Below are 93,103 nucleotides of genomic sequence, written 5' to 3' on the forward strand. Positions count from 1 at the left end.
GCAAAATCTGCCGGGAGGGTCAGACGTCAAAGCGTTGCGGGCCTGATATGTTCTGAAGAGATATGAGGACGGCTCGGTCCATGAGTTTGATCAACTTTGTTTGTTGATCTTCTGCTAAGTGTATCACGAGATTTGCGAACAAATCTAACTAGATACATCCTTAGAAAGGAGGTGATCCAGCCGCAGGTTCCCCTACGGCTACCTTGTTACGACTTCACCCCAGTCGCTGATCCTACCGTGGCCGCCTGCCCCCCGAAGGTTAGCGCAGCGTCGTCGGGTAGAACCAACTCCCATGGTGTGACGGGCGGTGTGTACAAGGCCCGGGAACGTATTCACCGCGTCATGCTGTTACGCGATTACTAGCGATTCCGACTTCATGGGGTCGAGTTGCAGACCCCAATCCGAACTGAGACAGTTTTTTGGGATTAACCCATTGTCACTGCCATTGTAGCACGTGTGTAGCCCAACCCGTAAGGGCCATGAGGACTTGACGTCATCCACACCTTCCTCCCGCTTATCACGGGCAGTTTCCCTAGAGTGCCCAGCCGAACTGCTGGCAACTAAGGATGTGGGTTGCGCTCGTTGCCGGACTTAACCGAACATCTCACGACACGAGCTGACGACAGCCATGCAGCACCTGTCACTAGGTCACCGAAGTGAAAGACCCATCTCTGGGCCGGTCCTAGGATGTCAAGGGTTGGTAAGGTTCTGCGCGTTGCTTCGAATTAAACCACATGCTCCACCGCTTGTGCGGGCCCCCGTCAATTCCTTTGAGTTTTAATCTTGCGACCGTACTCCCCAGGCGGAATGCTTAATCCGTTAGGTGTGTCACCGAATAGCATGCTACCCGACGACTGGCATTCATCGTTTACGGTGTGGACTACCAGGGTATCTAATCCTGTTTGCTCCCCACACTTTCGCACCTCAGCGTCAGTATCGAGCCAGTGAGCCGCCTTCGCCACTGGTGTTCCTCCGAATATCTACGAATTTCACCTCTACACTCGGAATTCCACTCACCTCTCTCGAACTCTAGACTGATAGTTTTGGAGGCAGTTCCAGGGTTGAGCCCTGGGATTTCACCCCCAACTTTCCAGTCCGCCTACGTGCGCTTTACGCCCAGTAATTCCGAACAACGCTAACCCCCTCCGTATTACCGCGGCTGCTGGCACGGAGTTAGCCGGGGTTTCTTTACCTGCTACCGTCATTATCTTCACAGGCGAAAGAGCTTTACGACCCTAAGGCCTTCATCACTCACGCGGCATGGCTGGATCAGGGTTGCCCCCATTGTCCAAGATTCCCCACTGCTGCCTCCCGTAGGAGTCTGGGCCGTGTCTCAGTCCCAGTGTTGCTGATCATCCTCTAAAACCAGCTATAGATCGTAGGCTTGGTAGGCCATTACCCCACCAACTACCTAATCTAACGCGGGCCAATCCTTTGGCGATAAATCTTTCCCCCGAAGGGCTCATACGGTATTACTCTCCGTTTCCAGAGGCTATTCCGTACCAAAGGGTATGTTCCCACGCGTTACTAACCCGTCCGCCGCTCACCCGAAGGTGCGCTCGACTTGCATGTGTTAAGCCTGCCGCCAGCGTTCGTTCTGAGCCAGGATCAAACTCTCAAGTTGAAAAGCATTGCTGCTTATCCTTGACGTTCGAACCTCTGCACATCTCATCAGGAGGCTAATCCTGATGAAGTCTTCTGTTTGATGTACACAGATTTCCTAAGAAATCAGTGAACCACTCAAACAGTGAAGCTGACACTGGATCATCGAGCCGAAGCCCTACCAGCGCGATATACAGACATTCAATCCGTCGAAACGAACCAAACCGCCCACATATCTCTTCAGTTATCCATCAATGTCAAAGAACAAAACACCAAGAGCCAAAAATCAGACCGTTGCGCCAATAACATCAGCGCGCCCGCCTAAATCATTCCCTAAGATGCCCACCGTCTCTCCGATGCGTCCGGCTGTCTCTCCAACCCGTCCGGCCGTCTCTCCGACCCGTCAGCGCCGCCTCAGCAGCGCCGGTGAAGGGGGTTCTAAGGTTTACCAAACAAACCCGCAAGCAGAAAATACGATAAACTTGCAAAAAACCGAAAAATCATATTTTATGTCGCAAAAACAATAGTTTATGATATAACAACCATTCCAATAAAAGCGGTCGTCAGAGCAACCGGCGGCGAATTTGGAGCTTTCGATAGAGTTACCCACAGACTAGGCGCCGAGTCAGGCGGAATCGGCTGGGCGGAACCGAGTCAGCAGGCCGGAAACCGGAATGCGCAGCAGAATCAGGCTGACGGTCAGAGACAAGTAGACCAGCGGTTCGATCTGAAATCCTTTGGCAAGCATAACATAGTGCAGCCCGCCCAGAATCGCGGCGGGAAAGACAAGCCGCTGCAGGATGCGCCAACGGGCCCCCAATTTGCGCAGGGACAAGTTATTTGACGTTACCGCCAGAGGGATCATCAGGATAAACGCTGCCATGCCGACTGTAATATAAGGACGCTTCAAGATATCCGCCCAGATCTGGCTGGGAAGTTGCACGTCCAACACCAGCCACACCAAAAGATGCAGGCTGACATATGCAAAGGTCAGCACGCCCAGCGCGCGGCGGAACTTGAGCAGGTTCAGCCCAAAAAACCGCCGCAGCGGAGAAATTGCCAACACGACGATCAACAGCTGAAGTGCCAGTTCGCCGTACCGGTGTTCCAACGCCTCAATCGGATCCACGCCCAGACCGCCGGTCAGTCCCTGGTAAAACAGCCAGGGGGCCGGAAGCGCTCCTAGCAAGTAGACCAGCCACACCGGAATGCGGCGCAATATCTGATTCAGCGTCTGCATGGTCTTAGTAGAATTCCTTCAGATCCATACCTTCGTAAAGTCCGGCGACCTCTTCTTCGTAACCGTTGAACATCAGCGTCGGGATACGCTTGGCAAAGAGTCCGCCGCCAATCTGACGTTCCGAAGCCTGCGACCAGCGTGGATGATCCACGTTGGGGTTAACGTTACTATAGAAGCCATACTCGCGCGGGGCAGACATGTTCCAACTGGTGGGCGGTTCAACATCCGAAACGGTGATGCGGACAATCGATTTGATGGACTTGAAACCATATTTCCACGGCACCACCAGACGCAGAGGCGCGCCGTTTTGGTTCGGGATAGGTTTGCCGTATATACCGGTCGCCATGATCGTCAGCGGGTGCATCGCCTCATCAAGGCGCAAACCTTCCCGGTAGGGCCATTCGAGGATCGGGAACTGAACGCCCGGCATCTCATCGGGTCGGTATGCCGTTTCAAAGGCCACATACTTGGCACCCTCTTGTACGCCAGCCATATTCAGAAGGTCCGCCAGTTCAAAGCCATTCCACGGGACGACCATCGACCAGGCCTCGACACAGCGGAATCTGTAGATGCGCTCTTCGACCGTCATCTCGGACATGATGTCCTTGAAGTCATATTCACCCGGCTTGTCGACCAGACCGTCGATCGTGACGCTCCAGGGTTCGGTCAACAGGGTATGCGCGTATTTCGCGGGATCGTCCTTGCGGGTCCCGAATTCGTAGTAGTTATTGTACGAGGTGATCTCTTCCCAAGTGTTGGGTTCAAGTGCTTCCTGCGCCGCTGCCGGTCTGGCCAGCCCCGCCAATCCTACACCCGCCAGGCCGGCCATCACCTGCCGCCGATTCAAAAACGCCACCCGTGGCGTGACGTCGGCATGTGTCAGTGTATTGGTCCAGCGATGCGCCATTTAAGTCTCCTTGGTAAGCTAGCCTGAGATTCCAGATAATCCGCTGATACCACACCGCCAAGGCAACATGCGTCACGATTGGGAGACGAGACTGTAACGATTCACGCCAAGTCCATACCAAACCACCTCAGACATCCCCGAGGGCGAATTGCGCCTAAACCGTTAGTACCTGTCACGCCAAGTTGAACTCGCAACGCCCAATTCAGGCGGAATACCCGGACCTTCAATCTTTACAACTGCTTCACGCAACTTGCAGTCTTGTTGCCAGGATTGGCCAACAGGCCCTTAGATCCGCTGTCCACCCGATTGTCGGGCAAGACTAAAGGGAGAAGACGAATGTGTGACATCTGCGTGATGAACGCGGTCAAAGACCGTATGCTGTCTAGAAGAAGGTTCTTCAAAGCCGCCGCCGCCACTGGTGTGGCCGTTGCCGCCACTGGAGCCAGTGCACCAATTGCCCTGGCCGCTGGCGTGGGTAAGGTTGAGGACATGACCCACACGCTCAGCGCCGATTTCCCAACTTTTTTTGGTGAGCCGGGATATGCGTCCGAACAGGTTTTCAATTTCGGCGAACACGGCTTTAACCTGCAGCGCCTGACGGTCAATGAACACACGGGCACTCATATCGACGCGCCACTGCACTTTTCGGCGGACGGTGCCTCGGTGGATGAAATCCCGGTTTCTGATCTTGTCGCGCCGCTGTGCGTCATCGACATCGCGGCACGGGCTGCCGAGGATGCTGATACGCTGCTAACCCCGGATGATCTGAAGGCATGGATGTCTGCCAACGGCGACATTCCTGATGGCGCTTGCGTGGCCTTGTATTCCGGTTGGGCCGCCAAAGCCGACAGCGACGCATATCGCGGTTTCGACGGGCAGGCACAACATTACCCCGGCTTCCACCCCGAAGCCGCAATGATGTTGATCGAAGAGACCGGCGCGCGCTCCATTGCATCAGACACGCTGTCTCTTGACCACGGCATCTCAACCGACTTCGCCACCCATTATGCATGGCTGCCCACGGGACGTTTCGGGATTGAGAATATCGCCGGTCTGGATCGTGTGCCGGCCGCTGGCGCGACGTTGGTGATTGGCGCGCCTAAGCATGCTGGTGGCACCGGGGGACCCGCGCGGATATTTGCACTAATCTAATGGAATGATCAGATCACAAGCGGTCCGCCAATTTGGCGGGCCACATCCAATTCCTTAATTTGGGCTATATTCGGCCAATATCTTGTATCCCAAACAAATGGGTTCATATCGCTAACCGATTTCGGCACAGACTTGTCGAAACTCAAATCTGCAATCTGGATTGGATAACCTCCTTAGTGTCATGCTGATTGGCTAGTGCCGCTGCAATAGCTGCACGTACCCCGCATTTGGCCGTCTCGACCGACATACTGGGCACACCCAGATTTCGATCCAGTGCGGCAACCTCTGGTAAAGTCGGCAAGTGTATCCAGCCAGCCCGAACGTCCAGATTGTTTTCCTTAATGTGGTGGAGAATTCCGTACATAAGGTGATTGCAGCAAAAGGTACCAGCGGCATCCGAAATATCGGACGGCACACCTGCCGCACGCATGGCTTGTACCATTGCACGAATGGGCAGGCTGGACAGATAGGCCGTCGGTCCTTCAGGTGCCGTCAGAACGTCTTGCAGAATCACGCCGTCATTATCCGCTACGCCATACCTGGCGTCATCATTGAGATTTTGCGCGATCCGTTCGACAGTGATCATCGACCGCCCACCGTACTCGCCCATCATGACAACAACATCCGGCGAAAGCTCGGCTATTGCGTGGCTCACAAACTCAATGCATTTGAAATAGGTATTCGGCACAATTCTGGAAGTGAGTGCTGCGTTGCTGATGACCTCACCGTCCAGAGCTTTTGCCACCTGCTCCGCCGGATTTATTGGCGTCGTTCCAAAGGCCTCGAAACCGGTCAACAACACAGTTTGCATAGCTAAATCTCCTTTGATCTCTTCAGCCTACAGTACTAGCCGCAGCGCTTTTGGAACAATTGGAAATGTCACCGGAAAACGTCATCAAAAAAAGACCCACCGATTTGGCGGGTCTTTCTTACTAACTTAGCGGATCAATGCACCACGGCATCATCTGGACGCGGACGCTCGGACGTGCCCAGCCGATCGCCAATGATCAGACCATCGGGTCCGGCGGTTACAGGGACGGTTTCTCCGTCCTTGATCTCACCAGCAAGCAACGCCTCGGCCAGCGGGTTTTGCAAGGCACGCTGGATCACCCGCTTGAGCGGACGGGCACCGAAGACTGGGTCATAGCCCTCGTCGGCAAGCCATTCCTTGGCGGCGCCATCCAAGACCAGCTCGATCTTGCGGGCGGCCAAGCGTTTCTGCAAACGCGCCATCTGAATATCGACAATGCCATCCATGTCTTCCCGCTTAAGCCGGTCAAAGATGATCGTCTCGTCCAGACGGTTCAGGAACTCGGGCCGGAAATGCGCCCGGACCGCGTCCATCACATCACGCTTGGCTTGCGCGCTGTCCGCACCTTCGGGCAACTGGCTCAGCGCCTGAGAGCCGAGGTTCGACGTCAGGATGATCAACGTCTGCTTGAAGTCCACGGTACGGCCCTGACCATCGGTCAGAACGCCATCATCCAGAACCTGCAACAGCACGTTGAACACATCCGGGTGCGCCTTTTCGACCTCATCGAACAGCACGACCTGATAGGGCCTGCGCCGCACGGCTTCGGTCAGCACGCCGCCTTCGTCATAGCCGACATAGCCCGGAGGGGCGCCAATCAGACGGGCAACCGCGTGTTTCTCCATGAACTCGGACATATCGATACGCACCATCGCGTTGTCGTCGTCGAACAGGAAGTTCGCCACAGCTTTGGTCAGCTCGGTCTTACCTACACCCGTGGGCCCGAGGAACAGGAACGAGCCCAGCGGGCGGCCTTCGTCGTTCAGGCCCGCACGCGCACGACGTACAGCATTGGCCACAGCTGTGACCGCCGCATCCTGACCGATCACGCGGGAATGCAGATCGTCTTCCATCCGCAGCAGCTTCTCGCGCTCGCCTTCCAGCATCTTCGAGGTCGGGATACCAGTCCAGCGTTCAACCACCGAAGCGATCTGTTCCGGACGCACCGTTTCCTCAGCCATCATCTGGCTGCTTTCGGCATTTTCGGCCTCGGTCAGCTTTTTCTCAAGCTCTGGGATGACGCCGTAAGACAGCTCACCCGCTTTGGCGAGATTGCCTTCACGCTTGGCAATCTCGAGATCAGCGCGTGCCTTGTCGAGCTGCTCTTTCAGATCGCGCGCGCCAGCAAGCTTGTCGCGTTCAGTCTGCCACTGGGCCGTCATCTCAGCGGATTGCTCCTGCAGATCGGCCAGATCCTTTTGCAAGGTTTCCAGGCGGTCCTTTGAGGCCGCATCATCTTCGAGCTTCAGCGCCTGTTCCTCGATCTGCATCTGCAGAATCTGGCGATCCAGTTGATCGAGTTCCTCTGGCTTGCTGTCCACTTCCATCCGCAAGCGAGCCGACGCTTCATCGACTAGGTCGATGGCCTTGTCGGGCAGAAAGCGATCAGTGATGTAGCGATGCGACAAGGTCGCCGCAGATACCAACGCCGAGTCCGAGATGCGCACACCGTGGTGTAGCTCGTACTTTTCCTTGATGCCGCGCAGGATGCTGATCGTGTCCTCGACAGTCGGCTCCTGTACCACAACCGGCTGGAACCGGCGCGCAAGGGCCGCGTCTTTTTCCACGTATTTGCGATACTCATCCAGCGTGGTCGCGCCGATACAATGCAGCTCACCTCGCGCAAGCGCGGGCTTGATCAGGTTCGCGGCGTCCATCGCGCCATCGGATTTCCCGGCACCGACCAGCGTGTGCATCTCGTCGATGAACAGGATGATTTCACCGGCAGCCTCGGTGACCTCGGTCAGAACGGCCTTGAGGCGTTCTTCGAACTCACCGCGATATTTCGCACCGGCGATCAGCGCACCCATATCGAGCGCAAGCAGCTTTTTATCTTTCAACGACTCCGGCACGTCACCGTTGATGATGCGAAGGGCCATGCCCTCGGCAATCGCGGTTTTACCCACGCCGGGCTCCCCGATCAGAACCGGGTTGTTCTTGGTGCGACGCGACAGAACCTGCATCGAGCGGCGGATTTCTTCATCGCGCCCGATGATCGGATCGATCTTGCCCTCAGCTGCGGCTTCGGTCAGGTCACGCGCGTATTTCTTGAGCGCGTCATAGCCTTCTTCCGCCGATGCGGTGTCAGCCGTGCGACCCTTGCGGATGTCATTGATCGCTTCATTCAGCTTTTGGGCGGATACAGCACCGGCTTCCAACGCCTCTTTGCCCTTGGATTTCACCATGCACAGCGCCATCAGAACGCGCTCGACGGGCACAAAGCTGTCGCCTGCTTTGGTCGCGATTTTCTCGGCTTCTGCAAAAACCTTGGCGGTCTGGCCATCCATGTAAATCTGGCTCGCATCACCGCTGACCTTCGGAATCTTAGACAGCGCGGCGTCCAGCGCTTCGACCACGCGGGTCGGAGCGCCGCCGGCGCGTGTGATCAGGTTGCTGGCCAGCCCCTGATCGTCATCCATCAATGCTTTCAAAAGATGTTCGGGCATCAGTCGCTGGTGCCCCTCGCGCAGCGCAATCGTCTGCGCCGCCTGCACGAATCCCCGTGCCCGCTCGGTGAACTTGTTCAAGTCCATAGTATTCTCCTTTTCCTAAGCGCCCTGAATGTGATGCGCCCGCTTGGCGGCACGCGTCGGTCTGGGCCTCACATTCAATCTGGGAAATATCTTCGTTCATTCAAGAGGCTGGCGCGCAATTTCAGACTTATCGTCGAGGTATGGAATAGACGGTGTAGCCTCCGGTCTGCGCAACCTCGCGCGCGGCGTACATGTCCATCAGCGATTGCGCGGCGTCGCTGCCCGTCGGGCAGGAAACAAGGTCTGCTGCATCATCCAGAAAATTGACCGTGAACGACGTCTCACCCGTCAATTGGCAGTCATCGTCGGTCGAACGGTACCCCCCCACCAACCGCAAATTGTCATTGGTCGGAGATTTGATGACCGTATCTGCCGCCTCATTTTCTAGTGGCATATCCTGACATCCCACCAAGATCAGAATAATCCCAACACCAAAAACCTGTTTCATAGTTCCCCCATCGAAAATTCTTGTGGATGGTCGGCACCATATCACAGTTGGCCCAAAGCTGCGTGATCTCGATCACGCGCGCGCCCTGCATGGACACAGCCGCCCGAAACCGCTAGGACGCAGACGTTTGCCAAAAAGGAGCCTGCCCCATGTCCGATGATCGCCTGATCGTAGCCCTAGATGTTCCCAACGCCCTGCAGGGGCTGGCCATGGCCGAACAGCTGGGCGACAGCGTTTCCTTCTACAAGATTGGGCTGGGCATGCTGACCGGTGGCGGGTTGGCATTAGCCAATGAACTGAAACAGGAACACGGCAAGCGCATCTTTTTGGACATGAAACTGTTCGATATCGGCAACACCGTCGAAAACGCCGTTCGCGGGCTGGCGCAGTTCGATCTGGATTTCTTGACGGTGCATGGTGATCCGCATGTGGTTCGGGCCGCGAAAGAAGGGGCAGCTGGCAAAGACCTCAAGATTTTGGCCGTTACCATCTTAACCTCGCTGAACCGCGACGACCTGGATGCCAGCCTTCTTAAAGAGGGCAACGTTCAGGATCTGGTTGTCGAACGCGCTGCACGCGCGCTTGAGGCTGGTGCCGACGGCGTCATCGCCAGCCCACAAGAAGCCGCGCTGATCCGTGCCCTGCCCCAGGCCGAAGACCGCCTGATCGTGACCCCTGGCGTCCGCCCCGCAGGTGCCGCGCTTGGCGATCAGAAACGCGTTGCAACACCCGCAAATGCCGTCGCAGATGGCGTGGACCACATCGTCGTGGGCCGACCTGTTTATCAGGCTGACGACCCTAAAGCTGCTGCCGAGGCAATCCTTGCCGAATTGGCCTCACCGCAGGCAAAAGCACCGAACAGGGCTTAATTCTCGACGCCTTGCAGGTTAAAATTTTTAAGGTTTGATGCCGGGTGGCCGCGTCCGCGCAGGCAATTACTGTCGGTTTCTGCGACTCAAGCAGTTGACCTTACGTCACTTTTTGCCATTTCCGCGCCAAATCGTCCCTGTGCCCCAAAACACACATGAGATATGCGAGTTTTGGCTGTGTGACCTAGATCCTATCTAAATCCGGGAATTTGCGCGATTCTGGGGACGTGATACTCCCCGCGGACCATCTCTTCCTGAGGTCCGTCACCTCCCCCCGCCAATCGCGGGGGGTCTTCTTCTAAAAACCTCACATGTCAAAAGACGGCCTACCTTGGACCAAGTAGTCACGTAGGCGGATCGCGAAATTCGGCACCGCCAATGCATTCTCAAGGTAAATATCCGGCGACATCAAACACCATCCTTGCCCCTCATCGCCAAAACTGATCAGGTTGACGTCGCTGGGTGGCCGGTGTGCTGCGAAGAACCAGTTTTGCCCATACATGCGCGACCAGACAAAATCAGCCTTGGCGAGGTGCAGCCCGACTTCTTCCAGTGTTTCGCGCCTGACACATTGCAGCGGCGTTTCTGCCCCTTCGCGCCCACCGCCGGGAAAGTCGAAATAGCCCGGGAATGGAATGTCCTTCTTGTCGTCCCGTTGAATCACCAACAGGTCCGATCCAAGAAACAGTGCGACCTTCGCCCCCGTGAATTGCATGAGCGCTTTCTCTTTGCTGCCCGACCAGATAAATTTTAGCCAGTAACGCCTGATATGACAAAGCGCATAAAACTGAGATGTAAATGTAATGCCCGCTTTATGCCGCGACTGCTTTTCGATTCTGGAACAGGAAGCGCGCTGCCCTTCCTGCGGCAGCCCGCGGATCAAGACACACCCCGAGCTGTTCGACCTGTCCATCGCGCATATGGATTGCGACGCATTCTATGCCTCGGTTGAAAAGCGGGACAATCCCGATCTGGCCGACAAACCGGTGATCATCGGAGGCGGCAAACGCGGTGTTGTCTCGACCGCTTGTTATGTGGCGCGTATTCGCGGCGTCCGCTCTGCGATGCCAATGTTCAAAGCCTTGCAACTGTGCCCGGACGCCGTTGTCATCAAGCCTCGCATGTCGGTCTACGCCGAGGTGTCACGCCAAATCAGAGCCATGATGGACGAATTGACCCCTGTGATCGAACCGCTGTCACTGGACGAAGCATTCATGGATCTGTCCGGTACGCAGCGACTGCATGGCGCGCCACCTGCGGCCATGCTGGCAAGGTTGGTTAAGCGGATGAAGGACGAACTGGGTGTAACAGGCTCGATCGGTCTGTCGCACAACAAGTTTCTAGCCAAAGTCGCCTCAGATCTGGACAAGCCGCGTGGGTTTTCAGTTATTGGAGAAGCTGAGACCGCCGAGTTTCTGTATGACAAACCGGTGCGCCTGATCTGGGGTATCGGCCCGGCGGCACAGGAATCGCTGGATCGTGCCGGCATCCGCGCCTTCTCGGATCTATTACGCTGGGATCAGGAGGCACTGACATCCCGCTTCGGATCTATGGGGTATCGGCTATGGCATCTGGCGCGCGGTCAGGACAAACGGCGCGTGTCTTCGCACGAGCCAATGAAGTCGATCAGCAACGAAACCACGTTTTTCGAGGATACAGCCAGCCTGGACATCCTTGACGGGCATCTGTGGCGCATGTCCGAAAAAGTTGCGGATCGCGCCAAAGCCAAAGGGCTGGCCGGACGGGTCGTAACCCTGAAACTCAAACAAGCAAACCACAAGATCATCACCCGGCGTGTCTCGTTGCGGGACGCCACGCAGATCGCGGACCGCATCTACCGCACCGCACGTGGGCTATTCGATCAGGTCGGCGACAAAGGGCCATATCGTCTGTTGGGTTGCGGAATATCCGATCTGTGCCCCGAAGATCAGGCGGACATCTCGGGAGACCTTTTGGATCCCGACGCGTCAAGGCGGTCTCAGGCGGAACGCGCAACGGATGAAATCCGGCGCAGATTCGGAACGGATGCGATTGTCAAAGGCCGGGCTTTGCGCTGAGGTTACTCAGCCGCCAGACGCAACGGATCGCGGCCAATACCCGAGATTTCCCGTATGACCTGCCGCAATACGTCCTGAAACGCAGCGAAATTGCCGTTCGGCGCGATTTTGACCTCATCCATATACAGAGATCGGTCGATCTCAACCTGGATAGCGTGCTGATTGCGCCCGGGCCGCCCGTAGGTCTGTGTCACGTAGGCGCCCGCGAAGGGCGCGTTGCGCGCCACGATCAGACCCGCCGAGGCAAACGCGGATTCGATCCGGTCTACAATCTCGGTCGAAGCTGAAGCGCCAAATCTGTCACCCAACACGATCTGCGGGCGCTGGGACGTGGTCGTACTGGCCATCGAAACCGCTTCATGCGGCATCGAATGGCAATCAATCAAAATGGCCTGACCAAAAGCGGCGTGCGATTCGGCCAGCAGCGACTTGAGACGCGCATGATAAGGACGCCAGCAGGTGTCGATGCGCAAACGCGCCTCATCCATCGTTAGCTTCCCGCGATAGATTGCGCGCCCATTGGCGACGACCCTGGGAATCACGCCCAGCCCCGAAGCGACACGCGGGTTATGGCCGTGGCGGCGCGCGCCCTGGATCAATGCCGGGTCCAGCTCCTCAGCACTGCGGTTAAGATCCAGATAGGCTCTTGATTTTGTTGCGGATATCAGGGGCGCACCATGGTCAGTCGCTGCGGAAAACAACTGATCCACGAATGCATCTTCCGAAGATCGAATCACATTCTGGCTCAGAACTGTCCGGTTCAGCATCGCTTCGGGGTAGTTCCGGCCACTGTGAGGAGAAGAAAATACAACGCAAGACGTGCGCTTGACGGGCATATCCAATACGTAAGCAGCGTTCTTCATGGTGACTCCTTGTTCGCATTGAACATAGACCGGAAAATAGTTCTGCCAAACCCCTTGAACCCCTTTGCGACTCCTTTTATAGACCCCGCTACCGGCGCGGGGTTCCGCGCCCCATTTCGTTATGGGGCAGGGCAACGCAAAGGTTAAGTGGGCGGTTAGCTCAGCGGTAGAGCACTTCGTTGACATCGAAGGGGTCACAAGTTCGATCCTTGTACCGCCCACCATCTATTCACTGTTTCGGGTCTGACCCGGGACACCCGCAAACCCAGGCGCTGGCCACGTCCTTGATGAAGGCGCCGCAGATTGGAGACAGACCCATGAAGGTCAAGAACTCGCTCCGCTCGCTCAAGAACCGGCACCGTGATTGCCGTGTTGTGCGTCGCAAAGGCCGCGTCTACGTGATCAACAAGACGCAGCGCAAGTTCAAAGCTCGCCAGGGCTAAGAACTGCACTCTACCAAATATTAAAGCCGCGCTTTCGAGCGCGGTTTTTTTTGTTGGCGATGCTAATGTCGGCGATGCGGACAAAACGGACCTTTAAGGGAAGCCTTCTATAAGAAATTTGAGGTTATGCAGGACACAAACGCTCGCGCATTGCGAGACATGTGCTGCCAATGGGGTAGAAGCTTCAGGGAATAATCGATGTCGAAGTCGACCAACGGTGACTCCATGTAATGCCGACAGCCCGGATACGGGATTGAACCGGGCTTTTTGCACGTTATCACATCGGTGATCTGACCGCTGGAGTTGCGGGAAATATACAACTCTGTATCGTTGTAGACGCTGGTTTCCGGATCTCGGTAGGGCGGCGCATCGGATACAAGCGTTTCCAGTCCAAGTATAGAGTCGACCGCATTAAAATCGGGCACATCAGCGACAGTGTAGCCTCGAACTTGAGTAGCGAAATGCTCAGCGACAGTGACCATCGGCCTATAGTCGGTCAACAAAATACCGACATAGGGCCCCTCCTGACGTTTTAGCAAAAGTTCAGGTGGCCAGGGCGTGAATCTCTCACCGTGAACCCGCAGAACCTGGCCTTCCCGCGTCGTGTCGTCCCGTAACTTAAGTAGTGGATCGAAATAACCGCGTGGAATGCTAAGGCGAACTTTCTCTGCGCCAGGCTGCAACTCAAGAAAAACAGTTAGATTGGTCGAGTGATCCGAAGGGCAAATGAACGGCGATGGCTCGAAAGTAGACGCATCGTAGATTTCAGCGGTTGACCGGGACGTGGCGGCTACCACAGCGAGTATGCCGACGACTATCGAGATGGTCCGGAGGATTACATTCCGCATCCACTCAAAGTAGAAAACCCATACTAAAGATTCAAGCATAGCGTTTCACGTTACTCCGATAAACCTATGTCGTAGAAGGGCTCTTAACAGTCCTACCCACCACCTTTGTCTGCATCGTACTTTCTGCACTTTTCCCCCACCGGGCAATGGCGACCATTTGACCAACTAATTTTGTCGGATTTCCTTGCATCCTCTCGGGAATCGTTTAATTGACAATTTCAGTCGGATTACTACGCCGCACATTTCAATGTTGGGAGTTATGATGCTCAAATCCTCGACCTGCTTCGCCGCCGCATTGTCGGCCATAATCGCCACTTCTGCCGCTGCTGAGGGTGAGTTGAACCTCTATTCCTCGCGCCACTATGACACCGATGAAAACCTGTACAGTGATTTCGAAAAGGCCACCGGCATCACCATCAACCGCATCGAAGGCAAAGCCGACGAGCTGATCGCGCGGATGGAAGCCGAAGGTGCGAACTCGCCCGCGGATATTTTGCTGACCGTCGACACCTCGCGCCTTTCTCGGGCCAAGAATGCTGGCATTCTGCAACCGATCGAAAGCGCCGTTCTGGAAGAGCGCATCCCGAACAACCTCCAGGATAGCGACAATGAATGGTTCGGCTTCTCGCAACGTGGCCGCATTATTTTCTTCGACAAGGAAAACGTCGCCAACCCGCCGGCGACATATGCCGATCTTGCCAAGCCCGAATACAAGGGTCAGGTCTGCATCCGGTCGTCCAGCAATACATATAACCAGACCTTGTTGGCTTCGATCGTCACCCATGAAGGCCCCGAGGCCGCCAAGGCATGGGCCGAAAGCATCGTGGCCAACATGGCACGCGAACCACAGGGCGGCGACACCGATCAGCTGCGGGGTATCGTATCCGGCGAATGCGACATCGCGGTTTCAAACACCTATTACTTTGCCCGTGCAATCCGCAAAGATGTCAAAGGTGTTTCGGCCGATATCGACGCAATCGGTTGGGTCTTCCCGAACCAGGACAGCTATGGCGCGCATATGAACCTGTCCGGTGCAGGTGTTGCCGCAAATGCACCGAACAAAGAGAATGCCGTTCTCTTCCTCGAATATTTGGCAAGCGACAGCGCCCAGCAATATTTCTCGGCCGGGAATGACGAATTCCCCGCGGTTGAGGGCGTCGCACTTGCGGACTCGGTGAAATCGCTGGGTGAGTTCAAAGCGGATGAGGTCGTCCTGTCCGACGTCGCCGAAAACCTGCCGACAGCACAAAAGATCTTTAACGAAGCCGGCTGGAAATAATCCAGGCAAAAACCAGAGCAGTATGAAGGGCGCAGGTTTTCTGCGCCCTTTCATTTGGTGGTTGGTTCAGAACCGCACCCCAAACCCAACTGAAAACCCGGAAAATGAATCGGCGATAACACCGTTCAGCATGACGCGCGCGCCCTCGACGGCGGGCAACCCGATCTTTGTGGTATCGACCTCAATTCCGACACCGACCGTCGCCAGCCAATCCGTATCCAACACCATCGCGCTGTCGCCGTGGTAAAGCACAACGCCCCCATCCAAAACCAACTTGGACGGACGGCCCAGCAGCTTGACCTTATCAAGTGGATAACGATAACGCGAAAACAACGTCGTCTGGTTCGAATTGGCGCGGGCATCCCCCGCTTGCGGTTCGTTTATCGGATAGAACTCCAAAAACGTCTGACGCAACCTATACTCGGCCTCCCAACGGCCGAATTGTGCCTCGCGAAAGACGCTCAGGGACGCCCCGACACCAAAGGCATTAAGGTTACCGTCCACTGCGCCTGCCCCATTCGAACGGGACGGAAACAGCGGAAAATTGGAAAACACCGCATCGGTGGTGACATGGCCAAGCGACAGGTGCGCAACTGGCCGGATGTACCAGTTATTGGTAAGCGGAAGCTCCCACCCGACGCCAAGGGTCGCGGCGATGCTTGACCATGTCACATCCAGCTCGGTATCAGAGCCAATCTCGGGAAAAATCACCAGCGGGTTATAATTCTGATACGCAAACTGGCCTTCCAGATACAGGCCATTGCCCAACGGTTTGAACCCGCCGCGAAGTTGCGTGGACCGCAGATTTCTCGCGTCACCAGATGCGCTCAGAAAGGACAGGGACGATAGTGTTTCGTTCGGTGTAGCCGCGACGCTCAGCACCGCAAGCGCGGCCCGGGCGGCGGCTTCAGAGGCGTCGGGATCAAGGTTTTGCGCGGTGGCAGGCTGGGCGAAACTCCAGATCAAAAACGATGAGTACGCAACAAGTCTTTTCAATCGCGGGTTCGCCTGTCGGTTTTTTGTCGACTGCCAAGCACATCGTTATTGACGCGCAATGCGTTTGACAGATCGTAACCCAGTCTTTGCTTACGAAAAACTAAAACAACGATTTCGCGGCCACGAATTCTGAGGACTTGTATTTTGGAAACACTCGGTCGCGATGACGTTTTCAGCGACCATCCCGAATGTGATTTGGTATTTTACCCCGAAACGGGTTCAATCGTGTCAGGAGATTTGTCATGAAAAACCCGGAAAGTTTCGAGAAGTTCTACTTTGCCAAAGTTGGCATGGGTGAAGCCTGCGGCTGTGCCGAGAGGGTGATTGATGTGTTCGAATTCAATCGGCAAGGCGGCGCACAGTCCACGCGCGCAGTGAAATCAGAAAAACGCAAACGTCGTTCATTCCGATCCTGGGCCATGAAATACGGGTTGCTGAGCCGCAAACCCCGAACCTGATGCTTGTCGCCCATCTGTGGGACGGTGCCATGTCTCAGTTAGGTGCTTTATGATCAGAATAGGGGGCCTATCGGACCTGCAAGAACCCGCGACACTCCTCCAGCTTTGGTATCCGAGACTCCGTCCTCAATTGAAAACGACGCGGTCAGCGAACACCGCTGCCCGGACCTTCTAGGGTCTCGCCCAAACAACACAGGCTTGGGAAACGGCCCGGCGAATACGGAAACAAACTTGCAATCACCCCTACAAGCGTAGTCACCTGAGATGGAACGGGGGGGGAGAATGTCGATGAAGCCATGGGCTATCGTGGTTTGTCTGTGCAGTACGCTGGCTCTTGCTGCATGCGCCCCCAAAACGCGCAGCTATGAAAAATCTGTTTCGTCGTCCTTTGCGACCCCCGCAAACAGCGCCCTGGTGCGCGCGGCCAACCGGCTTGGCGATCCCAAGGATGGGCGGTCCGGGGTAAAACTGATCAGTGATGGGGAACAAGCGCTGGTTTCAAGGCTTTTGCTGGCCGCTGCGGCCGAGCATACCATCGACGCGCAGTACTACCTTTTGCACAATGACCCCACGGGCCACCTGTTTGCGGCCAGCCTTTTGCAGGCGGCAGACAGGGGCGTTCGTGTCCGGCTGCTTTTGGATGACATGGACACGTCCAGCTACGACGCTATGACCGCAGCGCTGGACTATCACGAGAATATCGAGATCCGGCTGTTCAATCCCTTTTGGCGGGATCAAAGCCTGCTGATTGCGGGTCTGACAGACTTCAAACGCATCAATCGCCGGATGCACAATAAATCCATGACCGCAGACAACATCTTCACGATCGTCGGGGGGCGCAACATTGGGGCCGAGTATTTCCTGGCCCGGGAAGAAATGAACTATGCCGATCTGGACGTGCTGGCGGCAGGCCCAGTCGTGACTGAAGTTTCCCAGAGCTTTGACTCCTATTGGAACAGTGAATTTGCCGTTCCCGCACGCGTGGTTGTTGGACAACCGGATTCGTTTGACCTGAACGATGCGCGCGCAAGGCTGAATGAGTTGGTGGAGGAAGCAAAACAGACCCAGTACGGCGCTGCGCTCAGGAAATCCGCACAAGAGAATTTTGCCGACGGCGCGCTGCGGCTGAATTGGGTCCCCGCGCGTTTGTATGCGGACCCGCCTTCAAAAGCTGCGGGCGTTGAAACGTCCGACCCCATTCTTGCATCGCAATTGCTGCCGTATTTTGAAATTGCCAGCAGCGAGGTAAATATCATCTCGGCCTATTTCGTGCCGCGCAACAATGGCGTCCGATGGATGACCGAGTTGGAAAATCGCGGTGTGGACGTCAAGGTCGTGACCAATTCCTTAGGGTCGAACGACGTCGTGCCGGTCTATGCCCATTACGCCAAGAAACGCAGGGCGTTGCTGCGCGGTGGGGTTGAGCTTTATGAATTGCGGCCAGATGCCTATCAGGTTCAGCGTCGCGGTATCAACTGGGCGCAATCCCGGTCCGGCCTGCATTCCAAGGCTTTTGCCATCGACGACCGTTACCTCTTTGTTGGCTCATTCAATTGGGACCCGCGATCTGTGAACATCAATACCGAAATGGGCATTCTGATCGACTCGCCCACGATGGCCGTTCAAACGATGGGTGCATTGGACGCGGCCCTGCCCGCCTACACATACCAGGTGACGTTGGAACGCGCAGGCCAGCTTAAATGGAGAACACGAGGAGCGGACGGGGAAATACTGGAATACGATTCCGAGCCCACAGGGTCGGTCTGGGATCACATCGTCTCTGGTTTTCTGGGTATTTTGCCGATCGGATCACAGCTTTAGGCCCGCAAGTAACGACAAACGCGACCGATCATTCTTAGGTTTACCGCTGCAAAAGGCTGAAAGGACATTCACTGTGAAGTATTACAAGCTTTATGCCGATGCTGCTGGCGAAAGCCATTGGGATGACATTGACGTCAACCTCGAGGACCGGAGTTTCGCCCCTCCCGCGCAGGCCATCGAGGTATCCGAGCCAGAGCGCGTCAAACAGACAATGTTTCTGCGGCTTCGATCCGGTTGGAACGAGCCCATCCATCCGACCCCGGTGGCGCAAAGGCTGATATGCCTTGCAGGCACAATCCGCGTCACTGCAAGTGACGGAAACTATCGTGACATCGGCCCCGGCGACGTGTGGCACATGGAAGACAAGGTGGGAAAGGGTCACCACACCAAGGTCACAAGCGATCAGGACTTTGAAGCCGTCATAATTCAGTTCGAGTAACTTCGGCGATCCGAGGCCGTATTCGAACCCCCAGACGGAACGTTCACCGGAGGATGGCACCGTTTCGACCTGGAGGTTACCGGCTATGTCTGCTCAACTCCGGATCCGAACTATGTTTCGGTAAAGCCAATGTTTGAAATCAACCTTGCCTGCAGTCGCATCGCTTCGTCATCAACCGGTTTTTTCTTTTCGGCGCAAGTCCTGAATTCCGCCAGCGTCCAACCAGCTTCTCTTTCCGCCGTCAGCAAGGTGGTCGACATATCCGCCGCTTGTACCGCAGGATAGCAAAGGAAGTCGGCGGCGATGTTTCTGCCAAAGCCGCACGTCCGAATGTCATCCTTTATTGTCGGGTCGCGCTCAAACCTCGCCAACCTGACAAAGTACAATTTGAGCATTGGGAGCTCCTTGAACCGGGTAAAAAATGTCCCGGCTGTATCCCATTACTTTATAGGTCTGCGAAACACTACTGACCTGCCCGACCAATTCCGGCATCCCGAGTTTCGGATCGATGGTCTTTTACGGAATGCTCGTCATTGATCGCCACGCCTTGCTTGCGCACCAGAAGGGCAAAAAGTCAGATCTAACCATGTGCCCGCACCTAGGACTACTTTCGGCAGGCTGTTTAGAAACGCGTCAAATCTTGCGCTGTTAGCGGATCACCAGCTGGTGCTTCTAGCCGGCCGATCTGATCAAGCGATCGCCCTGACACATCCACCTTTTCTTCCTTTGTTAGCCGGAACCTATAATTCAAGATCACTTGATACAGTTCTTCGACGCTCATACCGGTTGTTTTCCATGTCATTTCTTGCTGTCCACCGCCAAACCCCTACCTGTCGTTTACCGGCGCAGGTTTTGACGCTGAGCGGCTGCATGAATGCTGTGAAGAGAAATCTCATTAAATCAGCTGTTTAATCGTCTTTGGACATTGGGCCGTCGCGTCAGCACGAGATTTGCTTTCATTGAATCAACAAAGGTCTTGATTTTCGCTCCACCTCGTCTGATATTTCTGTCATGACAGAAATTTATGACATAACGAAATCTGACGCTGCCAGCCAATTCATTCTCTATTGGGGTGATATGGGCAATCAATGGGGCGTCAATCGCTCTGTGGCGCAGATTCACGCGCTGCTTTACCTTAGCTCCAAACCTCTTAATGCCGAGCAGATCGCCGAGTCGTTGGGTATTGCGCGATCCAACGTGTCCAACTCGCTCAAAGAGCTGGTGAACTGGCGCCTCATTCGCCGCATTCCGGTGCCAGGCGACCGGCGCGAGCATTATGAGGCCGAAGTGGATGTCTGGGAAATGGGGATCCGAATCGCCCAAGGGCGCAAGGAACGCGAGATTGATCCGGCGACACAAGCCCTGCGCGCGTGCGTGGCCCAGGCTGAAACCGAAAGCAGTCTTGACCCAACAGCATTGCGGCGCATGCAGGACATGCAAGAGTTTCTGGCAACCGCCGATGCGTGGTTCAGCGACATGCTTACGGTGCCCCGTCCGAAACTAGTGATGTTGATGAAAATGGGAACCAAAGTCGTTTCCCTGCTCAGCTTCACCGGAGGCAAAAAAAGCAGCTAAAAATTTGTCCCATAATTTCTCTTTTGACGGAAAAAACAGAATGATCGAAATTAGCAAAAAGATAGCGCCGCCAGGCCCGAAGCCGGCTCAACCGCAATCCGATGCGGTCAGCAGTCTGGATGATCGGTTCAAGAACTTGCTGGGGGCTTCGGCATGGTTTCGCCTGCCCAAAGCGATTCAGCGCCGGTTCAGCAAGCGTCTGCTGGGGGATGCCAGCCTTGCCTATCAGGGCCGCGTGACCCAAATGCGGATGAACCCCGCAGGGCGCGCGCTGGCCTTTGCCCTGCGCGTGATCGGGGCACCGCTGCCGTTTGATCGCACCTCTGTCGGTCGATCCGCCGTGGTCACCGTCACCGAAGATGCGGCAACGGGCGGGCAGTTTTGGATCCGGCAATATGGTCGGGCGGCCGGGTTTCCACAGATGGTCGGCAGCTCCAAACGCTTTGCCGGGCCAACCGGATTGGAAGAATATATCGGCTTTGGGATCGGCATCTCGCTAAGGCTCGAAAGCACAGCGAACGGTCTCTATTTCGTCAGCGACCGTTACTTCCTGAAACTGGGGCAAAACCGACTGCCTCTGCCACGGTGGGTCTGTCCTGGGGGGCTTGTGGTCGGCCACGAAGAACTCGGGGGTGGGCAGTTCCGGTTCACCTTGGAATTGGCGCATCCGCTTTTTGGCCAGCTGATCTGGCAGGACGCAACCTTTCATGATGCTGAGATTATCGGAGGTGTCCTGTCATGAACGTCGTGATTATAGGCGGATATGGTGTTTTCGGATCCCTGACGGCCCGATTGCTGGCACGTGATGGGCATCAGCTTTGGCTGGCCGGGCGACACCCTGAAAAAGGCCGCTCTCTGGCTCAGGAACTCGGGGCGCAAACCCTGAAGTTGGACATTGGCAAAGCACCAGAGGCTGTTTTCGAGGTTAAGCCAGACGTTGTGATTGATGCGGCAGGACCGTTCCAACACTATGGTGATGATCCGTATAAAGTCCCGAAACTCTGTATCGCTCATGGCTGCCACTATCTTGATCTGTCTGACAGCGCCAAATTCACGAAGGGTATTGGTGCTTTGAACACCGAAGCAACAACCGCAGGTGTTTTTGCCCTTTCCGGTGCGTCCAGCGTACCCGGTCTGTCTTCCTGTATCGTCGAAGACTTGATCGAAGATCTGGATGAAGTTGATGTTATCGACATCGCAATCCTGCCAGGTAACCGGGCACCGCGAGGCATGTCCGTTATCAAGAGTATTGTCAGCGGTGTCGGACGGCGGCATCAGGTGTGGCGCAATGGTGCCTGGCAAACAACTAGCGGATGGACGGATCGCAAGTTGTATGAGTTGGAACCGGGTATGAGGCGCGCCGGATACAGCGTCGAAGTTCCCGACATCGCACTGCTGCCGGAAAAGACAGGCGCGAAGAGCGTCATGTTTCGTGCAGGTCTGGAACTTCCGTTGATGAACTGGGCATTACATCTGCTGGCTAAACTCAGGCAGCACGGGCACTTTGAATTACCGGCCATTGCCTATTCTGCGCTCTACATTCTTTCAAAAGCGCTTTATCCCTTCGGAAGTGACCGAGGCGGTATGCAGGTAAGTGTTTCCGGCAAGCGCGCCGGGCAGAGCCTGACCCGAAAATGGAAGCTGATCGCGGAAAAGGGGCACGGTCCTTTTGTTCCCGGTGTCATGTGCCGCGCGATCCTGCGAGAACATGACAACGTGAATGCAGGTGCGCGACCCTGCCTGGCAGAGCTGACAAGGCCCCTGGTTAAGAGAGCTATGGCAGATCTGGAAATTCGTACTGAGATCGTCGACCTGATGGATCAAAGCACAACTGACCCAAGAGGCGACGTGCAAAAGAGCAAACGCTCAGGCAATTCGGACAGGCAGCGCCTAAACACAGCAGCACCTTAAAAGAACCTGAACTCGAATCAAAAACGGCAAATAGTGGCATTTTGCGATACGCCATACAGTTCACTTAATTCAAGATTTGACGCATTGGTTAATAGGCTGGTCCGCAACCTTGTATTTCAGCCTAGATAACAATCGCGGCAAGGACCTCAGCTAAGAGGACCTCATCAAAATCTGCACATCTTGGGCAGGGGAACTGCGCATTCACCTGTCACTTCTGGCGGCATGAAACACTTGACCGCAGATACACTGGCATGGGGCGCCTTCGCGATTGCCTCAGCAATTCTGGCCGCGCAACCTTTGCAATGGCTTGTTCGAAGCTGGCTTAGTCCGGCTTATGGGTCTTTTGGGTATGTCTATGTCCTACTGATTTTGGGCCTGGCCGGGATGAGCTTGCTGAGCGGCTGCCGGAAAGAGGCAGGCTCTGACGTTCCAGCGATTGCCTTGTTGCTCTTGGCGGCTTTGATCCGGTTTCTGGGGCAGGTTTTGGCGATCAATATTCTCAGCGCTCTTGCGCTTGCTTTGGATGTTTTTGCGCTGGTCGGGTTGCTGCAGCTGAATCGGCGCCCTTTTGCGCTGTCGCCGTTTTGGATGGCCACGCTGTTCTTGTTTTCCTTGCCGACCGAAATGGTCTTGCAGCGCACACTTGGGTTCCCGTTGCAGATGGTTTCCGCGGAACTGTCCTGCCACATGCTCAGTGCACTGTTCTCGAATGTTGTCTGCGACGGCGTGCGCATCACCTTGGAACAGAGAGATATTCTGGTGGACTTGCCGTGTTCCGGAGCCTCGGGGCTTTTGCTGTCGCTGGCCTTCGTGGTTACGCAAAACGCAGTTATGCGCCCGCGATGGCATGTCGGTGGCCTTAGCCTGTTGGCCGTGATCGGATGCGCCACCTTGGGCAATAGCCTGCGCATTTCGCTGCTGGCGATTGGGCTTGCACGTGGTCTGGATGTTATGGCCGAGCCTTGGCACAGCCTTATCGGGCTGGTGACCCTTGGCCTGACAGTTGCGCCTTTTGCCTTGTTCTATCGGCCCCGCACCAGAAACACGCACAAAAGCCACGCACATCCCAAGCAGTTCATTCTGCCCAAACCCATCAGGGCACTGGCGGGGTTTGCATGCCTGATCGGCAGCATTGCGATCGTGTCTCTCAAGGCAAACCCAGTGGATGTTTCAGGCAGTGTCGTAACTCCGAATCTGCCCGCACAAATCCAAGGATATCTGGGGCAGAAAGTGCCCCTGACACAGATGGAAGCTTATTACTTCGAAGCCTATGGCGGACACGCGCAAAAGGCTCAATTCGGTCCACTGGGGCTGAATGTGGTCAGCACGCGCGCGCCGCTGCGACATCTGCACGCCCCTGAAATCTGCCTGCGGGGTCTTGGCTACAAGGTTCGGTTTCTGGGCACACGCTATGACGGCGCGCCCAGCGCCTACTACCGTGCCACCGGCCCGGACGGGGACCAATGGCTGATTGCGGTCAGCTACGTCGCACAAAACGGGCAAGTCACACCCAGCGTGGGCGAAGCGATCTGGCGCTGGCTGAACGGGTCCGGCGGCACCTGGAGCAGCGTGCAAAGGATCACCCCATGGGCCTTGGACACGAGCTTGCGCGCCCAACTCGACGCTGCCGCGATTGCAGCGCTCGACATTCACACCATCAAAGGAACGGACATATGATACGGTATTTTGCTTTTATTTTTCTGCTATTCCCCGCGGTTGCGTACACCCAGCCGGAAGACGACATCGCGGGTCGATTGATCGGCAGCGGAGCTATTGGTCAATTGGATCTGCCCCTGCTGAAATCGGACCTTTCCGTTGATATTCAGGGCGATATGGCAACCGTTCAGGTGCGGCAGGTGTTCATAAACCCTTCGGACGATCCGATGTCGGCGGAGTATCTGTTCCCCCTCAACCAAAAAGCCGCCGTCTACGCGATGCAGATGCAGGTGGGCGACGAAGTGATTGAGGCGCAGATCCAACAAAAGCACGAGGCCGAACAAACCTTTGAGACAGCAAAGCAAGAGGGCAAAGCCGCTGCTCTTTTGACCCAGCATCGTCCCAACATGTTCACGCAGAACGTCGCCAATCTGATGCCGGGGCAGCCGATTACCGTGACGCTGAGTTATGTGCAGGCCGTCCCTAAGATAGACGAAGCTTATGAGCTGGTACTCCCTCTGATCGTCGGGCCGCGATATCAAGGGGCGGTGAATTTTGACCAAACGTCTCAGGGCGTTGAGTTGGCTGATTTCCATAGTGAAGAACAGGTCACTTCTACCGTAACCGAAGTCGATGGCTGGACGGTTTCCGAGCTACCGCAATACCCTCTGGTTCCGCGCCTGACGAACCCCGATACAATTGAACCCGCGCGGGTCTCGCTGAACCTCAATCTGCGCGGTGCAGTTCCCGTTTCCAATCTGACAAGCGCCACGCATGATCTACAAGTCCAGGAGTCGGAGGGGGTAATCAGCGCCTCTTTTAAGCACGGGCGGGTGATCGACAACCGCGATCTTGTTCTGCGCTACACACTTGGTGGTGATGAGACGACAGCCGGAGTGCTGGCCCACCATGATGACCGGGGTGGCTTTGTATCGGTGCTGGTTGAGCCGCCAAAAATCCCGCAGTCGGATCAGATATCTGCACGAGAGCTGGTCTTTGTGCTGGACACCTCGGGATCTATGGGCGGCGCGCCTTTGGATGCCAGCAAGCGGTTTATGGAGGCCGCGTTGAAAGGTCTGCGCCCCGAGGATTATTTCCGCGTGATCCGGTTTTCCTCGGGCGCGTCCGAGTTCGCGTCCCAAGCCGTTCCTGCCACACGCGGTAACATCCAGTCCGGTTTACGCTACGTGCGCAGTCTGCGCGCCGGGGGTGGTACAGAAATCGACAACGCAATCCGTCATGCCTTTGCAACGCGGCAACCTGCCGACACATTGCGCATCGTCGTCTTCCTTAGCGATGGGTATATTGGGCAGGAATCCCGCGTGTTGCGCACAATCCGGCAACAGATCGGCGATGCGCGTATCTATGCCTTTGGCGTGGGTACTGCAGTAAATCGCTATCTGTTGGACGCGATGGCCGAAGAAGGGCGCGGTTATGCCCGCTACGTTGATCCGACCCAGCACGCCTCGGATGTCGCCGACACACTGGCCCGGGATCTGAAATCGCCGGTGCTGACGGATGTATCCATTGATTGGGGTGGGTTGAATGTCACCGAAGTGGTGCCACAACATATTCCCGACCTGTTCGATGGCGGCTCAATTCGGGTTTTGGCTCGGTACGAAGGTGGCGGGCCTGCGGACATCACGATCAATGGCCTGGTGCAAGGTAGAAAAGCACAGATGTCACTCTCGACAGTCCTGCCAACAGAATCCGGTCCAGAAAGTGATACGCATCAGGACACTGCGATCCCACTGACCTGGGCACGTTCCAAAATCGCAGATCTTGACCGCGCCATGGCGGTGCAGGCCGGCGATCCCAGAAAGATTGAAGCGCAAATCACCGATCTTGGGCTGAAATTCAACCTTCAGACGCAGTTCACCTCTTTTGTTGCGGTTTCAAAAATGGTCGTAAACCCCGACGACGCGCCAGCAGATGCCAAGCCGGTGGCCTTGCCGCAGGTGGCGGGCGTTGGCCCAGCAGCATATCCCAAAACAGCGTTCAGCGGGTCTTCGACACCCGAGCCGCAAACGATTTTCGGACTGATAATGCTGATGGCTTTGGGCGCGCTGCGCCTGAGCCGAGGCCGGAGGGTTTCGGCATGAGAGCGATACCCTACAAACTGCGCACCGATGCCTGGTGGCTGGGGGATGATTTCACCTGGCGCAGACAACAGGTGCAAGCTCCACTTGACCCGGACAATGGCAGTATGATCTCTGATCGTGACTTCGGTAATATTTCGACGGCGGACGCATACAGTGAACAACATCCTGATCGTAGATGATGATGCCCGTATTCGCGATGTCGTACGCTTTGCGCTGGAAGAATCCGGCTTTCGAACAACCGAAGCATCCACTGGTCAGGACGCATTGGAGGTTTTTAGCAATACCCCGGCCGATCTGGTCGTGCTGGATATCGGAATGCCCGAAATGGATGGGTTGGAGGCCTGCCGGGAATTGCGCAAAAGCTCAACCGTGCCGATCCTGTTTCTGACGGCGCGAGATGATGAGATTGACCGCATTCTGGGGTTTCAGCTTGGTGGCGATGACTATGTCACCAAACCCTTCAGTCCGCGTGAACTGGTGCTGCGGATCAAGGCCATCCTTGCCCGCTCAGCCGACATTAAATCGCCGGACGACGTGACGGTCTTTCAGGATCTGCAACTGGATCATAGCGCGCATCGCTGCACCCTTGCCGAGGCCGAGGTCCAGCTGACCGGGATCGAATTCGCGGTCCTGTCGATCCTGGCCAAAACACCAAGCCGCGTCTATGCGCGCGCGCACTTGATCGAGCTGGTTTACGGCCACAACACCTATCTGTCTGGTCGCACGGTGGATAGCCATATCCGTAATATCCGTCAGAAGGCGCGCACTTTGGGATATCCAGATTTGATTCAAACCGTGCACGGGGTTGGGGTGAAGCTGGGCGTTTGCCAGTGCTGACCGTAACGCAAAAATGGCGACCGCCGCTTGCGCTGGTGATTTCGCTGGTCTGCATCGCCCTTGTGACCCTTCCGATCATTGGTGTTTTGGGTGCCCGCCTGTCCAGCAACCAGTTCGCACGCGAAACCGAACGCAGTCTTTTGTCTCAGGCCGTTATCTTTGGCGAAATCTATGCCACGGCCTTTTCTGAGATCCAGGCCGCACCCGATGTCGGCCACAGTTTATCCACTGAGCAGATGGAACGCCTTACTCAGGACTTTCATCCCATCCCAGCCAGTTTGGATCTGTTTCGCGGTCAGGTCTCGCCGCCGCGCCCCGACCCGGTTTCAAGTGATGAACCGCTGGACGCGCCGTATTCGGAGATCTCTCAATCACTGTCACAGCTGGCGAGGTCGGCTAAGAAAACCACTCTGTCGGGGTATGTTTTCATGGATCACTCTGGGCGGATCATCGCCAGCAGTGGATCAGCCAGCGGGTCTTTTCTGCATGTACCCGAAGTGTCGCAAGCGTTGGAGGGTGAAACCGTTTCATTGCTGCGACAGCGCGATGACACGTCCAATCGGCACCTGCTGAACTCGATCAGTCGCGATACCTTATACCGCGTGTTTGTCGCCCACCCGGTGGTGTTGAATGACAGGGTCATCGGGGCCGTTTACCTGTCGCGTACGCCAATGGACCTTCGGAAATTCCTGTTTCAGGAACGGTTCACGCTTGGCTCTGTCGTGGTGTTCATGCTGGTGTCTGCAGCTGTGGTCGGTTGGATGATGTGGCGGCTGATCTCGAAGCCAATTCGCGATCTCAGCTGTCAAAGCCAGGATGTCGCCAGCGGGTTGAAACCGATCCCCGATCCCGTGCAGCACTATGGCGTGAAGGAACTGGCGGAACTGGGTAACAACGTCGTTTCGATGGCTGCAACCTTGTCAGAGCGGTCGACTGCGATCGAGACTTACACGAGCCACGTAACCCATGAGTTGAAATCGCCGGTCACGGCAATTTTGGGTGCGGCAGAGCTGTTGTCTGATGGGCCGTCAGCGGTATCCGGTGATCGCAACCAGAAACTGGTTCATAACATTCAGCAAGAAGGTCTGCGTATGAACGCCTTGCTGAGCCGTCTTCGCGAACTGGCACGGGCCAGTATTCGAACTGACCCTACCCCAACGTTACTGGCGGATATGGTCCAGGCGGCGTCAGCCGCGTTTTCAGAAAAGGTTGTCGAGTTACAGGCGCCGCCAGAAACGTACCTGCCTTTGTCCAAAGATCAGGGCCATATCGTTCTGCATCACCTTCTTCAAAACGCGTTTCAACACGGCGCAACACGTGTCGACATAAGTTTTGACGCGGCTTCAAACAGCCTGATCGTTTCCGACAATGGTTCGGGCATTTGCCCGCGAAACAGTGCACGCATCACAGAACCATTCTTCACAACCAGACGGGACCAAGGCGGCACTGGTTTGGGCCTATCCATTGTTACCGCTGTTTTGAAACAGGCAGGTGTAGCGATTGAAACAATGACCCCAAAGCAAGGCGCCAGTTTTCGGATCAAGTTTTGAACCTTTGTTGGAAGTGTTTCGTCGGTTAACTTTGAGCCACTTGAGAGGAAAACGCCGTCGCTATTCGATTCACCTGCACTTGGCAAAAGCGGTGTTACTTCCTGCACTTCCAAAACATTAAGCGACTACGAACCCGTTGGAGCGGCCTTGAGTTCACGACCCACAAAATTCAATTGTATCCTTATCGTTACTCACCGGGCGGGGACCCTAAAAAGAGTATCCACGAGGGCTCTGCGTATCTTGAGTTCAAGACCAACAGTTACATTCAACACATTAGTAAACTTAAGAATCAGCTCATGAAATGAGATGGGCGGGGTATTCTCATCTATGGCAGAAACAATTAACAACGTGCCGTCTGCCGGATGGATGACCCCGATTGCACAGATATCCGTTGGATCATTGCGGATAGCCAGTTCTTGGCCGCCACCTATGTCAGCAAACAGTTTTCGTAACGCGTGTGACGAATACTGGATACGTCCAAATTCGATTCCATAGTGATGCAGCTCACGAGATGCACGGCCGTCAAAAAAACAACTGGTTCATTTCATCGGGGATGGTGGTTCCGGAACAAAGAAATCTTCCGTCAGCCGTTGAGCAGCCTTCAGTGGGCTTTCGTTTGTTCTTAGAGCTGCCTCAACCCTGCGCAGCCGCTTTGTTGCAAGAAGATCATGGCGCCGTCTTTGCAGGACAGCTTCAAACTCTTGAAGCGAGAGGCGCGCTTCTTTTAGCCCATTCTTGATACGTTCCTTATTCTTCATCTCAGCGGAAACAGCGGCGCCGGGTAATGTTATGAGGAACTCATTTAACGACCTAAAAAATCGTTCAATGAAGGGTTTTCTTTCTGGATGTGAGGGCAAGTTCGGGCCCATCTCGAGGCAGCAGTTCTGGCTGCACTTTAAATAATAGCTCCTGAGTTTTCGGAGCCCTGATCTGTGACGACATCCAGGGGCGGCCAAAATACTGAAAACTTTTCTCAAATTCGAATTCCTCAAAGAACTCAACATGCTTGGGAGACATCGTTTCCTTCAAGGCCTGAGCTGTCAGGATGGATGCCGGCTCTTTGAGGCTGATTTGCAGGGCTACACAATACCCGGTCGCGCAATCAACGGCAGCACATATCCAAGGACAAAGTACTGCGCCAGCCTTATCCACAACAACAAACAGGTCGACCTGCGTGCTATCCATTTGGATGCGCTCATAGGGAGCTTCTACGCGCGTAAAATGCCCAGCTTGTCCTAAGGTCTACTTTGGATTCTGAGCGACAAATAGCGCCAAATCTTTTTGTACGATTCAGAGACGCGAACAGCAGGGACGATAGAGCTAACTTATTTGAAAAATGGCGACCATAAGGTCGTGAAGCATCCTGAAGGGATCGCTTTGGATGAGCCCAACAGACTTCTCTTCATCCTGACAGATGATGCCAAGAAATCGCGACTGTATGATTTTAGAATCCCCGAATTTTGATCGCTAGAAAATGAAGCTCATACCGCTACGATAACTTCCGCAATTTGATACAGCTTGCTTGGCCTTCATCTTCCTTGTTCCACGCCCATCAGAACCGAACGCTTAGTGGTACGGGCTAACGTCCACCAGCACCTGAAACCGTCGACTCGATGGATCACAAGCCAACCATGCACTGATAAACAAATTGTACCAGTTAGATGCGGCTGCTCAGCGACGGACAACACGCCCTGAAGTTTGTCTGAGTGCCAACATCCTGGCTGAAGCTTTGGCAAAGCATGAGCGCGGATGAGTGGAGAGAACTCGCCCCAAAGCAGCTCTAACAGCGGTCAGTGCCAGCTGTTCAGTCGAGACGGGGAATCACTTGCGGCGCTGCGGCGCATCTTTCCCGATGCGCTGGTTGAAGTAGGACAATCGGGATGGAAGCAAAAACTATTCCTACGCGGGCGATTTCGCTGTCCGCGCGCTCGTGCAGGATCCGGCGGCCAAATTCAAATCGCGGACATTAGCATTCGGGCCAAGTCGTCAGGCCTATCGATCAYCACGTAGTGCCCGAATGGCACCGAAATCTCTGTCCACCCCGACTGATGCTGGTATCGCTCAAAAAACGGTTGGCCAAGCCCTGGGACCCAGTCGGTGGCATAGATGTAGGTCCGCTTTGACAGCTCGGCTCCGCCGCTCACCAGTTGAATCGGTTGCTCAAATGTCTTGATTGGTTGGGCGACATTTCGGCGGTCCACCCACGCACAGTCTGCTCCATTCACCGAAAAAGCCTCCGCTGGGCCCGGCGCGACTTTGCCATCGACGGCACTATCACGAAGCCCTGCCGCGATATCCGCAGGCAAAACATCCAAGGCCGCCTGCCCATCGTCCGGCACGAGCGCATCGAGGTACACAAGTGAGCGAATGTGGTCGGGCGCTTTATCCGCCACTCCGGTGACAACCATGCCGCCATAGCTATGACCGCACAAAACAATGTCAGAGAGTTCTTCGCACTTGATTACCCCTAGGACATCTTCGATATGCATGGCCAGATCGGTTTCGTCACTCACGAGGTGAGCACGTTCACCCAACCCTGTCAGTGTCGGGGTGAAAACGTCGTGGCTCTCCTTGCGCAGAAGGGCGGCTACGCGAGCCCAGCACCATCCCCCTTGCCACGCTCCATGGACCAATACAAATGTCGCCATAACCCGCCCAACTCCGCCGATACTGTAATGACATTAGATTCAACAGGGCCGCCTCGTCCACAGCATCGTTTGGACGTTCAGCGCCGATCCCCTGCATATACACACAGCTCTCGAACCCTCCAATCAAATGGCCATGCTAAAATCATAAATTACGATTTGATTATACATTATGTACGAGTATCCTCCCACATAGAGACAGCATATAGCGCGAAGCCGCAGGAGGTATTGGTGGGTCACGTTAAGTCGTTAGTCGCGATTTCGCTAACTGCATTGGTAACAATATTCCCCAACCCAAGTGTCGCAAACGAGATATCAGAGCAGATTGCTTCTCTACTCGGTGCCAAGTTGGACGTGAGTAGCACGCTACCTGACAGAAAGAGCTTGGATGCTGAAATCCTAGTGCCGCGTTTCTACGATGAGAGGGACTTCACTCCTGCGTGGACACGCGATGAATTGTCAGACGAACTCTTTGATGAGTTGGATAGTGCAATAGAACAGGGCTTCAGACCGGAAGATTTTGACTTAGCGGAGCTTCAAGCCGCATTTAAGGCCGCCCAAAGTGGGGATGTCTCTAATCAAGCATTGTTCGATATTCTGGCAACCGACGCTGCTGTGAAACTGGTTCATCATTTAGTGTTTGGGAAAGTCGACCCAAATGCACTGGACGACGATTGGAACTTCTCAAAACCGGTAATTCAACAAGACCCAGCCGTTGTCCTAAATCAGTTTCTTCAAGGTGAAGGTTTTAGCGCGTTAATCGAACGCATCGATATCGACAATGCGCAATATACGATGCTTGTCGAAGCACTGAGTAAGTATAGGGCCATTGCTTTACAGGGCGGTTGGACCAATGTTTCGGATGAAACCGTTCTTAAACCAGAGATGGTGGACCCTGCTGTCGCTGAGCTGCGCGTAAGGCTGGCGGCAGAAGGCTACGTTGAAACAAGCAGTTCTTCTGAAGATGGCGAAAACGGCATAAATCCAGCTTGGGTTTACGACGATAAATTGTTGAAATTAGTCAAATCTTTTCAGAGTCGGCATGGGTTAGAAGCCGATGGGGTCATTGGCGGTAAGACGTTCGCATCGCTAAACAAACCGGTGGAAGATCGCATTAACAAGCTGCGTCTCAGCTTGGAACGTGGCCGCTGGCTTATGCGGGAAGTCGACGACGAATTCGTGCTGGTGAACATTGCAGGAGCCCGCACATATTTGGTCACATCGGATGGCACGCTTTGGACCACTAGATCAATCACGGGGTCAGCCTATCGAAAGACCCCAGTGTTCCGAGACGAAATCAAGTACATGGAATTCAATCCCACCTGGACCGTTCCCGCCTCGATTTTTCGTAAAGACAAACTTTCGCGCATCCGCAAGGATCCAGCCTATCTGACACGCAACAACTATGTCGTTCGGAACAAGGATGGCAAGACAATCCCCGCAAACGCTGTAAACTGGGGGGCGAAGAACCCCGGCGTGACCCTGGTTCAGCAGCCGGGCCCAGACAATGCGCTGGGTTTGGTTAAGTTCATGTTTCCAAACAAATATGCTGTATACTTGCACGACACAAACGACAAAACCCTTTTTGACCGAAACGAGAGAAATCTCAGTTCCGGCTGCGTTCGCCTTGAGTATCCGTTCGAGTTCGCGAGCCTTCTGATGGAGGGAGAGCCAGATTGGAGCCGACAGAAGATGCAGTCCATTTTGGATAGCGGAAAGACGACGCGCGTTGATCTACCTGAGCCAATGCCAGTTCTTTTGACATATTGGACAGCGTGGGTCGAAGACGGGGTCGTTCATTTCCGCGAGGACCCATACGAGCGGGATGCTCGTATCCTGGCGGCTTTGGACCGATGAGCACGAAATGCGCGGCGCGCGCGAACCGAATTATGTGCCCATCTAGTCCAGCAGATTGGCGAACGCCGAATTGCAGATAGACAAAACGGCGTAGGCGACGACAGGGGGATGCATGAGGACTTGGCTGTTTAGAACAATTGGGATTGTCGTACTACTTGTGTTTGCAACAATCGCACTTGTTTGGTTGCTACTTGCTGCGCCGCTTTTCTCGGAGATGCGACGTGACCTGGTCGAAAAAGTCCTTTCTGAACAAATCGGACAACCGATTGTAGTCAACGACGATGTAAGTGTCGCGCTTGGACGCATCACCCACATTTACGTCGGTGGTTTGGTTATCCCGAGCCAATCAATGCCGGAAACATCTCTTGCAGAATTGAACCTTCTGGAACTGGAATTGGATGTTGCCGCTTTGGCCAATCGTCGTCTGCACTTTGACAACCTCGTCGTTGACGGTCTCCAGGCGAATTTCCTTACAGCTGCTGACGGCACTACAAGTTGGCGAAAAGGCCGACCGACGCCAAAACCTGAACCCGAAAACGCCACGGAAGAGGACAATCAAGAGGCTATAGCTGAGACAGGCGGGTCCAATGAGGGCGACCCAGAAGGTAGCGGGATCCTCTCATTCCTTAGCGACAAGAATGTAGCTTTCACATCCATTGGGTTGAACATTGATGATCAAACTTCTGGCTTTTCGTTCGTGTTTGACCTCCAGTCTCTCGCTCTGGAACAGGTAGATAAAGGGCAAAGAACAAAGGTCTCGGGGACAGGTTCCGTCAACAATCAAAGTTTCGAAATCGAGGGTGACTATCCTCATAGCGCACCGTTTACGACGCGCGCCAATTTTGGCGAAATGACGGTGAGCTACGACGGCGAACCATTTTCGGAAAGCGAGGGAGGCGGCTATCGTGCCATCTTGCAGATGGACACTGGTGAGTTCGGTGACTTTCTTGAAGTCATTGGGCTGGAGCGAGTTCTGGAAGGGAATGGCCAGTTGCAAGCAGAGCTTGTTTCTCAGGATGCTCTGAAAATCGAAACCTTTACGACCACCGTAAACCTTGAGGACGGACAGCAACTTACAGCAGATGGATCGATAGAAGACCTCTACACAGCTCGGGGCGTTGATCTGCTATTCGACGCGCGGCTTTATCCTGAGGGGCAGCCGCCGAACGCAGCAAAGAGTTTCCAGGAGCTGAAGTTCACAGCCTTTGAAATGCACATGGTAGGATCACTTGCGTCTTTCGAGTTCGAGAAACTTCTGTTCCAAACTAACGCATTTGATCAAGGCCTGGACGTGATCGGGCCAGCCTCTATCGAACGCATTCGCCGCATGCCCGATGGTCGGCTTGCGATGCTGGGCATCGCCTTACAGGCTGGACCCATTGCGGACCCAATTCTAAAGGCCGACGGCGAAATTCTCGACCTGCTTCAGCTTCAGGACGTGACTTTCGAAGGCACACTCAACGGGCCGGCCAAATTGATTTTGCCAAATATGGATGAAGATTTTGTCGATCAGCTAGGTGGCATAAATGCCGACTTCAGCTTGTCCAATGAAGGAGGGCCTGTTTCGCTCAACAGGTTTAATGCAACCACCTATGGCACAGATATTTGGGCGCTTGACCTCGCGCTATCGGTCAGCGAATTGAAAGGGCTGTCAGGCCTTGATTTTGACGTGGAACTGGATGTCAGCGACGGAGCTAGTTTTCTGACTGCGCTTAAATTGCAACCTGTCGAGATTGGCGCACTTGCCGTCGATGCAGTGACGTCGAAGCAGGGCGAGGACTTCACTGCCTCAATCGAGTTTGAAGCCGGTTCGTCACACCTTCTGGCCGCTTTGGATGCAAAATTTCCCGAGGGCGCTTCTGTAATTCGCGGAAACGTTGCGAGTAAAAGGCTCGATTTAAACGATCTAAAAAACCTGACCGCTACGCTGGACCAGCTTAAAAGCTTGGTAGGCGACGCTTCAAAAGATCCTGAAACCGACGTACAGCCCTTGGTTCTACCGAAGGAAACCAACGTACAGCCCCTGGTTTTACCAAAGGAGAAAGGAAAGCCAGCCGATCTTCTGGATGTGCAGCGCGTACTGAGAGAGGCTGACGTCGAGGTACAGATCGACTTTAAGGAGATTGTTGGCCAACAAGGCGTAACTTCTGTTTCCAGCCAATTGTCTGCAAAAGAAGGGACCGTAGATTTTGGCCCGCTCCAGATGGCTTATGGCGGTAGAAACTTCAGCCTACGGGCAGTGATGGATCTGATTGACTCACCTGATTGGCTCTCCTTGTCGGGGTCAACCTCAGGATGGGAATTCGGAGAGATTCTCGATGAACTGGGTATCGGGATAGATGCATATGGGCTATTGAGTGGTGAGTTCAACGTTTCAGGCAATACCGCGTCTGGCAAAGCGTTTGTGAATTCCATGCGCGGCACTGCTTCTTTATCGATGTCACAAGGCTATGTCAGCACCAGCCTTCTGGAGTTGGCAGGGCTTGGTATTTTCCCATGGCTGTTTTCAGAGGAACTCCGTCAAGGTTACACGGACATAACATGCGTTGTGGCACCAATTAGCATCGAAGCCGGCCGGGTAAGCTCAGACTCCATCGTGGTTGAAACGGGTTCTGTTCAATTGGTGGCCAAGGGCCAAGTGGATTGGGTCAAAGATTTCATTGCGATCAGGGCAGAACCCCGTCGAGTTGGCAAACCGTTATCCCGTAGCGCGTGGCCGTTTGATGTGACTGGCCAACTTTCGTCACCGAAGTTCAAGTTGGATGTGGGTGGATCCAGAAACAAGGCTCCGGAAGGTGCTGATGCGATGCCAGCAGACAGGCAACCGTGCGTGCCAGACATGAATCAGCTTTAATAGTCGGTCACGACCTAGTTCTTGAGTGGTTCAGGCTGTTCTGCCTGACATGCCAAAACGGCCTCGATGGCTTTTGAGGACCCACTCAGATCAAGTTCTACTTCAGCCCCACTTTCACCAATTATCGTGACGCTTTGGCGTTTCCCGAATTCGGTTACAAACGCAGGGTTGTCGAAAAAGGCATACCCCCCGGGGACGCCATTTTTAAAAACACCTACGGCTTCGCCTTCAAACTTTGCGTCACCAAAATCGAAGTTCACGATACCGGTTGATCCGTCCTCAATCTGAACCCAGGCCGGATTGTAAGCGGCGAAGAAACCGCCAGCCTGATTGGGCGCGACGCCAATCTCAACTGTCATGTCGCCTTCGAAGGGCTTCCAAGCGAGACAGCCATTTCCCTTCTCGGGGTCGATTAGAATTGTCCAGTCGCCGGTTCCACCCCACCGCTCCATACCTGCGGCAAGAGCGCCACTCGCGAGAAGCGTTACTATTGCGGTAAATGTCCAATTGATCATCTGGAACCCCAAAACGTTCTGAAAATTATTGCATTAATCCTACCCATTGCTCTGGATCAATCAAACTAATCCGACAACCTGCAGGGGCCGGGTTAAATGGACCCAGAGTGGACTTGGTATTCTTTTACTTCGCTATATGAGCAAGCTTTCCATCCCATTCCTCAGTGGGAATCTTAGGGCTTGGCGGGTCAGCCATGTAGGACGGTGTCATAATTTGCGTACCGTTCTCGTTGAACACTTCCACGATATTTTGGTGTAGATCAGACAGAATCTTAGGCAAACTCGACCCTCGAGACGTGTATGCGTTAATCTCGTAATTGATGGAATAGTCAGCCAACTGTGTCCAAAGTACAAATGGCTCCGGGTTTTTCTTCAAACTCTGTGTGCGATGAGCCGCCTCTATCAACATTGCCGTGATTTTTTTTGGCGGCTCCTCGTACCCGATCCCGACCGTCGTGTGAACGAGAAGGCCTCGACCATCGACTTTTCGCGAATAATTCACGACCTCTGAGTTCAACAACTGAGCGTTTGGAATACTGATCATTTCGTTTTTGATGGACTTGATAAGTGTTTCCATGAGCTTGATTTCGGTTACGTCCCCAATCTTGTCTCCGACCATTATTCGATCACCAACATTCGTGCTGCGCCGATAGATGACAAACAGACCTGCCATCATGTTCGATACAACTGTGTTAGATCCCAACGAGACCATGATACCGGCAAGAATTGTCAGGCCTTGAAACGCCCGGGAACCTGAGCCCGGAATTTATGGGCAGCCGTGTGAGGTAAAGCTCAACGTGGCGAAAGCACGATTGTTGAAGAGACATCGCAAAGCAAGCACAGAGCCACTTATGATTGGCTTGTCCGTGAGCAGGAGTCTTTAGCGAAAACAGCGAATGGTCCAATGTCGACTTCGCTAAAATACTATTCCTGTCCGTCGTCAGCGCTTATGGGTCCAAATAGGGCGATTTGATAAGAGAGATTTGTTGGCTCATCAGTATCCACTGAGGAGTGGGACATAAGATATCCAACCAAAAGCTTTGGCGAGAAGCTTGCAGAAATTCGCCGCCGTCCATTCCTCCGTTCACAACCATTTCAATCAGGAACGCCACCTCTACTCACGAGAAAACTTTAAGCTGAACCGAAGCGCCGCTCTTGCCGAGTGGCGCGAACTGGGCGCGGGATAAAGGACAGCGTTACTGGCCTAACAGAGACGAGTTCGAATCCGTCTGACAGCACCGCCATTACACTCTGAATCGGTCGTAATCGCGAACTCATTTGTTGCCGATAATGCGCGACGTTTTTTGTCCGACGCGTGCGGTCCGGGTTAGACTTTCATCTCTAGTCGCGCATCTTGGAAACGGTTCAGAACGTTTGGCAGATCTTTGTCAGACAGTGCGCACAGGGCCGTTGAAAGTCCATCGGCAAGCGCTGCAGAATTTGCAGATACCGACAAAACCCGGCGCGCTGGTGTTTGCCCGGTGGGGCTGAGGATGTGACCGTGAGCGTCAGTCAGCATCAGGTTACCGGAATCAGAGGTCGCAACAGCTCGGTCGCACAGAGAGATACGCTTTGTGATCTGACTTTCGACGCCTGCCAAACCGACTTGCCAATCGCTCCCATCGTGACGTTGTCCCAGGGCCACGACTTCCCCCATATCGACCAAAACGTCTTGTAGCCCCTTTGATCTGAGCAGGGCAGCGATGCGATCTGTGATTGCCCCTTGCGCTACTCCATTCAGAGTCAGCGCCGAATGGCCGGGATAGGGCAGGCGCACGGCATCACTGTTAGCCGAGACCTTGTTCCATCCGATGGTTTTCCGGGCGGTAACGGTGTCGGTACCACTTACCAAAGCAGTCCATAAAGGTTGGATTGTTGGGTCGAATGCGCCCCCGGAATTCTCGTGCAAAACCGTGCACAGGCTGAACAGGTCCAACATCTCGGGTGCCGGATGCGACAGATACCCGTCGCGGTTCAGGCGTGAGAGTTGGGAATCCGGGCGGTACAGGCTGAAGATATCCTCAAGCCGTGTGACTTCTACTTCGATGGCGGCAAAAATCGGTCGGGCTTGGACATCTGTCAGACCGACCAAATGCATGCTTGCCGGTGCGCCCAACGCGGAACCGCGCCACCGTGCCGCTGTAGCAGGGCTAGCGATTGCAGGGCAGGTCGCGCTTGCAGCCGAGATGGTCAGAAACCGGCGGCGGGACAGAAAGGTCATGCGGGTGTCTCCAGTAGTAAGCCCAGATCGACCGGGCCTAGCACCTCGGAATCAGGGATCTCGGACAAGGGCAGGGCGGCACCGCCATACTGATCGATGAATGATGCGGCATCGTCTGAGTTGGAAAACGGCACCACCTCACGCGCACCCATGCCCCCTGCCACGTTGGAGCCGACAACAAATGTCGCGCCGTCGGCGTCGATCCAATTCGAGATGCCCGGCTGACGCCAGTTGGTTGCAACGCTCATATCGCTGACATAGACGGCGGTGATATCAGCGTCCCGTTCGGGGCTTTTGAGATAGGCTACCATGTCCCGCACCTGCGCAAAAAACAGCGGCGTGGGGTATCCTTCCAGGTGGATTTGCCCTTTGGGTCCGCCATGCTCGGCAATGCTCATTTGACAGAAGAAGCTCAGCGCATCGGGAGTCAGATCAACCGGGCCGGGGGCAACGGCGACCTCCTCCTTGCAAGCCGTCAAGGCAATCAGCGCAATCAGCGCAAGACGTTTCATGGTTCAACCCTCCGGAAGGCTGCACGGGCAAGGGCAAAGCCCAGTACCGGCCAGATCAGCAGCGAGGCGGGCGCGGCCCAGACCGGCAGCGCCTGCGCGGCCCCGGTCATGCCTGACGCCATCGCGACGCCCTCGGTCGCGGCGATGTTCCACAAACGAAATGCGTCGGCCGGGTTGGCCACCATCACCCATGGAAAGACGGATTGGGTGAAGGTGCCGCCCTTGTCCATGACCACGGCTCCCAACAAGCCAAGATCATAGAGGACGACAAAGACCAGCCAGAGCCCGGCCGACAGACCTGCCGCCGCAGTAGCGCCCCTTGCCAGAGCAGACAGCAGGTATCCCTGCGCCAGAAAGACGGCGCCTAGCAGGATGGATGTGAGGATGAGACGGACCAGAGCCAGCAGGCTTTCTGGACCAGCGCCACCAAACCATGCGGCCACTGCACCTGCGGTTCCAAAACCGACGGTCATGGCAAAAGCCAATGCCGCCAGATGGGCGGTGAATTTGCCCAGCATGATTTCTCCGCGCCCGGCGGGGTAGGATAGCAACAACGACAGGCTGCCCCGGTCCACGTCGCCTGCGATGGCGTCGAAAGCGATCATCAGCGCCAGCAGCGGCGCAAGATAGACCGAAAGCGTGGTCATCGAGGCGACCGAGACGGTCAGCATATCGACGCCCAGCGTGCCGGTCGGCGCGCTGCCTGCAAAGGTCAGGGCCAAGGCGAACAGCACCATGATCAGCGTGGCCATCAACAGCCAGCGGTTGCGGCGCAGGATCAACATTTCGGTGCGGGTGATGGCGAGGAAGCGGGTCATTGCATCTCCTCCTGTGCGTAATGGCGGTAGAGGTCTTCAAGTTTGGGCGGGGTCATTTCCACATCCGCCACGGCGTCGCCCAGTCCGGCGATGCGGCGCAAGGCCTCCATCTTGTCATCCGGCGAGCAGAGCAGTTCAACAGATGCACCGTTGATCCGGTTGCCGCCCAGTTCGGCGGCAAGTGCTTCGGGGTTCGCGCTGGCAAGCACTTTGAGGCGGATCGGCAGACCAGCCAGGGCCGACAGATTGTTGAGCGTGTCATCCGCGACCATTCGGCCTTCGCGCATGATGGCGATGCGGTCGGTGCGGGCTTCGACCTCGGTGAGAGCGTGGGAGGCAATCAGGACCGCTGTGCCTTGCCCGGCCAATTCATCGATGATGGCATAAAGGTCTTGCCGCGAGATCGGGTCCAAACCACTTGTTGGCTCATCCAACAACGCCACTTTCGGCTGACCCAGCAGAACCTGCGCCAGACCCAGGCGTTGGCGCATGCCTTTGGAGTAGGTTCCGATCCGGCGGTCCAGAGCGTTGCCAAGGCCCACGCGGTCCAGCAGGCCGCGAACATCGGCCTTGGACCCGGAGAGCTGCGCAAACAAGGTCAACTGTTCGCGGCCCGTCAGCGCAGGATGAAACGACACCGCCTCAGGCAAATAGGCAGTATCCCGCCGCGCCTGCGCACTGCCGGGAGTGGCATCTCCGATCCGGATGGTTCCGACATGGATCGATGTCAGACCGAGGATAGATTTGATCAGGGTCGACTTGCCCGCACCGTTATGGCCCAGCAGCGCCACGCGCTGACCAGGGGCAAGAGACAGGGTGATATCGTCGAGAACACGGGCTTTACCTCGGTCCTTGCTGACTTGGGTAATACTTAGGGCCTTATCCGTCATGAGGCACCTTTTTCATTGCTGGGGGTTCAGGGGCTTGCATCAGTGGGTTGCTGTCCATCACACCGCCCGGCAACAGCGCCGGGAAGGCCGATTGGGACCAGCGCACCAGTTGCACGGCGGGGGAGCCGAGCAAAAGTTTGGCCGCGGGTTGGGTCCACAGCACATGGTCCATACTGTCATTGGGGCGATAAGGGGCGTCGGCGATGCCGTCGCCGTCCACGTCATAGGCGGCAAAATCGGACCAGTAATTGCCGCGTTCTTCTTCGGACCACTCGACCCATTTGGTCGAGACGTATTTCACCTGCGTCCGGTTCCCGATGAACGCGTTGCCAACGATGCGGTTGCGTTCGGACCCGGCAGTAAAGTGGATGCCGATACCGCATCCCTCGAACCAGTTGTCGGTGAATTCGTTCTTGTTGGAGTTATAAAGGAAGGTGCATTTTTCCTTGGCACCGATCACGACATTGCCGGTGATCTGACTCTTGTTGGCGTAGTTCAGCATCACGCCATGTTCACGGTCACCGATTGAGACGTTGTCTGCGACTTTCACATTGGTTGTGAACATCACCGCATAACCCAGATCGTTGCCGATCGAGACATTGTTACTGACAACTGAGTCGTCGGCATACATGTAATGCACCGCAAAACGCAGGTCGCGGAACAGGTTACCGGTGAAGGTGTTCTTTTTCGACGAGTTCACAAAGATCCCGTCGCGGCCATAGCGGATGTCATTGCTATCCACCACGGAACCGGGCGCGTTCCAGACGTAGACGCCGTTTCCACGGTCGTTCATTCGCTGGTCTTGGCGACCTTCAATGCGGTTACCACGAACGATGCTGTCCTTGGCACCATGAATGTCGACGCCATAAAGATTGCCCAGCAGCACATTATCCTCGACCACGGGCGCTGTGGCCGTTTTGGTCAGTTGGATGCCGCTGTCGATCCCATCATGGCTTGAGCCCGAACCGATCACTGTCAGACCGCGCACGGTTACACTGGGCCCGGTCACGGTGATGACACTGCCTTCACCTTGCCCGTCGATGGTGGCCTGTCCCAGCCCGTCGATGGTGACGGGCCGATCCAGCACAAGTGTTTCGGTGTAGACACCGGGGCTCAGGCGAAGGGTGTCTCTATCCGCCGCCTGCGCCAGTGTTTCATTGATGGCCCCCGCCCGGTTGGGCACATCCCAGTCCGCTGCCCAAAGGGGCGAGCCGAGCAGGAGCGGTATGAGCAGGAGCCAACGCATGGGTTATGCTCCCGCCGGTTCGACCAACATGCGACCACGCATTTCCATGTGCAGCGCGTGGCAGAACCACTGGCAATAAAACCAGTGCACGCCTGGACGGTCGGCGGTGAAGGTGACCGATGCGGTTGCCATCGGAGCCACTTCCATCGCGATGCCGTAGTTGCCCAGGCAGAAGCCGTGGGTCACATCGTCCACGTCATCCAGGTTGGTGATGTAAACCGTCACCTCGTCGCCCTGTTTGACGGTGAACTTTTCAAGGCTGAAGGTCGGGGCCTGCGAGGTCATATAGACCCGCACCTTTTTGCCGTCCCGGATGGGTTCTTCGGCACCTTCTTCCAGATCGATGCCATCGGCTTCGGCCTGTTTGCGGGCGTCTTCCCATGTGACATCGGCGCGATCCCAAACGTTGACCGGGTTGACGATGTCGGCGCGAACCATGATCGAGTCATGCGGCTCAGCAAAGGTCGGACCGTCGTGAACCACTTTCATCTCGTTGGATGAGATGTCGATCAGCTGTTCATTTTCGGGCTTCAGCGGGCCCGTGTTCAGGAACCGGTCTTTCGAGAACTTGTTCATCGAAATCAGCCATTTGCCGTCGGCCTCCTTGGTTTCACCCATGGTGGTCGAGTTGTGGCCCGGCTGATAGTGCACATCAACCTTCGAGATGATCGGGTCCACGTCCTCACCGGCATAGGCCTTGATGGCGTCTTCGATGTTCCACTTCACGATCTGACTGTCGAGGAACAGCGTGGTGAACGCATTGCCCTGACCGTCATAGGCGGTGTGAAGCGGGCCAAGACCCAGCTGCGGTTCACCCACGATGCAGGAGCGTGGGTCGGCATCGCTTTCGAACAGGGCGTCTAGTTTGGTGATGTCCATGATCGAAACGGTGGGCGACAGCTTACCGTTGATGCAGACATGCTTGCCGTCAGGCGCAGTGTTGATACCGTGCGGCGAGTTCGGGATCGGGATGTAACGGGTGTACTTCTTGTTCTGACCCTTGCGTCCATCCAGAACCTTGACGCCTTTCAGTTCCTGATAGTCACCGGCCTCAATCCCTGCTTCGATTTCTGCGAGGTTGAAGACAACGACATGATCCAGCTCGTTTTCGGTCATCTCGGCCAGGTTCATACCCATTTCCGAGTTGTACGAGGTCGAATAGGCGTATTTGCCCTGATAGTCGCAGTCCGTGTTGTCGAGGTTCCCGGACACGATCACCTGCCACGCCACTTCCATGGTGTCGCCGTCCAGCGCGGTGAAGATGTTCACGTATTGCGACGGATCGTCCAGCACTGTGCCATCGTTGACCAGCGGCGTTTCATCCTCACCATTGGCAAAGACATAACCGGTGCGCGGGAACTTCTGCGGACGTAGACCGTGGATCGCCTTGGCATTCGGAATCTCGGTGATCTTGTCGCATTTCATCACATCGCAGCGCACGCGGGCGACGCGGGTGTTGGCCTTGTCGTTCATGAACAGATAGCGGCCATCATAGGTACCATCGGTGAACGACATGTGCGGGTGGTGAAGGTCGCCGTTGTCATAAGTTTTCAGGCCGCGCTTGGCGAGAAACTCTTTGGTCTCCGGCAGCAGGCCGTCGGTCATGATCTTCAGCGATTCATTGGTCTGGCCCCAGCCGGTGGCCGAGCAGCGGTTGAAGACCGGCACCCGCATCAGCTCGCGCATGGAAGGGAAGCCCAGGATACGCAGTTCACCGGTCTGACCCGAGGACCAGAAGCCGTAATATTCGTCCAGTTCGCCGGGCTGCAGATTGGCATTGGCGGCGGCGCTGGCCTGTTTTGCGGTCATCAGGGTCGAACCCAGACCGGTCCCGGCCAGCACGGCGCCGGTTGCGGTTGCGCCCAGCATCCCGCGACGTGTGATGTTCAGTTTGTTGTCATGTTCCGACATGATCGTTCCTCCTTTAGGAAACGGTTTTCGGTTTGGCGTTCGGATGGTTCGCCGGTGGTTGTCCGAGTGGGGTCTTGAGATCGACCGACCCTGTCTTGGCCCGCCGCTTGAGCTGGCGGATAACGACGGGACATTTGTCCTCGGACTGGTAGAGCACCTGACAATGCAGGCAGGTGACGCACTCGTTCGGATTGATCTCACCGGTTGGGTGGATCGCCTGAACGGGGCATTCGTTGGCGCAGGTCTGACAGGGGGTGCCGCAGTCCTTGTAGCGGCGCAGCCAGTCGAACATGCGAATTCGGGCGGGGATGGCCAGCGCTCCGCCAAGCGGGCAGAGGTAGCGGCAGTAGAACCGTTCAATGAACAGCCCGATCCCCAGCAGGGCCAGCGCAAAGACCACAAAGGGCCAGTCGCGCATGAATTTCAGAATGATCGCGGTCTTGAACGGTTCGACCTCGGCATATTTCTCGGCCAGCGGAATCGACACGAAGCTGAGGCCGAAGAGACCCAGAAAGATCATGTATTTTGCAGGCCAGAGGCGTTCGTTCAGACCCCAGGGCAGCGTCCATTGCGGCACTTTCAGCGCGCGGGCGATCTTGTTGGTCAGTTCTTGCAGGGCACCAAACGGGCACAGCCAGCCGCAATAGGCCCCACGACCCCAGAACAGCAGCGCTGCGGCGACGGCGAACCATTGGATGAACACCAGCGGGTCCAGCAGGAAAGCGTCCCATGAAAAGCCCGTGCGCAGGCTGCCTGCCAGTGCCATCAGGTTCACCACGCTCAGCTGTGCATTGGCGTACCAGCCGATGAAGAACAGGGTTAGCGTCAGATATCCGATGCGGAACCAATAGAAGGTCCGTGCATTCATCGTGGCGTGGAACTGGAAGAAGAAGGTCGCGGTCAACACCAGCAGCATGACGCCCAAACCGACGATTTCGACCGTGCGGTCTTTCCAGATACGCTTCCAGAGGGCGGCCTTGGCGGCGGCTTCGCTGGTGGCGTCATCGACGACGGCAGGGGCGGCGACCGGCAACAGGTACTGTTCAGGCAGCTTGTAGCCCAGATCGAAGGTCAGGAAGGTTTTCTCAACCGCACCCACGGCACGCTGTACCAGCAGTTGCAGGCGAAACGGTTCGGCCGGGTCGAACTCGGCCTCGGCCGGGATTTTGAAGATATCCAGTTCGGTGAAACTGGGCGCATCGGGGGCTGCGACCTTGCCCAGACGCTCTTGTTGCTTGTCAAAGAACCGAACGGAATTGTCGCCCTGGATCAGCTGAATGCGGTCGAAAATACCTCCGCGCACATAACCTGAACCCTTGAAGCTATAAGCCCCACGCCCCAGCACCAGAATGGCCTGTTCGCCTTCGTCCAGCCGCTCGGTCAGGTTCTGATATTCAGCCTCGCCCAAAAGGGACTTGCCGATCGAAGGGACCGAGACCAGCGCCACGTGCATGTCGATGAACGTGTCATCCGGCTCGCCCGGTTCCGGGCGTTTGATGGCACGCTGATCGCCTGTGGCTGCAAAGGCGGCATTGACCTGACCGACATCCAAAGTCAGGCGTCGGACCGAGCCATCGCCGGATAGAGTGGTCCAGTCATAGACTGAGTTCTTAGCCATATCGATTTCGCGCTTGGGACCATCGGCTTGTAACGGCGACAGACCACCCAGACCCAGCGCGCGGGCTACCTTGATGCCGCCACGAACCAGGCTGTCATCAATCACCATGATCGTGACCGTCGCGCCCGAGATGATGTCGAGGTCATGCCCCTCACCACCAGTTTCAACCTCGACTTTCAGGTCGAGCCCGGCATAGCCCTCGGTCAGTTCGACCATGCGCGAATTGGGAATGCCGATCAGAACAATGGGTTCCGAGTGCTTGACCAGTTTCACACCGGTCAGAACTGCGTCGTCGTCGATGGCGGCCACTACGTGGATAGGTTTGCCCGAGTAACCGGTGGTGCCGACGAAGTCTGAGGTCAAAAAGGCCCAGGCGACAGTCGCGCCACCCTTAAGAACCGGGGCAACGGGCATGTCATCGCGCACGGGACCAAAGGCATCGGCTTCGGGGACCAACTCAGAAGGGGTGATGTCAGGCAGGAAGCTGGCGAGGCTGTCAGCATGGGCACTGATCGCCATCAGGCAGGACAGGGTAAGGGCCAGCAGGAATTGGATTGCGCGACTTACGGCCACAGCGCACCTCCGGATACTTGGATTGACGCTATGGACGCGCGCTGGGCGCGTTCGATGTATTTCTTGGGCGCAGTCGGGGGGCCACGGGTTTCAGGCCACAATCGTTTCAAGCTGCAAACCTCAACCAGATGGCGGGGCGAAAGGTGTTCGGTGTGAATAACGTTGTCCCGTGCCAGGACAGGCAAGTTCGGCACCGGGGCCGCCGAGGTGACCGCACACAGGGCGCAATCGGCGCATTTGGGGCAGGGCGCGGTTGGGTCCAGGTCTTCCTCCTCAAGGTCTATCTGGACCCAGACCGCCCCTGCCTCCGAGCAGATTTCCACCCACATGCTTTGGCCGGGACTCGCCAGCGCCGGACCGATCGTTTGCAACAACAGCATAAGGATACCCGCCAACGCACACGTCGCACGTAACGCGCGAACAGGGAGGCTGTGCAGAGGGCTAAGGGCGGGCATGGAGAATCCAACTCGGAAATCGTTCCTAAGTCGTAGGGGATTCTCGCTTGGTGATACTTGACTTCGGTTAGGCTGCAGGAAATTTCGCGTTATTCGTCCGCTTCATCCATCAGCCCGCGCAACCAACGCCCTGCCAACCACGCGGCGGGTACGCCCAGGGGAATTGACCACAGGATCGCGGCTACAGGCGTAATCACGCCAAACCCGGCGCTGTTGGCGATCAGCCCCGCTAGAAACAGGTTGATGGCCACGGTCAAAGCCGTGGCCGGATACAAAAGGATGGCCAGTTTCCAGACCGGCCAATTGCCCTCAGTGGCTGGTGCCTTCCGAGAAGGTGATTTTGTTCCAGACATTGTATTTCCCTGAAGGTTTGCGCATCGGCAGGCGGCGGACCTCTTCCAATGTTTGCGCGTCATAGACAATAACCGCGCCATCATCTTCCCAGATGGACACGAGTGCGTGGCTGCCATCTTTGGTGAATTCCACATGAGCCACGGTTTGACCGGGGGCCGGGCGCAGAGTCTTAACGATTTCAAGACTCTGCTTGTCGATCACATGCATAGCGTCCTTGTTGGGTCCAAAGAACACATCGGCCCAGACGTAAGGAGAATTCTCATGGCTGCGCATGAAAAACCCCGGCCCTTCGGTTTTGATCTGCTTAACAGTTTTCCAGGTCTCCATATCGATCACGGAAACGGTGCCATCGGTCAGGTGCGGCGTTGCCATCACGGTCGTATCGCCATACCTCCACGTGATCCCCGAGCCCAGGTGCGGCATCCCCGGCAGATCCAGATCGGCGACCTTCTGACCGATGACCAGATCAATCACCTGACCGCCCTCGCCGCCGCGGGATGCGCCCATGACGTATTCATAGCTCTGGTCGAAAAAGAAATCATCCAGATAGTCCGGCGTGGTGATCTTGCGCACCGGGAAAGGGTCAGGGTTTTTGAATTGTCCTTCGATGCGGAAATCATGACCGATACCAAATTGAGGAGGATTTGACCCGTAGAAGACCTCCCAGATCTCGGGCACATCCTTGAGGGCCAGAACAAAGCTCTCGCGTGGGGGGGCCTGATAGACCGCCGAGACACGGCTGGGGACGCCCTTCTTGCTCTTAACTTCGACGACTTTGGCAACCGACAGGTCCTCGGTCGATAGCAGGGTCAGGCTGTTGGGCAGGTAATTGGCCACGGCCACCCATTTGCCATCGCCCGACATGGCAATGTTTCGGCTGTTCAGGCCCGCGCGCACGCGGCCAACCTGTTTCAGCGCCCAAATGTCGTACTTCTGCACCCAGCCATCGCGGGACATGATGAAGACATAGCGGCCATCGGGGCTGAATTTTGGGCCGCCATGGACGGCAAAGGGGGTTTCGAACCGATCCAAAACCTCGAAAGTGTCACCGTCCAGCACGCTGACATGATGATCCCCGGTCTCAACAGCCAGAGTGATGTTCATCGGGTCGCTGTCCCAGATGGGTGCTTCAACTGCGACGTAATTCTCGTCCAGAATTCGGCTGGCCATTATGTCGGCCTCACCCCACTCGGGATCGCTTTCCAGCGGTGATTTCAACCAACCCGCCAGTTCTTCAATCTGCAAAGCGTCGAGCTCATGCGAGAAGGCAGGCATTTGGGTTGCGGTCCGCCCTTCGGCGATAACTGCGGCAACGCGAGGACCGCGCATCCGCTTCAGCGTTTCAGGGATAAGCGCCGGCCCCACGCCGCCTAAGCGGTTTTCGCCGTGGCAGGACGCACAAAATTCAACGTAATCAGAAGGAGCGTCGGCCCACGCGGTTCCGATCAACAACAGCGAGCAGAGAGCGCCGAGTTTGAGCGTCTTAGAAGAACTGATGCGCCGGATCATGGCGTTTCCCCCGGAACGGCGTGACCTGCAGGCGTTCGCCCGCGTCATCCACGCCGATTTCTTGGTTTGACAGATAGCATGCCGGATCTTCCGCCCACGGGTCGCCGGTCACCTGCAAAGCCCGGATACGGGTGTTGCCACCACAGACATCCTTGAGCTGACAGGCGCCGCAGCGCCCTTTCAAGGGGCGGGGACGTGTTCGCAGCATGGCCAGCATTTGATCATCGCCGGTCCAAAGTTCCGAGAACGACCGGGTCTTCACATTGCCGACCGTGTAGTCCGACCAATATGTGTCAGGATGGACCCGGCCTAGATTGTCGATATTGGCCACGCCTTGGCCGCTGGAGTTGCCACCCCATGCCGCCAGATGCTCGCGTACATGAGCTGTTTTTTCAGCATCGAAACGTGCGCGGACCCAGTTCAGGAAATGCCCCGCGTCAGCGTCATTATTACCGGTCACGATATCCAGAGGACGACCACTCGAGGCAGCCTCCCACGCGCGGTCCAGCAGCAGGTCCAGCCCGTTCCGTGTGCGCAGATGTTCAGCATCTTCGCCCCGGTTCTTGTCTCCACGACCGGCATAGACCAGATGGGACAGGTAGAACTTGTCGACACCTTCGTCATCGCACAATTGCAGCAGGTCGGGCAGGTGGTGTTGCGTGCCCTCGGTCAGGCAAAACCGAAGACCCACTTTGATGCCGCGCTTCTTACATTCGCGAACACCGCGCAGGGCGTCGGCAAAGGCACCCTCGACACCGCGAAACCAATCGTTCGTGGCTCCAATCCCGTCCAACGAGATACCCACATAGTTGAATCCCACATCGGCAATCATATCGGCTGTTTCGTCATAGATCCGCGTGCCGTTGGTCGACAGTGCCAGCATCGGCACCAGATCGCGGGCCCGTTTGGCGATGTCAAAGAAATCGAACCGGTCCAGTGGTTCTCCACCCGAGAGGATCAGGGCCGGGACGCGAAATTGGCCCAGATCCTCAAGGGTTACCATGGCTTGCTCATGGCTGAGCTCACCGGGGAAGGCCACATCCGCCGAAACGGTATAGCAATGGCGGCATTTCAAATTACAGCGCCGCGTCAGGTTCCAGATAACCACCGGTTTCACCGGGCCGGAGCGGCGTTTGCGCACCAAGGTTGGATTGACCAGTTGGTGCATGTATTCGGTCAGGCGGAACATGTCTCAGCCTTTCGCTTTCAGGCGCAGCCCGGTCTTTTTCAGGATGCGCGTGGAATAAAGGATATCTTTGACCCGGCAGGCATCGCCCAGAATGGCAGCAATTTCGGCGCGCTTTGCTTCGACCTCGTCACGATCAGCGCCGTGTACCATGGCGAACAGATTGTATGGCCAATCGGGCAGGGCGCGGGGACGTTCATAGCAATGGGTGACAAAGGGCAACGCGCCGATCCGGACGCCTAATTTGGTGATCCGGTCGTCATCCACATCCCAGACGGTCATCCCGTTCGATGTCATGCCCAATTTGTAGTGGTTCGGCGCGGCAGCGATGCGACGGATCACACCGCGCGACTTCAACTCGGCCAAGCGGTACAAAAGGGCATCTTCATCCATGCCAAGTATCTCGGCCATCTGCGCATAAGGCGCGGGCACAAGGGGCAGGCCGCCTTGCAGCGCCTCGATAATCTCTCGATCTCTTGCGTCGATCATGCCGCCACCCGAAAGCCGATGAAAAATTCCTGTAATTTGGGGAAACGAAGAACGCAGATCCCCGTTTCCCGTTCGATTGCATCAGCAGTGCCCACGATCCCCTCGGGAGTTTCAGTGGCCAGCACGAACCACATGTTCAGCCGGTGCGTACGTTCATAATTGTGGGCAACCTCAGCATGCGCATTGACTTTGGTCAGGACGGTTTCGAATTCTTCAGTTGGCACCGCCATTGCACACAGGCAAAAAGCGCCCCCCATGGCGGCGGCGTCGAAGAACGGACCAAAGCGCGTGATCACTCGGCCGTCTTTCATACGGGTCAGGCGGTTAAGCACTTCGCTTTCAGGAATGCCCAACTCCTCTGCCACGGCTGCATAAGGGTGCGATACCAAGGGTAGATCGTCCTGCATCAGGTTCAGGATCGCGCGGTCGGTTCCATCCAATTTCATGCGGCGGCCTCTTTCGGTTGGATCAGCGCGCCGGTCTGTTTGAAACAACGCGTCGAGAACAAAACCTTGTGCTGCGCGCCAAACAGGTCCGGCAGCGCGCGCGCACTGGCCAGAATCTCCAGCGCTTCGCTGCGGGTGCGGGCGTGGATCATTGAGTAAAGGCGATAAGGCCAGACCCCTTCGACCGGACACCGTTCATAGCACAAGGTCACACCGGGGTGGGCTGCAAGGGCAGGACCGGCGGCGTCGATCTGTTCGGATGGCAAGTCCCAGACAACCATTGCGTTGGCTGACCATCCGAGCGCACGGTGGCGCACGATCACGCCCAGGCGCGAGATGATACCGGCTCTGTGCAGTACCTCGATCCGATCCATCACACCCGCAGCGTCGCGACCTATTGACTGGGCTAGTACGGCATAGGGTTCAGCGACCAGCGGCAAACCGGAACTAAGGGCTTGAAGCAACGCGCGATCGCCGTCTTTCAAGACCGATCGATCTATCTTGCGCGGGCTTGGAACGTTTCGGGTCTTGCCGGACATGCGAAACCCCAGATCCACGTTGAACGGACGAACCAACCGAAGGTCGAGAACCTGCAGCCCTGTGCGCTGGGCGATCCGAGCCAGCGTGTCATTTACATGCGCCCGGTCTGGACCGGTTGCCACGAACCAGAGGTTCCATTTGTCCTCGCGCTGGTAGTTATGGTTCACACCCGGTTCGGCGTCGATCATAGCGGCCACTTCTTCCAGGCGTTCACCCGGTGCAGCGACGGTGGCCAGAGTGCTGGCAGAAACCGCGCCAGGGGCAATGGTCGCGCCGACTCTCGTAATCCGGCCGGTCGCCCGCATTCGGGCTAGGCGATCCAACACTTCAATCTCGTCCAGCCCCAACGTGAAAGCCAAAACCTGGAAAGGGCGGTCCGTTACCGGAAAATTGCGTTGAAATTCATCCAGTAGGCGGCGATCGATCGGGTCGGTGATATGTTCCATCGCCTACAGTCCCGTTTTGTGCGCGCGGGCGGTGAAGAAGATGCCAGATGGGCTGTCCGCTTCTATCTCACGCAGCTTTTCGAAGTTGTGCGTGTCGTAAACCATGACTTTGTTGGCATCTCGCACGCTGATCCAGACCTCATGCCCACGCGGGGTGAACTCCATATGCAGCACGGCAGGCCCGGGTTTGAACTCGTGGATGATCTCTTTGCTGACACTGTCGATCACCTGGATCGTGTCGTTCAGCGGGTGGGCAAAGTTCACCCAGACCTCTCGCCCGTCCGGTCGCGACATGGCAAAGACAGGCTGGCCATGGGTTTGGGTGCGCCCGGTTTCCGTCAGGGTATCGGCGTCGATCCAGAGCACCTCGTGATGGCCGACGGCGGGCAGCACAAACTCGCGCCCGGTTAGTGCCCAGCCTTCCAGATGGGGCATCTTGTAGACGGGCATCTCTTCCTGACCACGACCATAGCCGGGTAACACGCGGATCGGTTCGGGGTTGTCGGCCCAGAGGTCCAGCGCTGTCAGCCCGTCTTCGCCGAATAGCCCGGTGATGTAGGTCCGACCATTGGCGGTGATAAGCGCGTCGTAGGGGTTCTTGCCCATGTCGAAGATCTTGGTGATTTGCGGCTTGCCCGCCGAGAAATCGGCAATCCAAGTCTCGCCCGTGTCCCACATCGTGAACACAAACCGACGGCCCGGCGCATCGACCAGACCGATGGTTTTGCTATCGGTGGGGATGTTGACAACCATTTCAAGCGTATCGGCATCAAAGACTCGCACACCGCCGGGTTCATAATTCGATACGGCTACCAATTGGCCGTCATCCGAAATCGCGCCGCCAATAGCATTGCCCGCCTGCACGACTCTGTTCACGATCTGGCGTGTGACGATATCGACCTTGGTCAGGCCCCCATCACGGCCAAAAACATAGGCAAAGCGTTCATCAGGGGAATAGACCAGCGAGGCATGGGACAGGTCGCCCAGCCCTTCGATCCGCGCCAGCGCGACACGGTCTGATTGATCAATCAGCAAGACCGAGCCCTTGGCCCGTTCGATCACCAGGCCTAAGTCGCCGGTGGCGGTGGGTTCGGCTTGCGCCGTTGTCATCATCAGGATGGCCGCGAGACCAAGGAAAAAGTGTTTCATTGTTCCTCCTGTTCCAGCAGGTAATGGGCGATCCATTCGGCCTCTTCTTCGCTGATCAGGGGCCGCCACGGGGGCATTGCAGTGCCGGGGATACCGTCAAGGATGACGTAGGTCAGAACACTTGCATCGTAATGCTCCAACGATTTGGGCCGCAGATCCGGCCCAAGACCGCCTTTCAGAGACAACCCGTGGCAAGAGCCGCAATCCTGATGCACAAGCCGTTTCAGCGCGTTGCCATCAAGCACATCGGCGGCAAGGGCCGACGTTGCGATGAGGACGACCGTTGTGAGTAAAGCGCGTGAGGCCCATGCCGGAAGCCCGCCATTCGATTGGACAACACTAACCATGGGCCTGCTCCAGCAGGTTCGTCACGGGTTGATCCGCATAAAGGGTAACCACTTGCCCGACGATAAACAGCGTCGGGGCCTTCAGATCCGCCTCGCGCACATCCGCCGCCAATTTGTCCAGTCTTGAAACAAGCCGACGCTCGTCTGGGGTTGTCGCTTTGCCTACGGCCAAAACAGGCGTCGAGCCAGGCAGGTTTTCCGTCATCAGGCCCATGGCGATCTGACCGATATTTGCGACTCCCATGTAGATGACTAGCGTCGCGTCAGGATCGGCCAGCCGTTTCCAATCCAGGTCCAGCACTTTGTCGGCTTGCCTGTGACCGGTGACATATTGAACTGATGTTGCCAGGCCGCGATGGGTCAGCGGCACCCCAGTGGAACTGGATGCCCCCTGTGCCGCTGTGATGCCTGGCGCGTATTCAATGGCGATACCGTGGGCCATCAGATACGCGGCCTCTTCAGAGCCGCGGCCAAAGATCATCGGGTCGCCACCTTTCAAACGCGCTACGGTGTGACCAGCGCGGGCCTCTTTTACCAGAATGTCATTGATCCGATCTTGCGGCACCGTATGGCACTTGGGCTCTTTGCCGACCGGGATCAGCCGCGCGCCGGGGGCATGCAGGTCCAGAATGTCGGCCGAAACCAGCCGGTCATAAACAACCACATCGGCCTCTTGCAGCATGCGCAGTGCGCGCAGGGTCATGAGTTCGGGGTCGCCGGGACCGGCACCAATCAGAAAAACCTTACCGCTCATGTGCAAACTCGCTTGGTCTGAATGTCTTCGAAACCCGGGTCCATTCGGCGAATTGAGGACGTCGCTGGGCCAACCGGGCGTGTCATGCTGGTAGGTTTGCGCATTAACTGCGCTGTTTCCTTGACTAAAGTTAAGGAGCGCGGGATTTGCGCCCGCGCTCCTTTCTTTCTGCCTGTATTTTTGCCTCGGCTCAGGGTTCGACTGTGATCATTCCGATCATGTTCTGTGTTTCCCAATGCGGGCCGCACAGGTATTCCTGCGGACCCGGGGTAAGGAAGGTAATCTCGACCGTTTCTTCAGGGAACAACCGGTCGCTTTCCGGCTTGCCGCCATCCTTCATCAAGACCGAGTGGCTGGTCCGCTTGTCGACATTGACCCAGCGGACAGTGGTGCCGGCCTTCACGGTCAGTTCGGATGGGCAGAAGTTGTACTTGTACATCAGCACCACCTCGGCATCCTCGACCGCCGAGGTTGGCTGGCCAAAAAGCGTGAGATAACGGTCTTCGGCTTCGGCGCACAGCTCGGCAGTGTCCTCGGCCCATACTGGCGCGGACAGAAAAAGCAGGGCAGGAAGAAGGTGTTGGGGTTTCATCGTCCAAGTCTCCTTTCCAAAATGGGGTGGGGCCGGAGTGCCCGGCCCCGATCTGTTATTGTTTGACCACGTTGATGAAGGCGGCGTCGTCGTCCAATGCCAGGCTGGTGTCCAGCGTGACATGGTGGAACCGGGCGGCGGCGAAATCGTCATGGATCGCAAAACCAACCGTATAGGTCTGGCCGGGCTCGAGCGGGACGTCACCCGGCGCGCCCGAGTTCAGCGGCCGGGTAAAGACCACGGTCCACATGCCACCGGACAGGTTCGCCGAGGCGGCGATTTCACCGTCATTGACCACGCGCTGTTCCAGCAGATAGCCGTTTGTCGCGCTGCCATCGGCGTAGACGCGCATCAGGTCTAGATAGGTGCCATCGGCCAGGTACTGCTCGATCTGTGCTACGGCCTCCAGCTTGTCCCAACCGCCTAGTGCTTTGCCACGGCGGCCTTTGATTTCGACATCCGTGCGGCTTTCGCTGATGTATTTGGTCACGGTGTCCTGCGCGGACATGCGACCTGCGACGTCGCCATTGGCGGCAATCGCATCCGCGCCAGGGTCAAAGGGCATATAGCTGTTGTCGGCGTGGCACGAAGCCCAGCAGCCTACCTGATCACCCAACTCGATTCCGGTGCCGGTGATCATCATGGCGACCTTTATCTGGTTGTCGGGATCCATTTTGCCGCCATCCACGAAGGGAGCAGGGTTGTGGCCTGCATCCGGCCATTGCAGGCGGACATACAGGTTTTCGTCATCATATGCTGCCTGAACGGTTGCGTCGATTACGCCGCGTTTGCCGGGGATCGGTGTCGGTTCCAATTCGCCGCCTGCAACAATCTTGTTGCCGATCGTGTCCAGCTCTTTGGCGTGGCAGGTTGTACACTGGTCTCCACCTTTGGTCAGAGGACGGGCACCACCGTGGAATTTACCGTTCTGGACCCATTCAAACGAAGCCTGACCGGGGTAGAACAGTTTCAAATCGGCGGTGGCAACGGCGTTCCAGTCGATATCCGTGCCGACATCATCACCACCCCCGCTTGCGGGCGCTGCGGCTTCCTCACCGTTGGATTTGGCGCGTTCTTCGGCCACGGCCGCATCCACCGCGGCTGCGATCTGAGCCTGCACGGCTTCATGCCGCGCCTGATTGGCGGCTTTCTCGGTTTCGGATTCTGCAGCTTCCTTGGCTTCGATCCGTTCAAGGCTCGCCATATATTCCGGCGGGATCTGGCGGATAAAGTCCGGGTTCGGCGCTTCAAGCTCTTCCAGATACTCTTCGTCGGCCCGATCGCGGGCGTCCGAGTGCGCAATCCCCTTGTGACAGTCGATACAGGTTTGGCCCACAGTCATCGCGTTAAGGTGCTGTTGACGTGCGCGGGGTTTCTGGAATTCAGGCATCATCGATTCAAAGTCGTGGCAGTTGCGGCATTCACGCGAGTCGGTGGCTTTCATCCGCTCCCATTCGTTCATGGCCAGATGTACGCGTTTGGCTTCGAACTTTTCGCGGGTGTTGATGGTGCCAACCACCTTGCCGTACAGCTCTTTGGACGCCTTGATCTTGCGGATCATCTTGTGGGTCCAGTCCTTCGGCACGTGGCAGTCAGAACAGACCGCACCGACACCGGACCGGTTCACGTCATGGATCGTGCCGGTGTATTCTTCGTAGACAAAATCGCGCATCTCGTGACAAGAGATACAGAAATCTTTGGTGTTGGTGGCTTCCATGGCGGTGTTGAATCCGCCCCAGAAGATGATGCCGCCGACAAAGGCTGCGGCAATACCGGCCACGGGCATTCCCCACAGGAAATACCGGCGCCAGATCGGTTTTTTCTTATCCGGTTCGGAAGTCATGTCCGGGCTCCGTTTTGGCTGTCTTGTCTGGCCTTGGATGGCAGGCCGGTGAGTTTGGCTGAGTGAACAAACGAGGAAAGGGCGGGCGAGGGGCCCGCCCTTTCCGAAGTTGGTAGAGAACCCGTCAGGTGACGTGGTTCGACCGGTTGTAGACGTTGAATTTTCCGGTCGGTGCAAACAGCCCCTTCACGCGGCCGATCTCTTCCAGCGTCTTGGCGTCGTAGATCACGATCTCACCGTTCGCTTCTTTCGAGGTCGAGCGGTTCCACTTGGAAACCCAAACCTCGGAACCGTCCTGGTTGAACTCGAAGTGGACGGCGACGTTGCCTTCCTCTTCTGTGATCTGGATCGTTTTCACGATCTCACCGGTTGCCTTGTCGATGACCTGCACCGATTGCTGAACCTCAGGCTCGGGGTGCTTGGTCTGGTCGGCCCAGATATAGTCCGATTCCGGGTGTGTCCGAATGAACAGACCGGGTCCGTCGGTTTCCACCTCGTAGCAGACTTTCCAGGCGTCATCCGGACGACCTTCGGGGTCGTTGCCCCACACGGTGACAGTGCCTTCGCCCAAGTGGGTCGTACCGGCAACCGGGCCACAATTCGGGTCTTCCCAGTTGGCGCCCGGGCCGGGGTGCGGCAGCGGCGCCGTGTCGATCATGGCTTCCAACTTGTGGGTTTCGGTATCGACCACAACCATCTTGTTCGACGCGTTCGCGGCGATCTGGAAGTAACGGCCGGTTGGATCAAAGAACCCGTCATGCAGGAACTTGGCGCTGTCGATCTTGTCGATCCGCAGGTTGTCCAGGTCTGAGTAATCCACTTGCCAGAGCTGGCCGAGTTCTTTCACAGCTACGATCCAGGTTGGCTCGTTCGGAGTGGTGTAGATCGCGGCAACACGCGCCTCTTCCACATAGTCCCCGTCCACGTTGTAGCCTCGGGTCGAGACAACCTTCTTCGGTTCCATCGTTTCGGCATCGACGATTGCGAAGTGCGGCGGCCAATAGGCCCCACCGATCACGTATTTACCATCACCAGAAACGGCCACGTCGCGGGCGTCATAGCCAATGGTGACCTCGGCCACGAGCATATTCTCAGGGTTCTGCCACAGGTCGATCTTGGTCATCTTGCCGTCGCGGCCCATGGTGTACCAGAAGCGGCCAGGGTTTTCCGGCTCTTCCAATTTATGGTGCTCGGACGCTTTCAGAACGTGCACGGCATAGCCTGTCGGAATATGCGCCAGCACTTCCTTGGTGTCGCCGTCGATCACAGCCACCTTGCCTACGTCACGTTCGATAACCACAAAGAAGTTTTCCCAGTTTCGGCCATGCAGCGGCTCGCTTGGGTAATCTTCGGGTTCGACATAGACCTTACGGGTCGCCATCATTTGCTCAAGCGACATTTCCGGCGGCTTGGGTGGCTCCATCTGGATATAGGTCGCCATATTGCTGATCTCGTCCTCGGACATCACGTCCGAGAAGTTGTTCATCCCGCCTTCGGTGCCCCATGCGATAATTTTTTCGAGCCGTTCCTGTCCTAGTTTGAGCGTGCCGGATTCGGTCACGGTGCCGTCGGCGTTTTTCGTTTCCACCAATGGTTCAAGGCTTTTGCCCGTCGCCCCTTTGCGCAACACGCCGTGACAGCCAGCGCAGCGTTCAAAGTACAATTGTTTTGACGATTCAAAGGCGTCCTTATCAAGGGTTGGCTCTTCGGCGAGTGTCGGAGCAGCGACGCTGCCCAGCAGCATCGCCAAACCGACCCCAAAGGCACGGCCAGTTTTTTTGTAGCTGATTCCAAGTGACATGATCACTCTCCATTTGCTGGTGAGGCAGGGCCAAGGTTGGCGCATCGCAGCCTTCGGCTCCTTGACGAAAGTCAACGGATGGGGCGTAAACCGGGGTAGAGATGCAAAAATTTGCCCCAAAAAACCTCAGAAAATCTGTGTTTTAGGGGCATGTTTTCCGCCGGTTTTGATTTTGGTTAAGTGCCGTGAACAAGCAGGCTGCTAGGGCTTGGAAAAACGACCTAGGAGAGCAGCCATGCCCGCAGTCATCACCCGTATTTTTGGTGAGGGGTTCCGCGTGTTTTTTCTGTCCGCCGGGCTGTATGGCCTTTTTGTCGGACTAGTCTGGGGATTGTGGCTGACGGTGCCTTACATGGCGCCGGATTACGGCATGACGCCGCCTATGTGGCATGCGCATGAGATGATCTTTGGCTATGCCACTGCAGCGCTGGGCGGGTTCTTTCTGACGGCGGTGCCAAACTGGACCGGTGCACCTGACGCGCGCGCGCGGTTCATCGCCCTTGCGGCAGGGGTATGGCTGGCAGGCCGGATGGCAATGTGGTTTTCCGGTATGCTGCCGCCGGTTATGGTTGCCGTGATCGACCTTGCGTTTGTTCCGATCCTTGCAGCCAAGATAGCGACGCAATTGATCCGTCGGCCGAAACCGCAGAACATGATTTTCCTACTGTTGCTCAGCCTGATCTGGATCGCGGACTTGCTGACTCATTTTGAGTGGATCGGAATGACGGATGACACGTTGCAATCCGGGCTGCGGATGGGTTTGCTGGCGCTCTGCGCGATGATAGCCATTCTGGGCGGGCGGATCACGCCGGCTTTTACCCGCAACGCCATGAAACGCGCCGGGGTGTCTGAGGCTGACTGGCCCGTTTCCGTCGGTGCGCTGAACAAGGCCGGAATGGGATTGTCGCTTATCCTGCCGCTAAGCGTTCTGGCATCAGGCGATTGGGAAATTGCCGGGGCTGTTGCCCTAACGTTGGGCGTTGTGCAAATCCTGCGCATGGCTCGGTGGCGGACAATTTGGGCTGCGCGTGAACCGATCCTGCTGGCGCTGCATCTGGGGTTGGGCATGCTGGCACTGGGTCTGATCCTGTGGGGCTTGGCGGTGCTGGGTCTTGGCAATGAGGTTGCCGCCCTGCATGTCCTGGGTATCGGTTGCGTAGGTGGCATGACACTGGCGGTCATGAGTCGCGCCGCGCTCGGACATAGCGGTCGCGCGCTGGTCGCACCCGGACCGATGGTTGTGGCCTATGGATTGATGGCGGCGGCGGCGCTGTCGCGTTGGATCGGGGCCGAGATGGACACGGGCTATTTGGTCGCAATGCTGTTGTCTGACGGTCTGTGGGTCACGGCTTTTGCGCTGTATCTGGTTGCGATGTGGCCCGCATTGACAAGACCGCGCGCGAAGCAAGACTAGGTACCTTATCGTTTCAAACGATCGAAATCATTCGATCAATGAGCGGCTGTTTTTGATGTGGCGTTGCACCATGTGTCGGACCTGTTTGCCTTTGCTCGGGATCGGACGCGCGGATGGCGGCACAAAATCCTCGGTGGCCAGGGCAGGAAACATCTCCAGCATTTCTGCCCGGGCTGCAAGTGGCACGGTTCTGAGCGCTTCGGCTCCGGCGAACAGGCTTTCTGATGGGGCGCCTTCGGCAAAGACGATCTCATGCTGTTCGAACAGCATGTGAAAATACTCGACCGACTCTGCGTTTTCCTCGACCGTTATGCCGGGAACGCCAACCAGCGCATGAGCAGCCACCAGAATTTCGCTGGTGTTGAACATTCGGATCGCGATGGCCGAGCGCACCAGCATCCGATGCTGTGGCGATACCAATAAGTCGCGCTGCGGCAGTCCGCTGCCCAATGTTCCAGCCGCGATGCGGATCGGGCGAAGTTTGGGCTTTTCCGACAGCTCCTGGCCGGTCAATGCGCGTGCGCCGATCCAGCGAATACGCTGCGGACCCCTGTCCATCGTCACCACCTCATCCCCGACCGCGAGCGCCTCGATAGGGCGCATGCCATCTGGCGTCTCGATCAGCGTACCCTTTGTGAAACACGGCACAACCGTATCAACCGGAATGTCCGGGCCATTGTCGGTCAATTCGATAATAGTGAGCGTCGTGTTCAGAGGAGGGACGCTGCCGCCAATAAAGCCAAGGAAGTAACCCTGCTCAGCGGAGTTGGTATTCATAGACCCGTTGTTGTTGATGTCCCAATCCATGACGCCGATTTCATAAGTATTGCCATCTTCATCAAGGACCCGGATGGTGTAATCCCAGTCAAACGCGCGGTCCAGATAGGTCTGGGTTGGGTCGTTTGGAACTTCGTTGACCACGTTGTCGCCGTCGATAATAGTGCCATCGGCACCGTCGGAAATCGTAATCTGGCTGTATTGCGAGATCTGGAATGTGGTGTTGACCTGATAAAGCTGTGCCTGACTGGTCGACATCGTCGAGTTCGCGCGGAATGCGCCGTAGATACTGATTGCCATCGTTACCTTAACCTTTGTGTGCTTTGGCTTTGCGATGTCATGCACAAAGCGACGCTACTAAGTACTCGCGAAAACACTTGCTGAGTCCGATGTTGTTTTTCAAGGCGCTAAAAGGGGAATTTTAGGGTTTTGGGGCTTGTTGCAGATGCACTAGTTTCCCTCAGGCCACACTTAGGCCGACTATTTCCGCCGGATATTGGTGCTTCATCAGCGATTTTTGCCGGTCTTGACTTTCGTTAAGGCGATGCACTGGCCCGCCACGCATGCTGATCTTCACAAGCTAATCTGCGCAAAGGAGAGCGCGATGCGAGAAGTCATGACCAAGAGCATGGCCCGCAATATTTTCTATGGCGGGTCACTGTTCTTTATTCTTATCTTTCTGGCTTTGTCGGCCCATTCCCACTGGTACATCGTGAATTCCGAGAATGCTGCGAATCTTGATGACAGCGTGGTGCGGGGCAAACACGTCTGGGAAAAACACGCCTGTATCAATTGTCACACGATCCTGGGTGAAGGGGCTTACTTTGCCCCTGAGGTCGGCAACGTGATGACCCGTTGGGACGTTCTGGATGACCCGGAATCGGCCTTTGATGCCCTCAAGGGCTGGATGGAGGCACAGCCCACGGGCATCGAGGGCCGTCGGCAGATGCCTAATTTCAACCTCAGCGACGAAGAAATCCGTGATCTGACCAACTTCCTGATCTGGACGGACAATATCGACGCTCAGGACTGGCCGCCGAACGAGGCTGGCTGAGGAAGGGAACAGAGTAATGAAATACGAATCCCAAAAAATTGCTTATGCCTACTTTGCCGTAGCGATGGGCCTGTTCGCGATCCAGGTAATCGGCGGTCTGATCGCCGGCTGGATTTACGTATCGCCTAATTTCCTGAGCGAGCTTCTGCCGTTCAATATTGTGCGGATGCTGCACACAAACGCGCTGATCGTCTGGTTGATCCTAGGCTTCTTTGGTGCAGCCTATTTTCTGATCCCGGAAGAGGCCGAGCGTGAGATCCATTCGCCCATGCTGGCCTATCTGCAGCTGATCATCCTTGTGGTTGGTACATTGGGCGTGGTGCTGACCTATACGTTCAACCTGTTTGAAGGCAACTGGCTGCTGGGCAAAGAAGGGCGCGAGTTCCTTGAGCAACCCAAATGGGTCAAGGCCGGCATAGTCGTGGCCGCACTGATCTTCCTGTACAACGTGTCGATGACCGTTCTGAAGGGCAAGAAGACCGCGATCACCAACATCTTGTTGCTGGGTCTTTGGGGTCTAGCGCTGCTGTTCCTCTTTGCCTTCTACAACCCGGGCAACCTGTCCTTGGACAAGCAATACTGGTGGTATGTTGTCCACCTGTGGGTCGAAGGCGTGTGGGAGCTGATCATGGCCTCAATCCTGGCCTACCTGATGCTGAAGCTGACCGGTGTCGATCGTGAGGTGGTCGAGAAATGGCTTTATGTCATCGTCGCCGCCGCGCTGTTCTCAGGCATCCTGGGCACCGGCCACCACTATTATTGGATCGGGACACCGGCCTACTGGCAGTGGATCGGGTCGATCTTCTCAAGCCTCGAAGTGATCCCGTTCTTCGCGATGATGACCTTTGCCTTCGTCATGGTCTGGAAAGGCCGTCGTGACCATCCTAACAAAGCCGCGTTGCTGTGGTCGCTGGGCTGTGCCACGCTGGCCTTCTTTGGCGCTGGCGTCTGGGGCTTCCTGCACACGCTGCACGGGGTGAACTACTATACCCACGGTACGCAGATCACGGCCGCACATGGTCACTTGGCCTTCTACGGTGCCTATGTCTGCCTCAACCTGGCGATCTTCAGCTATGCGATGCCGATCCTCAAGAACCGCGATCCGTACAATCAGGTGATGAACATGGGGTCGTTCTGGCTGATGACCAGCGGTATGGTTTTCATGACCTTCGTGCTGACCTTCGGCGGAACCGTGCAGACGCACATGCAGCGCGTGGTCGGAGACTACTTCATGGACGTGCAAGACCAGATCGCGATCTTCTACTGGATGCGCTTTGGCTCTGGCGTCGTGGTGGTCCTTGGTGCGCTGTTGTTCATCTACTCGGTTTGGGTGCCTCGCAAAGAGATCATCGAGCCGGGCGCAGCTGAAACCCCTGCGGAGTGATGCAAATGGATGGCTCCATTCAAATGGGAACGGGGGCGGCTGACGCCCCCTTCTACCTGCCCCAAAGCGATGAATGCGATGTGTTCACCGCCGCCTATGCCAACAACTTGCCGGTCCTGCTGAAAGGTCCGACAGGCTGCGGAAAAACCCGCTTTGTGGCTCATATGGCCGCGCGCCTTGGCCGTCCACTTTACACAGTGGCTTGCCACGACGACCTGGCCGCGGCCGACCTGATCGGGCGATACCTACTGAAAGGTGGCGAAACCGTCTGGGTCGATGGCCCGCTAACCCGCGCGGTGCGCGAAGGCGCAATCTGTTACCTCGATGAAGTCGTCGAGGCCCGCAAGGACGTGACTGTCGTGCTGCACCCGTTGACCGACGACCGGCGCATCCTACCGATCGACCGCACAGGTGAAGAGCTTGAGGCTGCGCCCGGCTTCATGCTGGTGGCGTCTTACAACCCCGGTTATCAGAATATCCTGAAAACCCTGAAACCTTCGACCCGGCAGCGGTTTATCTCGCTGGAGTTCGACTTTCCGTCGCCCCAGATGGAGGCCGAAGTTGTCGCCCAGGAAAGCGGTCTGCCGCTGGAGCGCTGCAAACCACTGGTGCGCCTTGCAGGCAAGCTGCGGGGCCTCAAGGGTCAGGATCTGGAGGAAGGCGTTTCCACCCGTCTGGTCGTCTATGCCGCGACGCTGATCGCACAGGGCATGTCCACCGACCGCGCCATCCTTGCCGCAATGATCGAACCTCTGACGGATGACGAGGATATCAAACGCGGGCTCCTCGATCTTGTCACGGCTGTCTTTGGGTGAGGCCGGCCGATGGTCAAGATCGACTTTGAGCCATGGGAACCCGAAGAAACGATCGGGAAACTGTGGCACACCCTCGCCAGCCGCCTTGATGCACCTGAGGTGCACGTAGGAGCCGCGGTCGACCTCTCTGAGGTCGCGGGGCGGCTGGCAGTCCTTTTCCGAGGGCTGGGAGGTAGTCCGGGCGTTGAATTGCGTCCGGTCTCACCCGAGGTTTCCCGTCATCGTTTGAGCTGGCGTCGCCGGCTGGCTACCGAGACTGAATTGATGCCGCGCGCCTCGTTTGATGGCGAGGTTCTGCGCCTGCCAGATCGTCTGGCGGTGTTTCCCGTGCGCGCGGCCAACGGCGCACTGTACGTCTGGCTGGCGGCCGCGGCCGCCCATGCCGGAACCCGAATTGATGACGATGATCCGTTACGCGCCGACTTGACTGCGCTGATCGCCGCTCGACACATGGTCGAGGCGACACTGGAGGACGCCCCCGGCTTGCGCCCACTTTACGCCGAGCTTTGCAGAGGGGTGCTGCATCAACGCGACATACCCAGCCTTCCACCCGTCGAGGCGGCGGTCGAAGAGCTGATCCGATATAACCTGGGCGAACTTCATCCGTTGTCGGAAAAAGCCGAACAGTTTCTGAAGCTGGACGATGACGTGGTCGCCCCGCGCGGCTATCAGCCGATGCGCCCGATACCCTTGTGGCCCGAACTGCGCGCTGTCGGCTTTTCCGAACACAATGAGGTCGAAAACCCAGACACTGAAGGCCCGCCCGAAGAATCTGGCGAGAAAACCCATCGCGCCCGCCGCCGCAAATCGGATCAGGCATCTCGCAGTGACAGTTTCATCCTGCACAAGTTCGAAGCCATCCTCAGCTGGGCTGAGTTTCTTAACATCAATCGCCGTATCGATGACGATGATCCCGACAACGCCAAAAAGGCTGCCGACGACCAAGAAGAGATTGGCCTTGGACAAATCGCAAAAGCCCCGCCCACCAAGCTGAAACTGCATCTGGACCTCGCCCCTGAGGATGTGAACCGAGAGCGTTTGTCGGGCCGTATCCTCTATCCCGAATGGGATGTGCGTACGGGTCGGTATCTGCCCGATCACGTCAATGTTCTGCTCTCGGATGCAGATATCCGCGAAGACGCTGCGGAGTTTGGCAAGGACCCAGCCACCGCCCGCCGTATCCGCGCGGTCAAGCGCCAGTTCGAGGCGTTGCGCCCCGGTCGTGTCATGACGCGCGGCCATCTGGATGGCGACCAACTGGATATCGAGGCCGCCGTGCGGGCACAGGTTGATCGCTGCGCAAATGGTGAAGGGACCGAGCGTATCTGGATGCAATCCCGTCCCGAGGCGCGCGACCTTGCCGTCTCGATCCTGCTGGATGTCAGCCGCTCCACTGAAAGCGCCGTCACAGGACGGGCCGTAATCGACATCGCGCGCGAGGCACTGGCCGCGCTGGCTTGGGGCCTGAACGCCTGTGGTGACGATTTCGCCATCCACGCCTTCAGTTCGCTAAAACGCCAGCGCGTCTACGTCCAGCGCTGCAAACGCTTTGATGAGCCGATGGGTACGACCGTCGAACAGCGCATCGCATCGCTGCGGCCGGGCCATTACACGCGGCTTGGGGCCGCGATCCGCCATTGCTCGGCCGATCTAGCAGGTCAAACCCGAAAGCGCCGATTGCTGTTGGTCATCACCGATGGCAAGCCTAACGATCTGGACCATTACGAGGGGCGCCATGGTATCGAAGATACCTGCATGTCCGTCCGCGAGGCGCGCCGCGCCGGGCATTCGGTGTTCGGTGTGACCATCGACAAAACCGGCAAAAGTTGGTTCCCGCGAATGTTCGGACAAGGTGGGTTTGCGGTCATCCCCGACCCGCACCGCCTGACCATGGCGCTGCCGCAGATCTACCGCCAATTGGTTGGCGCATGAGCGATACCTCCCTGATCGACGAGCTTCCAGGTGAGTTGTTGATGTGGGTGCTCATCATCTCGGAGCTGTTGGTATTCGGGGCAGGCTTGATCGCCTTCATGGCCGTTCGCCTGACCGACCCGGCGGGCTTTGCCGAGGCGCAGTCGCATCTGTATCGCACGGGTGCGGCCTTCAATACAGCAGTGCTGGTCACGTCAGGTTACCTCGCCGCGCAGGCGCTGCACTGGCGCAAGGCGGCACGACGTGGTGCCGCGCGTCTTGCCTTGATCGGTGCTGCCCTGCTGGGAGTAGTGTTCCTGATCATCAAAGGTGTCGAGTACACGGGAAAAGCGGCGCAGGGGATCACGTTTGAGACCCACCCGTTTTTCATGTTCTACTACCTGCTGACCGGGTTTCACGCAGCACATGTGTTGGCAGGGGTGGGTTTCCTGCTGCTCGTTGCTTGGAGCGACGATGCACGTAATATCGAGGCTGGCGCTCAGTTCTGGCACATGGTCGACCTGGTATGGATCATGCTGTTTCCAGTGATTTACCTTCTGGGATAGGCACCGTGTCACAGGCTTCATCTTTTTTCAAAAACTCCCGCCGGAGGCTCCTGAACTCACTCCCGCGTGCTTGGCTTACGTTGCTCGCGCTAAGCCTTGTTTCCGCATTGTTGACTATGCTGCCGGTACTACCGGAGCTTCTGGGCGCCGGTATCCTGATCCTCGCACTGATCAAAGCTCGCATTGTCCTCGCACGGTATTTGGACCTTGCGAAAAGTCAGGTCTGGCTGCGCGGGTTCACAGCGGTGCTGACGGGCTTTGTGCTCGTCATCTTTTCCCTCTACCTCATGTGACCAAGGAAAAAGCCGCCTTCAAGAGCGGCAAGTTCTCAGGTGCGATTGGGCACCATGGCTATTGAGCGGCCATCGGCATCCGCGCGATCTGGCAGCGGTGCCACAGGGCCGACAGGGCGCCGACCAGATGGTCGATATCCTCGTCCGTATGCACAGGCGAAGGGGTGATCCGCAAACGCTCGGTCCCTTTGGGCACAGTTGGGTAGTTGATCGGCTGGATATAGATACCGAACTCTTCCAACAGCGTATCCGAGATGAATTTGCATTTCATCGGATCGCCTACCATCACGGGGATGATATGGCTGGGGTTAGGAAGGTGAGGAATCCCTTCGGCATCCAGTCGGGCACGTACCTGCCCCACGCGTACTTTTTGAAGATCACGTTCGGCATTCGACTGTTTCAGATGCCGGATCGAGGCCGCAGCACCAGCTGCAATCGCGGGGGGCAGGGCCGTCGTAAAGATGAACCCGCTGGCAAAGCTGCGCACAAAGTCGCAAAGCGCAGCCGAGGCAGCGATATAACCGCCGACCACGCCGAATGCCTTGCCCAGCGTACCCTCGATCACGGTCAGCCGGTCCATCAGCCCCTCACGCTCGGCAATGCCGCCGCCACGCGGACCATACAGACCAACGGCGTGAACCTCATCCAGATAGGTCATCGCGCCGTATTTGTCGGCCAAATCGCAGATACCCTTGATCGGAGCGATGTCGCCGTCCATCGAATAGACAGATTCAAACGCGATCATCTTGGGCGCGTTGGGGGCGGCCGCGGCCAGTTTCGCCTTGAGGTCTTCAAGGTCGTTGTGCTTCCAGATGACCTTTTGCGCGCGCGAATGGTGGATGCCTTCGATCATCGACGCGTGATTCAACGCATCAGAGAAAACGATCAGGCCGGGGATTTTGGCCGCCAGAGTTCCCAGCGCGGCCCAGTTCGAGACATAGCCCGAAGTGAACAGCAGCGCGGCCTCTTTCCCGTGCAGATCGGCCAGTTCATTTTCCAGCAGCACGTGGTCATGTGTTGTGCCCGAGATGTTGCGCGTGCCACCCGCACCTGCACCGCAGCGATCCAGTGCGTCATGCATCGCACCAATCACCTCCGAATGCTGCCCCATGCCCAAATAGTCGTTGGAACACCAGATCCGCACATCTCGCTGCACCGCTCCATCAGTCTGGCGCGCGTTCGGGAAGGCCCCGCAGTTCCGTTGCAGATCTATGAAAACGCGATAGTTTCCTTCATCCCGCAAATCATTAAGGCTTTGGGTGAAAAATCGCTGGTAGTCCATCTCACACACTCCCGGGGATACTGGCTTTGACCTGAGGTTAGGCATGGTGGCGGTGCGATGACATGACAATTGTCAAGTTGTGGCGCAGGAAAAAGCTGGTGCAGAGGATTCAGGTTTGGCATAGCCATAAGGCAACGAATGTACCGGCTGAGAGATTGGCCAGGGAAAAAGGGGGCACTTCTTGGCCCATGAAACACAAAAGGCAATCGCCAGACAGTCGTTACTGCTGAAAAGCCTGCCAGAGCACCATATCGACAAACTGCTCAGCCATGCGATCTGGCGGCGCTACGACCGGGGTGAGACGATCTTTCTGCAGGAGGAAGAGGCCAAAGCCGTACACGTGGTTCTGGCGGGTTGGGTCAAGCTGTTTCGCATGGCGCCCACTGGGGCCGAGGCCGTCGTCAGTGTCTTTACCCGTGGCGAAAGCTTTGGTGAGGCGGTCGCGCTGCGCAATGTGCCTTACCCAGTCTCTGCCGAGGCTGTTTCGGCCTGCGAAATCATGCATATTCCCAGCCCGCTTCTTTTGTCCCTAATGCGCGAAGACCCTGAGATTGGCGTGTCGATCCTGGCTTCGACCTTTACCCATTTGCATTCACTGGTCGCGCAGCTGGAGCAGCTCAAGGCCCAAACCGGCGCGCAAAGAGTGGCCGAGTTTTTGCTGAACCTGTCCGACAAGGTGTCCGGCGGCTGCGAGGTTGAGCTGCCTTATGATAAAATGCTGATTGCCGGGCGCCTGGGCATGAAACCCGAAAGTCTGAGCAGAGCGTTTTCGCGACTCAAGCCGGTGGGTGTGAAGATCAATCGCAATCACGCCGAAATCGCGGATATCCAAGGCCTGCGTGACTATGCCGAACGCGACTCGTCCGAGAAGTAGCGCACATTCCGCTTCGATAGGGTTATTAGCGCAGACATTTTGGCATATTTGCTAGCGTTTTTTCGCATATTTGTGTACAATGATGCCAGTTCTGCCGCGTATTTCGGCGGGGGGTGCAGCATGACACACGACCGCAACGGTGGCCCTGACAGGCCGCCCTTGGTTGCGCTCAGCGTCGCCAAGGTCGCTCTTTCGGTTCGGGCCAAGCTGCTGGTGGCTTTTCTAGGAATAACCGGTCTGCTGGTCTGTTTGGTGTTGTTCGGTCTATATGCCTTGCATCAGGCCAATCTGCGGTCCGAGACGATGATGCGCGATCAGGAGCGTATTGCGTTTTTTAATGACACCCACACGACGATCTCGAACCTGAACACACATCTACTGTCCTTGTTCGTTCCGCAGAACCTGAAAGACTTTCCTCGTCAGAACGGAATTCTGGGAGCTTCTACGCGTTCGATACTTCACGTTTCGGCGGCGCTGGAGCGTAACCTTGCCCTTGGTTTTCGCAGTTTCGGACAGCCGGGAATGCCGGATGCGCAGGCGATCGCGAACCTTCGATCTGACCTTCAGGACATTTTACCGGCACTCACTGAACTGCGCCGTCTGAACCGCGAAGGCGATCTGTTAGCCGCTGCGCAACACGGTATCGACCACATGTTCGAGCCGCTCCAAGCCATGCAGCGCGAGGCGTATACCGTGGCGCAGGATGTCGAACAGGAAGTGCGCGAACTGGCGAGGACAACAGAACAGGCATATTTGACCTCACGCCTAAGCATCACGGCTGCGGCGATCGCAGCGATTGGGATTGCCCTTTTGTTGGGATATTCGATTTCGTCGTCCCTGTTGTGGCCGATCGAACGCATCCACGCGGTGCTCAGCAAGCTGTCCCGGGGTGGGTTCGACAACCGGATTACGGTTCCCAATCGGGACGAACTGGGCGAGCTGGCAAACCACGTGAACCAAACCAGCGAAAAACTGGGCGCGCTCTACGGTCAAGTCGAAGTGCAAAAAGCCCAGCTGGCCGATTTGAATGCAGCGCTGGAAACTCGGGTCGCCAACCAGATAGAAGAGATCGAGCGCACCAATCGTCTGAAACGTTTCTTGCCGGCGCAGGTGGCAGCGATGATTGTCGGCGCGACGGATGAGGCGGATGTCTTGAGAACCCGTAAGGCCGAGATCACGGTTCTTTTTGCTGATCTGCGCGGGTTCACGGCCTTCGCCACCGTTGCCAATGCGGATCAGGTTGTCGCGGCGCTCAACTCATTTCACGGCACTTGCGGGCCGCTTGTTGAGGCCTGCGGGGGAACATTGGAACGGTTTCTTGGCGACGGTTTGATGGTTTTGTTCGGCGCGCCGGTGCCGCTGGATGATGCTGCGCAGCGAGCCGTTGAACTGGCCCAGAAAATGCAAGTGGATGTTCGAAAGGCGATGGTCCCATACAGGGCCGGTATAGCGCAGCATGGTCTTGGCCTCGGCATTGGGATCGCAACGGGCGCAGCAACCTTGGGTCGGATTGGTTTTGAGGGTCGTCTGGATTACTCGGCCATCGGGCCTGCGCCCAATCTGGCGGCACGCCTGTGTGAAATCGCCAAGGACGGTCAGGTGCTTGTCTCAAATGCAACTGCGCGTCAGGTCCGGATAGATATGACCCCGGCGGGACCGTTCGATCTGAAAGGCATAGGAACCCGCGTTTCGGCCTTTGAATTGGCGCGTCTGGTCGAAAGCCGGGCGGCGCCTCACGTTTGTGCACCCTATCCCTGACAAATGCAGGGAGTTGCGCCCGTCGTAACTTCAAAAGACGGGGGCAGGCGGTAATGTGCCAACGATAAGCGCGCCTGCAAGCTAATAGACCGAGCCAACCAAAACGGTTTCAGCGCCCGAGCTGATGACGGTCCAATGGGAACGGCAACTCACCCGATGCGTGGGTCAGCGAGTGTGTTTGATTTGAGGTGAGTGTGACGAACCGACTGTTTGCCGGGGCGCGGTCCTTTTCATCCTACCTGACGGATAATTGTCCCGCAAAGCGTTGATTTCGGATGTCGTCCGGGGATGTCTTGTAGTGGGCGCGAAAGGCGCGACCCAGAGCGACGGCAGAAGAAAATCCGGTGGCCGCCGAAATCTCTCGCTGCGACAGATCCGTTGTCCGAAGCAACGTGTCAGCCCGTTCCAGACGCAGCTCTCTGTACGTTGTCAAAAGCTTTGTGCCGGTTCTGTTCAGGAACCGACGCTGCAACTGTCGGGTAGACGTACCCAGTATTTGCGCCAGATCAGAGATCCGCAATGGCTCCTCAAGATTATCACTCATCGTTTCGATGGCTCGTCGCACTTGTGGATCGGCCTCGGACCTTTGGAAAAGCCGGATTGCAAGATGGCTCTTGGCGGTCTTTTTTGGCTCGGACAGGCCGATGTATCCGCGCAGAGTGTCTGCGAGGTGCTCTCCGTGATCGATCGACACGAAATTGGACAACAACCGTAATGCGCTTAACCGGGTCGATGCGCTGTGCAAACGGTTATCATAGGCTAAGTGGGTACCCGATCCATCTTCGATCAGTCCGATTTCCTGCGCTGCGGCCGTGAAGTTGGGATGCACCGCGGCGACTGTTTTTTCTGCCCGCCCGATCTGAGCAAGCAGCAAAACGGCGCTGCCGACAAGTATTGTGCGCGACGACAGGTTCACAACCTGTGAGGTCCAGGTTTTCTCAGAGTCATCCAACCGCCAGTTTTCGTGGATATCCCCCCAAAACAGTGCCGTTCGCCCAGACCAGTACAGCGGCCCTTCGACCGGGTCTTTAGCCAACCTGCGAATGTTGATGATGTAAGAATGATGTTCGACCAACCTGTTCAAGGCATCAAAGAAATCCAGGACGATCTGTGCAGATGCTTCGGTGTCCGCGCCAGAGAGGACAACATCGACGTGATGATTTCTGTTGGGTGTTTGCCTGGCAACGCAGGCTTGCCGTGAACGGGCATTTTTGAGGACATAGTGTTTCATTGTTCCTCCACCTGATGGTCTTCGGCTTTGCCCTTCGGGGCACCGCACATTTCTTATGGCCGACCCCCATAGTTTCGGGGGTCGGTCGTGAGTTTCAGCCCGCTTACTCTGCGGCTTCTTCGTAAGCGTCCATTGGGGGGCATGTGCATATTAGGTTTCTGTCGCCGTATGCGTTGTCGACGCGGTTTACGGGGGACCAGTATTTGTCGACGCCCATGGATCCTGGGGGGAAGCAGGCCTGTTCGCGGCTATAGGGCCGGTCCCAGTCGCCGACCAGATCGCGCACCGTGTGGGGGGCGTTTTTCAGCGGGTTGTTCTCCGCGTCGATCTTGCCGTCGATGATGTCCTGCGCTTCCGCGCGGATGGACAGCATGGCGTCGCAGAAGCGGTCCAGTTCGTCCTTGGGTTCAGATTCCGTGGGCTCGACCATCAAGGTGCCGGCCACCGGCCAGGACATGGTGGGCGCATGGAAGCCGGAATCGACCAGACGCTTGGCGATGTCGTCGACGCTGACCTGCGCCGCCTCATCCAGCGGGCGGGTATCCAGAATGCACTCATGCGCCACCCGGCCCGTGTCCGAGGTGTAGAGGATCGGATAGGCCTCCTGCAGGCGTGCCGCGATGTAGTTGGCGTTCAGGATTGCCACTTTCGTGGCCTGCGTCAGACCGGCACCGCCCATCAGCAGCACATAGGCCCAGCTGACCGGCAGGATCGAGGGCGAGCCGAACGGCGCCGCCGAGACCGGACCCACGGCGGTGCCGTATTCCGGGTGGCCGGGCAGGTGCTCTTCCAGATGTGCCTTGACGCCGATCGGGCCCATGCCGGGGCCGCCACCGCCATGCGGGATGCAGAAGGTCTTGTGCAGGTTCAGGTGGCTGACGTCGCCGCCGATATCGCCGGGGCGCGAGAGACCAACCATGGCGTTCATGTTGGCGCCGTCGATATAGACCTGACCGCCGTGGTCATGGGTGATCTGGCAGACCTCCTGAACGGTGGTCTCGAACACGCCATGGGTCGAGGGGTAGGTGATCATGCAGGCGGCCAGATGGTCCGAATGCTTTTCAGCCTTGGCGCGGAAGTCGGCCAGATCGATATTGCCCTTGTCATCGGCTTGCACCGGCACAACCTGATAGCCCACCATCTGCGCCGAGGCCGGGTTGGTGCCATGCGCCGAGGTCGGGATCAGGCAGACATTGCGGTGCGCCTCACCCCGCGCGGCGTGATAGTTGCGGATGGTCAGCAGGCCTGCGTACTCGCCCTGCGCGCCCGAGTTGGGCTGCTGCGAGATCGCGTCATAGCCAGTGATCTGGCACAGCTTGTCGTTCAGATCGTCGATCATCTCATGATAGCCCTGCGCCTGATCTTGCGGGCAGAACGGGTGCAGGTTGCCGAACTCGGGCCAGGTGACCGGGATCATCTCGATCGTGGCGTTCAGCTTCATGGTGCAGGACCCCAGCGGGATCATCGCCCGGTCCAGCGCCAGGTCGCGGTCGGCCAGACGGCGCATATAGCGCGTGATCTCGGCCTCGGCCCGGTTCTTGTGGAAGATCTCGTGGGTCAGATAGGCGCTTTCGCGCAGCGCATAATCCGGCAGGCGGTAGAGCTTGTTCGAGCTGTCATCCTTGCGATCGATGCCGAAGGCACCCCAGACGGCCTCGATGGTCTCGGGGCGGGTCTGTTCGTCCAGGCTGATGCCCACTTTGGTGTCGCCGACCTTGCGCAGGTTGACGCCGCGGGCCACGGCGGCCTCCATCACGACATTCTGCAGGTGGCCGACCTCGACCGTGATGGTGTCGAAGAACACCTCCGGCTCGACGGCAAAGCCTGCCTCTTCCAGACCGGCGGCCAGACGCGAGGTCTTGCGGTGCACCGATTGCGCGATGGCTTTGATGCCATCGGGGCCGTGATAGACGGCATACATCGAGGCAATCACCGCCAGCAGCGCCTGCGCGGTGCAGACGTTCGAGTTGGCTTTCTCGCGGCGGATGTGCTGTTCACGGGTCTGCAGGGCCAGGCGGTAAGCCTTGTTGCCGCGCGCGTCGATCGACACGCCGATGATCCGGCCGGGCATCGACCGCTTCAGCTTGTCACTGGTCGCCATATAGGCTGCGTGCGGGCCACCATAGCCCATCGGCACGCCAAAGCGCTGGGTCGAGCCGATGGCAATATCCGCGCCCATCTCACCGGGTGACTTCAGCAGCGCCAGCGACAGGATGTCGGCGGCGACGATGGCGATGGCTTTGTGTTCGTGCAGGGCGGCGATCTCGTTCGTGAAGTCGCGCACATGGCCGTGGGTGCCGGGATACTGGAAGATCGCGCCAAAGACCGACCCTGCGTCCAGCGTGTCCGGGTCGGCCACCTGCACATCGATGCCCAGAGGCTCAGCCCGGGTTTTGATCACCGCGATGGTCTGCGGGTGGCAGTTCTTGTCCACGAAGAAGGCCGCGTTGTTGGCCTTCGACCGGCCACCGCGTTTGGCCATCGCCATGGCTTCGGCAGCAGCAGTCGCCTCGTCCAGAAGCGAGGCGTTGGCCACGTCCAGCCCGGTCAGGTCGCTGACCATGGTCTGGAAGTTCAGGAGAGCCTCAAGACGGCCCTGGCTGATCTCGGGCTGATAGGGCGTATAGGCGGTGTACCAGGCCGGGTTTTCCAGGATGTTGCGCAGGATCGGCGCAGGCGTGGTGGTGCCATAGTACCCCTGGCCGATCAGCGAGGTCAAAACCTTGTTCTTGCTCGCCACCTCTTTCATGTAAAAGAGCGCATCGCGTTCGGTCATCGCCGGACCCCAATCCAGCGGTTCCTTCTGCCGGATCGCAGGCGGGACGGTGGCGTCGATCAGCTGGTCCAGCGTCTTGAAGCCAATCACCTTGAGCATGTCGCGCATTTCCGTCGGGCTGGGCCCGATATGGCGGCGGTTGGCGAAGTCATAGGCTTCGTAGTCGGTCAGTTTGAAGGCCATAGGTCATGCTCCTCAGGGAATGTCTCGCCCGGCCGCTCTGGCAGGAGCCTCCGGCGGGGATATTTTTAGCCAGATGAAGGGGCGGATCCGCGAAAGGACCCGCCGTTTGGGTTTACCCGATCAGGGCCTTGTAGCCGTCCAGATCCATCAGATCTTCCAGCTGCGCGGCATCCGCGATCTTGATCTTGTAGATCCAGGCTTCACCCTCGGGGTCTTCGTTCAGCGCGCCGGGGTTGTCGGCCAGCGCTTCGTTGACCTCGGTGATCTCGCCATCGACCGGGGCGTAGAGCTCGGACGCGGCCTTGACGGATTCGATCACGCCGATCTCGCCGCCTTTTTCGAACTCGTCGCCTGCTTCCTGCTGCTCCACGAACACCACGTCGCCCAGCTGTTCAGCCGCGTGCTTGGTGATGCCCAGAGTGGCCGTGTCGCCTTCGACGGTCAGCCATTCATGCTCTTCGGAATAATAGGTTGCCATGTTTGTCTCTCTCCTGACTTCAACGCTTGTAATTCTGTTTGACGAAGGGCAGCGCCACGATCTGCGCCGGCTGTGGCTTGCCCCGGATGATCAGGTTCACCGTCTCGCCCGGCTCACCGTGGCCCTTGGAAACATAGCCCATCGCCACCGGTCCGCCGACCGTGGGGCCAAATACGCCCGAGGTGATCTGACCGATCGTATTGCCCTCGGCGCACTGGATTTCCACGCCCTGACGCGCTGGTGCGCGGCCATCGGGCTTGATGCCAACCAGCTTTTTAGCAGGGCCTTCGGCCAGTTCCTTCTGCACGCGGTCTGCGCCCGGAAAGCCGCCTTCTTCCTTGCGGCGCTTCTGGATCGCCCAGCCGAGGCTGGCCTCAATCGGCGAGGTGCTCTGGTCGATGTCATTGCCATAGAGGCACAGACCCGCCTCCAGCCGCAGGCTGTCGCGCGCGCCCAGACCGGCCGCTTCGCAATCCTCATGCGCCAGGAAGGCTTTCGAAACTTCGATCGCCTTGTCCTCGGGGATCGAGATCTCATATCCGTCCTCACCGGTGTAGCCCAGACGCGAGATGCGGCAGTCTACGCCGTTGATCGGGGCCTCAGTGGTTTCCATGAACTTCAGGTCGCGGGCGGCAGGGCACAGATCCCCAACCACGTTTTCCGCCGCAGGGCCTTGCACCGCCACCAGCGCGCGGTCAAAGATCTCGACCACTTCGACGCCGTCAAGGTGTTCACGCATATGCGGAATGTCCTGATGACGCAGCGCTGCATTCACCACCACGAAATAGTAATCCCCCGCATTCGACACGATCAAATCGTCCATGATCCCGCCATCCGCGTTGGTAAAGAAACCGTACCGCGCCTTGCCCGGCTTCAGGGTCGCGTAGGCCTGCGGGCACAGAGCTTCCAGCTTCTCACCCACATTCTCACCGCGCAGGATCACCTGGCCCATATGAGACACATCAAACAACGCCGCCTTCTCACGACACTGCTTATGTTCCCCCATAATCCCCAAAGGATACTGAACAGGCATCTCCCACCCAGCAAAATCAACCAACTTACCTCCCAACTCAACGTGCAAAGAATGCAATGGGGTGCGTTTGGGTGCGTCAGACATGGCAGAGACCTTTCCTAAGACCTTGGCAACATTGCCGCATGGATTGCAACGTTATCTCTGTATTGTCGCCAATTGACACCAAGGTTCCTAGGACTGTGCAGCGAGTCAACAGGCTTCGACTGCTGGCGGTCTTTTGGTCCCCCGAGGGCGGCGTTGCAGAGGCATGTATACGGCCGCATGCAGCGACCTTGTATCCTATAGGAAACTTTTTTCCGTTAGGCAACATCGCATGCGACGTGCCATGGGCAAATTTCTGCGGCGAACAAAAGACAGCCGAGCCATCAAACTGATTTTTAGCCGCTTTCTGCTAAAGGGCTCTGGCACCAACCCTGAACCTACCCTAAGACTTCGCGCAAGAGGGGACGCAATGGCACATATCACACTGGTGCGTCACGGGCAGGCCAACACCACCGCACGTGACGAAGTAAACTATGACAAGCTCAGCGATCTGGGCCATCAGCAAGCCCGTTGGCTGGGCGCGCATCTGCAGAACACACAAGCGTTCTACCCGCGCGTCTATTGCGGAACCCTGTCGCGCCATGTGGAAACCGCCGCCAGCATGGGACTGCCCGAACCTACCCGTGATCCACGCCTCAATGAGATCGAATACTTCAACATTGCGAAATTGTATGAAGAGCAACATGGCATCCCCGTACCGACCGACCGGGAAGGGTTTGTCGACCATCTGCCCCGAACTTTTGCCGCATGGGCCAGAGGCGAGATCGAGGAAACGCCCGAGACCTTTGAGGAGTTCGAAACACGCGTCTCGGACGCTTTGCGCGATATCGGAACCGAGGGCGGGCCAGCGATTGTCGTGACATCGGGCGGGTTGATTTCGATGGTGGTTCGGCAGGCGATGGGACTGGACATACAGGCGATGGCGCGGGTGGCTCTTGCCATCATGAACACCTCAATGCATCGTCTGCACCCGATAGGCGCGCAGTTGAGCCCGGTTCTGTTCAACGCAGTCCCGCATCTGGAAGCGCCAGACAGGCAGTTTGCCCAAACGCATCTGTAATCCAAGCCCGGAGGCACTCTGATGCAGCTTTATTATGCACCCCGCACCATTTCGATCGCCGTTGCCATCGCCTTGGAGGAGGCCGGCCTGGACTATGAAGCGGTACGTCTGGACTTCGCCGAAGGCGACCAGACCAAACCGGCCTACAAACAGATCAATCCAAAAGGCCGTGTGCCTGCATTGGCGGTTGATGGCGGTATCCTGACTGAAACAGGGGCGTTGCTGGAATATGTCGCTACGGTTGCGCCTGACGCAAATCTTGTCCCCGCCGATCCTGTCATGGCGGCCCGTATGCGCGAAGTGATGTATTATCTGGCCTCGACCATGCATGTGAACCACGCACACAAGCTGCGCGGGGCCCGTTGGGCCGACAAGAAAGCCAGCTGGAAAGACATGACCGCCAAGGTCGCCCAGACCATGACCACGTCCTGTGAGTACATCGTATCAAACGGATTGCGCGGGCCCTTTGTGTTGGGCGATACGGTCTCGCTGGCGGACGCCTATCTGTACGTGGTGTGCAGCTGGCTGGAAGGTGACGGTGTGGACGTGTCGGCCTTTCCCAAAATCCTCGCTTTCCGCGAGGCGATGGAGGCGCGCGCCTCGGTTCAGGCGGTGCGCGCCGCCGGGATGATTTGAGTAAAGGACGACGCATGACACATCTTTGGGTCCGGGCAGAGCAACGCCCGAATGAAGAACGGGTTGGATTGACCCCAGAAGGCGCGGCGTCCCTGATTGCGGCAGGCATCCGGGTAACCGTCGAGGAAAGCCATGTCCGCGCTATTCCGATAGACGGCTACAAAAACGCAGGCTGCGAGATTGCGCCCGAGAATTCCTGGCCCGATGCCCCCCTTGATGCCATCGTCTTTGGTTTGAAGGAATTGCCAGAGGACGGCACCCCCCTGCCCCATCGCCACATCATGTTCGGCCACGCCTATAAGGGTCAGCATTCTGGCCGCGCCCTACTGCAGCGGTTCAAGGCCGGGGGCGGAACGCTTTATGATCTGGAATACCTTGTGGACGAGAACGGCCGTCGCGTCGCGGCCTTCGGGTATTGGGCTGGTTATGCTGGCGCAGCTGTCACCCTGAAAGCATGGGCGGCGCAGCAACGGAATGAGGAATGCCCGCCCATTGGTGTGTATTCGGGCAAGGACGCGCTGAATGCTGAATTACTGGCCGAGTTGAACGCCACAGGCGCCAATCGTCCCTGCGCCATCGTGATCGGCGCGCTGGGTCGCGTGGGTGCAGGCGCCGCCGACCTGTGCGAGGCCATGGGCGTCAGTGTCACCAAATGGGACATGGCTGAAACCGCCAGCGGCGGGCCTTTCCCCGAAATTCTGGAACATGACCTGTTTCTGAACTGCATTTTTGCCCGCCCGGGCACCCCGATCTTTGTTCCGCGAGAGTCGCTGACCAGCCAGCGTAACCTGACCGCCATTGGTGATGTCGCCTGCGACCCGGACAGCGATTACAACCCGGTACCCGTTTACGACCGCGCCACCACGTGGGACGCCCCCGCCTTGCGCGTCGCGTCGGATCCGGTGATGGATGTCATGGCAATCGACAATCTGCCCTCGATGCTGCCAGTCGAAAGCTCGGAAGACTATGCCGCGCAATTGCTGACAACTCTGCTGACGTTGAAAGAGATCGAAAGCGGTGTTTGGGGTCGAGCACAGGACGAGTTTCGCAAACATGTCTGAGCCGGTGCACACATGGAATACTTGATCGGCGGTGCGGCAGCGGTTCTTGGTACGATCTGCTGGCTACCGCAGACCCTGAAAACGTGGCGTAGCCGCGAAACCAAGGACCTGTCTCTGCCTGCAAACCTGCTGATCCTGACAACACTGACATTGTGGTTGGCCTACGGATTAATGATCGCTGCATGGCCTCTGATCCTGGGCAACGTGATATCGATCCTTCTTGTCGGTGCGATCGTGATCGCGAAACTGAAATTCGGCTGAACAGCCATAGAGGAGCTTAAGCATGACCATCCATTGGTGTGGCACCGGCCTGTCGGCCATCCCCGGCCTGCGTCGCCTGATTGAAGGCGGGCACAAGGTCACTGTCTGGAACCGGACCATTGAAAAGGCCAAGGCCGAAATCGGAGACCTGACCGACGACATTCGTGCCTTTGACATCGACGCACTGGGCGCAGTGCTGGAAAAAGGCGACGTTATCGTCTCAATGCTGCCGGGCGATTGGCACGTTCCGCTGGCGGAACTTGCGATTTCCAAAGAGGCCAATTTTGTCTCATCCTCTTACATTGCGCCCGAGATGCGCGCATTGGATGACAAGGCCCGCGAGGCCGGTGTGGCGCTGGTGAATGAGGTCGGGCTTGATCCGGGTATTGACCACCTGATGGCACACGCCCTGATCGCCGATTATCGCGCCTCGGACGCGTTTGATGCGCAGAACCACCTGAGCTTTATCTCGTATTGCGGCGGCATTCCGAAGAACCCCAACCCGTTCCGCTACAAGTTCAGCTGGTCGCCTTTGGGTGTGCTCAAAGCGCTGCGTTCACCGTCGAAGTCGATCCGCGATTATGCGCCGCTGGATGTCGCGCGCCCATGGGATGCAATCAGCAGCTATATCGCCCCCCTGCCAACACCTGAAAGCTTCGAGGTCTATCCGAACCGCGACTCTCTGCCTTTCATGGAAGAATATCAGTTCGAGGATCACTGGACCGTCAAGGAATTCGTCCGCGGCACCTTGCGCCTGAATGGCTGGGCCGATGCGTGGTCGGATGTGTTCAGCGAGATTGAAACCCTGTCCGGACCCGAGGGAGACGCGCGCCTGAAGGAAATGTCGGACCAGTTCTGGGACGAAAACGCCTATGACGAAGGGGAACCGGACCGTGTGGTTCTGTGCGTAGGACTGAAGGCCGAGAAAGACGGAACACCCGTCTGGCACAAAACCTATGTCATGGACGCCTGGGGCGACGCGCGCGGCACGGCAATGGCGCGACTGGTGTCTATCCCGGTCTCGCTGGCGGTCGAAGCGGTCCTGAATCGTGCGATCGCCGTCGGTGTCCATGCAGCACCCAGCGATCCAAAACTGGTGCAGGGCTGGATGGCCGAGATCGACAAGCTGGCGCAGCATTTACAGGTGGTCGATCACACTGCCTAAATTCGCATTAAAAAGCCACTCCTGTATGTCGGAGTGGCTTTTATCTTCGTCTCTGTCGCCGGTATCAAACTCGGCTATCGCCACAGCTTCAGGTGAACCGTTGGATCGTATCGTCAAGATCGCTGCGGTTTATGCCCAGCTCGGACAGTTCCTGATCGGAAAAGCTGTCCAAATACTGTGCGGCCCGCACGATATCGGCGCTGATCGCACGTAGTTGCATGGCGCGGTCGAACAATTGCAGGGCACTGGTCGTGGGCGTCAATTGCTTGCTTGGCGGGATGACATCAAACATGGGTACTACCTCATAACTGGTTACGCGGGTTCTTTTTCGGCACTTGGTTACTGCCGATAGGGTGCGCCGTGATAAACGCTTTGATACGCGCGTTGCTTGATTTCAGCCCGAGGGACGCCGATGTCGCTCAGTTGGCAATCGTTTAGCGCCTCCAGGTCGTGGACTGTTTTGGCGAAAATCCTGCGGCGGAAATGCTCGGTTCGGGCCTCTGCATAATCCGCAAACAGCGTGGAAAAAACGTTACCGTTCGGGGTTATTGTCTGTGTCGCTTCCATGGTCTTCTCCTCCTGAATTTGGATTGCGGTTGTGGTCACAATTCAAATAAAGGAACCGGTTCTTAAGGAGAGAACACCGTTTCATTAAGCTCTGTTAACGAAGCTTTCTGTGTATGATTTGAGGCCGAGGTTTGTAGCTTGGAAAGCTTTGGCCCGTGATGAACGTAGAGCCGTTGGATGCGGAACAGGCGGTGTTCGGGCATCACCAAATTGGTTCTCGGTACAGCGCAAAGCATGGGCCGCTACGATCGCAGCGGCCCATGGAAATTCTTAGACTTCGTCCGGGTTCGGAACGATCAGTGTCGGGATATTCGACCGACGCAAGACACGTTTCGCCACCGTTCCGAGGAAGGTGTGCGAAAAGCCGTGGTCATGTGCGCCAAGCACGATCAGATCGCACCCCATCTCGACCGAGCGCCGCAGGATCACCTCGGCTGGGTGCCCGTCGGTGACCTCGATCGAGGTCACCTGATCACGGATCTTGGCGTCATCGCCTTCGAACTGCGCCCAGAACTTGGCTTGCCGTTCGGCCAGCACCTTGCGCACCATTTCATGGCGACGCTGGGCCGCGGTTTTACGCGTCTCTTCATTCAGGATGAACATGTCCATCGTGATCTTCGCGTCGTCCGATAGGGGTTCGTTCACATGCAGGACGTGAATTTCTGCCCCTGTTGCCATCGCAATGCTGGCCGCATTGCGCATGGCGTGACCCGAGTTTTCCGACAGATCGGTGGCGAACAGGATATTTGTCACCATTTGTTTCATAGCATCATCCTTTCAGGTCAGTAGCCCAGCAGCCTTGGCAGCCATAGCGACAGCTCGGGGAAGAACGCGATGATGAAGATCGCGATCGTGTTGGCCGCTGCAAAGGGCAATGCACGGATCGAGATCTGCTCGATCGTTATGTTCGAAATACCCGATGCGATGAACAGGTTTTCACCCAGCGGCGGCGTCTGGAAGCCGATACCCAGCGTACAGACCATCACCACACCGAAGTGGATCGGGTCGATACCGACCGAATAGGCCACAGGCAGCATCACCGGAACCAGGATCAGGATGGTCGCCAGTGTCTCCATGAACATACCGACGAACAGCAGGAAGAAGATGATCAGCGCCCAGATCACATAAAGGTTGTCGGTAAAGCTGAGCATCGAGTCCGCGATGATCGCCGGGATCTGGTTTTCCACCAGAAGGCGGCCAAACACAGTCGCGGTGAACAGGATCAGCAGAACACGGCCCGTCAGCCACGTGGTGGCTTCAAGCGACTGGAACAGCGACTGCCATGTCAGTTCACGGTAGATGACCACGCCAACGAACAGAGTGTAGAAGATCGCAACGATAGCGGCCTCGGTCGGGGTGAAGAAGCCGGTGTAAATACCGCCCAGTATCACCAGCGGCGCCATCAGCGACCAGAACCCGCGATACATCTCGCAGCCCACGTGACGGATCGACCAGCCTTCGGCAACACCTTTGTACCCACGCTTTTTCGACATGAAGTAGTTCAGGATCAGCAAGCTGGTGGCGATCAGGAAGGCCGGAACAAAACCCGCGATGAACAGTTTCGAGATCGAAACCGACTGGAAGGTGCCGAACTTTTCAACTGCTTCCAGCGGAGGCGCCATACCGAGCGCGGCAATGCCGAAGATCACCATCGGGATGGAGGGAGGAATAATAATCCCGAGGCCGCCAGAAGAAGCGGTAATAGCAGAGGCATAGCCGCGCTCATAGCCACGGTCGATCATTGCTGGGATCATCAGCATCCCCACGGCCGCGGTTGTTGCCGGGCCCGAGCCCGAAATGGCGCCAAAGAACAGACAGGCCATAACCGTTGCAGCCGAAATACCGCCGGTGAATGGACCAGCCAGACTTTCAGCAACATTGATTAGGCGTTTTGAGATACCGGCGGCCTCCATAAGAGCCCCCGCCAGAATAAATGCAGGCAGAGCCATCAGTGGGAACGCACCCACCGAGGTAAATGCAATCTGCACGAACTTGATTGGGTTTTCGCCCAGGTAAAGGAACGAGAACAGCGATGCCACACCCAGCGCAACCGTGATCGGTGCACCGATGAGCAGCAGTAAAAGAAACGATCCAAATAGGATTGTGACGATTTCGGATTCCATGGTTTTTCCTCCCTGCCTCAGTCGCGTTTAGCTGCTTCGGTGGCAGCTTTGATTTCATCAAGGTCGATCTGGTCAGGATCATGGATGTCTTCGCCTTTGATCAGGCGGCGATAGTTCACCTGAATGATGCGCACGGTCATCAGCGCAAAGGCGAGAGGCAGAACCATGTAGACATACTTCATCTCGATACCCAGAGTCTGGGACTTCCAGAACTTGTTCATCTTGTTGAAGACAAAGTCCGTGGCCAGATACAGGAAGTAGACGTTGAAAAAGAGCCAGAAGAGATCAGCAAAAGCCTCTATGTACTTGATGTAGCGTTCGGGCAGGAACTTGAACTGGAAGGTCACCCGGTTATGCGCGCCTTTCAATGCCGCATAGCTGGCGCCAAAGTAGACAAACCAGACGAACATGTAGACTGATAGTTCTTCGATCCAGCTGTACGAAAAGCCAAAGACTTCACGCGCTATGATCTGTACAAACAGCAGACAGACGAAGCCGGATAGCAGGATCCGGCAGATGATACTTTCGATATTGTCCAGAAATTTCCAGAACATTGCGGAATTCCCTCCTCCCTGAGATGAAAAGAGCGCCGAAGCGCTCTTTTCCTTTTCGCTCATTGGCGATTATTGCTGGACGGGCTCGCGGCCGATGGCCTCGAGGACCGTGTTCAGTTTCTCGACGCCGCCGATGGACTCATAGAACTGAGGCCATACTGCACCGGTTGCCAGTTCGATGAACTCGGCCTCATCGTTCTCAGGATCGATGATTGCCATGCCTTTTTCGGTCAGCTCTTCTTTGATCGCAGCTTCAGAGTCGCGCAGGAACTGAGCGGAAATCTGAGTTGCTTCCTGACCGGCTTCCAGGATGATCTTCTGGTCTTCTTCGCTCAGACCCTGGAAAACAGATTCCGAAACGATCAGCGGTTCGATCGAGAAGATGTAACGCAGGTTGGTCACGTGGTTCTGGACCTCGTAGAACTTCATTGCGTTGATCGTCAGGTAAGGGTTGTCCTGACCGTCGACAACTTTGGTTTGCAGACCGGTGAAGGTCTCGGACCATGCCATCGGAGTCGGGCTGATACCCCAGGACTTGTAGGTTTCGATCATGATTTCGTTCTTGGGAACGCGGATGATCAGGTCCTGCAGGTCAGCAACCGAGCTGACAGGTTTTTTCGAGTTGGTCAGACGGCGGAAACCTGTGTAGGTCCAGCCGATGATGCGCACACCTGCGTCACGAATGGTGTTTTCCACCAGTTCCTGACCGATCGGGCCTTGGGTCAGCTTTTCAGCATCTTCCAGCGACAGGATCACATAAGGCAGAGTGAATACACCAACCGAAGGCGAGAACGGCGTGATGTTGTTGATCGCCAGCAGCGACATGTCCAGCGTGCCGATTGCGGCCTCGTTGACGGTGTCCTGCTCGGAACCCAGCTGACCGTTCAGGAACAGTGTAGCTGTATGCGCGCCACCCGATTTTTCTTCGAGTGCCTTAACGAAAGCCAATCCGAGGGCTTCTTGTGCGCTGCCTGCACTATCGCCAACAGCAATCTTGAAGTTTTTCGCGTCGGCTGCGCCAGCAACCATTAGTGCCGCGACCGAAACGGCAGCAGTCATGGTGCCAAGCTTTTTGATGAATGACATAGATGTCCTCCCAGTTTTATCATGTTTCGAGGTGCGCGCTGACCTGGGGAGAGATGGCCAGTCCGATTCTACCTCGGCTTTTTCAGAGTAGCTTGTGAAATGTGTTTCTATGTTGCCATTCTTTGCGCGATAGGTTTCACATATATCGAACCTTACGAATTGGGTAGAAAATGGTTGCCTCACGCATCGGCGACAGCGACATCCGATTGCTGCGCGTTTTCAAGACGGTTGTGGAAAGTGGTGGTCTGTCCGCAGCCGAAGTTGAGCTGAATATCGGCAAATCCACCATTTCAAAGCATGTTACTGATTTGGAACTGCGATTGGGCTTAAAACTGTGCACGCGCGGTCCTGCGGGTTTCGCCCTGACAGAAGACGGCGCAAAAGTGCTGCAAGCAGCAGATCACTTGCTTGTGTCCGTGTCGCAATTTCGGAACGAGGTCAGCGAAATCAAGGAACAGTTGGGGGGAACGATCCGCATTTCGCTATTTGATCAATGTGCGTCAAACCCGGATTCCCGGCTTGCCCGCGCCATTCATCGGTTCAACGAAGCCGCCCCCTCGGTCCAGATTGAATTGTCTCTTGAGCCGCCAAACGTGATCGAGACCATGGTCATCAGTGGCCAGCTCGACATCGGAATTATTGCGCTGCATCGCCCTTCGACGAGTCTTAACTATGCTCCGTTATATGGCGAGAACATGTTCCTGTATTGCGGCCGAGAACACCCCCTGTTTGAAATACCAGACCGGGAACTCAGGACCAGTGACCTGCTCAGGTACAACTATGTTGGGCTCAGCGTGAACTCTCCGAACCTGATCGTCGGTCAGCAACTGGGTTTCAAACGGTCAGCAAAAGTTCAAAGCGAGCAGGCGCTGGCCATACTAATCCTGTCAGGGCGATACATAGGTTATTTGCCTGATCACCTTGCGCAGGATTTTGTGGACCAGGAAAAGATGCGGATGGTGTTGCCGGGCGAAACGCAATATCGAACCCGGTTTGCAGCAGTGACCAGAAAGCAACCTGAACCAACACGGGTGACAAACTTGTTTCTGGAAGTTTTGCAGAGCGAACATTCGAAACCCTGACAACTGCCGAGCTGGCACAACACGAGCCAACTGTGGTGAAAACGTGCTTCGACACATCCTGTAAAAGCCAAACGCGAAATCAGGTTCGCCTTTTTGGCGTTGCCAAAAGCTTGTGACTTTCCGCCACATCACTGGTGCTCGCCTTCTTATCACTTACATGCGCCTCACCAAAATGAGGCGGACAAATGATAGACGACGATCCCCAACCCGTAGGGTATTACGACACGCACGATATATGGACCCTGGACCCAACGCCCGCGGACCAGTTGGTCTATGATGCCTTTGCCTCGGGCGTCGTCGATCTTCTGCAAGTGTTGGATGACAACAAGACCATGATGTCACGGGACGTTTACGCAAGACTGTTCGCCTCGCTGTTGGATCTTTCCCGAACTTTGGGAGAATACGAAGATGGATGGAAGCCGGACTAGGGGACGATTTCCAAGAACCCGCTGCTCCAATGCACGGTACGGGGTGGCGGTTCAGGCGCCGCCCCGTACCTAAAGACTAGTTAGCTTGCGGTTGCGTTCCCAAGCGCGTTCAACAGAGTGTTCAGATTGTGCTGGAACATCGCGAGATAGCTGGTGGCCGGACTACCGCGTTCCGACAAGGCGTCCGAGAACAGCCGTCCACCAATCACGATGCCGGTTTCATCCGAGATTTGCTGAATCAAAGTGGGGCTTGTGATGTTTTCAACAAACAGCGCCGCAGCGCCATCCGCCTTCAGTTGATCAATCAGAACAGCAAGATCCTTGGCTGATGGCTCCGCCTCGGTATCGATGCCAACCGGCGCAAGGAAAGTCAGTCCGTAGGCGTCTGCCAGATAACCAAATGCGTCATGTGCAGTCACAACCGTGCGGCGATTGGCAGGCAGGCCTGCCAGCTTTGTCTTGGTTTCTGCATCCAGCGCCTCAAGCTGCGCAATATAGGCCGCAGCATTGGCAGCGATTTCTTCGGCGTGCTCGGGCATCGCCTCTGTCATCACGTCGGCGACATTGGTCACGTAAATCATGCCGTTCGACAGCGAGTTCCAGGCGTGGGGGTCGATTTTGCCCTCGACTGTGACAGGCGTGATACCATCGGTGGCAACGTGCACGGTTGCGTCAGTGCCCGATTCAGCGATCAGGGTATCGGACCATGTCTCAAAGCCCAGACCGTTGACAAAGATGATATCCGCCTGGGCAACGGCCTTCGCGTCTGCAACCGAAGGCTGATACACATGCGCATCCGCGTCCGGGCCCACGATTGTCGTAACCGTGGCCAGATCGCCGACGACCTCTTCGACTATGTCGCCGAGGATCGAAAAGCTGGCGACGATCTTGACGTTGTCTTCTGCCGCAACGGTCGGCAATGCAGCCAAAGCAAACGACACAGAGGCGATGCCGGTGTAGAGTGACTTTACAAGAGTCATTGTGCTCTCTCTTCTTGTTGAATTTGGGCAATGGGGATGTCTTTGGAAACAGACGGTTTGCGCATCCGTCTGCCAAAACCAAGGGGACCGAAAATGGCCGAGAACAGAAAGAACCCACCGGCAACCAAAACGATCGCCGGGCCGGACGGCGTGTCCGGGAACAGGTAGGACAGAGTCAGGCCGATCCAGCAACTGGACAAGGCAAACACAAAGCCCAGGACCAGTTGCCCGGTGATCGTACTGGCCCAATAGCGCGCCGCAGTTGCGGGCAGGATCATCAAGCCAACGGCCATCAACGTTCCCAGTGTTTTGAACGCGGCCAGCAGGTTCAGAACCAACAGCAGCATAAAACCCTGATCTACCAACCACGGTCGGCGGGTCTGAGTTTCGAAGAAAACCGGATCGCAGGTGCTGACAATCAGCGGACGAAGCAGAACGGCGAATGCCAACAATGTGACTGTCGCCACCCCTCCGACAAGGATCATCGACGCGTCGTCGATCCCAAGGATTGATCCAAACAGGAAGCTTTTTAGTGGAACTGCGGACCCTGCTGCAGACAGGATAAAGATACCCACCGCCAATGCGATCAGATACAGCGAGGCAAGGCTGGCATCGCTGCGCAGGATTGTCCGGCGTGCTAGAAAGGCGGTCAAAATGGCGACGCCGACACCCGCGATAAGCCCTCCGACCAGCAGTGACATGACTGACAAGCCTGCCGTGACAAAGCCGATGACGATGCCTGGCGTAATCGCATGGGCCATGGCCTCACCAGCCAGCGATAGGCGACGCAGAACAAGAAATGCCCCCACCGGCGCGACCGAAGCCGACAAAACCGTGGTTGCCACAAAAGCGCGACGCATGAAGGCAAAGCTCCACATTTCGACGATCAGGTCATACATTGGCGTGCTCCGCTGTTGAATGGGTGCCACGGAACATCCAGGACGCCTGACTTTCCGAGAGGTATCCTTGTGCAACCAGACGGTCTGGTGTCAGAACGTCATTCACCAGTCCGTGGGTCGCCTCTTGCCCGCCCAAAAGCAGCGCGTGGCTGCAATAATCCAGCACCGAGGAAAGATCGTGCACCACCAAAACCACCGCGCGCCCCTCATCGCGCCATCGGCGGATAATCGACAACAGATGTGCTTCGGTACTTTGGTCGACTGCGGCAAACGGTTCATCCAGCAGGATCAGCGGTGCGTCCTGCATGATAACCCGCGCGAACAGCGCGCGCTGCAGTTGCCCACCTGATAGCATATGCAGAGGCCGGTCAGCGATATCCAGTACCCCGGCCTCATCCAGCGCGGCGGCCATCCGGTCGCGCGCGGCAGCGTCCAGCCCGGTACGATAACCAAACCCGCGCCAGGCCCCCATTGCGGCAAGATCCCTCACGCGGATGGGAAATCGGCGGTCGAACTCGGTCATCTGCGCCAGGTACCCGATGTCACCAGGACGGCCCTGCGGCCAAGTCAAACTGCCTGAAAGCGGATCCATCAAGCCCAGCAGCATCTTTACAAATGTGCTCTTGCCCGACCCGTTTGCACCAAGAACGGCAAGGGTCGTTCCGGCCGCGATATCCATGGAGAGGCGGTGAAACAATGTCAGGTCGCGGTAGCCCAACGTCAGATCGCGGATTTGCAAAACGGCCAACATCAAATCACCGCGTAAATCGCGAGCCACAAGAGCGCCGACAGCGCCAGAGCCCCCGCGACCAGCACCGGAACGCTGAATTCTGTCAGACACTTACCCCTTTGGGTGTCAGTTTTTTGCAATGACAACGCCTCCTGTGTTTGGACAGGGGCAAAGCGAGCGCAAGGTCGTGCACGGTACGGACCGCTTGAAACATTGTCATCTCCCTCTGGGGCACCCCGCCCAGGTTCATAAATTTCGGATGGCAGGTCTCCTGACTTGCGGGTCAACGCTATCCCGATCCTTCCCAGGCTATTGCCCAGTGGACGATCTCGGGTCGCTCGCCGCCTACAGTTGCGGGGGCAGTCACGGAATTGGCCTTTTTACAGAACCGCACCGTATTCCCTTTTATCCCTGACCGCAAAATACAGTCGGGAACCATCGCGAGGACAAAATACGAATTGATTTGATTCGACAAGAGCGTGAACCTGTGCAGGAAGGTTATTCGTTCCTATCGCTGATCGACAATAGAAGTCGCGCGGTAGAGGTGAGTCAACGGTCGTTACTACAATGGCCCCGCTTCTTACAGCTTCAGACGCACGGCCAACGGTTCATTGGACTGTTCTTTTTCTGCCCAGTTTTTTTTGATTTTGTTTACGCAGGAGTGATTTGTGTCTTTGACGTTGCAGGTTATTCGCTTGACGACGTTAAGCGTTTGATTCATTTAATAAATTGCAACTTCGCCGTGAGGCGGTGCTTAAGCATTTGATTGGTAATCATTAAAGTTGGTTGCGGGAGTAGGATTTGAACCTACGACCTTCAGGTTATGAGCCTGACGAGCTACCGGGCTGCTCCATCCCGCGACAGTTTGCGTTGGCCTATTGCTTACGCTAGTTGAGGCCTTGCGTTGGTCTACCGCCTATTTGGCTAGTTGAGACCGGGTAGTGTTTTTTTGATCGTAAGAGAGAAGTTTGATTGGGGGATTTTTCTAGGTTTGGCGGTGACCTACTCTCCCGGGGCTTAAGCCCAAGTACCATTGGCGCGGCAGTGCTTAACTTCCGGGTTCGGGATGGGACCGGGTGTTTCACTTGCGCTATGACCACCAAACCGAGGAAAATCCCCGTCGCGGCTTTTGCTTTGCAAAGAGGCGACGCGCGTTGCCGCACGGTTGTTGTTTCAATCAACACCGCAGCGTGTTGCTGCGAAGTTATCCATGTTTAATGAGGTGTATGTTTTTGATTTGTCTTTCCATTACTGGATCAAATCAAGCCTATCGGGCGATTAGTACCGGTCAACTGAACGCATTACTGCGCTTACATCTCCGGCCTATTGACGTGGTGGTCTTCCACGGCCCTCAGGGAGACCTTGTTTTGAGGGGGGCTTCCCGCTTAGATGCCTTCAGCGGTTATCCTGTCCGATCATAGCTACCCAGCACTGCCGTTGGCACGACAACTGGTCCACCAGTGGATCGTTCACCCCGGTCCTCTCGTACTAGGGGCAACTCCTCTCAAGTCTCCTACACCCACGGCAGATAGGGACCGAACTGTCTCACGACGTTCTAAACCCAGCTCACGTACCTCTTTAAACGGCGAACAGCCGTACCCTTGGGACCTGCTCCAGCCCCAGGATGAGATGAGCCGACATCGAGGTGCCAAACACTGCCGTCGATATGGACTCTTGGGCAGTATCAGCCTGTTATCCCCGGCGTACCTTTTATCCGTTGAGCGATGGCCCTTCCACTCGGGACCACCGGATCACTATGGCCGTCTTTCGACTCTGCTCGACTTGTCAGTCTCGCAGTCAGGCTGGCTTCTGCCATTGCACTCAACGAGCGATTTCCGACCGCTCTGAGCCAACCTTCGCGCGCCTCCGTTACGCTTTAGGAGGCGACCGCCCCAGTCAAACTACCCGCCACGCAGGGTCCCGGATCCGGATAACGGACCGCGGTTAGACATCAAGAGTGCGAAGGGTGGTATCTCAAGGGAGGCTCCACAAAGACTTGCGTCTCTGCTTCAAAGCCCACCACCTATCCTGCACATCACAATCCTGATGCCAGTGCGAAGCTGTAGTAAAGGTGCACGGGGTCTTTCCGTCTAACCGCGGGAAGCCTGCATCTTGACAGGCAATTCAATTTCGCTGAGTCGATGTTGGAGACAGCGGGGAAGTCGTTACGCCATTCGTGCAGGTCGGAACTTACCCGACAAGGAATTTCGCTACCTTAGGACCGTTATAGTTACGGCCGCCGTTTACCTGGGCTTCAATTCAAGGCTCTCACCTCTCCTTTTAACCTTCAGGCACCGGGCAGGCGTCAGACCCTATACGTCGTCTTGCGACTTCGCAGAGCCCTGTGTTTTTAATAAACAGTCGCCACCCCCTGGTTTGTGCCCCCAGCCCCTAGTTGCCTAGGAACCGGGCCTCCTTCTCGCGAACTTACGGAGGTATTTTGCCGAGTTCCTTCAACATCGTTCTCTCAAGCGCCTTGGTATTCTCTACCAGTCCACCTGTGTCGGTTTAGGGTACGGTCTTATAGGAGGGCTATTTCCAGGAACCTCTCAGCAGCCCATTCAATCCGATAAGGATGAACTACCTCTGAGATCCGTCACCACTCCACGGCCTAGGAATATTAACCTAGTTCCCATCGCCTACGCCTTTCGGCCTCGGCTTAGGGGCCGGCTTACCCTGCTCAGATTAGCTTTAAGCAGGAACCCTTGGACTTTCGGCGAGAGTGTCTCTCACACTCTTTGTCGCTACTCATGTCATCATTCTCACTAGTGATCTCTCCACCGGATCGCTCACGCGCCGGCTTCATCGAAAAGACTCGATCCTCCAAGGTGCCCCGAAAGACACTAAAGAGGATAAGTCTTATGTCACACTACGCTCTGCTACCATGCCTTACGGCATCCTAAGCTTCGGCTCATGGCTTGAGCCCCGTTACATCTTCGCCGCAGGACAACTTATTTAGACCAGTGAGCTGTTACGCTATCTTTAAAGGATGGCTGCTTCTAAGCCAACCTCCTGGTTGTTTTGGTCGTCCCACCTGCTTTCCCACTTAGCCATGAATTGGGGGCCTTAGCTGTAGGTCAGGGTTGTTTCCCTCTCCACTACGGACGTTAGCATCCGCAGTGTGTCTGCCATCTAGTACTCCCGGGTATTCGGAGTTTGGTTAGGATCAGTAAGCCTGTGGGGCCCCATTACCCATCCAGTGCTCTACCCCCCGGGGTATTCGGATGACGCTCTACCTAAATAGATTTCGCAGAGAACCAGCTATCTCCGAGTTTGATTGGCCTTTCACCCCTAGGCACAGCTCATCCCGATCCTTTTCAACGGATGTGGGTTCGGTCCTCCAGTAAGTGTTACCTTACCTTCAACCTGGCCATGCCTAGATCACTCGGTTTCGGGTCTGATCCCACGAACTCATTCGCCCTATTAAGACTCGCTTTCGCTACGCCTACACCTAACGGCTTAAGCTTGCTCGTGAGACCAAGTCGATGACCCATTATACAAAAGGTACGCCGTCACCCCGCAAGGAGGCTCCGACTGATTGTAGGCGTTCGGTTTCAGGTACTGTTTCACTCCCCTCGTCGGGGTGCTTTTCACCTTTCCCTCACGGTACTGGTTCACTATCGGTCAGCAAGGAGTACTTAGCCTTCGAAGGTGGTCCTCCGATCTTCAGACAGAATTTCACGTGTTCCGCCCTACTTAATACGTCCATCAGAGCTTAGAATACGGGGCTGTCACCCGCTATGGCCATGCTTCCCAACATGTTCTTCTCACTCATCTGGCTCGGCTGGTCCCCGTTCGCTCGCCGCTACTAGGGGAGTATCAATTGATTTCCTTTCCTCCGGGTACTTAGATGTTTCAGTTCCCCGGGTTTGCCTTTATAACCCTATGTATTCAGGTCATAAATACCTGGTTATGCCCATTATTGATTAGCACAGCTAACAATAACAAACATTCAGGTGGGTTGCCCCATTCAGAAATCCATGGATCAAAGCTTATTCTCAGCTCCCCATGGCTTATCGCAGAGTATCACGTCTTTCATCGCCTCTTGCTGCCAAGGCATTCACCAAACGCCCTTCTCGCGCTTGATTTGATCCAGAAAAAGAAAGACTTGATATTGGCACTACCGCCTATTCGGCTACTTGCGTGCGTTTGACCGCACACAACCGAAGCTGCGCTAGTAATCAAATCAATCGAGACCGCCCAGCTGGTAACTAAAGGCAGTCATTCTTCTGAACCAAAAACATACATTTCCCGCCCCCGCCACTTGGACGAGGACAAATGAGCAACCCCATATGGTCTCTCAGCCGTGCAGCTGATCAACGCAGGTCGCTCGGGTTAGTATATTAGACTTGGACAACTCTGTTCGTTTCAGTCGCGATACGCAGACAGGGCCGGCTAGACCCAAACTGCGC

Annotated in this window: 85 protein-coding genes, 2 tRNA genes, 3 rRNA genes, 1 pseudogene and 1 riboswitch; of the genes and pseudogenes, 35 read left to right on the top strand and 56 right to left on the bottom strand. The window is 56.6% G+C overall.

What is annotated here, in order from left to right; genetic code table 11:
* Positions 1-164 precede the first annotated feature (164 nt).
* From DHN12_RS20335 to msrP, 3 genes are all read right to left on the bottom strand, one after another.
* Positions 165-1,624: ribosomal RNA gene (locus DHN12_RS20335) — 16S ribosomal RNA — on the bottom strand.
* Between the two features lie 603 nt (positions 1,625-2,227).
* Entirely contained in the window at positions 2,228-2,842 is a 615-nt protein-coding gene (gene msrQ / locus DHN12_RS20340; RefSeq protein WP_108861822.1) for a protein-methionine-sulfoxide reductase heme-binding subunit MsrQ, read from the bottom strand.
* 4 nt (positions 2,843-2,846) lie between these two features.
* On the bottom strand, positions 2,847-3,749 hold the full coding sequence (gene msrP / locus DHN12_RS20345) for a protein-methionine-sulfoxide reductase catalytic subunit MsrP (RefSeq protein ID WP_108861823.1): 903 nt from the start codon (positions 3,747-3,749) through the stop codon (positions 2,847-2,849).
* 336 nt (positions 3,750-4,085) lie between these two features.
* Here msrP and DHN12_RS20350 point away from each other — a divergent pair, with 336 nt between their 5' ends.
* On the top strand, positions 4,086-4,901 hold the full coding sequence (locus tag DHN12_RS20350; protein ID WP_108861824.1) for a cyclase family protein: 816 nt from the start codon (positions 4,086-4,088) through the stop codon (positions 4,899-4,901).
* A 142-nt stretch (positions 4,902-5,043) separates the two neighbouring features.
* Here the strand turns inward: DHN12_RS20350 and pcp are convergent, their stop codons facing one another.
* The 3 genes from pcp to DHN12_RS20365 all read right to left on the bottom strand — a co-directional run bounded on the left by pcp (position 5,044) and on the right by DHN12_RS20365 (position 8,913).
* Complete coding sequence (gene pcp / locus DHN12_RS20355; protein ID WP_108861825.1) at positions 5,044-5,712, bottom strand: pyroglutamyl-peptidase I; 669 nt, start codon at positions 5,710-5,712, stop codon at positions 5,044-5,046.
* A gap of 134 nt (positions 5,713-5,846) precedes the next feature.
* On the bottom strand, positions 5,847-8,465 hold the full coding sequence (clpB, locus tag DHN12_RS20360) for an ATP-dependent chaperone ClpB (RefSeq protein ID WP_108861826.1): 2,619 nt from the start codon (positions 8,463-8,465) through the stop codon (positions 5,847-5,849).
* A gap of 127 nt (positions 8,466-8,592) precedes the next feature.
* Positions 8,593-8,913 (bottom strand): hypothetical protein, encoded by a 321-nt coding sequence (locus tag DHN12_RS20365; RefSeq protein ID WP_108861827.1) that lies wholly within the window; start codon positions 8,911-8,913, stop codon positions 8,593-8,595.
* A gap of 149 nt (positions 8,914-9,062) precedes the next feature.
* Between DHN12_RS20365 and pyrF the strand changes: the two genes are divergently transcribed.
* On the top strand, positions 9,063-9,782 hold the full coding sequence (pyrF, locus tag DHN12_RS20370) for an orotidine-5'-phosphate decarboxylase (RefSeq protein WP_108861828.1): 720 nt from the start codon (positions 9,063-9,065) through the stop codon (positions 9,780-9,782).
* 307 nt (positions 9,783-10,089) lie between these two features.
* Here the strand turns inward: pyrF and DHN12_RS20375 are convergent, their stop codons facing one another.
* Entirely contained in the window at positions 10,090-10,497 is a 408-nt protein-coding gene (locus tag DHN12_RS20375; protein WP_108861829.1) for an NUDIX domain-containing protein, read from the bottom strand.
* 88 nt (positions 10,498-10,585) lie between these two features.
* Between DHN12_RS20375 and DHN12_RS20380 the strand changes: the two genes are divergently transcribed.
* The gene (locus DHN12_RS20380; protein WP_108861830.1) at positions 10,586-11,839 is read left to right on the top strand and encodes a DNA polymerase IV; all 1,254 of its coding nucleotides are present in this window, start codon (positions 10,586-10,588) and stop codon (positions 11,837-11,839) included.
* Between the two features lie 2 nt (positions 11,840-11,841).
* On the opposite strand, the gene DHN12_RS20385 is transcribed toward DHN12_RS20380, so the two are convergent.
* A complete protein-coding gene (locus DHN12_RS20385; RefSeq protein ID WP_108861831.1) occupies positions 11,842-12,702 on the bottom strand; it encodes an N-formylglutamate amidohydrolase in 861 nt (286 codons plus the stop codon).
* A gap of 149 nt (positions 12,703-12,851) precedes the next feature.
* Here DHN12_RS20385 and DHN12_RS20390 point away from each other — a divergent pair.
* Positions 12,852-12,926, top strand: a tRNA-Val gene (locus tag DHN12_RS20390).
* Between the two features lie 93 nt (positions 12,927-13,019).
* Positions 13,020-13,145 carry a type B 50S ribosomal protein L36 gene (gene ykgO / locus DHN12_RS20395; protein WP_005648635.1) on the top strand — a complete coding sequence of 42 codons (126 nt, stop codon included), beginning with the start codon at positions 13,020-13,022 and terminating at the stop codon, positions 13,143-13,145.
* A gap of 107 nt (positions 13,146-13,252) precedes the next feature.
* Here ykgO and DHN12_RS20400 read toward each other — a convergent pair whose 3' ends face one another.
* Positions 13,253-13,993, bottom strand: coding sequence for a hypothetical protein (locus DHN12_RS20400; RefSeq protein WP_159090091.1), 741 nt, complete (start codon positions 13,991-13,993; stop codon positions 13,253-13,255).
* A 262-nt stretch (positions 13,994-14,255) separates the two neighbouring features.
* On the opposite strand from DHN12_RS20400, the gene DHN12_RS20405 reads away from it, so the two are divergent.
* Positions 14,256-15,272: a Fe(3+) ABC transporter substrate-binding protein gene (locus tag DHN12_RS20405; protein ID WP_108861892.1), complete on the top strand. Its 1,017-nt coding sequence runs from the start codon at positions 14,256-14,258 to the stop codon at positions 15,270-15,272.
* A 66-nt stretch (positions 15,273-15,338) separates the two neighbouring features.
* Here the strand turns inward: DHN12_RS20405 and DHN12_RS20410 are convergent, their stop codons facing one another.
* The gene (locus DHN12_RS20410) at positions 15,339-16,238 is read right to left on the bottom strand and encodes an autotransporter domain-containing protein (protein ID WP_159090092.1); all 900 of its coding nucleotides are present in this window, start codon (positions 16,236-16,238) and stop codon (positions 15,339-15,341) included.
* Between the two features lie 272 nt (positions 16,239-16,510).
* On the opposite strand from DHN12_RS20410, the gene DHN12_RS20415 reads away from it, so the two are divergent.
* From DHN12_RS20415 to DHN12_RS20425, 3 genes are all read left to right on the top strand, one after another.
* Positions 16,511-16,726, top strand: a complete 216-nt coding sequence (locus tag DHN12_RS20415; protein WP_108861834.1) for a hypothetical protein — start codon at positions 16,511-16,513, stop codon at positions 16,724-16,726.
* Between the two features lie 288 nt (positions 16,727-17,014).
* On the top strand, positions 17,015-18,547 hold the full coding sequence (locus DHN12_RS20420; RefSeq protein WP_108861835.1) for a phospholipase D family protein: 1,533 nt from the start codon (positions 17,015-17,017) through the stop codon (positions 18,545-18,547).
* Positions 18,548-18,620: 73 nt separating this feature from the next.
* The gene (locus tag DHN12_RS20425) at positions 18,621-18,986 is read left to right on the top strand and encodes a cupin (RefSeq protein ID WP_108861836.1); all 366 of its coding nucleotides are present in this window, start codon (positions 18,621-18,623) and stop codon (positions 18,984-18,986) included.
* A 110-nt stretch (positions 18,987-19,096) separates the two neighbouring features.
* Here the strand turns inward: DHN12_RS20425 and DHN12_RS20430 are convergent, their stop codons facing one another.
* A complete protein-coding gene (locus DHN12_RS20430) occupies positions 19,097-19,381 on the bottom strand; it encodes a hypothetical protein (protein WP_108861837.1) in 285 nt (94 codons plus the stop codon).
* A gap of 227 nt (positions 19,382-19,608) precedes the next feature.
* Positions 19,609-19,788 carry a hypothetical protein gene (locus DHN12_RS24500; RefSeq protein WP_159090093.1) on the bottom strand — a complete coding sequence of 60 codons (180 nt, stop codon included), beginning with the start codon at positions 19,786-19,788 and terminating at the stop codon, positions 19,609-19,611.
* A 209-nt stretch (positions 19,789-19,997) separates the two neighbouring features.
* On the opposite strand from DHN12_RS24500, the gene DHN12_RS20435 reads away from it, so the two are divergent.
* The 7 genes from DHN12_RS20435 to DHN12_RS20465 all read left to right on the top strand — a co-directional run bounded on the left by DHN12_RS20435 (position 19,998) and on the right by DHN12_RS20465 (position 28,617).
* Entirely contained in the window at positions 19,998-20,561 is a 564-nt protein-coding gene (locus DHN12_RS20435) for a GbsR/MarR family transcriptional regulator (protein ID WP_108861838.1), read from the top strand.
* Between the two features lie 40 nt (positions 20,562-20,601).
* Positions 20,602-21,303: a DUF4166 domain-containing protein gene (locus DHN12_RS20440; protein ID WP_108861839.1), complete on the top strand. Its 702-nt coding sequence runs from the start codon at positions 20,602-20,604 to the stop codon at positions 21,301-21,303.
* Positions 21,300-22,472, top strand: a complete 1,173-nt coding sequence (locus DHN12_RS20445) for a saccharopine dehydrogenase NADP-binding domain-containing protein (protein ID WP_108861840.1) — start codon at positions 21,300-21,302, stop codon at positions 22,470-22,472. Before DHN12_RS20440 ends, DHN12_RS20445 begins: the two co-directional genes overlap by 4 nt.
* Before the next feature lie 222 nt (positions 22,473-22,694).
* The gene (gene xrtT / locus DHN12_RS20450; protein WP_108861893.1) at positions 22,695-24,149 is read left to right on the top strand and encodes an exosortase T; all 1,455 of its coding nucleotides are present in this window, start codon (positions 22,695-22,697) and stop codon (positions 24,147-24,149) included.
* Positions 24,146-26,230, top strand: a complete 2,085-nt coding sequence (locus tag DHN12_RS20455; protein WP_159090094.1) for a VIT and VWA domain-containing protein — start codon at positions 24,146-24,148, stop codon at positions 26,228-26,230. Before xrtT ends, DHN12_RS20455 begins: the two co-directional genes overlap by 4 nt.
* A 153-nt stretch (positions 26,231-26,383) precedes the next feature.
* Positions 26,384-27,067 carry a response regulator transcription factor gene (locus DHN12_RS20460; protein WP_108861842.1) on the top strand — a complete coding sequence of 228 codons (684 nt, stop codon included), beginning with the start codon at positions 26,384-26,386 and terminating at the stop codon, positions 27,065-27,067.
* Positions 27,061-28,617 (top strand): ATP-binding protein, encoded by a 1,557-nt coding sequence (locus DHN12_RS20465; protein WP_108861843.1) that lies wholly within the window; start codon positions 27,061-27,063, stop codon positions 28,615-28,617. Before DHN12_RS20460 ends, DHN12_RS20465 begins: the two co-directional genes overlap by 7 nt.
* 191 nt (positions 28,618-28,808) lie before the next feature.
* Here the strand turns inward: DHN12_RS20465 and DHN12_RS25260 are convergent, their stop codons facing one another.
* The 4 genes from DHN12_RS25260 to DHN12_RS20485 form a co-directional block, all read right to left on the bottom strand.
* Positions 28,809-29,120 carry a hypothetical protein gene (locus DHN12_RS25260; RefSeq protein WP_108861894.1) on the bottom strand — a complete coding sequence of 104 codons (312 nt, stop codon included), beginning with the start codon at positions 29,118-29,120 and terminating at the stop codon, positions 28,809-28,811.
* Positions 29,121-29,156: 36 nt separating this feature from the next.
* The gene (locus DHN12_RS20475) at positions 29,157-29,375 is read right to left on the bottom strand and encodes a hypothetical protein (protein ID WP_108861844.1); all 219 of its coding nucleotides are present in this window, start codon (positions 29,373-29,375) and stop codon (positions 29,157-29,159) included.
* 64 nt (positions 29,376-29,439) lie between these two features.
* Positions 29,440-29,802: a hypothetical protein gene (locus DHN12_RS20480; protein ID WP_108861845.1), complete on the bottom strand. Its 363-nt coding sequence runs from the start codon at positions 29,800-29,802 to the stop codon at positions 29,440-29,442.
* Between the two features lie 767 nt (positions 29,803-30,569).
* A complete protein-coding gene (locus tag DHN12_RS20485; RefSeq protein ID WP_108861846.1) occupies positions 30,570-31,265 on the bottom strand; it encodes an alpha/beta fold hydrolase in 696 nt (231 codons plus the stop codon).
* 228 nt (positions 31,266-31,493) lie between these two features.
* Here DHN12_RS20485 and DHN12_RS20490 point away from each other — a divergent pair, with 228 nt between their 5' ends.
* Together DHN12_RS20490 and DHN12_RS20495 are read left to right on the top strand one after the other, a co-directional pair.
* Positions 31,494-33,119: a murein L,D-transpeptidase gene (locus tag DHN12_RS20490; protein WP_234416711.1), complete on the top strand. Its 1,626-nt coding sequence runs from the start codon at positions 31,494-31,496 to the stop codon at positions 33,117-33,119.
* Between the two features lie 112 nt (positions 33,120-33,231).
* The gene (locus DHN12_RS20495; protein WP_108861848.1) at positions 33,232-35,973 is read left to right on the top strand and encodes an AsmA-like C-terminal region-containing protein; all 2,742 of its coding nucleotides are present in this window, start codon (positions 33,232-33,234) and stop codon (positions 35,971-35,973) included.
* A gap of 14 nt (positions 35,974-35,987) precedes the next feature.
* Here DHN12_RS20495 and DHN12_RS20500 read toward each other — a convergent pair whose 3' ends face one another.
* Positions 35,988-36,488, bottom strand: a complete 501-nt coding sequence (locus DHN12_RS20500) for a hypothetical protein (protein ID WP_108861849.1) — start codon at positions 36,486-36,488, stop codon at positions 35,988-35,990.
* A gap of 124 nt (positions 36,489-36,612) precedes the next feature.
* On the bottom strand, positions 36,613-37,200 hold the full coding sequence (locus DHN12_RS20505) for a mechanosensitive ion channel family protein (RefSeq protein WP_255415478.1): 588 nt from the start codon (positions 37,198-37,200) through the stop codon (positions 36,613-36,615).
* A gap of 334 nt (positions 37,201-37,534) precedes the next feature.
* On the opposite strand from DHN12_RS20505, the pseudogene DHN12_RS24895 reads away from it, so the two are divergent.
* Positions 37,535-37,675 (top strand): annotated as a pseudogene (locus tag DHN12_RS24895) (IS6 family transposase); the annotation flags it as partial.
* Between the two features lie 140 nt (positions 37,676-37,815).
* On the opposite strand, the gene DHN12_RS20515 reads toward DHN12_RS24895, so the two are convergent.
* From DHN12_RS20515 to DHN12_RS20610, 20 genes are all read right to left on the bottom strand, one after another.
* On the bottom strand, positions 37,816-38,709 hold the full coding sequence (locus DHN12_RS20515; protein ID WP_108861850.1) for an FAD:protein FMN transferase: 894 nt from the start codon (positions 38,707-38,709) through the stop codon (positions 37,816-37,818).
* Positions 38,706-39,221 (bottom strand): nitrous oxide reductase accessory protein NosL, encoded by a 516-nt coding sequence (locus tag DHN12_RS20520; protein WP_108861851.1) that lies wholly within the window; start codon positions 39,219-39,221, stop codon positions 38,706-38,708. The genes DHN12_RS20515 and DHN12_RS20520 overlap by 4 nt, the downstream gene beginning before the upstream one ends.
* A complete protein-coding gene (locus DHN12_RS20525; RefSeq protein WP_108861852.1) occupies positions 39,218-40,039 on the bottom strand; it encodes an ABC transporter permease in 822 nt (273 codons plus the stop codon). The genes DHN12_RS20520 and DHN12_RS20525 overlap by 4 nt, the downstream gene beginning before the upstream one ends.
* The gene (locus DHN12_RS20530; protein ID WP_108861853.1) at positions 40,036-40,929 is read right to left on the bottom strand and encodes an ABC transporter ATP-binding protein; all 894 of its coding nucleotides are present in this window, start codon (positions 40,927-40,929) and stop codon (positions 40,036-40,038) included. Before DHN12_RS20530 ends, DHN12_RS20525 begins: the two co-directional genes overlap by 4 nt.
* On the bottom strand, positions 40,919-42,175 hold the full coding sequence (locus tag DHN12_RS20535; RefSeq protein ID WP_108861854.1) for a nitrous oxide reductase family maturation protein NosD: 1,257 nt from the start codon (positions 42,173-42,175) through the stop codon (positions 40,919-40,921). Before DHN12_RS20535 ends, DHN12_RS20530 begins: the two co-directional genes overlap by 11 nt.
* 3 nt (positions 42,176-42,178) lie before the next feature.
* Positions 42,179-44,086: a TAT-dependent nitrous-oxide reductase gene (nosZ, locus tag DHN12_RS20540; RefSeq protein ID WP_108861855.1), complete on the bottom strand. Its 1,908-nt coding sequence runs from the start codon at positions 44,084-44,086 to the stop codon at positions 42,179-42,181.
* A 13-nt stretch (positions 44,087-44,099) separates the two neighbouring features.
* Complete coding sequence (locus DHN12_RS20545) at positions 44,100-46,223, bottom strand: NosR/NirI family protein (RefSeq protein WP_234416714.1); 2,124 nt, start codon at positions 46,221-46,223, stop codon at positions 44,100-44,102.
* Positions 46,224-46,267: 44 nt separating this feature from the next.
* Positions 46,268-46,732 (bottom strand): hypothetical protein, encoded by a 465-nt coding sequence (locus tag DHN12_RS20550; RefSeq protein ID WP_108861857.1) that lies wholly within the window; start codon positions 46,730-46,732, stop codon positions 46,268-46,270.
* A gap of 89 nt (positions 46,733-46,821) precedes the next feature.
* A complete protein-coding gene (locus DHN12_RS20555; protein WP_058274926.1) occupies positions 46,822-47,085 on the bottom strand; it encodes a hypothetical protein in 264 nt (87 codons plus the stop codon).
* Entirely contained in the window at positions 47,042-48,595 is a 1,554-nt protein-coding gene (locus DHN12_RS20560) for a nitrite reductase (protein WP_108861858.1), read from the bottom strand. The genes DHN12_RS20555 and DHN12_RS20560 overlap by 44 nt, the downstream gene beginning before the upstream one ends.
* On the bottom strand, positions 48,570-49,784 hold the full coding sequence (nirJ, locus tag DHN12_RS20565) for a heme d1 biosynthesis radical SAM protein NirJ (protein ID WP_108861859.1): 1,215 nt from the start codon (positions 49,782-49,784) through the stop codon (positions 48,570-48,572). Before nirJ ends, DHN12_RS20560 begins: the two co-directional genes overlap by 26 nt.
* 3 nt (positions 49,785-49,787) lie before the next feature.
* Positions 49,788-50,270 carry an Lrp/AsnC family transcriptional regulator gene (locus tag DHN12_RS20570; RefSeq protein ID WP_108861860.1) on the bottom strand — a complete coding sequence of 161 codons (483 nt, stop codon included), beginning with the start codon at positions 50,268-50,270 and terminating at the stop codon, positions 49,788-49,790.
* Complete coding sequence (locus DHN12_RS20575) at positions 50,267-50,716, bottom strand: Lrp/AsnC family transcriptional regulator (protein ID WP_108861861.1); 450 nt, start codon at positions 50,714-50,716, stop codon at positions 50,267-50,269. Before DHN12_RS20575 ends, DHN12_RS20570 begins: the two co-directional genes overlap by 4 nt.
* Positions 50,713-51,702, bottom strand: a complete 990-nt coding sequence (locus DHN12_RS20580; RefSeq protein ID WP_108861862.1) for an AsnC family transcriptional regulator — start codon at positions 51,700-51,702, stop codon at positions 50,713-50,715. Before DHN12_RS20580 ends, DHN12_RS20575 begins: the two co-directional genes overlap by 4 nt.
* Before the next feature lie 3 nt (positions 51,703-51,705).
* Positions 51,706-52,851 carry a cytochrome D1 domain-containing protein gene (locus DHN12_RS20585; protein WP_108861863.1) on the bottom strand — a complete coding sequence of 382 codons (1,146 nt, stop codon included), beginning with the start codon at positions 52,849-52,851 and terminating at the stop codon, positions 51,706-51,708.
* Positions 52,848-53,198 carry a cytochrome c gene (locus tag DHN12_RS20590; protein ID WP_108861864.1) on the bottom strand — a complete coding sequence of 117 codons (351 nt, stop codon included), beginning with the start codon at positions 53,196-53,198 and terminating at the stop codon, positions 52,848-52,850. Before DHN12_RS20590 ends, DHN12_RS20585 begins: the two co-directional genes overlap by 4 nt.
* Positions 53,191-53,952: a uroporphyrinogen-III C-methyltransferase gene (gene cobA, locus DHN12_RS20595; protein ID WP_108861865.1), complete on the bottom strand. Its 762-nt coding sequence runs from the start codon at positions 53,950-53,952 to the stop codon at positions 53,191-53,193. Before cobA ends, DHN12_RS20590 begins: the two co-directional genes overlap by 8 nt.
* Positions 53,953-54,142: 190 nt before the next feature.
* Positions 54,143-54,544, bottom strand: a complete 402-nt coding sequence (locus DHN12_RS20600; RefSeq protein WP_108861866.1) for a plastocyanin/azurin family copper-binding protein — start codon at positions 54,542-54,544, stop codon at positions 54,143-54,145.
* A gap of 55 nt (positions 54,545-54,599) precedes the next feature.
* Positions 54,600-56,387: a NapC/NirT family cytochrome c gene (locus tag DHN12_RS25130; RefSeq protein ID WP_108861867.1), complete on the bottom strand. Its 1,788-nt coding sequence runs from the start codon at positions 56,385-56,387 to the stop codon at positions 54,600-54,602.
* Positions 56,388-56,511: 124 nt separating this feature from the next.
* Positions 56,512-58,188, bottom strand: a complete 1,677-nt coding sequence (locus DHN12_RS20610; RefSeq protein WP_058277288.1) for a cytochrome D1 domain-containing protein — start codon at positions 58,186-58,188, stop codon at positions 56,512-56,514.
* A 235-nt stretch (positions 58,189-58,423) separates the two neighbouring features.
* Here DHN12_RS20610 and DHN12_RS20615 point away from each other — a divergent pair, with 235 nt between their 5' ends.
* On the top strand, positions 58,424-59,602 hold the full coding sequence (locus tag DHN12_RS20615; protein ID WP_108861868.1) for an NnrS family protein: 1,179 nt from the start codon (positions 58,424-58,426) through the stop codon (positions 59,600-59,602).
* 27 nt (positions 59,603-59,629) lie between these two features.
* Here the strand turns inward: DHN12_RS20615 and DHN12_RS20620 are convergent, their stop codons facing one another.
* Entirely contained in the window at positions 59,630-60,679 is a 1,050-nt protein-coding gene (locus DHN12_RS20620) for a Hint domain-containing protein (RefSeq protein ID WP_108861869.1), read from the bottom strand.
* A gap of 304 nt (positions 60,680-60,983) precedes the next feature.
* Between DHN12_RS20620 and DHN12_RS20625 the strand changes: the two genes are divergently transcribed.
* The 6 genes from DHN12_RS20625 to DHN12_RS24910 all read left to right on the top strand — a co-directional run bounded on the left by DHN12_RS20625 (position 60,984) and on the right by DHN12_RS24910 (position 66,402).
* Positions 60,984-61,433: a cytochrome c gene (locus DHN12_RS20625; protein ID WP_108861895.1), complete on the top strand. Its 450-nt coding sequence runs from the start codon at positions 60,984-60,986 to the stop codon at positions 61,431-61,433.
* A 16-nt stretch (positions 61,434-61,449) separates the two neighbouring features.
* The gene (locus DHN12_RS20630; RefSeq protein WP_108861870.1) at positions 61,450-62,817 is read left to right on the top strand and encodes a cbb3-type cytochrome c oxidase subunit I; all 1,368 of its coding nucleotides are present in this window, start codon (positions 61,450-61,452) and stop codon (positions 62,815-62,817) included.
* Between the two features lie 5 nt (positions 62,818-62,822).
* Positions 62,823-63,632 (top strand): CbbQ/NirQ/NorQ/GpvN family protein, encoded by an 810-nt coding sequence (locus DHN12_RS20635; protein ID WP_108861896.1) that lies wholly within the window; start codon positions 62,823-62,825, stop codon positions 63,630-63,632.
* A gap of 9 nt (positions 63,633-63,641) precedes the next feature.
* Positions 63,642-65,564 (top strand): nitric oxide reductase activation protein NorD, encoded by a 1,923-nt coding sequence (locus DHN12_RS20640; protein WP_108861871.1) that lies wholly within the window; start codon positions 63,642-63,644, stop codon positions 65,562-65,564.
* Entirely contained in the window at positions 65,561-66,109 is a 549-nt protein-coding gene (locus DHN12_RS20645) for a cytochrome c oxidase subunit 3 (protein ID WP_108861872.1), read from the top strand. Before DHN12_RS20640 ends, DHN12_RS20645 begins: the two co-directional genes overlap by 4 nt.
* A gap of 116 nt (positions 66,110-66,225) precedes the next feature.
* Positions 66,226-66,402 (top strand): nitric oxide reductase F protein, encoded by a 177-nt coding sequence (locus tag DHN12_RS24910; RefSeq protein ID WP_108861873.1) that lies wholly within the window; start codon positions 66,226-66,228, stop codon positions 66,400-66,402.
* Between the two features lie 58 nt (positions 66,403-66,460).
* On the opposite strand, the gene hemA is transcribed toward DHN12_RS24910, so the two are convergent.
* A complete protein-coding gene (hemA, locus tag DHN12_RS20655; protein WP_108861874.1) occupies positions 66,461-67,684 on the bottom strand; it encodes a 5-aminolevulinate synthase in 1,224 nt (407 codons plus the stop codon).
* A 181-nt stretch (positions 67,685-67,865) separates the two neighbouring features.
* Here hemA and DHN12_RS20660 point away from each other — a divergent pair, with 181 nt between their 5' ends.
* Together DHN12_RS20660 and DHN12_RS20665 are read left to right on the top strand one after the other, a co-directional pair.
* Positions 67,866-68,558, top strand: coding sequence for a Crp/Fnr family transcriptional regulator (locus DHN12_RS20660; RefSeq protein ID WP_108861875.1), 693 nt, complete (start codon positions 67,866-67,868; stop codon positions 68,556-68,558).
* A gap of 120 nt (positions 68,559-68,678) precedes the next feature.
* Positions 68,679-70,316, top strand: coding sequence for an adenylate/guanylate cyclase domain-containing protein (locus tag DHN12_RS20665; protein WP_108861876.1), 1,638 nt, complete (start codon positions 68,679-68,681; stop codon positions 70,314-70,316).
* 235 nt (positions 70,317-70,551) lie between these two features.
* On the opposite strand, the gene DHN12_RS20670 is transcribed toward DHN12_RS20665, so the two are convergent.
* The 4 genes from DHN12_RS20670 to gcvT form a co-directional block, all read right to left on the bottom strand.
* Positions 70,552-71,547 (bottom strand): helix-turn-helix domain-containing protein, encoded by a 996-nt coding sequence (locus tag DHN12_RS20670; protein ID WP_108861877.1) that lies wholly within the window; start codon positions 71,545-71,547, stop codon positions 70,552-70,554.
* A 103-nt stretch (positions 71,548-71,650) separates the two neighbouring features.
* A complete protein-coding gene (gene gcvP / locus DHN12_RS20675; protein ID WP_108861878.1) occupies positions 71,651-74,506 on the bottom strand; it encodes an aminomethyl-transferring glycine dehydrogenase in 2,856 nt (951 codons plus the stop codon).
* A gap of 112 nt (positions 74,507-74,618) precedes the next feature.
* Positions 74,619-74,984 (bottom strand): glycine cleavage system protein GcvH, encoded by a 366-nt coding sequence (gene gcvH / locus DHN12_RS20680; protein WP_058271403.1) that lies wholly within the window; start codon positions 74,982-74,984, stop codon positions 74,619-74,621.
* 19 nt (positions 74,985-75,003) lie between these two features.
* Entirely contained in the window at positions 75,004-76,101 is a 1,098-nt protein-coding gene (gcvT, locus tag DHN12_RS20685; protein ID WP_108861879.1) for a glycine cleavage system aminomethyltransferase GcvT, read from the bottom strand.
* Positions 76,102-76,468: 367 nt separating this feature from the next.
* On the opposite strand from gcvT, the gene DHN12_RS20690 reads away from it, so the two are divergent.
* The 5 genes from DHN12_RS20690 to DHN12_RS20710 are packed head-to-tail and all read left to right on the top strand — an operon-like array spanning position 76,469 to position 80,242.
* Positions 76,469-77,119, top strand: a complete 651-nt coding sequence (locus DHN12_RS20690; RefSeq protein ID WP_108861897.1) for a histidine phosphatase family protein — start codon at positions 76,469-76,471, stop codon at positions 77,117-77,119.
* Positions 77,120-77,140: 21 nt separating this feature from the next.
* Positions 77,141-77,755 (top strand): glutathione S-transferase family protein, encoded by a 615-nt coding sequence (locus DHN12_RS20695; protein WP_108861880.1) that lies wholly within the window; start codon positions 77,141-77,143, stop codon positions 77,753-77,755.
* A gap of 14 nt (positions 77,756-77,769) precedes the next feature.
* A complete protein-coding gene (locus tag DHN12_RS20700) occupies positions 77,770-78,816 on the top strand; it encodes a saccharopine dehydrogenase (RefSeq protein WP_108861881.1) in 1,047 nt (348 codons plus the stop codon).
* Positions 78,817-78,828: 12 nt separating this feature from the next.
* Positions 78,829-79,077, top strand: a complete 249-nt coding sequence (locus tag DHN12_RS20705; RefSeq protein ID WP_108861882.1) for a SemiSWEET family sugar transporter — start codon at positions 78,829-78,831, stop codon at positions 79,075-79,077.
* Between the two features lie 22 nt (positions 79,078-79,099).
* Positions 79,100-80,242 (top strand): saccharopine dehydrogenase family protein, encoded by a 1,143-nt coding sequence (locus tag DHN12_RS20710; protein ID WP_108861883.1) that lies wholly within the window; start codon positions 79,100-79,102, stop codon positions 80,240-80,242.
* An 88-nt stretch (positions 80,243-80,330) separates the two neighbouring features.
* Here the strand turns inward: DHN12_RS20710 and DHN12_RS20715 are convergent, their stop codons facing one another.
* The 6 genes from DHN12_RS20715 to DHN12_RS20740 form a co-directional block, all read right to left on the bottom strand.
* Positions 80,331-80,534, bottom strand: coding sequence for a DUF1127 domain-containing protein (locus tag DHN12_RS20715; protein WP_108861884.1), 204 nt, complete (start codon positions 80,532-80,534; stop codon positions 80,331-80,333).
* A gap of 47 nt (positions 80,535-80,581) precedes the next feature.
* Positions 80,582-80,809, bottom strand: a complete 228-nt coding sequence (locus tag DHN12_RS20720; protein ID WP_108861885.1) for a DUF1127 domain-containing protein — start codon at positions 80,807-80,809, stop codon at positions 80,582-80,584.
* A 270-nt stretch (positions 80,810-81,079) separates the two neighbouring features.
* On the bottom strand, positions 81,080-81,574 hold the full coding sequence (locus tag DHN12_RS20725) for a universal stress protein (protein WP_108861886.1): 495 nt from the start codon (positions 81,572-81,574) through the stop codon (positions 81,080-81,082).
* 17 nt (positions 81,575-81,591) lie between these two features.
* Positions 81,592-82,932, bottom strand: a complete 1,341-nt coding sequence (locus tag DHN12_RS20730) for a TRAP transporter large permease (RefSeq protein ID WP_108861887.1) — start codon at positions 82,930-82,932, stop codon at positions 81,592-81,594.
* Positions 82,933-82,949: 17 nt separating this feature from the next.
* Positions 82,950-83,486, bottom strand: coding sequence for a TRAP transporter small permease (locus DHN12_RS20735; RefSeq protein WP_058273759.1), 537 nt, complete (start codon positions 83,484-83,486; stop codon positions 82,950-82,952).
* A 69-nt stretch (positions 83,487-83,555) separates the two neighbouring features.
* Positions 83,556-84,572, bottom strand: a complete 1,017-nt coding sequence (locus DHN12_RS20740) for a TRAP transporter substrate-binding protein (protein ID WP_058273760.1) — start codon at positions 84,570-84,572, stop codon at positions 83,556-83,558.
* Positions 84,573-84,742: 170 nt separating this feature from the next.
* Here DHN12_RS20740 and DHN12_RS20745 point away from each other — a divergent pair, with 170 nt between their 5' ends.
* A complete protein-coding gene (locus DHN12_RS20745) occupies positions 84,743-85,654 on the top strand; it encodes a LysR family transcriptional regulator (RefSeq protein WP_108861888.1) in 912 nt (303 codons plus the stop codon).
* A 185-nt stretch (positions 85,655-85,839) separates the two neighbouring features.
* On the top strand, positions 85,840-86,082 hold the full coding sequence (locus tag DHN12_RS20750) for a hypothetical protein (RefSeq protein WP_108861889.1): 243 nt from the start codon (positions 85,840-85,842) through the stop codon (positions 86,080-86,082).
* 80 nt (positions 86,083-86,162) lie between these two features.
* Here the strand turns inward: DHN12_RS20750 and DHN12_RS20755 are convergent, their stop codons facing one another.
* The 6 genes from DHN12_RS20755 to DHN12_RS20780 form a co-directional block, all read right to left on the bottom strand.
* Positions 86,163-87,062, bottom strand: a complete 900-nt coding sequence (locus tag DHN12_RS20755) for a metal ABC transporter solute-binding protein, Zn/Mn family (protein WP_108861890.1) — start codon at positions 87,060-87,062, stop codon at positions 86,163-86,165.
* Positions 87,059-87,961 carry a metal ABC transporter permease gene (locus DHN12_RS20760; protein ID WP_234416713.1) on the bottom strand — a complete coding sequence of 301 codons (903 nt, stop codon included), beginning with the start codon at positions 87,959-87,961 and terminating at the stop codon, positions 87,059-87,061. Before DHN12_RS20760 ends, DHN12_RS20755 begins: the two co-directional genes overlap by 4 nt.
* The gene (locus tag DHN12_RS20765) at positions 87,954-88,802 is read right to left on the bottom strand and encodes a metal ABC transporter ATP-binding protein (protein WP_108861891.1); all 849 of its coding nucleotides are present in this window, start codon (positions 88,800-88,802) and stop codon (positions 87,954-87,956) included. The genes DHN12_RS20760 and DHN12_RS20765 overlap by 8 nt, the downstream gene beginning before the upstream one ends.
* 132 nt (positions 88,803-88,934) lie before the next feature.
* Positions 88,935-89,146: riboswitch (cobalamin riboswitch) on the bottom strand.
* A 328-nt stretch (positions 89,147-89,474) separates the two neighbouring features.
* A tRNA-Met gene (locus DHN12_RS20770) sits at positions 89,475-89,551 on the bottom strand.
* A gap of 129 nt (positions 89,552-89,680) precedes the next feature.
* Positions 89,681-89,795: ribosomal RNA gene (rrf, locus tag DHN12_RS20775) — 5S ribosomal RNA — on the bottom strand.
* Positions 89,796-89,948: 153 nt separating this feature from the next.
* Positions 89,949-92,779, bottom strand: a 23S ribosomal RNA gene (locus tag DHN12_RS20780).
* Positions 92,780-93,103 lie beyond the last annotated feature (324 nt).

It is taken from the genome of Ruegeria sp. Alg231-54, assembly GCF_900143525.1.
Lineage (GTDB): Bacteria > Pseudomonadota > Alphaproteobacteria > Rhodobacterales > Rhodobacteraceae > Ruegeria.

What these genes read in the sequence shown, in the direction of transcription:
- DHN12_RS20750 (WP_108861889.1), top strand. Translation starts at nt 85,840, where the DNA reads ATGATAGACGACGATCCCCAACCCGTAGGGTATTACGACACGCACGAT.
- DHN12_RS20455 (WP_159090094.1), top strand. Translation starts at nt 24,146, where the DNA reads ATGATACGGTATTTTGCTTTTATTTTTCTGCTATTCCCCGCGGTTGCG.
- nirJ (WP_108861859.1), bottom strand. Translation starts at nt 49,784, where the DNA reads ATGTTCCGCCTGACCGAATACATGCACCAACTGGTCAATCCAACCTTG.
- DHN12_RS20625 (WP_108861895.1), top strand. Translation starts at nt 60,984, where the DNA reads ATGCGAGAAGTCATGACCAAGAGCATGGCCCGCAATATTTTCTATGGC.
- DHN12_RS20545 (WP_234416714.1), bottom strand. Translation starts at nt 46,223, where the DNA reads ATGGCGATCAGTGCCCATGCTGACAGCCTCGCCAGCTTCCTGCCTGAC.
- DHN12_RS20440 (WP_108861839.1), top strand. Translation starts at nt 20,602, where the DNA reads ATGATCGAAATTAGCAAAAAGATAGCGCCGCCAGGCCCGAAGCCGGCT.
- DHN12_RS20520 (WP_108861851.1), bottom strand. Translation starts at nt 39,221, where the DNA reads ATGAAACGTCTTGCGCTGATTGCGCTGATTGCCTTGACGGCTTGCAAG.
- DHN12_RS20590 (WP_108861864.1), bottom strand. Translation starts at nt 53,198, where the DNA reads ATGGTTAGTGTTGTCCAATCGAATGGCGGGCTTCCGGCATGGGCCTCA.
- DHN12_RS20375 (WP_108861829.1), bottom strand. Translation starts at nt 10,497, where the DNA reads ATGCAATTCACGGGGGCGAAGGTCGCACTGTTTCTTGGATCGGACCTG.
- DHN12_RS24910 (WP_108861873.1), top strand. Translation starts at nt 66,226, where the DNA reads ATGCTGCCGGTACTACCGGAGCTTCTGGGCGCCGGTATCCTGATCCTC.
- DHN12_RS20475 (WP_108861844.1), bottom strand. Translation starts at nt 29,375, where the DNA reads ATGAAGAATAAGGAACGTATCAAGAATGGGCTAAAAGAAGCGCGCCTC.
- DHN12_RS20580 (WP_108861862.1), bottom strand. Translation starts at nt 51,702, where the DNA reads ATGGAACATATCACCGACCCGATCGATCGCCGCCTACTGGATGAATTT.
- DHN12_RS20560 (WP_108861858.1), bottom strand. Translation starts at nt 48,595, where the DNA reads ATGATCCGGCGCATCAGTTCTTCTAAGACGCTCAAACTCGGCGCTCTC.
- DHN12_RS20570 (WP_108861860.1), bottom strand. Translation starts at nt 50,270, where the DNA reads ATGATCGACGCAAGAGATCGAGAGATTATCGAGGCGCTGCAAGGCGGC.
- DHN12_RS20515 (WP_108861850.1), bottom strand. Translation starts at nt 38,709, where the DNA reads ATGACCTTTCTGTCCCGCCGCCGGTTTCTGACCATCTCGGCTGCAAGC.
- DHN12_RS20505 (WP_255415478.1), bottom strand. Translation starts at nt 37,200, where the DNA reads ATGGTCTCGTTGGGATCTAACACAGTTGTATCGAACATGATGGCAGGT.
- DHN12_RS20405 (WP_108861892.1), top strand. Translation starts at nt 14,256, where the DNA reads ATGCTCAAATCCTCGACCTGCTTCGCCGCCGCATTGTCGGCCATAATC.
- DHN12_RS20700 (WP_108861881.1), top strand. Translation starts at nt 77,770, where the DNA reads ATGACACATCTTTGGGTCCGGGCAGAGCAACGCCCGAATGAAGAACGG.
- DHN12_RS20585 (WP_108861863.1), bottom strand. Translation starts at nt 52,851, where the DNA reads ATGAAACACTTTTTCCTTGGTCTCGCGGCCATCCTGATGATGACAACG.
- DHN12_RS20620 (WP_108861869.1), bottom strand. Translation starts at nt 60,679, where the DNA reads ATGGCAATCAGTATCTACGGCGCATTCCGCGCGAACTCGACGATGTCG.
- DHN12_RS20480 (WP_108861845.1), bottom strand. Translation starts at nt 29,802, where the DNA reads ATGGATAGCACGCAGGTCGACCTGTTTGTTGTTGTGGATAAGGCTGGC.
- DHN12_RS20500 (WP_108861849.1), bottom strand. Translation starts at nt 36,488, where the DNA reads ATGATCAATTGGACATTTACCGCAATAGTAACGCTTCTCGCGAGTGGC.
- DHN12_RS25130 (WP_108861867.1), bottom strand. Translation starts at nt 56,387, where the DNA reads ATGACTTCCGAACCGGATAAGAAAAAACCGATCTGGCGCCGGTATTTC.
- DHN12_RS20690 (WP_108861897.1), top strand. Translation starts at nt 76,469, where the DNA reads ATGGCACATATCACACTGGTGCGTCACGGGCAGGCCAACACCACCGCA.
- hemA (WP_108861874.1), bottom strand. Translation starts at nt 67,684, where the DNA reads ATGGACTACCAGCGATTTTTCACCCAAAGCCTTAATGATTTGCGGGAT.
- DHN12_RS20735 (WP_058273759.1), bottom strand. Translation starts at nt 83,486, where the DNA reads ATGTTCTGGAAATTTCTGGACAATATCGAAAGTATCATCTGCCGGATC.
- cobA (WP_108861865.1), bottom strand. Translation starts at nt 53,952, where the DNA reads ATGAGCGGTAAGGTTTTTCTGATTGGTGCCGGTCCCGGCGACCCCGAA.
- DHN12_RS20715 (WP_108861884.1), bottom strand. Translation starts at nt 80,534, where the DNA reads ATGTTTGATGTCATCCCGCCAAGCAAGCAATTGACGCCCACGACCAGT.
- DHN12_RS20710 (WP_108861883.1), top strand. Translation starts at nt 79,100, where the DNA reads ATGACCATCCATTGGTGTGGCACCGGCCTGTCGGCCATCCCCGGCCTG.
- gcvH (WP_058271403.1), bottom strand. Translation starts at nt 74,984, where the DNA reads ATGGCAACCTATTATTCCGAAGAGCATGAATGGCTGACCGTCGAAGGC.
- clpB (WP_108861826.1), bottom strand. Translation starts at nt 8,465, where the DNA reads ATGGACTTGAACAAGTTCACCGAGCGGGCACGGGGATTCGTGCAGGCG.
- DHN12_RS20615 (WP_108861868.1), top strand. Translation starts at nt 58,424, where the DNA reads ATGCCCGCAGTCATCACCCGTATTTTTGGTGAGGGGTTCCGCGTGTTT.
- DHN12_RS20745 (WP_108861888.1), top strand. Translation starts at nt 84,743, where the DNA reads ATGGTTGCCTCACGCATCGGCGACAGCGACATCCGATTGCTGCGCGTT.
- DHN12_RS20705 (WP_108861882.1), top strand. Translation starts at nt 78,829, where the DNA reads ATGGAATACTTGATCGGCGGTGCGGCAGCGGTTCTTGGTACGATCTGC.
- DHN12_RS20400 (WP_159090091.1), bottom strand. Translation starts at nt 13,993, where the DNA reads ATGCGGAATGTAATCCTCCGGACCATCTCGATAGTCGTCGGCATACTC.
- DHN12_RS20430 (WP_108861837.1), bottom strand. Translation starts at nt 19,381, where the DNA reads ATGCTCAAATTGTACTTTGTCAGGTTGGCGAGGTTTGAGCGCGACCCG.
- gcvP (WP_108861878.1), bottom strand. Translation starts at nt 74,506, where the DNA reads ATGGCCTTCAAACTGACCGACTACGAAGCCTATGACTTCGCCAACCGC.
- DHN12_RS20365 (WP_108861827.1), bottom strand. Translation starts at nt 8,913, where the DNA reads ATGAAACAGGTTTTTGGTGTTGGGATTATTCTGATCTTGGTGGGATGT.
- DHN12_RS20720 (WP_108861885.1), bottom strand. Translation starts at nt 80,809, where the DNA reads ATGGAAGCGACACAGACAATAACCCCGAACGGTAACGTTTTTTCCACG.
- DHN12_RS20670 (WP_108861877.1), bottom strand. Translation starts at nt 71,547, where the DNA reads ATGAAACACTATGTCCTCAAAAATGCCCGTTCACGGCAAGCCTGCGTT.
- DHN12_RS20695 (WP_108861880.1), top strand. Translation starts at nt 77,141, where the DNA reads ATGCAGCTTTATTATGCACCCCGCACCATTTCGATCGCCGTTGCCATC.
- DHN12_RS20665 (WP_108861876.1), top strand. Translation starts at nt 68,679, where the DNA reads ATGACACACGACCGCAACGGTGGCCCTGACAGGCCGCCCTTGGTTGCG.
- DHN12_RS20755 (WP_108861890.1), bottom strand. Translation starts at nt 87,062, where the DNA reads ATGACTCTTGTAAAGTCACTCTACACCGGCATCGCCTCTGTGTCGTTT.
- DHN12_RS20415 (WP_108861834.1), top strand. Translation starts at nt 16,511, where the DNA reads ATGAAAAACCCGGAAAGTTTCGAGAAGTTCTACTTTGCCAAAGTTGGC.
- DHN12_RS20530 (WP_108861853.1), bottom strand. Translation starts at nt 40,929, where the DNA reads ATGACGGATAAGGCCCTAAGTATTACCCAAGTCAGCAAGGACCGAGGT.
- DHN12_RS24500 (WP_159090093.1), bottom strand. Translation starts at nt 19,788, where the DNA reads ATGACATGGAAAACAACCGGTATGAGCGTCGAAGAACTGTATCAAGTG.
- DHN12_RS20525 (WP_108861852.1), bottom strand. Translation starts at nt 40,039, where the DNA reads ATGACCCGCTTCCTCGCCATCACCCGCACCGAAATGTTGATCCTGCGC.
- DHN12_RS20645 (WP_108861872.1), top strand. Translation starts at nt 65,561, where the DNA reads ATGAGCGATACCTCCCTGATCGACGAGCTTCCAGGTGAGTTGTTGATG.
- DHN12_RS20350 (WP_108861824.1), top strand. Translation starts at nt 4,086, where the DNA reads ATGTGTGACATCTGCGTGATGAACGCGGTCAAAGACCGTATGCTGTCT.
- msrQ (WP_108861822.1), bottom strand. Translation starts at nt 2,842, where the DNA reads ATGCAGACGCTGAATCAGATATTGCGCCGCATTCCGGTGTGGCTGGTC.
- DHN12_RS20385 (WP_108861831.1), bottom strand. Translation starts at nt 12,702, where the DNA reads ATGAAGAACGCTGCTTACGTATTGGATATGCCCGTCAAGCGCACGTCT.
- DHN12_RS20760 (WP_234416713.1), bottom strand. Translation starts at nt 87,961, where the DNA reads ATGTATGACCTGATCGTCGAAATGTGGAGCTTTGCCTTCATGCGTCGC.
- DHN12_RS20445 (WP_108861840.1), top strand. Translation starts at nt 21,300, where the DNA reads ATGAACGTCGTGATTATAGGCGGATATGGTGTTTTCGGATCCCTGACG.
- DHN12_RS20730 (WP_108861887.1), bottom strand. Translation starts at nt 82,932, where the DNA reads ATGGAATCCGAAATCGTCACAATCCTATTTGGATCGTTTCTTTTACTG.
- DHN12_RS20495 (WP_108861848.1), top strand. Translation starts at nt 33,232, where the DNA reads ATGAGGACTTGGCTGTTTAGAACAATTGGGATTGTCGTACTACTTGTG.
- DHN12_RS20600 (WP_108861866.1), bottom strand. Translation starts at nt 54,544, where the DNA reads ATGAAACCCCAACACCTTCTTCCTGCCCTGCTTTTTCTGTCCGCGCCA.
- DHN12_RS20435 (WP_108861838.1), top strand. Translation starts at nt 19,998, where the DNA reads ATGACAGAAATTTATGACATAACGAAATCTGACGCTGCCAGCCAATTC.
- pyrF (WP_108861828.1), top strand. Translation starts at nt 9,063, where the DNA reads ATGTCCGATGATCGCCTGATCGTAGCCCTAGATGTTCCCAACGCCCTG.
- DHN12_RS20640 (WP_108861871.1), top strand. Translation starts at nt 63,642, where the DNA reads ATGGTCAAGATCGACTTTGAGCCATGGGAACCCGAAGAAACGATCGGG.
- nosZ (WP_108861855.1), bottom strand. Translation starts at nt 44,086, where the DNA reads ATGTCGGAACATGACAACAAACTGAACATCACACGTCGCGGGATGCTG.
- DHN12_RS20535 (WP_108861854.1), bottom strand. Translation starts at nt 42,175, where the DNA reads ATGCGTTGGCTCCTGCTCATACCGCTCCTGCTCGGCTCGCCCCTTTGG.
- msrP (WP_108861823.1), bottom strand. Translation starts at nt 3,749, where the DNA reads ATGGCGCATCGCTGGACCAATACACTGACACATGCCGACGTCACGCCA.
- DHN12_RS20555 (WP_058274926.1), bottom strand. Translation starts at nt 47,085, where the DNA reads ATGTCTGGAACAAAATCACCTTCTCGGAAGGCACCAGCCACTGAGGGC.
- ykgO (WP_005648635.1), top strand. Translation starts at nt 13,020, where the DNA reads ATGAAGGTCAAGAACTCGCTCCGCTCGCTCAAGAACCGGCACCGTGAT.
- DHN12_RS20550 (WP_108861857.1), bottom strand. Translation starts at nt 46,732, where the DNA reads ATGCCCGCCCTTAGCCCTCTGCACAGCCTCCCTGTTCGCGCGTTACGT.
- xrtT (WP_108861893.1), top strand. Translation starts at nt 22,695, where the DNA reads ATGAAACACTTGACCGCAGATACACTGGCATGGGGCGCCTTCGCGATT.
- DHN12_RS20635 (WP_108861896.1), top strand. Translation starts at nt 62,823, where the DNA reads ATGGATGGCTCCATTCAAATGGGAACGGGGGCGGCTGACGCCCCCTTC.
- DHN12_RS20610 (WP_058277288.1), bottom strand. Translation starts at nt 58,188, where the DNA reads ATGTCACTTGGAATCAGCTACAAAAAAACTGGCCGTGCCTTTGGGGTC.
- DHN12_RS20630 (WP_108861870.1), top strand. Translation starts at nt 61,450, where the DNA reads ATGAAATACGAATCCCAAAAAATTGCTTATGCCTACTTTGCCGTAGCG.
- DHN12_RS20420 (WP_108861835.1), top strand. Translation starts at nt 17,015, where the DNA reads ATGAAGCCATGGGCTATCGTGGTTTGTCTGTGCAGTACGCTGGCTCTT.
- DHN12_RS20575 (WP_108861861.1), bottom strand. Translation starts at nt 50,716, where the DNA reads ATGAAATTGGATGGAACCGACCGCGCGATCCTGAACCTGATGCAGGAC.
- pcp (WP_108861825.1), bottom strand. Translation starts at nt 5,712, where the DNA reads ATGCAAACTGTGTTGTTGACCGGTTTCGAGGCCTTTGGAACGACGCCA.
- DHN12_RS20380 (WP_108861830.1), top strand. Translation starts at nt 10,586, where the DNA reads ATGCCCGCTTTATGCCGCGACTGCTTTTCGATTCTGGAACAGGAAGCG.
- DHN12_RS20740 (WP_058273760.1), bottom strand. Translation starts at nt 84,572, where the DNA reads ATGTCATTCATCAAAAAGCTTGGCACCATGACTGCTGCCGTTTCGGTC.
- gcvT (WP_108861879.1), bottom strand. Translation starts at nt 76,101, where the DNA reads ATGTCTGACGCACCCAAACGCACCCCATTGCATTCTTTGCACGTTGAG.
- DHN12_RS20725 (WP_108861886.1), bottom strand. Translation starts at nt 81,574, where the DNA reads ATGAAACAAATGGTGACAAATATCCTGTTCGCCACCGATCTGTCGGAA.